Source organism: Metamycoplasma auris 15026 (assembly GCF_000367765.1).
GTDB classification, from domain to species: Bacteria; Bacillota_I; Bacilli_A; order Mycoplasmatales; family Metamycoplasmataceae; genus Metamycoplasma; species Metamycoplasma auris_A.
The window spans coordinates 1-115,343 of record NZ_AORI01000011.1; the positions used below are offsets into that span (position 1 = coordinate 1).

107 protein-coding genes, 9 tRNA genes, 1 other RNA gene and 1 pseudogene (1 of these 118 running past the window's edge) are annotated in these 115,343 nt (G+C 26.8%); 57 read left to right on the forward strand and 61 right to left on the reverse strand.

The window, feature by feature from the left end:
* Positions 1-220: 220 nt before the first annotated feature.
* The 9 genes from MAU_RS01835 to MAU_RS01880 all read right to left on the reverse strand — a co-directional run bounded on the left by MAU_RS01835 (position 221) and on the right by MAU_RS01880 (position 6,312).
* Positions 221-772, reverse strand: coding sequence for a variable surface lipoprotein (locus MAU_RS01835; protein WP_004424603.1), 552 nt, complete (start codon positions 770-772; stop codon positions 221-223).
* 377 nt (positions 773-1,149) lie between these two features.
* On the reverse strand, positions 1,150-1,416 hold the full coding sequence (gene rpsO / locus MAU_RS01845; protein ID WP_004424606.1) for a 30S ribosomal protein S15: 267 nt from the start codon (positions 1,414-1,416) through the stop codon (positions 1,150-1,152).
* Positions 1,417-1,578: 162 nt separating this feature from the next.
* Positions 1,579-1,655, reverse strand: a tRNA-Ile gene (locus tag MAU_RS01850).
* 48 nt (positions 1,656-1,703) lie between these two features.
* Positions 1,704-2,102 (reverse strand): 30S ribosomal protein S9, encoded by a 399-nt coding sequence (gene rpsI, locus MAU_RS01855; RefSeq protein WP_004424608.1) that lies wholly within the window; start codon positions 2,100-2,102, stop codon positions 1,704-1,706.
* A complete protein-coding gene (gene rplM, locus MAU_RS01860) occupies positions 2,102-2,536 on the reverse strand; it encodes a 50S ribosomal protein L13 (protein ID WP_004424612.1) in 435 nt (144 codons plus the stop codon). The genes rpsI and rplM overlap by 1 nt, the downstream gene beginning before the upstream one ends.
* A 90-nt stretch (positions 2,537-2,626) precedes the next feature.
* Positions 2,627-3,289 (reverse strand): 16S rRNA (uracil(1498)-N(3))-methyltransferase, encoded by a 663-nt coding sequence (locus tag MAU_RS01865; RefSeq protein WP_004424615.1) that lies wholly within the window; start codon positions 3,287-3,289, stop codon positions 2,627-2,629.
* A gap of 90 nt (positions 3,290-3,379) precedes the next feature.
* Entirely contained in the window at positions 3,380-4,501 is a 1,122-nt protein-coding gene (gene ftsZ / locus MAU_RS01870; RefSeq protein ID WP_004424618.1) for a cell division protein FtsZ, read from the reverse strand.
* Between the two features lie 462 nt (positions 4,502-4,963).
* On the reverse strand, positions 4,964-5,878 hold the full coding sequence (gene rsmH / locus MAU_RS01875; protein WP_052000278.1) for a 16S rRNA (cytosine(1402)-N(4))-methyltransferase RsmH: 915 nt from the start codon (positions 5,876-5,878) through the stop codon (positions 4,964-4,966).
* On the reverse strand, positions 5,872-6,312 hold the full coding sequence (locus tag MAU_RS01880; protein ID WP_004424623.1) for a division/cell wall cluster transcriptional repressor MraZ: 441 nt from the start codon (positions 6,310-6,312) through the stop codon (positions 5,872-5,874). Before MAU_RS01880 ends, rsmH begins: the two co-directional genes overlap by 7 nt.
* 97 nt (positions 6,313-6,409) lie before the next feature.
* On the opposite strand from MAU_RS01880, the gene MAU_RS01885 reads away from it, so the two are divergent.
* From MAU_RS01885 to MAU_RS01905, 5 genes are all read left to right on the forward strand, one after another.
* Positions 6,410-6,485, forward strand: a tRNA-Thr gene (locus MAU_RS01885).
* Positions 6,486-6,600: 115 nt separating this feature from the next.
* A tRNA-Asn gene (locus MAU_RS01890) sits at positions 6,601-6,675 on the forward strand.
* 4 nt (positions 6,676-6,679) lie between these two features.
* Positions 6,680-6,755, forward strand: a tRNA-Glu gene (locus tag MAU_RS01895).
* Between the two features lie 3 nt (positions 6,756-6,758).
* Positions 6,759-6,834, forward strand: a tRNA-Val gene (locus MAU_RS01900).
* A gap of 260 nt (positions 6,835-7,094) precedes the next feature.
* Entirely contained in the window at positions 7,095-8,180 is a 1,086-nt protein-coding gene (locus tag MAU_RS01905) for a M42 family metallopeptidase (protein WP_004424627.1), read from the forward strand.
* A gap of 84 nt (positions 8,181-8,264) precedes the next feature.
* Here MAU_RS01905 and MAU_RS01910 read toward each other — a convergent pair whose 3' ends face one another.
* A complete protein-coding gene (locus MAU_RS01910; protein ID WP_004424631.1) occupies positions 8,265-8,750 on the reverse strand; it encodes a dUTP diphosphatase in 486 nt (161 codons plus the stop codon).
* 279 nt (positions 8,751-9,029) lie between these two features.
* Between MAU_RS01910 and MAU_RS01915 the strand changes: the two genes are divergently transcribed.
* The 10 genes from MAU_RS01915 (at position 9,030) to secA (ending at position 21,252) form a co-directional block, all read left to right on the forward strand.
* A complete protein-coding gene (locus tag MAU_RS01915; protein WP_004424634.1) occupies positions 9,030-9,644 on the forward strand; it encodes a hypothetical protein in 615 nt (204 codons plus the stop codon).
* 64 nt (positions 9,645-9,708) lie between these two features.
* Positions 9,709-9,793: transfer RNA gene (locus MAU_RS01920), tRNA-Leu, on the forward strand.
* A 144-nt stretch (positions 9,794-9,937) separates the two neighbouring features.
* Complete coding sequence (locus tag MAU_RS01925; protein WP_004424637.1) at positions 9,938-10,798, forward strand: hypothetical protein; 861 nt, start codon at positions 9,938-9,940, stop codon at positions 10,796-10,798.
* A gap of 323 nt (positions 10,799-11,121) precedes the next feature.
* Complete coding sequence (locus tag MAU_RS01930; protein ID WP_004424639.1) at positions 11,122-13,194, forward strand: P68 family surface lipoprotein; 2,073 nt, start codon at positions 11,122-11,124, stop codon at positions 13,192-13,194.
* Between the two features lie 62 nt (positions 13,195-13,256).
* A complete protein-coding gene (locus MAU_RS01935; RefSeq protein ID WP_004424653.1) occupies positions 13,257-14,216 on the forward strand; it encodes a thermonuclease family protein in 960 nt (319 codons plus the stop codon).
* An 18-nt stretch (positions 14,217-14,234) separates the two neighbouring features.
* Entirely contained in the window at positions 14,235-16,391 is a 2,157-nt protein-coding gene (locus tag MAU_RS01940) for an ATP-binding cassette domain-containing protein (RefSeq protein ID WP_004424657.1), read from the forward strand.
* Entirely contained in the window at positions 16,391-17,413 is a 1,023-nt protein-coding gene (locus tag MAU_RS01945; RefSeq protein WP_004424661.1) for a carbohydrate ABC transporter permease, read from the forward strand. Before MAU_RS01940 ends, MAU_RS01945 begins: the two co-directional genes overlap by 1 nt.
* On the forward strand, positions 17,355-18,389 hold the full coding sequence (locus MAU_RS01950; protein WP_004424664.1) for a carbohydrate ABC transporter permease: 1,035 nt from the start codon (positions 17,355-17,357) through the stop codon (positions 18,387-18,389). Before MAU_RS01945 ends, MAU_RS01950 begins: the two co-directional genes overlap by 59 nt.
* Positions 18,390-18,393: 4 nt before the next feature.
* Positions 18,394-18,585 carry a hypothetical protein gene (locus MAU_RS01955; RefSeq protein WP_004424666.1) on the forward strand — a complete coding sequence of 64 codons (192 nt, stop codon included), beginning with the start codon at positions 18,394-18,396 and terminating at the stop codon, positions 18,583-18,585.
* A gap of 90 nt (positions 18,586-18,675) precedes the next feature.
* Positions 18,676-21,252 (forward strand): preprotein translocase subunit SecA, encoded by a 2,577-nt coding sequence (secA, locus tag MAU_RS01960; RefSeq protein WP_004424669.1) that lies wholly within the window; start codon positions 18,676-18,678, stop codon positions 21,250-21,252.
* Between the two features lie 29 nt (positions 21,253-21,281).
* Here secA and MAU_RS01965 read toward each other — a convergent pair whose 3' ends face one another.
* On the reverse strand, positions 21,282-21,713 hold the full coding sequence (locus MAU_RS01965) for a bis(5'-nucleosyl)-tetraphosphatase (protein WP_004424671.1): 432 nt from the start codon (positions 21,711-21,713) through the stop codon (positions 21,282-21,284).
* Positions 21,714-22,387: 674 nt separating this feature from the next.
* Here MAU_RS01965 and dnaX point away from each other — a divergent pair.
* The 6 genes from dnaX to rsmI are packed head-to-tail and all read left to right on the forward strand — an operon-like array spanning position 22,388 to position 27,580.
* On the forward strand, positions 22,388-24,403 hold the full coding sequence (dnaX, locus tag MAU_RS01975; RefSeq protein WP_004424675.1) for a DNA polymerase III subunit gamma/tau: 2,016 nt from the start codon (positions 22,388-22,390) through the stop codon (positions 24,401-24,403).
* Positions 24,404-24,437: 34 nt separating this feature from the next.
* Positions 24,438-24,731, forward strand: a complete 294-nt coding sequence (locus tag MAU_RS01980) for a YbaB/EbfC family nucleoid-associated protein (RefSeq protein WP_004424677.1) — start codon at positions 24,438-24,440, stop codon at positions 24,729-24,731.
* The gene (locus tag MAU_RS01985) at positions 24,731-25,321 is read left to right on the forward strand and encodes a toprim domain-containing protein (RefSeq protein WP_004424679.1); all 591 of its coding nucleotides are present in this window, start codon (positions 24,731-24,733) and stop codon (positions 25,319-25,321) included. The genes MAU_RS01980 and MAU_RS01985 overlap by 1 nt, the downstream gene beginning before the upstream one ends.
* A gap of 28 nt (positions 25,322-25,349) precedes the next feature.
* Positions 25,350-25,991: a dTMP kinase gene (gene tmk / locus MAU_RS01990; protein ID WP_004424681.1), complete on the forward strand. Its 642-nt coding sequence runs from the start codon at positions 25,350-25,352 to the stop codon at positions 25,989-25,991.
* A gap of 4 nt (positions 25,992-25,995) precedes the next feature.
* A complete protein-coding gene (locus tag MAU_RS01995) occupies positions 25,996-26,874 on the forward strand; it encodes a DNA polymerase III subunit (RefSeq protein ID WP_004424683.1) in 879 nt (292 codons plus the stop codon).
* Positions 26,864-27,580: a 16S rRNA (cytidine(1402)-2'-O)-methyltransferase gene (gene rsmI, locus MAU_RS02000; protein ID WP_004424686.1), complete on the forward strand. Its 717-nt coding sequence runs from the start codon at positions 26,864-26,866 to the stop codon at positions 27,578-27,580. The genes MAU_RS01995 and rsmI overlap by 11 nt, the downstream gene beginning before the upstream one ends.
* 51 nt (positions 27,581-27,631) lie before the next feature.
* Here the strand turns inward: rsmI and rpsT are convergent, their stop codons facing one another.
* On the reverse strand, positions 27,632-27,895 hold the full coding sequence (gene rpsT / locus MAU_RS02005) for a 30S ribosomal protein S20 (RefSeq protein WP_004424687.1): 264 nt from the start codon (positions 27,893-27,895) through the stop codon (positions 27,632-27,634).
* Between the two features lie 189 nt (positions 27,896-28,084).
* On the opposite strand from rpsT, the gene MAU_RS02010 reads away from it, so the two are divergent.
* The 4 genes from MAU_RS02010 (at position 28,085) to MAU_RS02025 (ending at position 32,099) form a co-directional block, all read left to right on the forward strand.
* Positions 28,085-28,798: a M48 family metallopeptidase gene (locus MAU_RS02010; RefSeq protein WP_004424691.1), complete on the forward strand. Its 714-nt coding sequence runs from the start codon at positions 28,085-28,087 to the stop codon at positions 28,796-28,798.
* Between the two features lie 28 nt (positions 28,799-28,826).
* Positions 28,827-29,471 carry a hypothetical protein gene (locus MAU_RS02015; RefSeq protein ID WP_004424694.1) on the forward strand — a complete coding sequence of 215 codons (645 nt, stop codon included), beginning with the start codon at positions 28,827-28,829 and terminating at the stop codon, positions 29,469-29,471.
* 155 nt (positions 29,472-29,626) lie between these two features.
* Positions 29,627-30,241 (forward strand): hypothetical protein, encoded by a 615-nt coding sequence (locus MAU_RS02020; RefSeq protein ID WP_040543942.1) that lies wholly within the window; start codon positions 29,627-29,629, stop codon positions 30,239-30,241.
* Between the two features lie 337 nt (positions 30,242-30,578).
* On the forward strand, positions 30,579-32,099 hold the full coding sequence (locus MAU_RS02025; protein WP_004424703.1) for a BspA family leucine-rich repeat surface protein: 1,521 nt from the start codon (positions 30,579-30,581) through the stop codon (positions 32,097-32,099).
* Positions 32,100-32,163: 64 nt separating this feature from the next.
* Here MAU_RS02025 and thrS read toward each other — a convergent pair whose 3' ends face one another.
* Positions 32,164-33,903: a threonine--tRNA ligase gene (gene thrS, locus MAU_RS02030; protein WP_004424706.1), complete on the reverse strand. Its 1,740-nt coding sequence runs from the start codon at positions 33,901-33,903 to the stop codon at positions 32,164-32,166.
* The gene (gene trpS, locus MAU_RS02035) at positions 33,890-34,894 is read right to left on the reverse strand and encodes a tryptophan--tRNA ligase (RefSeq protein ID WP_004424709.1); all 1,005 of its coding nucleotides are present in this window, start codon (positions 34,892-34,894) and stop codon (positions 33,890-33,892) included. Before trpS ends, thrS begins: the two co-directional genes overlap by 14 nt.
* 198 nt (positions 34,895-35,092) lie before the next feature.
* On the opposite strand from trpS, the gene MAU_RS02040 reads away from it, so the two are divergent.
* The 3 genes from MAU_RS02040 to MAU_RS02050 are packed head-to-tail and all read left to right on the forward strand — an operon-like array spanning position 35,093 to position 40,379.
* On the forward strand, positions 35,093-35,455 hold the full coding sequence (locus tag MAU_RS02040; protein WP_004424712.1) for a hypothetical protein: 363 nt from the start codon (positions 35,093-35,095) through the stop codon (positions 35,453-35,455).
* The gene (locus tag MAU_RS02045; RefSeq protein ID WP_004424715.1) at positions 35,455-39,204 is read left to right on the forward strand and encodes an AAA domain-containing protein; all 3,750 of its coding nucleotides are present in this window, start codon (positions 35,455-35,457) and stop codon (positions 39,202-39,204) included. The genes MAU_RS02040 and MAU_RS02045 overlap by 1 nt, the downstream gene beginning before the upstream one ends.
* Before the next feature lie 23 nt (positions 39,205-39,227).
* The gene (locus MAU_RS02050; protein ID WP_004424718.1) at positions 39,228-40,379 is read left to right on the forward strand and encodes a hypothetical protein; all 1,152 of its coding nucleotides are present in this window, start codon (positions 39,228-39,230) and stop codon (positions 40,377-40,379) included.
* A gap of 61 nt (positions 40,380-40,440) precedes the next feature.
* On the opposite strand, the gene def is transcribed toward MAU_RS02050, so the two are convergent.
* Positions 40,441-40,998 carry a peptide deformylase gene (def, locus tag MAU_RS02055; RefSeq protein ID WP_004424721.1) on the reverse strand — a complete coding sequence of 186 codons (558 nt, stop codon included), beginning with the start codon at positions 40,996-40,998 and terminating at the stop codon, positions 40,441-40,443.
* Between the two features lie 94 nt (positions 40,999-41,092).
* Here def and MAU_RS02060 point away from each other — a divergent pair, with 94 nt between their 5' ends.
* From MAU_RS02060 to MAU_RS02080, 5 genes are all read left to right on the forward strand, one after another.
* Entirely contained in the window at positions 41,093-42,349 is a 1,257-nt protein-coding gene (locus tag MAU_RS02060) for a hemolysin family protein (protein WP_004424724.1), read from the forward strand.
* 414 nt (positions 42,350-42,763) lie between these two features.
* Entirely contained in the window at positions 42,764-44,533 is a 1,770-nt protein-coding gene (locus MAU_RS02065; RefSeq protein ID WP_004424725.1) for a M28 family peptidase, read from the forward strand.
* A 180-nt stretch (positions 44,534-44,713) separates the two neighbouring features.
* A complete protein-coding gene (locus MAU_RS02070; RefSeq protein ID WP_004424727.1) occupies positions 44,714-46,105 on the forward strand; it encodes a DUF2130 domain-containing protein in 1,392 nt (463 codons plus the stop codon).
* Between the two features lie 150 nt (positions 46,106-46,255).
* Complete coding sequence (locus tag MAU_RS02075) at positions 46,256-47,281, forward strand: variable surface lipoprotein (protein WP_004424731.1); 1,026 nt, start codon at positions 46,256-46,258, stop codon at positions 47,279-47,281.
* Between the two features lie 247 nt (positions 47,282-47,528).
* Positions 47,529-48,218, forward strand: coding sequence for a hypothetical protein (locus MAU_RS02080; protein WP_004424734.1), 690 nt, complete (start codon positions 47,529-47,531; stop codon positions 48,216-48,218).
* Between the two features lie 105 nt (positions 48,219-48,323).
* Here MAU_RS02080 and MAU_RS02085 read toward each other — a convergent pair whose 3' ends face one another.
* The 7 genes from MAU_RS02085 to MAU_RS02115 all read right to left on the reverse strand — a co-directional run bounded on the left by MAU_RS02085 (position 48,324) and on the right by MAU_RS02115 (position 55,246).
* Positions 48,324-49,376 carry a zinc-dependent alcohol dehydrogenase family protein gene (locus MAU_RS02085; protein ID WP_238543391.1) on the reverse strand — a complete coding sequence of 351 codons (1,053 nt, stop codon included), beginning with the start codon at positions 49,374-49,376 and terminating at the stop codon, positions 48,324-48,326.
* A gap of 293 nt (positions 49,377-49,669) precedes the next feature.
* On the reverse strand, positions 49,670-50,434 hold the full coding sequence (locus tag MAU_RS02095; RefSeq protein WP_004424740.1) for an MAG0920 family protein: 765 nt from the start codon (positions 50,432-50,434) through the stop codon (positions 49,670-49,672).
* Positions 50,415-51,179, reverse strand: a complete 765-nt coding sequence (locus MAU_RS02100; protein ID WP_004424743.1) for a hypothetical protein — start codon at positions 51,177-51,179, stop codon at positions 50,415-50,417. Before MAU_RS02100 ends, MAU_RS02095 begins: the two co-directional genes overlap by 20 nt.
* A gap of 126 nt (positions 51,180-51,305) precedes the next feature.
* Positions 51,306-51,803: a hypothetical protein gene (locus tag MAU_RS03680; protein ID WP_238543392.1), complete on the reverse strand. Its 498-nt coding sequence runs from the start codon at positions 51,801-51,803 to the stop codon at positions 51,306-51,308.
* 280 nt (positions 51,804-52,083) lie between these two features.
* Positions 52,084-52,311, reverse strand: coding sequence for a DUF3892 domain-containing protein (locus MAU_RS03685; protein ID WP_052000279.1), 228 nt, complete (start codon positions 52,309-52,311; stop codon positions 52,084-52,086).
* 235 nt (positions 52,312-52,546) lie between these two features.
* Positions 52,547-53,395: a hypothetical protein gene (locus MAU_RS03690; protein WP_004424747.1), complete on the reverse strand. Its 849-nt coding sequence runs from the start codon at positions 53,393-53,395 to the stop codon at positions 52,547-52,549.
* 237 nt (positions 53,396-53,632) lie between these two features.
* A complete protein-coding gene (locus MAU_RS02115; RefSeq protein ID WP_004424750.1) occupies positions 53,633-55,246 on the reverse strand; it encodes an ABC-F family ATP-binding cassette domain-containing protein in 1,614 nt (537 codons plus the stop codon).
* Positions 55,247-55,448: 202 nt separating this feature from the next.
* Here MAU_RS02115 and MAU_RS02120 point away from each other — a divergent pair.
* A tRNA-Lys gene (locus MAU_RS02120) sits at positions 55,449-55,524 on the forward strand.
* Between the two features lie 59 nt (positions 55,525-55,583).
* Here MAU_RS02120 and MAU_RS02125 read toward each other — a convergent pair.
* Positions 55,584-57,740, reverse strand: a complete 2,157-nt coding sequence (locus MAU_RS02125) for an ATP-dependent Clp protease ATP-binding subunit (protein ID WP_004424754.1) — start codon at positions 57,738-57,740, stop codon at positions 55,584-55,586.
* A 201-nt stretch (positions 57,741-57,941) separates the two neighbouring features.
* Here MAU_RS02125 and MAU_RS02130 point away from each other — a divergent pair, with 201 nt between their 5' ends.
* Genes MAU_RS02130 through MAU_RS02170 form a run of 9 tightly spaced genes read left to right on the forward strand, consistent with a single transcriptional unit; the run spans position 57,942 to position 65,034 of the window.
* The gene (locus tag MAU_RS02130; RefSeq protein WP_004424758.1) at positions 57,942-58,418 is read left to right on the forward strand and encodes a hypothetical protein; all 477 of its coding nucleotides are present in this window, start codon (positions 57,942-57,944) and stop codon (positions 58,416-58,418) included.
* On the forward strand, positions 58,419-59,219 hold the full coding sequence (locus MAU_RS02135; RefSeq protein WP_004424761.1) for a F0F1 ATP synthase subunit A: 801 nt from the start codon (positions 58,419-58,421) through the stop codon (positions 59,217-59,219).
* 28 nt (positions 59,220-59,247) lie between these two features.
* The gene (gene atpE, locus MAU_RS02140; RefSeq protein ID WP_004424764.1) at positions 59,248-59,553 is read left to right on the forward strand and encodes an ATP synthase F0 subunit C; all 306 of its coding nucleotides are present in this window, start codon (positions 59,248-59,250) and stop codon (positions 59,551-59,553) included.
* Positions 59,554-59,607: 54 nt separating this feature from the next.
* Positions 59,608-60,168, forward strand: a complete 561-nt coding sequence (locus MAU_RS02145; protein ID WP_004424766.1) for an ATP synthase F0 subunit B — start codon at positions 59,608-59,610, stop codon at positions 60,166-60,168.
* A gap of 10 nt (positions 60,169-60,178) precedes the next feature.
* Entirely contained in the window at positions 60,179-60,712 is a 534-nt protein-coding gene (locus MAU_RS02150) for a F0F1 ATP synthase subunit delta (protein WP_004424769.1), read from the forward strand.
* A gap of 28 nt (positions 60,713-60,740) precedes the next feature.
* Entirely contained in the window at positions 60,741-62,324 is a 1,584-nt protein-coding gene (atpA, locus tag MAU_RS02155; RefSeq protein WP_004424771.1) for a F0F1 ATP synthase subunit alpha, read from the forward strand.
* Entirely contained in the window at positions 62,303-63,181 is an 879-nt protein-coding gene (gene atpG / locus MAU_RS02160) for an ATP synthase F1 subunit gamma (RefSeq protein ID WP_004424774.1), read from the forward strand. Before atpA ends, atpG begins: the two co-directional genes overlap by 22 nt.
* A gap of 13 nt (positions 63,182-63,194) precedes the next feature.
* Positions 63,195-64,658, forward strand: a complete 1,464-nt coding sequence (gene atpD, locus MAU_RS02165) for a F0F1 ATP synthase subunit beta (RefSeq protein ID WP_004424778.1) — start codon at positions 63,195-63,197, stop codon at positions 64,656-64,658.
* A 4-nt stretch (positions 64,659-64,662) separates the two neighbouring features.
* On the forward strand, positions 64,663-65,034 hold the full coding sequence (locus tag MAU_RS02170) for a F0F1 ATP synthase subunit epsilon (RefSeq protein ID WP_004424780.1): 372 nt from the start codon (positions 64,663-64,665) through the stop codon (positions 65,032-65,034).
* Between the two features lie 78 nt (positions 65,035-65,112).
* On the opposite strand, the gene MAU_RS02180 is transcribed toward MAU_RS02170, so the two are convergent.
* From MAU_RS02180 to MAU_RS03505, 7 genes are all read right to left on the reverse strand, one after another.
* Positions 65,113-68,250, reverse strand: a complete 3,138-nt coding sequence (locus tag MAU_RS02180; protein ID WP_004424782.1) for an ABC transporter permease subunit — start codon at positions 68,248-68,250, stop codon at positions 65,113-65,115.
* A gap of 12 nt (positions 68,251-68,262) precedes the next feature.
* Positions 68,263-69,138: a phosphonate ABC transporter ATP-binding protein gene (phnC, locus tag MAU_RS02185; RefSeq protein ID WP_004424783.1), complete on the reverse strand. Its 876-nt coding sequence runs from the start codon at positions 69,136-69,138 to the stop codon at positions 68,263-68,265.
* A 17-nt stretch (positions 69,139-69,155) separates the two neighbouring features.
* Positions 69,156-70,451 (reverse strand): PhnD/SsuA/transferrin family substrate-binding protein, encoded by a 1,296-nt coding sequence (locus tag MAU_RS02190; RefSeq protein ID WP_004424785.1) that lies wholly within the window; start codon positions 70,449-70,451, stop codon positions 69,156-69,158.
* Positions 70,452-70,824: 373 nt separating this feature from the next.
* Positions 70,825-71,394 carry a variable surface lipoprotein gene (locus MAU_RS02195; protein ID WP_004424787.1) on the reverse strand — a complete coding sequence of 190 codons (570 nt, stop codon included), beginning with the start codon at positions 71,392-71,394 and terminating at the stop codon, positions 70,825-70,827.
* Positions 71,395-71,598: 204 nt separating this feature from the next.
* Positions 71,599-71,988, reverse strand: a complete 390-nt coding sequence (locus MAU_RS02200; protein WP_004424789.1) for a variable surface lipoprotein — start codon at positions 71,986-71,988, stop codon at positions 71,599-71,601.
* 315 nt (positions 71,989-72,303) lie between these two features.
* On the reverse strand, positions 72,304-73,668 hold the full coding sequence (locus tag MAU_RS02205) for a hypothetical protein (protein ID WP_004424791.1): 1,365 nt from the start codon (positions 73,666-73,668) through the stop codon (positions 72,304-72,306).
* Between the two features lie 103 nt (positions 73,669-73,771).
* Positions 73,772-75,183, reverse strand: a protein-coding gene (locus tag MAU_RS03505) for an IS3 family transposase (RefSeq protein ID WP_425311411.1) whose coding sequence is annotated in 2 segments (ribosomal slippage) — positions 73,772-74,676 and positions 74,676-75,183 — 1,413 coding nt in all. Because the reading frame shifts where the segments join, the coding sequence is not laid out codon by codon here.
* Positions 75,184-75,505: 322 nt separating this feature from the next.
* Here MAU_RS03505 and msrA point away from each other — a divergent pair.
* From msrA to MAU_RS02225, 4 genes and pseudogenes are all read left to right on the forward strand, one after another.
* Positions 75,506-75,946: pseudogene (msrA, locus tag MAU_RS03730) on the forward strand (peptide-methionine (S)-S-oxide reductase MsrA); the annotation flags it as partial.
* Positions 75,947-76,003: 57 nt separating this feature from the next.
* Positions 76,004-76,435, forward strand: coding sequence for a peptide-methionine (R)-S-oxide reductase MsrB (msrB, locus tag MAU_RS03735; protein ID WP_274517391.1), 432 nt, complete (start codon positions 76,004-76,006; stop codon positions 76,433-76,435).
* Between the two features lie 37 nt (positions 76,436-76,472).
* Positions 76,473-76,634 carry a hypothetical protein gene (locus MAU_RS03620; protein ID WP_193741207.1) on the forward strand — a complete coding sequence of 54 codons (162 nt, stop codon included), beginning with the start codon at positions 76,473-76,475 and terminating at the stop codon, positions 76,632-76,634.
* Positions 76,635-76,893: 259 nt separating this feature from the next.
* Positions 76,894-76,969 (forward strand) — tRNA-His (locus MAU_RS02225).
* 95 nt (positions 76,970-77,064) lie between these two features.
* On the opposite strand, the gene MAU_RS02230 is transcribed toward MAU_RS02225, so the two are convergent.
* Positions 77,065-77,622 (reverse strand): thymidine kinase, encoded by a 558-nt coding sequence (locus MAU_RS02230; RefSeq protein ID WP_004424803.1) that lies wholly within the window; start codon positions 77,620-77,622, stop codon positions 77,065-77,067.
* A gap of 132 nt (positions 77,623-77,754) precedes the next feature.
* On the opposite strand from MAU_RS02230, the gene ychF reads away from it, so the two are divergent.
* Entirely contained in the window at positions 77,755-78,858 is a 1,104-nt protein-coding gene (ychF, locus tag MAU_RS02235) for a redox-regulated ATPase YchF (protein WP_004424806.1), read from the forward strand.
* A 22-nt stretch (positions 78,859-78,880) separates the two neighbouring features.
* Here the strand turns inward: ychF and MAU_RS02240 are convergent, their stop codons facing one another.
* The 6 genes from MAU_RS02240 to MAU_RS02265 form a co-directional block, all read right to left on the reverse strand.
* Entirely contained in the window at positions 78,881-80,122 is a 1,242-nt protein-coding gene (locus tag MAU_RS02240) for an MAG4270 family putative restriction endonuclease (protein ID WP_004424809.1), read from the reverse strand.
* The gene (dcm, locus tag MAU_RS03645) at positions 80,107-80,877 is read right to left on the reverse strand and encodes a DNA (cytosine-5-)-methyltransferase (protein WP_238543393.1); all 771 of its coding nucleotides are present in this window, start codon (positions 80,875-80,877) and stop codon (positions 80,107-80,109) included. Before dcm ends, MAU_RS02240 begins: the two co-directional genes overlap by 16 nt.
* A gap of 49 nt (positions 80,878-80,926) precedes the next feature.
* A complete protein-coding gene (gene dcm_N, locus MAU_RS03650) occupies positions 80,927-81,328 on the reverse strand; it encodes a DNA (cytosine-5-)-methyltransferase N-terminal subunit (RefSeq protein ID WP_052000280.1) in 402 nt (133 codons plus the stop codon).
* Between the two features lie 126 nt (positions 81,329-81,454).
* Positions 81,455-81,528 (reverse strand) — tRNA-Trp (locus tag MAU_RS02255).
* A gap of 34 nt (positions 81,529-81,562) precedes the next feature.
* The gene (metK, locus tag MAU_RS02260; protein WP_004424810.1) at positions 81,563-82,702 is read right to left on the reverse strand and encodes a methionine adenosyltransferase; all 1,140 of its coding nucleotides are present in this window, start codon (positions 82,700-82,702) and stop codon (positions 81,563-81,565) included.
* Positions 82,703-82,956: 254 nt separating this feature from the next.
* Positions 82,957-84,153 (reverse strand): phosphoglycerate kinase, encoded by a 1,197-nt coding sequence (locus MAU_RS02265; RefSeq protein ID WP_004424812.1) that lies wholly within the window; start codon positions 84,151-84,153, stop codon positions 82,957-82,959.
* A gap of 178 nt (positions 84,154-84,331) precedes the next feature.
* On the opposite strand from MAU_RS02265, the gene MAU_RS02270 reads away from it, so the two are divergent.
* Both MAU_RS02270 and MAU_RS02275 read left to right on the forward strand, forming a co-directional pair.
* Positions 84,332-84,742 (forward strand): hypothetical protein, encoded by a 411-nt coding sequence (locus MAU_RS02270; protein WP_004424814.1) that lies wholly within the window; start codon positions 84,332-84,334, stop codon positions 84,740-84,742.
* 24 nt (positions 84,743-84,766) lie between these two features.
* On the forward strand, positions 84,767-85,339 hold the full coding sequence (locus MAU_RS02275; protein WP_004424816.1) for a DNA integrity scanning protein DisA nucleotide-binding domain protein: 573 nt from the start codon (positions 84,767-84,769) through the stop codon (positions 85,337-85,339).
* 171 nt (positions 85,340-85,510) lie between these two features.
* Here the strand turns inward: MAU_RS02275 and MAU_RS02280 are convergent, their stop codons facing one another.
* The 6 genes from MAU_RS02280 to holA form a co-directional block, all read right to left on the reverse strand.
* A complete protein-coding gene (locus MAU_RS02280; RefSeq protein ID WP_004424819.1) occupies positions 85,511-86,554 on the reverse strand; it encodes an aminopeptidase P family protein in 1,044 nt (347 codons plus the stop codon).
* Positions 86,555-86,585: 31 nt separating this feature from the next.
* Complete coding sequence (gene rpmG, locus MAU_RS02285; protein ID WP_004424821.1) at positions 86,586-86,738, reverse strand: 50S ribosomal protein L33; 153 nt, start codon at positions 86,736-86,738, stop codon at positions 86,586-86,588.
* 237 nt (positions 86,739-86,975) lie between these two features.
* Complete coding sequence (pgsA, locus tag MAU_RS02290) at positions 86,976-87,863, reverse strand: CDP-diacylglycerol--glycerol-3-phosphate 3-phosphatidyltransferase (RefSeq protein ID WP_004424823.1); 888 nt, start codon at positions 87,861-87,863, stop codon at positions 86,976-86,978.
* Entirely contained in the window at positions 87,853-88,377 is a 525-nt protein-coding gene (locus MAU_RS02295; protein WP_004424826.1) for an MHJ_0274 family protein, read from the reverse strand. The genes pgsA and MAU_RS02295 overlap by 11 nt, the downstream gene beginning before the upstream one ends.
* Before the next feature lie 70 nt (positions 88,378-88,447).
* Positions 88,448-89,965, reverse strand: coding sequence for a glucan 1,6-alpha-glucosidase (locus MAU_RS02300; RefSeq protein WP_004424828.1), 1,518 nt, complete (start codon positions 89,963-89,965; stop codon positions 88,448-88,450).
* Between the two features lie 16 nt (positions 89,966-89,981).
* Positions 89,982-90,953, reverse strand: coding sequence for a DNA polymerase III subunit delta (gene holA, locus MAU_RS02305; RefSeq protein ID WP_004424831.1), 972 nt, complete (start codon positions 90,951-90,953; stop codon positions 89,982-89,984).
* Between the two features lie 98 nt (positions 90,954-91,051).
* Between holA and MAU_RS02310 the strand changes: the two genes are divergently transcribed.
* The 3 genes from MAU_RS02310 to MAU_RS02320 all read left to right on the forward strand — a co-directional run bounded on the left by MAU_RS02310 (position 91,052) and on the right by MAU_RS02320 (position 93,731).
* Entirely contained in the window at positions 91,052-91,786 is a 735-nt protein-coding gene (locus tag MAU_RS02310; protein ID WP_004424833.1) for a YebC/PmpR family DNA-binding transcriptional regulator, read from the forward strand.
* 125 nt (positions 91,787-91,911) lie between these two features.
* Positions 91,912-92,430 (forward strand): MAG0490 family ComEA-like DNA-binding protein, encoded by a 519-nt coding sequence (locus tag MAU_RS02315; RefSeq protein WP_004424836.1) that lies wholly within the window; start codon positions 91,912-91,914, stop codon positions 92,428-92,430.
* Complete coding sequence (locus tag MAU_RS02320; protein WP_004424839.1) at positions 92,355-93,731, forward strand: MAG0480 family ComEC-like protein; 1,377 nt, start codon at positions 92,355-92,357, stop codon at positions 93,729-93,731. The genes MAU_RS02315 and MAU_RS02320 overlap by 76 nt, the downstream gene beginning before the upstream one ends.
* On the opposite strand, the gene ligA is transcribed toward MAU_RS02320, so the two are convergent.
* The 17 genes from ligA to ruvA all read right to left on the reverse strand — a co-directional run bounded on the left by ligA (position 93,710) and on the right by ruvA (position 111,469).
* Complete coding sequence (gene ligA / locus MAU_RS02325) at positions 93,710-95,707, reverse strand: NAD-dependent DNA ligase LigA (protein ID WP_004424842.1); 1,998 nt, start codon at positions 95,705-95,707, stop codon at positions 93,710-93,712. The two genes, MAU_RS02320 and ligA, sit on opposite strands and share 22 nt — an antisense overlap.
* Positions 95,708-95,710: 3 nt before the next feature.
* The gene (locus MAU_RS02330; RefSeq protein WP_004424844.1) at positions 95,711-96,661 is read right to left on the reverse strand and encodes an energy-coupling factor transporter transmembrane component T family protein; all 951 of its coding nucleotides are present in this window, start codon (positions 96,659-96,661) and stop codon (positions 95,711-95,713) included.
* Between the two features lie 5 nt (positions 96,662-96,666).
* A complete protein-coding gene (locus tag MAU_RS02335) occupies positions 96,667-97,698 on the reverse strand; it encodes an ATP-binding cassette domain-containing protein (protein ID WP_040543981.1) in 1,032 nt (343 codons plus the stop codon).
* Positions 97,683-98,492, reverse strand: a complete 810-nt coding sequence (locus MAU_RS02340) for an energy-coupling factor transporter ATPase (protein ID WP_004424850.1) — start codon at positions 98,490-98,492, stop codon at positions 97,683-97,685. The genes MAU_RS02335 and MAU_RS02340 overlap by 16 nt, the downstream gene beginning before the upstream one ends.
* A gap of 189 nt (positions 98,493-98,681) precedes the next feature.
* On the reverse strand, positions 98,682-99,227 hold the full coding sequence (gene hpt, locus MAU_RS02345) for a hypoxanthine phosphoribosyltransferase (RefSeq protein ID WP_004424852.1): 546 nt from the start codon (positions 99,225-99,227) through the stop codon (positions 98,682-98,684).
* The gene (locus tag MAU_RS02350) at positions 99,197-99,868 is read right to left on the reverse strand and encodes a deoxynucleoside kinase (RefSeq protein WP_004424855.1); all 672 of its coding nucleotides are present in this window, start codon (positions 99,866-99,868) and stop codon (positions 99,197-99,199) included. The genes hpt and MAU_RS02350 overlap by 31 nt, the downstream gene beginning before the upstream one ends.
* Before the next feature lie 106 nt (positions 99,869-99,974).
* On the reverse strand, positions 99,975-100,847 hold the full coding sequence (locus MAU_RS02355) for a bifunctional 5,10-methylenetetrahydrofolate dehydrogenase/5,10-methenyltetrahydrofolate cyclohydrolase (protein WP_004424858.1): 873 nt from the start codon (positions 100,845-100,847) through the stop codon (positions 99,975-99,977).
* A gap of 2 nt (positions 100,848-100,849) precedes the next feature.
* Positions 100,850-101,026, reverse strand: coding sequence for a DUF2188 domain-containing protein (locus MAU_RS03560; RefSeq protein WP_004424861.1), 177 nt, complete (start codon positions 101,024-101,026; stop codon positions 100,850-100,852).
* A 154-nt stretch (positions 101,027-101,180) separates the two neighbouring features.
* Positions 101,181-101,568: a transfer-messenger RNA gene (gene ssrA / locus MAU_RS03510) on the reverse strand.
* Positions 101,569-101,576: 8 nt separating this feature from the next.
* The gene (smpB, locus tag MAU_RS02360) at positions 101,577-102,008 is read right to left on the reverse strand and encodes an SsrA-binding protein SmpB (RefSeq protein ID WP_004424863.1); all 432 of its coding nucleotides are present in this window, start codon (positions 102,006-102,008) and stop codon (positions 101,577-101,579) included.
* A gap of 35 nt (positions 102,009-102,043) precedes the next feature.
* On the reverse strand, positions 102,044-104,188 hold the full coding sequence (rnr, locus tag MAU_RS02365; protein ID WP_004424865.1) for a ribonuclease R: 2,145 nt from the start codon (positions 104,186-104,188) through the stop codon (positions 102,044-102,046).
* A gap of 6 nt (positions 104,189-104,194) precedes the next feature.
* A complete protein-coding gene (gene secG, locus MAU_RS02370) occupies positions 104,195-104,434 on the reverse strand; it encodes a preprotein translocase subunit SecG (protein WP_004424868.1) in 240 nt (79 codons plus the stop codon).
* A gap of 36 nt (positions 104,435-104,470) precedes the next feature.
* Entirely contained in the window at positions 104,471-106,144 is a 1,674-nt protein-coding gene (gene aspS / locus MAU_RS02375) for an aspartate--tRNA ligase (protein WP_004424870.1), read from the reverse strand.
* A complete protein-coding gene (hisS, locus tag MAU_RS02380) occupies positions 106,145-107,404 on the reverse strand; it encodes a histidine--tRNA ligase (protein ID WP_004424874.1) in 1,260 nt (419 codons plus the stop codon).
* A gap of 21 nt (positions 107,405-107,425) precedes the next feature.
* Positions 107,426-109,858, reverse strand: coding sequence for a protein translocase subunit SecDF (gene secDF, locus MAU_RS02385; RefSeq protein ID WP_004424877.1), 2,433 nt, complete (start codon positions 109,856-109,858; stop codon positions 107,426-107,428).
* Positions 109,859-109,926: 68 nt separating this feature from the next.
* On the reverse strand, positions 109,927-110,874 hold the full coding sequence (ruvB, locus tag MAU_RS02390) for a Holliday junction branch migration DNA helicase RuvB (RefSeq protein WP_004424881.1): 948 nt from the start codon (positions 110,872-110,874) through the stop codon (positions 109,927-109,929).
* A complete protein-coding gene (gene ruvA / locus MAU_RS02395) occupies positions 110,852-111,469 on the reverse strand; it encodes a Holliday junction branch migration protein RuvA (RefSeq protein ID WP_004424884.1) in 618 nt (205 codons plus the stop codon). The genes ruvB and ruvA overlap by 23 nt, the downstream gene beginning before the upstream one ends.
* Before the next feature lie 107 nt (positions 111,470-111,576).
* On the opposite strand from ruvA, the gene MAU_RS02400 reads away from it, so the two are divergent.
* From MAU_RS02400 to MAU_RS02410, 3 genes are all read left to right on the forward strand, one after another.
* Positions 111,577-112,125 (forward strand): inorganic diphosphatase, encoded by a 549-nt coding sequence (locus tag MAU_RS02400; protein WP_004424887.1) that lies wholly within the window; start codon positions 111,577-111,579, stop codon positions 112,123-112,125.
* A gap of 127 nt (positions 112,126-112,252) precedes the next feature.
* Positions 112,253-112,696 (forward strand): hypothetical protein, encoded by a 444-nt coding sequence (locus MAU_RS02405; RefSeq protein WP_004424890.1) that lies wholly within the window; start codon positions 112,253-112,255, stop codon positions 112,694-112,696.
* Between the two features lie 124 nt (positions 112,697-112,820).
* The gene (locus tag MAU_RS02410; protein ID WP_004424892.1) at positions 112,821-113,945 is read left to right on the forward strand and encodes an MHO_1580 family protein; all 1,125 of its coding nucleotides are present in this window, start codon (positions 112,821-112,823) and stop codon (positions 113,943-113,945) included.
* Between the two features lie 13 nt (positions 113,946-113,958).
* Here MAU_RS02410 and nadE read toward each other — a convergent pair whose 3' ends face one another.
* The gene (gene nadE, locus MAU_RS02415; RefSeq protein WP_004424895.1) at positions 113,959-114,720 is read right to left on the reverse strand and encodes an NAD(+) synthase; all 762 of its coding nucleotides are present in this window, start codon (positions 114,718-114,720) and stop codon (positions 113,959-113,961) included.
* Between the two features lie 183 nt (positions 114,721-114,903).
* On the opposite strand from nadE, the gene efp reads away from it, so the two are divergent.
* On the forward strand, positions 114,904-115,343 hold the 5' portion of the coding sequence (efp, locus tag MAU_RS02420; RefSeq protein WP_004424899.1) for an elongation factor P. It continues 118 nt past the right edge of the window; 440 of the gene's 558 nt are visible here — the first part of the coding sequence; its start codon is at positions 114,904-114,906; the stop codon falls past the right edge of the window.

The window sequence follows — 115,343 nt, forward strand, 5'->3', positions numbered from 1 at the left end:
GAATTATTTATTATTCGAATAATGCAATTAAAATAAATATTAGATTGGCCTTAGTTTGAATAAAACATCTAATATTTCCTTAGAAAATTAGTAAGAAAATAGCAGACAAATAAATAAGGGTCTGCTATTTTTATAAGTCATATATTAAAGGTTTTGTTTTAGTTTATTTATATATGACATTTATATTGAAAATATTTAATCTACGAATCTTTAATTATTGTTATGATCTAGTTGATGATACCGTTGCTGCTGGTTCTGTTGATGATGATGATGAACTTCGGTCTAAACCTTCTCAGATTTTTTCTCAATCTCCGGCTTTTCTTAGATCTTCTTCAGTAAGTTTTCCATAGTTATTTTTAACAGCTTCATCAACTGCTTCAGAATTCTTTGTAACTAAATTGGCTGTTTCTTCAAGTCTTTCTTCTTCTAGTTGGTTTTCCTCAGCTCCTAATCAACTAAAGTCTCCAAGACCTTGTCAAAATGCATATTCTTTATCAGCTCTTGTGTTTTTAGGTCTTGGAGCACTTCCTAAACTAGGAGCATCCCCTTGAGGTCTTTCTGCTGGTTGACCAGTTAATGTATTAGCAGCTGTTGAAGAATTACTTGAATCTGTTGTTGTCCCTTCTGATGTATTTGTTTTGGTAGTAGATTCAGCTTTCTTAGTTTTATCTTTAGAGTCTTTGTCTTTATCACATGATGCAGCAATTAAAGGTAAAGCTGCTAGTGAAGACACTGAACCTAAAGCTAATAGTAGTTTGTTAATCTTTTTCATATATGTTTTCCTAAATTTATTTTTTAAATATCAATTTTTTATATGTATTTTTAAATAGAGAGGGATAACAATTTAAAACTAAATATAAATTTTGTAAATTTAAAAATACCCCAGGATCCAAATAAAAGGAAGCAGGGCTTCAATTTACAAAAACTATTTTATCTTTTTTTTTTTTTTGGAATTTAGCCTTAATTCATTGACAAGAGATTGCATTTTCTAAGAAAAGATTGCGAAAAAGATTGATTTTCATGAAGGAAACTAAATTATTTGATTTCTTTAAAAAGACTAGAAAACAAAGAAAAAGCAGAGTAATTTTTGTAAATAAAAAATCCAAGCTATATTTCTAACTTGGATTTTTGTTACTATTTTTTTGCTTATTATTTTCTTATATTTAAAGCTTTAATAGTTGATTGATACAAAGTGTAATCTTCTTCTTTTAGGTGGTTTAATAGCGCTTTACGGTGATTAACTTTTGCCATAAAACCACGCATTGAGTGAAGATCTTTTTTATTAACTGCAAAGTGTTTTTTTAAAGATTCAATATCTTCAGTTAAAATAGCAATTTGAACTGGTAGGTATCCTGTATCCTTAGGATTTCTTCCAAATTCTTTTACTAACTCTGCTTTTCTTTGTTTTGAAACCATGAATTAACCTTTCATAACCTAGCAATAATCTTAATTATTACCAAGGAATAATTTTTAATCTTATATAGTATAACATTTTTATTTTTATAAGATGCATTTTCATAAACTTTAGATTTATAAAAAAACACGCGACTGCGTGTTTTAAAGGCCAAATTAATGAAATGGTGCGAACAAATGGACTTGAACCATCGACCTCACGATTATCAGTCGTGTGCTCTAACCAACTGAGCTATGCTCGCATTTATACAAATATGTGTAAAAACACATATAAGTATATCATAAAATTTTTAACGCTTTGAAAATTGTCTTGCTCTTCTTGCTTTTCTTAGACCAAATTTCTTACGTTCTTTAACACGGGCGTCTCTTGTTAAGAAACCAGCATCTTTTAGTTTGTTACGGAATTCGTTATTTGAAGCTTCTAATAAAGCTCTGGCAATTCCTAATCTAATTGCTCCTGCTTGTCCTGTTAAACCACCACCATTAACATTTACAAAGATATCAAATTGGTTAACTGTTTCAGTTACACTAAAAGGACTTTTTGCATCTTTTAATAGAATCGCAGAATTTAAATATTGAGCAGCTTCTTTGCCATTGATTACAAAGTTTCCTTTACCAGGAATTAAATAAACTCTAGCAACAGAAGTTTTACGACGACCTAAACCATAGTATCTAACTTTATCTGCCATTATTTAACCTCGATTGTAATTGGTTGTTGACTTACTTGCTTGTGGTCTGCGTTTGCATAAACATATAAGTTTTTAAATTGTTTACGACCTAATTTAGTGTGTGGTAACATTCCTCTAACTGCTTTTTCTACTAAAGCTTCTGGTTTTTTAGCTCTTAAATCAGCAGCGGTAATTTGTTTTAATCCACCAGGATATCCAGTGTGGTGGTAGTAAATTTTCTTTTCATCTTTTTTAGCTGTTAAAAGAACATCTTTTGCATTGATAACAACTACATTGTCGCCCATGTCAACATTTGGTGTAAATGTTGGCTTATTTTTTCCTCTTAGGATTGAAGCTACAAGAGTTGAAAGTCTACCTAAAGGTACGTTGGCTGCATCGATGATGTATCATTTTTTATCAACTATTTCTTTTCTAATAATTGTCGTTTGACGCATACTTTCTTCTTTCTTATATATGTTTTAATATATTAATTTAAATTGCAATTTAAATTTATGCTTACCTATTATAATATAAGTTTTTTATTTTTAGTTAATTTTTGACAACATATAAATAATTGCAGTTTCAGCTCGCAAAATTGTTTTTGTTAAAGAAACAATATTGACATTTTTTTGCTTAGCTAAACTTATTTCTAGCTCACTAAAGCCTCCTTCAGGACCAACTATTAAAAGTGTATCTTCAAGACTTTTTGCAATTGGATTTTCTTTTTTATTTTCATAGGCTAGAATTTTGTTTTTGATATCTAAATTTATAATTTGCTCAAAAGTATGAATTTCTTTTAAAATAGGAATTTTATTTCTAAAAGATTGTTGGCAAGCTTCAAGAATAATTTTCTGAAAACGCTCATATTTGTTTTTGAGATTTAAATTTGAACTGTCAGTAAATTTTGAAATATAAGGAATAATTTGCGTAGCTCCTAATTCAGTCGCTTTTTGTAGTGCTATTTCAAAATTATTTTGTTTAATTAGAGGTATAGCAACTATTATTTCATAATCTAACTCGTTATTAATATCAAGTTTTTTTTGAATTAAAGCCTTGTTGTTATCTACCAGATTGCAAAGATAAAATTCATTTTTATAATTAATTAAAAAGTCTGCGCTTTTAATTCGAATTACTTTGAGATGCTTTTTTGTTTCTTCATCAATTAAAAAATAGTTATCAATTTTTTTATTACTAAAAAATTTGTACATAATTAAAAATTATATAAAAAAAGGAGATTGCTCTCCTTTTTGATTTAATTGTTCTAAAAATTAGATTTATCTAAAATTTCTTACATCATCTTAGTTTCTGAAGTTTTTAAAAATTAAATCATTATCATCGACATTTGAATCGTCTAGATGAGATTGTTTTATTGCTGAAGATAAACTTGTAGGAATCAAATGTTCTCGCGTTGAATCTTCACCATTATAGTTTGTTTCTTCAAGGTCACTAAAATCATCTGTGTTATTTTCTTTTTTAAAGCCAGTTGCAATGACAGAAACATAAGTTTCATCAAGTTTTTCTTGGTTTTCATTAGTTTGCATACTAACACCAAACATGATATCAATTTCTTGCCCAGCAACATTTTTTAGTTCATTGATTGCATTTTCAAAGTCTTTGATTGTGTTTTTTGTTGATGATGAAAAATATACTATTGCTTTTGTTGCCCCATGTATACTGCTTTCTAAAATTGGACTATTAATTGCTTTTGTTATTGCTTTCTTGGCTGCATCATCACCACTAGCATTCCCAATGCCAACAATTGTTTCGCCAGCATCTTTAATCAATGTCTCAAGATCGGCCAAATCAAGATTGATTAAACCAGGAATTGCTATGATACTAATGACAGTGTGAATAAATTGTTTAACAATATTATTAGCAATGTTAAAAGCTTCACTAAAATTAATTTCGCCATATTCTTCACATAATTTATCATTGGAAATAATTATGTAAGAATCAACGTGTTTTTTTAGCTCTTCGATACCTTTTAGGGCTACTTGATTTCTTTTAGTTCCTTCAAATTTAAATGGAGTTGTGACAATTGCAATAACTAAAGCGCCCTGCTCTTTAGCAATCTTGGCAATGACTGGAGAAGCACCTGTGCCAGTGCCTCCTCCCATGCCAGCAGTTATGATTACTAAATTTGCATCCTTTAGTCTTTTTTTAATCTCTTCGGCTGAATGGTCGGCTGCTTTTTTTCCAACTTCTGGATTAGCACCTGCACCAATTCCGCGATGATCGCCAAGTTGAAGAGTAACATCTTTATTGAATTTATCTAGAATTTGCTTATCAGTATTGGCAACAATAAATTCTAAACCATCAATTTTTGTATTCAAAATCTCACGAATACTATTATTTCCACCACCACCGACTCCGATGACTTTAATTTTGGCAACAGAGTTAAATTCTTCAACTGTAGACATTTAATATCCTCCATTTTTTTGCTTATATTTTGCTAAAAAATAATGAACATTGTAAAAATTTATTTTTTTATAATGTTGATCGAAATAGTACTTATTAATGGTTTAAATAAATTATAAAATTGTTAGTTTTCAACTTAAATTGAGATATTTTTTAAAATAATTACACTAATTTAGATTCTGATTTAGAACTTTAAAATGCTTTTCTAAATAGTATATGCTTATTTTATTTAGTTAATAATATATAGCTAATATAGTATAATAATACTAACTTTGGTTATTAATTAATTACAACCCTTTATCAAATTACTCAATTACTTCAAAATATTAAGCAGATATTTTGAAGTTTTTTTAAGTCTTAATTAAAAGGAAAACATTATCTAAATTACAGCTACTTTTTTAATAATGTTAAATTATAAAAACTTAAATTTAAAAGATGCAATTAATTTTTTTTTAAAAAAAGCTTTAATCTAATTTTGTAATTACTCTTAGTTTTGCACTACGGGATCTTTTATTTAATTCCAATTCGTTTTGAGAAGGGAAAAATATTTTTTGTTTCCATTTTTTTTGGGTTTGAATTGGTAATTTATTTAGTTTGGGATCAATGTAGTTTAAATCTTGGAAGAATTTTTTTACTTTAAAATCTTCTTTACTATGAAATGTAATAATTGCTAAACTTCCATTTTTGTTTAGTAATGAAGGAATTTGCTTTAATAAATCATCTAAAGCATTTAATTCATCATTAACTGCAATTCTTATTGCTTGAAAAACTTGTTTTGATGGATTTTTTTGGCGGATATATCATGCAGGAAGACTTGTTTTAATAATTTCATTCAATTCAAAAGAAGAATTAATTGGACGATTTTTGATAACAGATTTCGCAATTTCTAAAGGAAATTTTACATCACCATAGTTAGAAAAAATTCATCTAAGTTGCTCTTCGTTTCAATGATTAATTATCTGTCAAGCATCTAAGGTTGCATCTTGATCCATTCGCATATCAAGTTTGCCATCTTTTGAATAAGAAAATCCTCTTTCTATTTCATCAAGTTGTGGACTTGATACACCTAAGTCAGCTAAAATGCCATCAACTTTTTTAATATTAAGTTCTTCTAGTTTTTCAGTTAGAAACCTAAAATCACTTTTTATTAAAACAAAAGAATTGCTAATTTCTTTTAATTTTGTTTCAGATTCAGTTATTGCTTGTTTGTCTTTATCAAAACAAATTAGCATACCTGAATTATTTTTTTGAATTTTTTTTAGTATTTCAAGGCTATGACCAGCTCTGCCGAGTGTTAAATCAACATAAATCCCATTTTCTTTGATATTAAGTGAAGAAATTACTTCATCTAATAAAACAGGAATATGCTTTTTTATAATTTAACTCCGACTTCAAATAGTTTTTGAGCTAGATCATTAATACTTGTTTCGTTTTCAAATTGACTTTCTTTTGCATCATAGATTTCTTTGGCAAAGACTTCACAAATATTTCCAGCACCTATGAAAACAACGTTTTTTTTGATAGCGGCTTTTTCAGCAAGATATTTTGGTATATTGATTCTGTTGGATTTATCTGGGTTTACTAATTCTGTATTAGCAAAGATGAAACGATTCAATTCCCTAAAATCCTTATTAAGAGAGTTATTCTCTTCAAGTTTAGTTCTTAACTTTTCAAATTCATTCTTATCTCTAAGAATTAATTGTTTGTCAAACCCGATTGTTACAAAGAATTCATTACCTAATTCAGATAAGATTTTTGAAGGTATGACAACTCTATATTTGTCGTCTAAATTTCGTTCATATTTACCAAACATCGACACTTTCTCCCACTATCACTCCTATTGTACCATTTTTAAAATATGAATGGTTAAAAATTTTTTTATAAAAAAAATAAGATAAAATAATAGTTATGCTGGTTTAGCTTAGTTGGTAGAGCAATTGATTCGTAATCAATGGGTCGTAGGTTCAAATCCTATAGCCAGCACCATAACGTCGATTTTTTTGGGTTAAGTTAGTTAAAAAAATAAATAAAAGAAAAATTTTTATTTTTTTTATCAAGTCTAAATTTTTTAGTTATAATAATTAAGCATTTGTTAATGAGTGCCGACTTAGCTCAGCGGTAGAGCAGCTGGCTGTTAACCAGTTGGTCGTTGGTTCAATCCCAATAGTCGGCGCCATTATGGCCCTATGGTGAAGTGGTTAACACATATGGTTTTCATCCATACATGCGTGGGTTCGAGTCCCGCTAGGGTCACCAAATGGAGAATTAGCTCAGTTGGGAGAGCATTGCCCTTACAAGGCAAGGGTCGTGGGTTCGAGCCCCTCATTCTCCACCATTTGTCAAATGACTCAAATTTAAAAAATGCCCCTCAAAAGGCATTTTTTATTTCATTTTTAAAATAAGGCAAAAAAGATTTTCTTTAAATAAGAAGTTAGTTAATTATTTATTCATTAAATACTTTTAAAAAAACTTAGTTTTTTATTGCAATTTTATTTAAGATAAGTTATTTTCTTTCTTATTTTATTTAGTTTTTTTGTTTTGTTAAAATTTATATTAATAGTTAGATTTCAATAAATTTAAATAAAGGAATAACTTATGGATAAAAAAGAATGATTTAAAAATCGGTTAATTAAATATATGGAAATAGAAGCGATGTCACGGTATGAAGAACCAGTGGCAAATGAGTTAAAAGAAGCATTTAAAGACTTAGGATTTGAAGTTTCTAGAGATAATTTAGGTTCAATTATTTTCCTAAAAAAATCAAGCAAAAAAAATGCGCCTAAGATTATGATTGCTGCACATATGGATGAAGTGGGATTCATGGTGCGAAATATAGATAAAAAAGGACAACTGCTTTTATCTCCAATTGGTGGTATTTGACCAACTACTGTTATTGGTACAAAAGCTAAGTTAGTAACTGATACAAATAAAACTTTCTTAGGTGTTTTTGGACATACAAGTATTCATATTATGCAAGAAGCTGAGTTAGCAAAAGCAATTACTAATAATGAATTATTTGCCGATTTTGGTTTTAAATCTGAGGAAGATGCACTATCCCAAGGAGTTGGTGTTGGGGATTTAGTTTATATGTCAGGAGAAACTATATTATTTAATGATCCTAATTTATTAGGTGGCAAGGCTATGGATAATAGAGCTGGTATTACAGTGCTAGAATATGTAGCAAAAGAAGTTGCAAATAAAAATTTAGATGTTGATTTATATTTAGTTGGTACAGTGCAAGAAGAAGTGGGAACTAGAGGAGCTAGAAGTAGTGTTTCTTTAGTAAAACCTAATATTGCAATTGCACTGGATACATGTGCTTCTCATGATACACCAAATACAATTGCAGGAAATACTTCTTTATATAAAGGAGCAGCGCTAAGAATTAAAGATAGAGGCACTATGATGGATCCTAAATTAGTTAAGGAATTTCAAAAAATCTCCAAAAAATATGACATTCCAGCATATAAATTTGTCGCTATGGGCGGTGGCACTGATGCACATGAGCTACAATTTGCCAAAGGTGGCGCTGCTACACTAACAATTTCTTTACCTCAAAGATATCTTCACAGTCCTATCGGCGTATGTGCTATTTCAGATTTAATGGCAGCTGGAGATTTATTAATTAATTTCCTACAAGATTTTAATGAAGATATTTGAAACGAAATTAGATATAAATAAGTAATTAAAAATGCAGATAAATAAAATTCTTTCTTTCTGCATTTTTTATTTTTAATTTTTTATCAAAATAAGAATTACTTTTTTTTAATAATTTTCTTGAATTCGTTTGTAATTCTTTTTATTTTTTGCCATATATGACTTAATTATTTCAATCTCACTTATATCAATAAGTTGTCCTAAACCTAAATATGCTTCATAGGCTTTGGTGACATTTTCTTTATTTTTTTGGTAAATGAGATTGGAAAAAAGCTTGTAAGTATAACTAAGTTGTAGCACAAAATTCTTATATTTAATTTTGGGAGTTAGTTTTGAAGGCACAGATAAAGGATATGCAATACTAGTTAAAAAATGAATGCCATCAGCATATTCTTCTAAAATTTTTTGTCTGTCAGTTTGCTTATTTTTTTTTCAATATTTAAATGATTGCACTTCGTTAGCAAATTCCCCTAATTCAACTAAAAGAGCAATAACAATTTTTTTATCAAAAAAAGACTTTTCTTTTTCTAATATTGCATCTGCAAAGACTTTATCTAAAATTTTTTGAGCTTCAAAAACTTCTTCTAAATTCATAATTTAATATTATATGCAATATAAGTTTTTTAATAAAACAATCTTTTTATTTTTTATTCTTAAAATAAAAGCTAAAAAACTAAAAAATAAATCTTAATGATTTTTGGTATTAATTACTTCAATAACATAGCAAATTAAATCAATAAAAAACCTTGATTAAGCAATAAAAATTTTTCTTATTAGACTTAATTTAAGATGTATTTTTTTAAAAAAAGTGTATTATTTTTAACATTAAGGCAAAAAATAATGCCTTTTTTATTTTATTAGGAGTTTTATAAGATGTTTATAAATAAAAAAAGCAAAGCTTTTATTTCTTTGGGAACAATTGTTTCTTTTGCTACTTTTCCTTTAATTTCTTCTTCATGTAAGAACAAAAAAAGCAATAAAAACATGAATGATTTATTGCAAGAAAAACCAAATACAAAAGCAAATAAGGATACTAATGAATCTTTAGAAAATAAAAAGAATAATCCAGGAAGTAATGATACTAATACTAATTCCAATTATATAAAAAATATAAATCCTACAAATCCACTTGACACTGAAATATTAAAGTTTTATAATGAAATTACAAACAAATTTAATGAATTAAAAAATGATTTTGATAATTTAAAAAATTTAAGCTTTGATGCTTCAAAATATAAAGATAATAAAGATAATCTTCCAGTTGCTGTCGAAATTAAAACGAATGAAGAATTCCAAAAAGTAATTTCCCAGTTTTTTTCATATTTCTTTGAAACTTCAAATAAATATAAAGAAAAACTAAAAGCTCTACTAAACAAAGAAATACAAGAAAAAGAAGAAGAATTTGACAAACTAAAATCAGAAATCAATGGTTTTATTAGGGAAACAAAAAGCACGCTTGAATTATTTAGGAAACTAACTAAAAATTAGATTTTTTATTTAATAAGGAATTTTTTAAATATAATTTTAGATTGATTTTGATTAAATAAACAAAGCTCCAGTGGCGGAATGGCAGACGCAGTTGACTCAAAATCAACCGGTTAAGAGCCGTGCTGGTTCAAGTCCAGTCTGGAGCACCATATAATCAAAATCAAAATGATTATCTAACCTTAAAATAAAAAACAATACTTATTTCAATCAAATTTGGAATAAGTATTTTTTGTTTATAATTATGTTATTATTATTAATCTTTAAATAAAAAGGAGGCATTAAAAAGTTTTTTTATGAATAATCGAAAAATGGAATTAAAGAAACTAAAGAAGCATGAATTATATGCAAATTGATATCCAATTTTAATTCTTACAGCCATTTTTGCAACTTGGCTATTAATAATTTATATGGTTGCAATTTTTAAAAATAAATATTTTGAAAATGGTATTCTAGGGCTAACTAATGACATTATAGCTAGTGTTATAACTGGACTTATTTCAGGAATTCTAACCATTTTGTTTGCTTTTATTTTTCTTGATTTAGTTAAAAGATCCTTTATTAAAGATTATTTTAGTTATTATTGCTATTTAAATTCATTACGCAATAAAACAAAATACACCTTTTTTAAGGATTCAAAAATCCCTAAAGACTTATATTTAAAAAATGCTGAACAAATGACTAAATCCACATTTGTTTCCATTGTTGCAAGTATTTTAAATTACTCAATAATGTCCCCTCATTATAAGAATTTAATAAATGAAATTGATAGTGACTTTGCACTACATGCATTTTTAACACCTAATTTTAATAAGCAAAGAAAAGTAGCAATTTCAAAAATCGTTATTTTTGATTTAGTAATTCCTTTTTTAATCATGTCCTTCTTGTTAGCTGTTATTATTTGAATTAACAAAGAACCAATAAGAGAAAATTTAGGAAGTTCCTTAGAAATGGAAGAAGATATTTCAATTTCTGCAGTTACAAGAATCTTAATTATTCTTCTAACAACTGTTTTTTCATTAATGCTTTCAATTTCAATTTATGAATTTTATATTCTAAATAAGATTAAAAACTACAATAGTTACAATGATTTTTATTTTTTATCATTTAACAACTATGACTACAAAAAATTAAATTCATCATTGATAAAAAGATAGTAAATAATAACTGATTTTTAAACCTAGTCATTTAAATTTTTTTAGGGCTTTTTTGTAGTACAATTTCTTATGTGAATTACACATTCAAAACTCGCAAATAAAATTACACACTTTCAATTAGATTTCTAATTGAAGTGTGTTTTTGTTTAACAGTTTCCTAGCAACTTCACATTTATACAAAAGATATAAATAGTTTAGAATTTAGTTGTAAAAAAGCTAAATTAAAATAAAAGAAAATAACAATAAAAAAAGACGTAAAAGCAAACCAAACAAAACTAAAAAAAAAAAAAAAAAAAAAAAATGAAAGGTTTTTAAAACAAGCAATGAAAAAGACAAATAAGGTTTTATTATCTTTAGCAAGTATATCGATTTTAGCCACTCCTTTACTTGCTGCTGCATGTAATAGAACTGGTCAGTTTGATCAAGCAGATGATGGAATCTTAAAGATAGCTACTGGTTTTTCTGAAAGTGGTGTTCAAGGAGAAGCTTTACAAGGCGTAGTAGCTTCTTACAACGAATGATTAAAGAAAAATCCTGATAAAAAAGCTGAAGGATATTTACCAGTTCAATACGAATTCTTGCCAAATGGGTATGATACTGGGACTCTAACAAACAAATTGGCAGCTAAAGAACATAAAACGTTCTGAAATATTTTACTAAATTATCCAACTTCTGCATCAATTCTTGCTCAAAATAATATGAACCTTGCTCTTAGCAATGAAGAATTTGAAGATTTAGACCTTGCAGATGCATTTAAAAACGGGAATAAAGGAATTGGTGGTAACACAAACAACGAAAAATGAACAGTTCCTTTTGGTGTTTCATCTGAAATGAATTCCATTAACAAGATTGTTGTTGGTAAATTAGTTAGTGAATTAAAAGAAAAGGGTGTAAAAATAGACGAAAACAAGTCAACTAAATTAAAATCATACATGGAATATTATAGTAGTAAATCCAATGGTAAAAAGGGATATGTGGATGAATTTTGGAAGTCTGCAAAAGCAAGTAATGAAGAAGATGTAAAAAAAGAAATCGCAAAAATGAATCTTGATTTATCAGATGAAATTTTTAACTCATACGAAAAATTAGTTAAATTTGCAATTGCTGCTAGAAAAATGTATCCAAACGATCTATCAAAACCTATTTTAGGAATTGATTCGTTACCTACTGCAATTAATGTTATGATAGCCGCTAGAACAAAAGGTGATTTATCAAAAGGATTTATTACACCTTCTGTTGAACATGCAGTTGATGGTGGATATGATTATGGGTCATTTCAAAAATCTGGTACTCCTCAAAATAAAATATTTAGAGAACTTCTTGAAATTATCTTTGAAGGTATTGAAACAGGGGCTGTTTGAGTTGGTGGTGGAGGAGCCTTTGGTTCTAACTTATTAACAAAGCACAATATGGCTTTAAATATAGGTTCAACTGCAGGATATTCACACACATACATAAAAGAAAATAAAATTACTATTAATTATGTGGAAGATGAAAAGAATTCAATTAATTCAGGAAACCTATTTGAACTTTTAAATGGCGATGGGAAATCATTGTTTCAATTTAAAATAAACAATCATACAAATAAAATTTATTCAAATGATTATAAAGATACTGTTGGAAAGCATGACAAAAAGTTTGTCTCTAAAGAAAAAGTTGATCAAGTATTGGCAAAAGTAAAAGATAATTATAGTAAATATAAATTAGTTCGTTTAGGATATGATAGTAAAAGCAAAAAATTAGGTTCCTATCAATTAAAAGGAGACTACGCTGATAAAATTATTAGTTTAGGTTCAATTTTTGATGGAGATAAAAACGAATATTCTTTAATAGATTCAAGTATTATAAAGACCAAAGAATTAGATACAAAAGCCTTGCTAAATAAAGATGATGCTGATTGAGTTTCGGCACCACTAAAAGGCAAAGTTGATGACAAGAATTCAATATTTGTTCAAGGGCCATCATTTGTTTTAATTCATGCAAATGAACGTGAAAATAAGGCTACCAAATTATTTATTAACTGGATGTTCAAACATAAACTTGATAAAATAGACTTTGGTACAAAGAAAAAGACTGAAAGTTTTACTAATGTATCTCCAATTGATGCATTTAATATATATTCAAGTTATATATCTCCAACAAAATCATATTTTAATAATAATGACACATCAAAATTAAAATTGAATGAAGCATCAAATAAGGCATTTGAAAACTTTAAAAAAGCTATAAATTCACCTAGCGATTATCAAACTGCTGATGATGTTGCTTCAGTAAGATCTGATAAATTAAGAGATGCAATTGGCAGTGCAGGAAGACAAATTGTCAATAAAGTCGCTTCGGGGAAAAAAGTTAAACTTGATGAATTTCTAGCACAAATTGAAAAATTATTTAAATAATTAATGTTTTCAAATTAAAAAACATACACATCTAATGTGTTGTTTTTAATGAAGGATAAACTATGAAGAAAATTTGATGAGTATTAAGTACTACTCCGATTATTGCATCACCTTTTGTTGTTATTTCATGTACAAAAATAAATGATAAATATTATGATAGTCTAAGGTTAAATGATACTTTTTTTGGCATTAATAATTTAGATGAAGTTGGAAAAATTTTTGATAAAAAATATAAGGAAACTGTTATAACAGATTTAGAAACAAGAAAAGAAGAAGTCAAAGAGAGAAGTTTTTGGGAAAAATTCTTTGCAATTGAAGGTGTAGTTGATAGCGTTGTTGATGGTGATACACTATATGTAAAAGTGACAAATGGAAAATTACATAATAAGCAGCATTTTAATAATGGTGAAATCATTAAAATAAGAATTCCAATGATTGACACATTGGAGGAATATGATAAAGCTAGTCCAAAAGAAAGAGCATTAGCATCAATTGATAGTGCATTTGCAAAAAAAATGGTACCAGTTGGCACAAAAGTAAGGGTTATTACGGAAAACTGAGCAAATAAATCACACGATCGCGTTATAGGTTATGTATTCTTTGGAAATAACTTTGAAAAAGAATGAGATATTGAAATGCTAAGAAATGGGCTCGCATTGCCTAGAGTCCAAGAAAGCGCTTTTAAAAACTTTTTATTTGATTACGATGACAAAATTAAATCATCCCCTGCTTCATATTTAATTCCATATGTTGCAAAAGCATTTAATGAAGGATGATTGCAAAAAAGAGGATTTTATAAAAAAGGGGGAAATGATATTAATCTAAATGGTAAAAAGAAAAGTATCAAATTTAAAAATCCTGAAGAATTTGCAACAGCATACGAAGCACATGGTAAAGCTTTAATTAATGATGCTTATAGATTCTTTTATCCAACAGTATTACCAAAAGGTGTACACTCTATATTTAAGAATGATAAAAACAACTTTTATGAATTTTTAATTAAACAAAAAGAAAATAAATAATTAAATAAAGGAAAAATAATGGAAAAATCGAATAGTGGATTAACACAGCAAGAGATTCATGGTTTTTCAAAAGAACGTTATCATGCAAAAAAATCAATCCCTGCGATTGAAGTTAAGGATTTAGTAATTGACTTTGGTGAATCTTTAGCTGTTGATAATGCTTCTTTCACCATTGAACGTGGTGAGTTAGTTACTTTACTTGGACCATCAGGTTCAGGGAAAACTACTACTTTGAATGCAATTTCTGGTCTATTGCGTCCAACTAGTGGAAAGATCTTTTTCTCTGGTGTTGATGTAACAAAATTCTCCCCTCAACAAAGAGAATTAGGTTTAGTTTTCCAAAACTATGCTTTATATCCACATATGACTGTGTATGATAACATTGCCTTTCCTTTAATGAATGATAAACACTGAAAAGAAGAAACTATTGAAAGATCAAAATTAGCTCAACAAGAAATATTTGAAATTATTTTCAAACATTTCAATGTTGATCCTTCTTTAGTTAAGGATTCAAGAACCAAGTTATATCATTCAATTGATAATCCAAAGGAAACAAGAAATTATTTAACAGAACTAAAAACAGAATTCAATAACATAATTGATAATGAAGTAAACGAATATAACTTTATTCATACTAAAAAAACTGCCCAATTATCTGCATTAACAAAAAAAGTGTTAATGGATATTAAAGAAACCAAAAAAGAAATTAAAAGAATTGCATTAGAAGATAAAAACACAAAAGCTCAAGCTAAAAATGAAATTTCTGAACAAGAAAATTCAATTGAGATTTTAGATGAATCTAAAGATACAAAAGAATTAAAGAAAATACAAAATGAGCAATACAATGAATTAAATGCTAAATATAATCAAAAAGTTATTGAAGCAAAAGAAGCTTTAGAAAATAAAATTGCTGAAACAAAAAAACAATTGGAACTAAAACTATCAGAAACTGATTCCAAAGACCAAATTAAGGCCTTAAAAGACGCATATTTTGCAGAATACAATAAAGCTAAAATTGCATTCAACTATGAAGTTGTAGAAGCAAAAAAACAATTGTATTTAAAACTAGCAGACATTAACTTAAATTACAAAGTTAATGGTCTAAAAGATGTATATGCTGCTGAATATAATGCAACTAAATTTGAATTTAATTACAAAATCAAAGAAGCAAAAAAAGCACTACAAAATAAAATTGCAGAACAAAAAAAATCTGACCTAAATGATAAAATCAAAAAAATTGAAAATCGAATCATTTCAGTAAAAAAAGAAACAGAATCTACCTATTCTCAAACAATTAAAGAATTATTACAACCAATTTTTGATAAGAATGAAATTAATTCAACTAATACTAAAAAAGCTTTAAATGAATTAATTTTAACCTTACCAGCTGAGTTGCAAACTCAAATTAATAATTTAGCTAAAGATGTATTAACTATTGAAGAAGCAATCGTAAGAGATGTTTTAGATGTTGCTCAAAGAGTTGAAATTACAAAGAATTTATCAAAACGTCCAACTCAACTATCTGGTGGGCAACAACAACGGGTAGCTATTGCTAGAGCAATCGTTAAAAAACCTAAAATTCTTCTATTAGATGAACCTCTTTCAAACTTGGATGCAAAACTTCGGATTTCAACAAGAAAATGAATACGTTCAATTCAACAAGAACTAGGAATTACAACTGTTTTTGTTACTCATGACCAAGAAGAAGCTATGTCAATTAGTGACAAAATCATTTGTATGTCAACAGCTAAGGTACAACAAATTGGTGCTCCAATGGACTTATACCTAAAACCAAAAAATGAATTTGTTGCCAAATTCTTAGGTATGCCAGAAATGACAGTTTTTGAAACTGATGTTAAGGGCGGCTATGTTTACTATAACAAAAAGAAATTAACAAAAGCACCAGCTGGATACAAGAAAAATAAAATTAGTCTTGGATTTAGAGGGGAATCATTGGTTGAAGATGAAAATGGAATTATTAGTGGGGACATTAAATTAGTTGAATATCTAGGAAAAGAAATTCAAGCACAAATCTTTATTAAAGAAATTAACCGTGTTGCTAATGTTTTCTTAGGCGCTAAAACTAAATATGAAATTGGCGAAAATGTTAAACTAAGCATTAAAAGAGAAGAGTTGTATCATCTATTCGATATTGATACAAAGGAAAGAATTTAATGAAAACATATTTTTGAAAAAAATATCGGATTAAAAAAACTGGCGAAGCTTTAAGTATTTTAAATGCCAAAACGCCATTTTGAAAACCATTTCTTTTAATGTTACCATCATTAATCGCTTTATTTTTCATGGTTGTTATTCCATTTATCTTTGTTATTATTGGTTCATTTAGATCAAGAGTAACATTTACTACATATGGCTGATCATTTGATCACTATTGACATGCAAGCAAGGGCGGAACAGTAGGTATTCTAAATGACCCAAAATTCCAAGTTGCATTAGTTAACTCATTAGTATACGCAGTAACAGCATTACCAATTGGTTTAATGATTTCTATTCTAATTAGTACTGCCATTACTATGGTTGTAAGAAAATATGCCCAAAACTTCTGACAAACAGTATTCTTTTTACCATATATGACTGGTGCTGTTGCTGTTTCATTAACATTTACAGCCATTTTTGGTAGAGCTAATGAAGGAGCTATTGTTCCACTTCTATATAACTCATCAAGTAGATGAAATCCATTTATTGTTATTCTAATTCGGGGAGTTTGAGGAGGACTAGCATTTCAAGTTTTAATTCTAACAACTGCAATGCTATCAGTAAACCCAGATTTATATAAATCATCAGCAATCGATGGCGCATCTACTTCAAAACAATTCTTTATGATTACTCTACCATCAATCCAAAGAACACTTTCATTTCTATTTACAATTGGAATCATCAACGGAATTAAAGTCTTTCCACTAGCACTATATAACAATAATGCTACTGATGCAATTGCTGAAAATGGAAGTTCGCTATTAATTTATATCTTCCAAGCAGTTAGATTCTCAAGTGGGGACTTTGGTAGAGCAATGGCATCATCAGTGTTTCTATTTGTATTAGGTGTTACTTTATCATTCTCATTAAGAAAGTTCGTTTCATTAATCTATAAAGCAAAAATCAAATTAGGAGAAAAAAATGTTGTTAACAAGCTTAAAGCTGAGATACAAAAGAGAAAAATCAGCTTTAAAATCTAAACAGGAGTTGATGAGTAAACCTTATTCAACAACAAATGTTTTAGGCAAACTTTTTGAATGAGCATTTAAAGTAACCATCCTAACGTTTTTTAGCTTCTTAGTAATTCTTCCATTTTATTTCATGATTGAACAAGCACTAGTAGACCCAAAATTCTATGAAAACCCTGGATTTAGTATTGCTTGATGACCATTTAGTTATGAAAAATATCTTGCAGCAAATAGGGAATTTAGTGGCAATTTAGGAACAAGTTTATTCTTTTCTAACTTTAAGGGTGCAATTGAGCAAGGATATTTACAATCACTTGTATTTACAGCCGGTTTTGCTGCGCTATCTGTCATTGTTAGATTATTCTTTGCAATAACACTAGGATATGCACTTGCAATGAAAAACTGAAAAGGAAAAAACGTATTTTTCAATATCCTTCTAGCATTAATTGTGATACCTGAAATTACACTTATTTCCTTACAATATACTCTAGTATCCAAAGCTGGATGACTTGGTACTAAAAATCCATTTATCATTGTTGCTATGATTGTGCCATTTGCAACTTCAATCTTCAATGCTTATATGTATAGAGATTCTTTTGATGCAATTCCTAACTCAGTAAAAGAATCTTCCATGCTAGATGGAGCAAATGGTTTTAAATACTTCTTTAATATTGCGCTTCCAATGGTAAAAGCAACAACTTGAACAGTTATTATTCTAACAGCAATTGCCTCATGAAACTCATATACATGACCTGCTTTGCTATGAGATTCAGCTCCTGGTGAAACAGCTGGATATTATGCACCAATTAACTTATGATTGTTTACAACTGGTAGACATGAAGTTGCTCCTGGACAAATTCAAATTGTTTTATCTGTAAGAATGGCAGCTACTTTATTAGCAGTTATTCCTATGATTATTGTTTACTTTATTCTAAGAAAAAGAATAATGGCAGCAATTTCAAGAAGAGGAAGCGGAGCAAAAGGATAAGATTATGGAATACAAAGATTATAGTTCTCTAGCAACAAAAAATAAAGGCAAAAGAGTTGCAAAAAAGACAATGCGGATCTTTTGAATACTATTTACAGTAATCATTGGATTAATCACTTTAGGCTTTATGCTTTATGGGTTAATTATTGGTGTATACCAAGTATTTAATCAAGATACATTAAGACTATTTACCTAAAAAAAACTAAAAAAACTAAAAAGCAAGCATTATATGATGTTTGCTTTTTATTTCTTATTAACTTCTAAATTTAATATAAAATATTAAATTATGAAATTTTTTAAATTCGAATCAACTGAAATGCGAATTGCTTGACACACTTTAAAAAAAATTAATGCCTTAGAACCTGAAATTTCTTTATTAAGTGACACTGAACTTAAAAATAAAACAATTGAATTTAAAGAAAGAATCAAATTAGGCGAAAGTCCTGAAGATATCCGCCACGAAGTTTTTGCAGTAGCCCGTGAAGCTACTAAAAGAATTTTAGGAAAAAGACCGTTTGATGTGCAAATGATTGGGGGGATTATTCTTGATTTAGGTTCTGTTGCTGAAATGAAAACAGGAGAAGGAAAAACAATAACCTCAATTGCTCCTGTTTATTTAAATTCCCTAAGTGGACAGAGTGTTATTGTTTCAACTGTTAATGAATATCTAGCCGAACGTGATGCCGAAGAAATGGGACTTGTTTTTAATTTTTTAGGTTTAAGTGTGGGAATTAACAAAGCACAAATGCCAGCACATTTAAAAAGAGAAGCCTATGCATGTGATGTTGTTTATTCAGTGCACTCCGAACTTGGCTTTGATTATTTACGTGACAATATGGCAATGACTAAAGAAGAAAAGGTCCAAAGAGGACTTGATTTCATTTTACTTGACGAGGTTGATTCAATTTTAATTGACGAAGCAAAAACACCTCTTATTATTTCAGGTGGCGACCAAGAAGAAAGTGCAATGTATAACATAGCTGATTTGTTTGTTAGAACTTTGAATCATGATGATTATTTTATTGATGAAGAAACAAAATCAGTATATTTAACTGATGCTGGAATTGAAAAGGCAAATAAGTATTTCAATTTTAATAATCTTTATGATCTTGAAAATTCTGAATTAGTACACCGGATTCAAAATTCTCTAAGAGCACATAAAGTTATGAAATTAGATGTCGAATACATTGTGCGAAATGACAAAATTGAACTTGTTGATTCTTTTACAGGTCGGATTATGGAAGGAAGAGCTTATTCAGAAGGTCTGCAACAAGCAATTCAAGCTAAAGAACGAGTTGAAATTGAATCAGAAACTAAAACATTAGCAACAATTACTTACCAAAATTTCTTTAGATTATTTAAAAAAATCAGTGGAATGACAGGAACGGCCAAAACTGAAGAAAAAGAATTTATTGATATTTATAATATGCGAGTTAATGTAGTGCCAACTAATAAACCAGTTGTGCGTGTTGATGACCAAGATGAAATATATGTCGATATGCATTCGAAATGAAAAGCTGTAACAAAAGAAGTTAAAAAAGCATATCAACGTAGACAACCAATTTTAATTGGAACAGCGCAAGTTGAAGATTCAGAAATCTTGCATGAATATCTCTTAGATGAAGGCATTCCACATACAGTTTTAAATGCCAAACAAGATGCCTCCGAAGCTGATATTATTTCCAAAGCAGGTGAAGCTGGAGCTGTTACAATTGCTACAAATATGGCAGGACGGGGAACTGATATTAAACCATCAAAAGAAGCAATTAAAAATGGTGGTCTGTATGTGCTTGGAACTGAAAAAGCTGAGTCACGTCGGATTGATAACCAACTAAAAGGTAGATCAGGACGTCAAGGAGATATTGGCTATACTAAATTCTTTTTATCTTTAGATGACCAACTAATCTTAAGATTTTCAGTGCAAGACCAATGAAAACAAATTTTTAAAGAATATGGATCAAATCCAATTCCAGGTAAAGCTATTCGTAGTGCTTTTTTAAGAGCACAAAAGAAAATTGAAGGCTTTAATTATGATAGTAGAAAAAGTGTTTTAAACTTTGATGACGTTATCAGACAACAACGTGATTTGATTTATGAACAACGTGATTTGATTTTAAATCGTGATGATTTAGGTTCAATTATTCATAAAATGTTTGAAGTAGCAGTTTTCCAAATTGTTAATAATCCATATTTTGTTAAAAAGAATGACACCATTGATTTTGAAGGATTTGTTGAATATCTAAATAGTAATTTTATGTTGCTAACAAAACATAAATTCAATGTAGATGAAATTAAAAAGATGGATAAGGATGATTTAATTGCATACATTATTGACATCTGAAAAAAAGAATATGATATTTTAAGACAAAATATTATAGATAAATATGGTATTTCTTCTTTAGTAAAAAATGAGCGAAATATCATTCTTAATGTTTTTGATAGTGGTTGACAAGATCATATTAATGTTATGGATAAATTGCGTCGTAGCACTCACTTAGTGCAATATGCCCAAAAAAATCCATACCAAGTTTATACAAAACTAGGTTCCAAAAAATTTAAAGACCTTACAAATCGCATTGCTATGGAATGTGCTGCTAATTTACTTAATAACTATGAAGCTCTTCCTGCAAATAACTCTGATTTTGATTTTCCTTTTGTTACTAATCAAAATGAAACAAATAACAAACAAAGCATGCAAAATCTACAAGAATTTATTGGTTTTCTATTAGAATCTGAAAAAGCGCATTTAGAAAAAAAGAATTTAGATGAAAAACAAATATTGCAAATTCTTGCTGAAAAGAAGGCTGAAATCCTTAAAGAATTTAAGTATAGCTTCGAATCTTTAGCTAAAAAAGAAGAATAAAAAAATAAGGCTAGATAGAAATTCTAGGCTTATTTTTTTTCATATTCCCAAAAATTATTGATATAGAAATTAATTGCTTTTTCTAACACTTCTTTATTTTGGTCATGGGTGATGCGATTTTTTAAAGCTTCGTCTACTTTTACTCATTCAACAATTTCAATTTCGCCAACTTGCTTTTTTAACTTAAAGTTTTTTGGCTTGCCTAAGAAATAAATAACATCTTTTGTCACATTAAAAAATGGTGAATAATTAATTTTTTCTTTAAAGTTAGGAAGAAGTTCAATGTCGACGTTAGTTTCTTCCTTCACTTCTCTAATTGCTGTTTGCTCTTCTGATTCATTGCCTTCTACTCTTCCCTTAGGAAAAATTCAGTGCCCTGCAATTTGTTGTACAAGTAAAACATATAACTTTGATTCAATGTTATGCAATACCACTGCCCCACATGATTTTACATACCTCATATTTTTTAAATTTTGCCCCTAATTTTGATAAAAGTATTTATTGATACTATTGTAATTATATTTAAAATAAGGACTGAATTTATAATAAGGCTAAATATTTTTAGTTTATAAAAAGTCCTTGTGTTCATAAGAAAAACTGGATCATCTTTTAAGTGAATAATTTTAATTATTTTTTGATAAGTAGAATTGAATAGAAAAGTTCAAATAATTAAAACTGCGCCTAAAATAATTAAAATAATAACTAAATAAAAAAGTGTTTTTAATAACTTCAAATGATCTAGTGAATATCTTTCTTTATATAAAGGAAAAAAACTCACAAATACTAAAAGAATAATAATTAAACTTAAGATACTTAAACTAATAATTCCAATAAAACTACCTTTAGAAATAAAACTATTATTCTTATTAAAAAACAAAAGGCTACTTGCAATAAAAAAGGAAACAACAACAAATAAGGAAATAATTGCTAGTAAAAAAAATGTAAAGAAATTTCTTTTATTTATTTCATCAATAACCTTATTAACTTTATTCATAATATATTATTATAAAGAATAAAATTTGTATTTTAGCTATTGCTTAAATTAAGTCAAATAAGAAAGAAAAATTAAAATTTTTTTAGGCTTTTTTTGCCATGCTAATTTGGTAAAATATATGTATATTTTAAGGGAGCTGCAATGTCATTTGAAAAAAAATATTTAGCACTATATCGTCAATATCGTCCAAAAATTTTTGATGAAGTATATGGCCAAAAAAGCATTATTGAATCACTAAAAAACATCATCAAAGAAAATAAATTAACGCATGCTTATTTATTTTGTGGACCACATGGCAATGGAAAAACCTCAACTGCCAAAATTTTTGCTAATGCAATTAACTGTAGCCATAGAATTGATGAAAATCCATGTGAGCAATGTATCAATGATTTAAATCAAAATATTGATATTATTGAAATTGATGCAGCTTCCAATACTGGGATTGATGATATAAGAGAATTAAGAGAAAAAATTAAGCATCTACCAGCAAAATCAAAATATAAAATCTATATTATTGATGAAGTTCATATGCTATCTAAGGCTGCCTTTAATGCACTTCTTAAAACAATTGAGGAGCCTCCGAAACATGTTATTTTTATTCTAGCAACAACTGATCCTCAAAAAATTCCGCTAACTATTCTAAGTCGTGTACAAAGATTTAATTTTAAAAAGATTGATAAAGAAACACTTTTTTTTCAATTAAGCAATATTTTTAAAAAAGAAAATATTAATGCTAATGAAGATGCTATTAAATTAATTATTGATTTAGGTAATGGCAGCTTTCGGGATACTTTAAGCATAGCTGATCAGGTGTCTATTTATTGTGCAAACCAATTAATTACAAAAGAAGCAATTGAAGAGCTATATGGTATTGTTGATATAAATAACATTTTGTATCTTTTAAATGCAATTAAAAACCATAACCACCAAGATTTAATTAAAAAATATAATTATTTAATTGAAAATGGTGCAAGTATTGAAAAACTGTTGATGCAAATTTTTAAATTACTAAAAGACTATTATGTTTGAAAAAAAACAAATGATTTAAGTTTATTAGAATTTAATCAAAAAAGCAATTTAAGTACTCTTGCATTTGACGATGATAGTTTGTCTTTTTATTTAGAATTAATTCAAAAAGCAATGATTGAAATTAAAAATTCAGATATTCCTAAACAAATTTTTGAATTATATCTATTAAAAATGGCATCTTATAATGATTTTTATACCAATCAAGTAGTTCAAGAAGAAAAATTCAAAGACCTTGCATACGAGGAAGTTTATTCAGATAATAAAACTATCGAAACGCCAAATAATTCTTGAGATAAAGAAATTGTTACTGAAAAAAAAGATATAAATGCAAATGAACTAAGAAACAAAAGTCCTATTGAACAATTTAATGATGTTTTTAATTTGGCAAATATATCAAATTCATACGATAAACAACCGCAGCCTAAAATCATTGAGAAATCTAATGATTTATTAGAAAATAATAATAAAAATAATTCAATCACTCAAGAAAATAAAAACAAAAAACAAACTACAAATATAAGTGATTTATCTAAAATAAATAGGCATGAGAATTTCTTGGATAACATTATTAATCCAGAGTATACAAGCTTTAATGAAGAAAAAAATATTGATATTTTAAAACCCGAAATTAACCAAGAAGATATTAATAAGTTAGCCTTTATTTATCAATATATCAAATTAGGTTTATATAATTGAGAACAAAGTAAAAGCCAAATTAATTTAGATGCAACATACTTTAATATGATAAAAACGAAATTGCAAGAAAAATATCCGCATCTAATTGAACTACTAGCAGCATTCAAAATTCTTTTTAGTACCCAAGATTTTATTGTTTTAAAATCTGATGATCTAAGCAAAGTTCATCAACTTAATTTAAGAGCCAATACTGAAGATTTAATTGAAGCGACAAATTTAATTTTTAATCGATATTTAAATGTAATTGCAATAAGTCAAAAACAATTTGATATTGCAAAAGATTATTGCTTAAAAAATTGAAAAGATTTAAAAGAAAAAGAAATCAAAATGTTTGAACTACCTAGTTTGGATAAATATAAAAATAAAGAATCTGAAACTTATGAGTATGCAAAAAAACTTTTTGGCGATATTGTTAAAAAACCTCAAAGTTAAAAAAATAAATTATTAGAATATGGAGCCTATTAAAATGAATATAAATGAAATGTTAAAGAATGCCAAAAGAATCCAAAATGAAATGGAAAAAGAAGAGCAAATTATTGCAAAGAAAGAATTTGTCATTGAAAAACAAGGAATTAAAGTCACAATGCTAGGTACTAGAAAAATAAAAAGCGTTGAAATTAATCCAGCTTTAATAGATCCAGAAGATCCTGAATTAATTCAAGACTTAGTGATGCTAGCTGTCAATGAAGCAATCGATACAATTGATGCAGCTTACGAAGAAATTAGTGCTAAATATACAAATAGTGGAATGCCATTTTAATGAATAAAGAACTGACTAATAAAATCATTGAATCGCTAAAAAAAATTCCTGGAATTTCTAACAAACAAGCAAATAGAATTCTTAATTTTTTCTTAGAAAGTAATGTTAATTTCACTAATGATTTATTTGAAAATTTGCTTAAAATTCAATCACAAACAAAAAAATGCAAACAATGCTTAGCTTATTCAAATAACGAAATTTGTGATATTTGCTTAGATAAAAAAAGAGCAAGTAAACTATTTGTTGTCTTTGAAAATCAAGATATAGAAAAGATTGAAGCATTGGATATTGAAAAAGGCAAATATTTTATTTTCAATGAAAATATCAATCTAAAAAAAATTTCGCAAGAAACTTCAACTAAGCTTGATTTACTACTTGATATCATTAAAAAATTTGATGAAGTTATTCTTTGCTTAAATACAGATTTAAATGGGCAAATTACAATGCAATATCTAAAAAAAGCTATTACTGATTTGTATCCAAATAAACAAGTCTACCAACCTTCTATAGGAATTCCTTTTGGAATGACAATTGAAGCAATTGACCCAATTTCTTTAAGACAATCAATTCTTAACAAAAAAAGAATCTAAAAAAAGGCAAAAAAAGGATAAAAGAATTATGAAAAAAAATGGAAAATTTATTGCCATCGAAGGGATGGATGGCTCAGGGAAAACAACAATTATTCAAATGTTAAAAAATGAATTAATAAGAAGAAATATCATTGATAATTTTGTTTTTACAAGAGAACCTGGATCAGCTTTTTCAAAAGAAGCTGAAAAAATTAGACAGCTTATTTTAGATAATGAAAATTCTTTTTCCCAAATGGTAGATGCCCTTCTTTTTGCAACTTCAAGAAGACTTAATCTTGAAAAAGGTATTTGACCAGCACTTGAAGCTGGTAAAAATGTTATTACAGATAGATATACCACTTCTTCCTATGTATATCAAGGAATTTTAGGCAATGTTGGACTTGAAAATGTTTTAAAAATCAACCAAATTGCAACAAACTACACTGAACCAGATTTGATTATCTTTTTTGATTTAGAACCTTCTATATCCATTGAAAGAATTACAAAGATGCGTGATAATATGGATCGCCTTGAAAGCTCTGATGTATCCTACTATACAAAGCTAAGAGATGCATATAAACAAATTATAAAAAAGAATAAGGATAAATACAAAGTCATTGATGCCAGCTGCTCAATCATTGAATTATTTAATAAAGTACTAAATATTCTAGAAGAAGAAAAAATTCTTTAAAAAAATGCATTTTATTTTTCAAAAAATTATTAATAATTCAATTAAGGCTAATAAATTAGGGCAATTCTATTTACTTTCATCAAAAGAAGAAAAAAATTTTGATGAGTATTTTTTATATTTTATTAACCAAGTTAATAATGAAAACTTTAAGCAAATAAGTGAGATTAATTTTGGCGAACTTTATTTTTTTATTGATGGAAAAAACCAAACAATTTTGAAACAAGAAGTTCTTGAAGCTATGAAAAATACGACTGAAACTTCGATTTTTGTGCCCAACAAAAAAAAGATTTTAATTATTAATAACATTGAAAATGGCACACAGCAATCTTTAAATAGCCTTCTTAAATTTCTTGAAAATCCCCCTCATAATACTATTATTCTTTCAAGTTGTAATTTCATATCCCAAGTTATTAATACAATTAAATCAAGAGCTTTGATCATTGAAATTCCAAACCAAAAAGAAACTTTGCTTTTAGAAACAAATAATAACTTCTATGAGACTTTTTTTAGTTTCATCAACCAAGATTACGATGAAGAATTAATAGTGCTTCTAGAAAAGCTAAAAAAAGCCATATTTGAATCCCATCTTAAACCTTATAATCTTCTAAGATTGATTATTAGTGATTTTTTATCTGAAAATAAAGAAGTATTTCTTAATTTTTCTATCTTTTGTTTTAGTTTAATTTATAAATTAAAAAAAGATATTAATGATTCTTTGTGATTAAAAGAATTTAATTTAAAAAAAGAAATGTTTGATTATATTCCAATTTATAAAATCATTAATCTTTTTAAAGAAATAAAAAACGCTTTAGAAAATGCAGCGAATTTCAATCTCCAAAAAGCAAAATTATTACTTAAATTAGAGGATTTTTATGGAATATAAATTATATGTAGTTGGCACTCCAATTGGTAATTTGGAAGATATAAGTTTAAGAGCGCTACGTATTCTTAATGAATCAGATATTATTCTTTGTGAAGATATTAAAGTAAGCAAAAAACTTCTAAATCATTTTAATATTACAAATAAGCATTTAATTTCATATCATAAATTTAATGAAAAAAATTTGGCAAAAAAAATGATTTCTTATATTCTTGAAGGAAAAAAAGTCAGTTTAATTTCTGATGCTGGAATGCCTTGCATCTCTGATCCTGGTTTTAATTTAGTAGAAGAAGCTAAGAAGAATGGAATTTTTATTGATGTAATTGGAGGAGTTAGTGCTTTTGTTAGTGCTTTTATTAAATCTAATTTAGGTTCAACTTTTAGTTTCTTAGGTTTTTTAAAAGATAAAAGCGGTGAAAGAATTAACCAACTTAAAAAACTAAATGAAGGTGTTTATGTCGCTTATGTTTCACCACATAAACTACTAGCTACAATTGATGATTTCGAAGTAGTTTTTTCTCAGCAAGTCTTTATTTATTTATGCAAGGAATTAACTAAAATTCATGAAAAAGATTGAAGTGGCAGCCCAAATGAAATAAAAAGCTTGCTGCAAAATGAAGTTATTAAGGGTGAATTTGTTATTTGCTTTTTGATTAAAAAAGAAAAAAGAATTAAGGTTAATAAATATGAAAATAAAAAATATGCCTAAACTAAATGAGTGGCATATTTTATTTTTTATTAAGTGTTTGAATATTTTAGATTAATTATTTGTTTTAGCAATAAATGCATCTAAACGGCTAGCTTTTCTGGCACCATTGTTTTGGTGTAAAACACCTTTTGAAACAGCTTTATCAATTTCGTGGTGTGCTTTTGCTACTAATTGTGCAGTTTTATCACTTTTAGATTCAGCTGCTAATTTAGCTTTCTTGATTGCTGTTTTAACGGTTGATTTAATTGCAGAATTACGAGCGTTTGCTTTTTGATTAGATAATATTGCTTTTTGTTTTGATTTAATATTTGCCATTTTTTTGCCTCTTCTTGCTAAAAAATTAATTAGCATCCATAATTTTACATAAAAAAAATATTTTTTTTATATTTAGTTTCATTTTTAGTTTTGCAAGACTAAAAACATACTTTTTAATGATAATTAAAATCTAAAAAATAGTCTCAATTTATATGTTTAATAAACCTAATTTTAATAAAATATTCTTATATGAAAAAACCAGATTGAATAATGCAAAAACAAATAAAAAATACTATGTATGAAATTAAATTTTTTTATACAAATGCCAAACATGTTTATTTAACTTATGAAGATGGTTTTTTTGTCGTACGCGGAAATATTGTAAATTTAAGCAAACCAAAATTTGAAACTTTTTTAGATGAAGCTATCTTTAAGATTTTAGAAAAGCTAAAATCAACGAAGAAAAATGTTCTTGATATTGATGCAACTACTCAACAATTTTATTATTTTGGGAAACTATGCAAATATGAAGTTGCAAATAACTTAATTGTTATTAAAGATTTGAATAACAAAATAATTAAAGAAATTAAATTTAAAAACAAAAATAAAAATCTAGATGCAAAAGAAATAATAAAAAAGGAATTAAAAAAAGAGCTATTAATTAAATTTGATTTCTTAGCACAAGAAGCATCCAAAGCAATTTTTAAGAAAAAAATTGACTTTGAATATGCTATATACCAAAAAAAGACATCTTGAGCTTCCATTGTAATTCAAAAAAACAAAATTAACTTAAGCGCAGATTTAATTTATTTTGATATGGAAATTATTAGATATGTTGCATATCATGAAATAAGCCACATAGTTCACCAAAATCATTCAGCAAAATTTTGAGCCTTGGTAGCTAAATTTATTCCAAATTATAAGATTTTAAAAAATAAATTAAAAAACCATATTTTTAACTAAAATTTTTTAAAAAGGAATGAGTTTTTTTATGGATAAGCAACTAATTGCCATTTTAGTAATCGTATATACTTTTCTTTTTATAATGCTTGTAATTGATGCAATTTTTATTGTTTTATTTTTCAAAAGAAAAAGAAACAAAAAAAATGAATCTGCATCTGAAGTTAAAGATGAAAAAACTAAATTTGAAGAAGAGCTGCAAATTATAAAAAGAATGATTCCTGAAAATCAAGTAATTAATGATGCTATTTTTAAAAAAGATAGCAATCTGACTTTTAGTTCTGGGAAAATCTTAATCAATAGTTATGGCTTATTTGTTCTAAAAGAAATCAATGATGAAGGTGATAAAATAGAAGGTAATTTTAACCAACGTCAATGAATTTTGCATAAAGAAAATGTTGATTATTACACCAATAATTTGTTTTGAGACTTAAGAACTAATATAAAGGAGTTAATTCCTTTTTTACCTAACAATCTTCCTGTTATTGGAATCTTAGTTTTTCATTCAATTCCTGAGGTTCAATTAACTGAATTTCCTGAATATTTATTGCATACAAATATCAATGATTTATCGAGTTTAATGTATGAAATAAAATCAAAATTACAATCAATAGTAACTGCTGATAATATCAATAAAATTATTGAATTATTGAACAATAAACGAGTAAAAAAGTAAAGAAATTAAGATATTTTCAATAATTGATGACAATTTGTTGTCATTAATTTTTTTTATTGATTTTTTGTTTTAAAATATAAGTGTATAGTTTAAATAAATCTTGGAATATATCTTTCAATAATATATTTTAAAAAGATAAAAAAGTGGGAGAAAAGATGGCAAAAAGTACATTAGAAAGATACTATATCTCAGAAACAGTTCCTGACGAAAATGGTAAAGTATCTTTTAATTTTAAAAAAGCAAACGAAAAAATATCTGGTACATTTAGTGATTTTAATGAAGCATTATTAGAATACATTCGTATAGGGGAAGCTTCAGAAAATCCTACACGTGTTTGATTCCATCAAGACGGAGCATACCGGGGAAGCGTTAACGTTGAAAAAGCTTATGTTATCGTAGATCGAATTAAAGTTCAAAGCGTAAAAAACGAAGAAGCAATCAAATACATTGAAAAAGAAAATCTAGTTGACAAGCCAGCTCCAAAAGCATCTAAGAAAGCTGCTATGGAAGAAGTAAAAATGGAAGAAACTTGTTCAATGGAAGAATGCAATGAAGAATGCAAGATGGAATGCGAAGACAAATGCAGCTGCTGCAAAAATTGTAAATGTTGCAACGGAGAAGAAAAGAAAGAAGTTGAAGTGGTTATGACTCCAACAAACACACCAACTAAAAGAGAAAATCGTGTATTCTGAGTATTCTTTACATTGTTATTACTATTAACAATTACAAACATCGTTTTAATTGTGCTACGTATTACTAACAAAATCTAATTTAACATAAGAAAAAGAAATGTTGTATTCAAAAATACGACATTTTTTTATTAGTCTTAAGCAATAAAAAAAGCAATTGGGATTTTATTTTTTAATTCTTAGGGTAATGCTTTTATTTGCAATTTTAAATAACTAAAAAATAACTAAAATTATCAATTAGATTACTAAAAAATTTAAGTTGGTTTTTCAAAAAATCTCTTAAATTAAGAAGAAAAATAATAAATCATAAAAATTAAAGTCCATTAAGATTGAAACTTATTGAAACTTCTAAACATTTAATTAAATCTTTTTAATAAAAATGTGAAATTTCTTAAAAATTGTTGTAAAAAATAAGTATATGACAAAAAAGAAGACTAATACTAAAATTACAAATAATAAGCAAAAAGAAGAAAAAAAACAAAACAAAAAAAGAAGATACCTAATGGGTATTGCGGGCTTATTGTATGGAGGAACTTTAATTGCAGCCGCAGCCGTTGGTTTTGCTAAAAACAAAAAAAGAATTGTAAGAAAAATTGACAAAAATAAAAAAACTCTAATCAATCTTGAAGAAGCAATCAACAAAAATTCAAGAATACTTCCTTTTTTATATACGGAAGACAAAAATAATATTATTAAACAAATTAATAACAAAATTAACAAACAAAATTTCTATAAGAAATTAATTAATTTAACACTTAATGATATTGACATTGAGTTTCATAAAAAAACTAATAGTTTAATAGTTAGTGCAAAAGAAAATCAAGATAAATACAAAGGAAAAGTTGAGCTAAAATTTAAAAAAATTAATAGCGACCAAATTTTTAATTCCAAAAATAAAAACTTAGGTTTACTTGATGAATTAGATGAAAAAGAAATCATTGCAAGAATTATTCAACTAAACAAAGAAAGTTTAAAAGATATTGAATTTAATGAGCATTTTGATATTGTTATTTCAAATAACACTGTCACAATTAAAGCTAAGGAAGATTCTAACTTTTATAATGGTCAAATTACTGGCTATAAATTCAAACTAAGAAAGAAACTAAGTGATTTAATTAACACTAAAGAAATTAATAATTATGAATTTGATTTAAAACCAGACAAACAAAAAATCATTGAACTAATTAAGCAAAAAAATCCAGAGCTTAATAATTTAGATTTTGAAAATGATTTTATGGTTGAAATTACTGATAATAAAATTATTATTCTTCCAGTTTCTAATGATTATAAAGATAAACTTGAACTAGATTACAAAATTAAACCTGAACCAAAAAATGATCAAGATGAAATCTATGATAAAAATGATAAAACTGAACTAAAAGAAATTGGTTTCTTTAAAAATAAGTATGGTCAATGACAAATCAAACCAATTCCTGCAACTGTTAAAAAAGTTCCAACCAAACTTCCTGGTTTTATTACTAATCTAAAAGGTGCATTCAAAGGCAATATCAATACACATATTGAAGGTCTAGACCAATGAGATACAAGTAATGTTACAAATATGATTGATATGTTTAAAGATGCAGCTAATTTTAATCAATCACTAGCTAACTTTGATACTTCAAGAGTAGTGGATATGGGAAGAATGTTTTCAGGGGCTTCTTCATTCAATCAAGATATCTCGCACTTTAAAACAGCAAGAGTGCAAAATATGGGTGAATTATTCAAAGATGCATCTTCCTTTAACCAAAATATTTCCAACTGGGATGTATCAAGAGTAACAGATATGAATCGGATGTTTAATAATGCCAAAGAATTCAACCAAGATTTATCTTTATGAGATGTTAAACGTGTGAGTTATGCAAAAGATTTCAACACTAATGCGCATCCATCATTTACTACTAAAAAAATTCCAAGCAAACTAATTAGTTTTCTATAGAAATTCGATTAATAAAAATAAGACAGCTTCCTTTTTTTTAAGAAAAATAAGAGGCTGTCTTATTTTATTTAAGTTCTTTTTTAAGTTGGAATAATTTATTTATAAATTCTTCTTTGCTATATTCTAGTGTTTCAGCTGAATTGTATGCTCTTATTGCTAATTTATTGTTTTCAATTTCATTTTTACCAATAATTACAATAAATTTAGTTTTTGCTATTTGCGCATCTCTTATTTTTTTATTAATTCTTTCGTTGCGCAAATCGATTTCAACATTGATATCTAAATCAAGAAATTCTTCATATAATTCTTGGCAATATTGATTATACTCAACATTTATTGGCATAATCATCACTTGTTTTGGGCTTAATCAATAAGGAAGAATTCCTTTTGTTTGTTCTAGAAGAGTGGCAATGAAACGCTCATATGTACCAATAAGTCCTCTATGAATTAAAATAGGACGTTCAAATTCTTCTTTGTCATTAACAAATTTCATATCAAATCTTTGTGGAAGTAAGAAATCAAGTTGTAGTGTTGACATTGTAATAATCCGATTTAAAGCAGTTTTTACTTGAAAATCCACTTTTGGCCCATAGAAGGCAGCTTCACCAATAAATTCCTTGTATTCAATATTTAGCTCATCTAGCACATGTCTTAAATCATTTTCTGCTTTATTTCACATTTTATCATCATCAAAGAATTTTTCTTTGTCATTGATATCTCTTAGGGATAGTGAAATATGATCAATTTCAATTTTAAAATCACTTAGTGCTTTTAAAATCATTTTGTATAGATGTTTAAATTCATCCTTAATTTGGTCTGATCTAACAAAAACATGTCCTTCAGTTAAATCCATTGCCCTTACTCTTTCAAGACCTGAAAGCGCGCCGGATTTTTCATAACGATAAAGTCTTGACTGTTCAGAGTAACGGATTGGTAAGTCACGATATGAACGTCTTGTAGAATTAAATAGAATAATATGGTGAGGACAAGTCATTGGACGGGCAATTAACATTTCATTATCCATCTTAATAGGATTAAACATTGTGTCATGGTAATGAGCTCAGTGTCCACTTATTTCATAAAGTTTTTTTTCGCCAAAATGAGGAGTTAAAACTTCTTTGAATCCGAATTTTTTATCTAATTTTAAAATATAGTCTCTAATTGCATTATGAATTTTCATCCCATCTTCAAGTCATGCAGGAAAACCTTGACCTGAAAGTTGGTTAAACATAAATAAATTTAAATCTTTGCCAATTTTTCGATGGTCTCTTTCTTTTCTTTCTTTCAGAATGTTTAGATACTCTTCTAATTCTTCTTTGGTTTCTCAAGAAGTACCATATATTCTAGTTAGCATCTTATTGCTAGAATTACCTCTTCAATAAGCGCCTGCTGTTGAAAGAAGTTTAAAATGTTTAATTTCTTTTGTATTTTCAATATGTCCACCAGCACATAGATCAGTAAAAAGAATTTCATTTGTTTTTGGATGAATAAATTGAAAGAAAGTAATTTCTTTATTTTGCGATGCAAATTCATCATACAATTCTTTTTTATAAGGTTGGTTGCTAAAATCAAAAAATTCTTTGCCGACTTTTTTCGTTTCAAAACCTTGTTCTGCAAGTTTTTTCATTAATTTTTCAATTTTTGGTAAATCTGATTCTAAAATTGGATTTTCAAATTCAAAGTCATAATAAAAGCCTTCTTCAATAGCAGGCCCAATTGCTAACTTGGTATTTGGATATAATTTTAAAATTGCAGCTGCCAAAAGATGCGAAGTTGAATGATTTAAATTATTATTTGTTTTCATTTTTTAAACCCAATGCTTTCATTAATTTCATTAAATTTTTATTTGCTAGTATTTGTGCTTTTTTTGCGCCATTTTTTGCATATTCATCAACCTTATTAATTACTTCATTATATTTCTTTTGAATTTGTGTTAATAAGTCTTTGATGGATATTCCTACTTCAGTTTTTAATTCACCATAGTTTTTGTCTTTGAAATATTTTTCTGCTTGCAATAGCGAAATATTTTTTAAGGCTGAATAAATACTTAAAAGATTTTTAATTCCAGGTTTTGTATCAGATAAATAAATGTTACCTTCTGAATCGGTTACTGCTTTTAAGATTTTTTTGTAAGCAATTTCAGGATCATCAAGTAAATAGATTGCACTTTTTTCATTAGAATCAGATTTTGACATTTTTTTAGTTGGATCACTTAAGGACATAATTCTTGCGCCAACTTCAGGAATATATGGTTGTGGAATTTTAAAGTCTGTTTTAAATTTGTTATTTAGTCTTTGAGCGATATTTCTTGTCAGTTCAACATGCTGTTTTTGGTCTGCTCCAACAGGAATTAGATCTGCATCATATAAAAGAATGTCACCAGCCATTAAAGTAGGATACATAAGCAGCCCTGTTGGTATTGTTTCCATGCCATTTGATGTTCTTATTTTTTGGGACTTATCTTTAAATTGTGTCATTCTTGAAAGCTCACCAATTGTTGTATTTGTAGCAATCAATCAATTCATCATCCCATGTTCCATCACGTCTGATTGGAAAAATAATGTTGTTTTATTTATATCAATCCCACAAGCTATAAAAAGGGCATAAATATTTTTTTTATTTTCATTTAATTGTTTGGGGTCAATTGGCAGTGTTAGTGCATGCAAATCAGCAATAAAAACATAGCTTTCGTATTCATCTTGAAAATTAACGATGTTTTTAATGGCACCAATATAGTTAGCAAGCGTTAATTTTCCAGTTGCAGTAATTCCACTTAAGATTCTTTTTTTATCCATGAAGTAATCCTTTAAATTGCTCTTAGCAATATAGTTAAATTCTTTATAAATTTTATTATATTTTTATAAATAATAAAAATGATATTAAAGAATATTTCTAGTATCTTAATTTAGGTATTTAATTTGTATATTTAGGCATTAAAACAAATATAATTTAAAAGTAAAATAGACGAGATTTAGCCATTGGAGTTTGATTTTATGAATAGCAAAAATAAATTCTTATATGTTTTATTAATCATTGTTACTTTTGGTTTTATTTTAATTTATTGAAAGAAAAAATATAGACAAACAAAAACAAAAGACTATCTATCAAAAGATACAAAAATTGCTTTTGATACCAATCATTTAATTGCTTATTTAGGAGGAATGGAAAATATAAAAAGCACCTCTGCAACACAAAAAGTAATTAAGATTGATTTTTATGATAGAAATAAGATAGATATAAAAAAACTAAAAGAATTAGACGGAATAAGTGGGCTAGCAATTCAAAGTAAAAGTATTTCTCTAGTAGTTGGTAATATTGCTAAATTTCTTGAAGAAAAAATTAATGGAGTTAAATAATGAATCAATCCAGTAATAAGTATCAAACTCTGATGGCAAACTTATTGAATATTGATACATTTGATTCATCTTTATTTAGTCTAATTGACAATGAAAAATACTTTGATGTTTTAAAAAGTTTTGGTGAAGATGTCTTTGATCAAATCTATAAAAATTTTAATATTGATTGTGTTTTAACTGAAATTTCTAGTCTTGATGTTGCAAAAAAAGTGGCTGAAGCAAAAAACAAAACCGAAGTCATTTCGATTTTTAAATACTATAACAAATATATTGATGAACAAAATCTTAAGCTTTTAGGTTCGAATTTTGAAAAAGCAAAAAATGCAATTATTGCCAAGCAAGAAACTGAATTTCAAAAATCAATTGTTAAATGAAAAAAAATTTTAAATAAAGCACAAAATATGAATATTGAAACCAATATCTGACCTTTGCATATTGGATTTTTATATATTTCAATTAAGACTGAAAATAAAACAATTTATGCACCACTTTTTTTTAAAGAAGTAGTTATTGAAGTACACAATTCCATGATTCATTTACAATCAAATGCTGATGTAAGATTAAACAGTAAATTAGCAACTTATTTAAGCCAAGAAGGTTTTTCTTTAAATATTGATTCTCTTGATTTAAATAATTTATCAATAGAAGAAATCTATGAAAAGCTAAAAGATTTCTGAGCGCCTATGTACAAAATGCCTGACACTCTAAAAAAAGGTATTAAAAATCTGCAAGCTGAAAACATTAATAACACAGCAATTCAACTGCATCCTGGCATTGTTATTGGTTTTTATAATGTTTCATCAGGATATCTTTGAAATCAAATGAAAAAAATCATTGATAACAATGAATTTGATGAAATTTTAAATCCTAATTTCAATAAAAATATTTATAGAGAAAAAATAAGAAGAGTTATTTTTGATAACAAATTCAAACTTTTTAAGATTCAAGAAACAAACTTCTCTCAAGACGTTGCTACTGTCTCATCATTATATCAAGATACAATTATTTGAGGTCCTCCTGGAACTGGAAAATCACAAACAATAACAAACTTAATTACAAATATCATTGCACGTGGTTTTAGTGCTTTAGTTGTTAGTCAAAAAAAGGCTGCTCTTGATGTTTTAAGAAACCGTTTAAAGAAATTATCAATCTTTTGTTTATTTGCTCTTAATGATAAAAACTTAAGACAAGAAACTTTCTATGAACCCTTAAGAGAATTCATTAATATTCTTGAAAACTATGAAAATTCCGATCATGAAAATCCAATTGAAATTTTTAGTGAAGAAGATGAAGAATATCTAAAAAATATTAATTCAATTAAGCAAACTAAGAATTTAGATAACATCATTAATTTTTATTCAGCTATTATGAATGGAAATTTTAACTTGCAAGTCTATGAAGATCTAAAACTTCTGGATTCTGCAGTGGATTATGATATTGATGCCGATTTTTCTGACTTAAAATCAATTACACATGCTTTGTATGAAAAAAATTTCAATAAAAAATGAAATATTTTTTCAATTATTCCAAGAAATATTAAAGAGGTTGCAAGTATTTTATTAGGAAATGAAAATTTACTAACTATTAATATAAATGAAGCTCTTAAATTTATTAATTATGTTACTTATGATGAAATTATTAAATTTAGCCAAGAGTATAAAAAAATTCTTATTAACAAAACACTATTTTTAAATGATGATAAAAAACTTGTAAAAATGTTACTTGAAAAAACATTTGAAAAAATGTCAAATTTTGATAATCTTCAAAAAGCTCAATACACCTCTTTTGCTATGGCAATTAGAACTGGGCATCTTAAACCATACAAATTTTTCCATAAACACAAAGAAATGATTAAATTACTCTTCCCAGTAATAATAACTACTCCGGAACTTGATTTATCAATGTGAAATAAACAAGAATTTGATTATGTTGTAATGGATGAATCATCTCAGATGTATATTGAAAAAGGGATCCCTATTCTTTATTTAGGTAAAAGAAAAGTTTTAGCTGGCGATAGCCAACAAATGCAACCTACTAGATGATTTTCAGCTACTTATAATTTTGATGAAGAAGATGATTTTGGAAGTATTGAATCTCTTCTTGATTATGCATTAGCTAGAGGAGTTTATTCAATTTTGTTAGATAAAAACTACCGTTCGAAAAAAGCAACGCTAATGACTTTTTCTTCCAAGCATTTTTATCAATCAAAATTAGATGTTATTGATGATTATGAACTTTCATTATCAAAAACCAAAGCAATTGAAGTTTTCAATGTTGATGGACAATGGGATAATAGTCTAAATGCTGCTGAAGGTAATAAAGTTATTGAGTTAGCCAAAGCTAATTTAGATAAATATGAAAAAATTATTATTCTAGTATTCAACATCAAACAACAAGAATATTTAGTTAATTCAATTTTTGGCTCTGAACCGCTACTTGAAAAAGCTTTAATGTCTGAAAAAATTGTTTTAAAAAATATTGAAAATATCCAAGGTGATGAAGCTGACTTAGTAATTATGTCAGTTGTCTATGACAAAAACACTGCTCTTTATAATACATATGTAGCAAGAAAGGGCGGTAAAAATGCCTTAAACGTAGCTATTTCAAGAGCTAAAGAAAAAATCTTTGTAGTTAAATCAATTTATTCATATGATATTGAAATTTCTGAAAAATCAACTATTGATATGATTAAGTTTAAAGAATGGCTGGAATTTCTTGATTTACCTTTAGTTAAACAAAAAAATTATCTTGATGAAGTTAGCGATTTTTTAGCTACTAAAATTCATAGTATTCCAGTTGATTTAAAATTCAAAATCGATGTGCTAAGTGAGCTTAAAGAATTGCTTAATACAAATGATTTAGAATTTCAATCAAATTATTCAATAGGAACAAAAACTATTGATATTGTTTTAATCAATAAAATTAGTAATAAGTTAGTACAAGGCTTTATTCTTGATAATTTTGCTTACGGAAATAATTACAGAGATTATTTAATTTTTAAAGATAGCATTAATTTTTTAGAAGCAAAAAAATATCCAATTATTACTATCCAAGAAATTAAATGACCAATAATTAAAAGCAAAATCTTTAACTATGTAAGAAACTTAATTAAAGAAGAAATTGAATTAAATAAGGTTCTAAAAATAAATGATCTTGCTAAGGAAAATGAAATTCCTACACTTAATGAAAATCAAGAAACTACAAACGAAGAATTCCAAGAAGAAATTAATGATTCTAATAATGAAGAAAATGAAATCAATGAACAAGAAATCACATTAAACTTTGTCTTAAATAAGGATAATCCAATGCTAGAAGAAAAAAACAAAGATAAAAAAGACTTAAGTCTAAACAAAGACATTCTTGAAAATGAAATTGATGATTTCTATATGGAAGAAACAATTGATTTACACCAACATGCTAAAGAAATCAATGAACATGAAAAACAAATTGACCAACTTCAGCTAAATAAGCATCAATTAGATGAAATTGATTCAACTAATGATGAATTTAAAAAAGATGAAATTGCTTTTGAAGCTCAAGAGGATTTCATGGAAGTTGATATTGATGAAAATACAATTGATAAAAACAAATTTGAAGAACCAGAAGATTTAGATGATAATACTTCTAGTAAACAATTTGCAAATAAAAATCAATTAAACGACACAATTGAAATTGATTTTGCAGATGTCATTGACGATTTTGAAGATGATAAAACCAATACATTTAAAATATCAAATTTAAGAAAATAAGTTTGAATTAGAAAGATAAGTTAATGAAAAAAAGAAATAAACAAGAAATTGATTGAATTGATTCAATTGATAATGATATTAGCATTGAAGACCAATTAAAACACAAAGAATTTGCCAAACAAAGTGTTAAAGATAAAAAAATTAGAAAAATTCTTTTTTGAACTTTTACTTCAGCTGCTTTAACTACAATAATAGGAGCAACTATTGGCATTCAATTAAGTAAACCTAAAAATGCTTTAATTTATTGATATGACAAGATTGAAAAATACGCATTTTCTTCAGTATCAAATAATAATAAAGAATATCCGATTTCAATTACACTTAATCCAAATCAAGTAATTAAAGGCAAAACTCCAGAAAGTCTTCTTGAAATTCTTGTAAGTAACAAAAATGCTAGCAATATAGATCTTATTTTTGGAGACAAAAATAATGATAGTTATGCAGCTTTAAGCCAAAAAGATCCAAATAAGCAATGAAACGTTGAATTTGAGAATTTCATTATTGACACAGTCTCAAAAAATATTTTGTATGTTGATTTAGTCTTTAAAGAAAAAGGCAGCAATGAAATTTCTTTTGTTATTCGAAATTTTCCGATAAAAACTGAATTAAATACAGAACAATATAATTTAGAAAAACTTGATGACACAAAAAAAGCAAATACAAAAAAGAATGAAAATAATATCATCAATGAAATAAAAAAGAAAATGGCATACAGTTTTTATACTCCAATTGATCTCAAAGGAAATTATCCAAAAGAAAAAGTTGCAGTTTATAAAAATGCATTAGAAAAATATATAACCAATTTCAATACTAATCTTAAGCAAAAAGAGTTTTATCAAAAACTAGATCTTTCATGATTTTTTAGTGAACCATTTAGTAAAAGCAGTGACGAGCTTGGATTAATGCGTCTTTATTCCAATGCATCAATTGAAACTTCGAATTTCTTTTCTCCTTTAGTTTTTTCTAGTATTGAGCTAAAAAATTTCAATAACCAAAATTGAAAAGAAGAAACACGTCTAAAAATCAAAGCAAAAGTAATTACACTAGCAACTGAAACTAAAAAAATAAACAAAAAAAAGATTCAATATGGCCTTTATATTGAAGCAAAAGAAAACAATGAAAACAAAGAAATTGAATTTGATATTCCACTTAGTTTTCTAAAAAACCCTAAATAAAAAATCAAGGAAAAAAACTAATTCCTTGATTTTTATTTTTGTAATTTAAAAAAAGAAATTATTATAGAAGATTTAAATCATCATCTTTTTTTCAAGGATCTTTTTTATTAATTCTATCAATAAATAATTTCCCTTGCAAATGGTCATATTCATGTTGAAAAACAATTGCTGGATAACCACTTACTTCGTAACGTTTATATTTTTTTTCAAAATATGAATATGCTTCCATTATTACACGAGAATACCTTGGCACATATCCTTCTTGGTGTTGTCAGTTTTCATTAACACTTAAACAACCTTCTCCTTCAGATAAAGCAAGTTTGTAGTTAGAATGTCCAATTAATTTTGGATTAATTAAAGCATCATTGAATATAACATTATTTTTTTCATCAGTAATAAGGATATAAAAAATATTTTTAGGAATTCCATATTGAATGGCAGCAACTCCAACAGCTGGACGAAATTTTGTGTCTTTTTTTTGACTATCGCTGACATGAAAAATCATTTTTTCAATCAATTGAATATTTTCATCACTTAAAGGGATTTCAATATCTTTTGATTTTTCTCTTAAAATTTTTTCTGGTAATTCAACTAGTTTCACATCTTCGAATTTAAACATAATATACATTATAAAGAAGTTATTTAATTAAACATGAATTTTTTTTGCTAATATTTATATATCAAAATTTTAATTTTTTTATGGAGATAATTTAATGAGCGACCTCGCCTGGTGGCAGTACACACTTTTAAGTATTTTAATGCTTCTTTTACTTGTTTGTTCGGCTATTTTTTCAGCCTGTGAAACAGCATACACTTCCCTTTCTAAAGCTAAAATTGAAACAATGCTTGAAAAGAAAGTCAAATGTGCAAAAATCATTGAAAAACAACACCGTTTTTTCAATCGAACTGTTGGCACAATTCTAATTGCTAATAACTTAGTTAACATAGCTTCTTCAGCGCTGCTTGTTTATATCCTAACCCAAGCTTTTGGCGCTAGTAAAGCAGGTCTTGCCTCAATTATTTCAACAGTGGTAATGACGCCAATCATTGTTTTATTTGCTGAGATTGTTCCGAAATTGATAGCTAAATCAAAACCTGAACAAACAGTCAAATCATTTTATTGATTTATTGAGATGCTTTATTGAGTTTTTATTCCTTTTACTTATCCAATTTCAAAAATTGGCAAAAAAATCTATATCACTAATACAGAAGAAGAAGTAAAAAATCTTTTGAATATAGCCCAAGACGAAGGTGTGCTTGAAATTAATGAATCAGCAATGGCACAAAATGTTTTAAACCTTGATTCCATTAAGGTAGCCCAACATTATATTAAACTAAAAAATGTTGATTATATTAACTACAAATCCTCAATGCAAGAAGCTCTTAAGATGTTTAAAGAAACAAATTATTCAAGAATTCCTGTCGAAAAAGATGGCGAATTAATTGGGATTTTGCTTTTAAAAGATATTTTTTCTTTAACAAGAGGAAATATTATGAACTACATTAAAACAGTTCCCAAAATTTCAACTAACTCCATTCTTTCAGTTGCATTAGAAAAAATGCGGAAATCAAGAGCTCAAATGGCCTTTGTTACAGAAAGTAATAACAGTGATAAACCAATCGGCATAATTACAATTGAAGATATTCTTGAAGAAGTTGTCGGGGAAATTTATGATGAGTATGACACTGATGAATTAATTTATGAAATTAGTTTAGAAAGTTGTGAAGCTAAAGGGATTGTGCGCATGAAAAACCTTTGAAAACAACTTGATTTAGATGACTATTTAGAATATGAATTAAGTGAAAAAGAAAAAAATCAAACACTTTCGGCTTGACTTGAAGAAAAAATTGGGCATACTCTAAGAAATAATTCCAAATATGTTTTAGATGATAAAGTTTACTTTCGAGTTTTAGAAAGAAAATCAAAAGAAAAAAAATATGATTATATTGAAATAGATTGAAGCAATTAAAATCTAATCTAATAAGTCTTATATTTGATTAAATTACATTAAAAATAGCATAAGCAACTAAAGAAGGGCGCTTATGCTATTTTTCTAACTTTTTTATTTTAAAAAAGCTTAAGAAAAAGTCTTTAATTAAAGAATCAATAAATTAGTCTTTTTTATGACAAATTCCTATCTTTCTATCCAATTCATTGGATAATAGTGTCCAATAGTTCCAATAATGCTAAAAAAGCAATAAAAGAGAGTATTATGGTAAATGTAACGATACTAAATATTGTAATTAAATTTGAAATTATCAATTTAATTGATTTATCTAAGAAATTGTTACGAGTTTGGAATAAAAAATAAAAAACATTAAAGAAATAATGCAACATTTTGAAACTAAACCAAATTTATAAACTAAGGAAAATAAAAAAACGTATGAAAAAGGCAAATAAGATTCTTTTAAGCATAACATCATTAGCTTCTATAAGTATAATGCCACTAATTGCAGCAAAATGTGATAATAGCAACAAGGATTCAAATAATAATAGCTCAAATAAAGATAAAAACGACTTCAAAGTAGAAAAAATTGATGAAAAAATAAAAAATATGGAAGCATATAAAATATTTCAAGACTTTATATACTCCACAAGAGGTCGGATTGCAGGTAATGTTTTTAACTTTGATAAAAGTATTTTAGATATAAGTGACTCAGGAATTAAAAAAGGCTTTAAATTAAATAGCACCCAAAAGCTAACAAGCAAACTTTTTGAAAATAAGATATTACACCCATATGATGAAAAAAATCCAATAATTGATCTAGCAAAAGATAGCAGTTTCAACTTCGGAAATTACAGAGCATACCAGCTTTTAATTAGCAAAATTAAACAAATGGGATATAAAAATAATAATCCAAATGAAATTGAATATCCAACACAAAATGAAGTAAAAGAAGTTGAAAAAGAAGTAGATGGTAAAAAAATCAAAATGGGAGAAGCTACTGCTAAAAATGGTACTGAGTTTGTAACAGATAGCAGTGATACAAAAAAACACATTCCTGTAACAGTATTTAAAAACGAAAATAAAGTTGTAAAAGATATTGAAGCTAAACTAAAAGAAGATGGATTTGTTACTCATGGTTTTTTATTTACAAGAACACCATGAGATAATAGAGTTGCGCCTGAATTTAACAACGTAGGAAACAATGTTATTGTAACAATTAATCCTACTGGGCAAAATAAAGAAAATATAAAAGACTTTTTCATTGTTTCGCATTATGATTCTATGAATAATGTTGGACCAAAAGCAGTTTCATGAGGAGCATCTGATAATGCTACTTCAGTCTCAGTTAACTTAAGAATTCTAAAACATTTTTCCGATCCAAAAAATCGAGAAAAATTAGGTGTGAGATTGCACATTGTCTTTGCTGACGCTGAAGAACTTGGTTTCTTTGGTTCTGAAGCATTTGTACACCAATTTTTATCTGAAAGAGATGGTAAGAAAACTGAGCTACAAAAAAATGCTTTAGGAATGATTAACATGGACACAGTAGCTGGAGGGGATGTTTTACATGTACACAGCCCTGATTCAAGAGCTACACAAAAAGTTAAAGATGCAAATGTTTCACAACATTTACGTGACCAAATTCATACAATTTCAAGACAAAGAAGTTTAAAACTAAATGATATAACTCAAGAGTTAAATATTCATCCAATGTATGAAGCAGGTGGCTTTAAACCTGGAGAAACTGGTGATTTTTCAGACCATGCTCCTTATTATTTAAAAGCTAAAATGCCAATTGCTAACATTGAAGCAACCAATTATTCAATTTATGCACCAAGTACTGGTGAATATGATGGATATTCAATGACAACTAATCCAAATGCTTGACTAAGAAAAACAGGCAAAAAAGATAAAGATGGCAATGAAATGTATGAACCAACTCCATTAGTTGAAACAATCATTGGCGATGGAACACTAAAAACTTACAAATTTGATGAAAGCAAATATAAAAAAGCTGATTTTGCAGTTACTGGAAATATTTGACACAGTGACTTAGATACACCTCAATGATTTGATGAATATTTCGGAGCTAAGTTCTATCATCAACTAGATACAACATATGAAACAGTTATTTCATATTTAGCATCTAATTGACAATTTAAAAAAGAAGAAAATGGCAAACAAACACTTGTATATTTTGAATAGTTAATTAAACTTTTTAAAAACTCTAAGATAAAGGAATCTTGGAGTTTTTGTTATTTATTTTTAGCCTTATTTAAAAGCTGTTACATTCTAAAATCTGTATTAAAATTAGTAATAAATAAAAGATATTAGAAGCATTGATTTTTGAATATTTATATTTAGGTTAGGATAAAAAAAGATTATATGGAAAAAATAAAATTCATTATTTTAAATCATCACACAATTGAATTAGCTGAAGATGCAAAGAAAGGTGACATCATTGATTTATCAAATGCACAATCAGTTGATTTAACAATTATATTAGATCAAATAAATAAAACTAAAGATGAAGTTTATGCTAAAAAAATTAAGGAAAACAATCAAATATTAGAAGCGAAGTTCAACTCAGATCTTGAATCTAAATTAAAGGATCAGTCCTTGAAATTCGAACAAGAAAAAAAAGAAAAAGACATTGAAATTGAAAACTTAAAAGTCCAAATTAATGAAATTAATAAGACAATTGAAGAAAAACTTAAAGCAAAAGAAATTGAAATTAATCTAAAAAATGAAAATTATATAAAGAATTTAAAAGACCAAATTCTAAGTTTTAATGAAGAACTAAAAAAACAAGAAGATGATCTACAGCAAAAACATGAAACTGAAATTGCCAAATTAACCTTATCTTTTAGTGAAGAAAAAACTGATTTAAAAGACCAATTGAAAGATGCAATTAATAAGCTTGAAACAATAAACCTTAAACATAAAAATGAATTAATAACTAATAGTCAAGAAAAAGATTCCCAAATTAAATCCTTAACCCATGAAAATGAACAACTAAAAAGAGAAAAACTATCAAAGAATATAAAAATCATTGGTGAAGAGTTAGAAAATTATTGTTTAAATGAATTTAATAATGTTTCAACTTATGCTTTTAAAACTTCAACATTTGAAAAAGATAACATTGCAATTAGAAATGATAATGACCTAAAAGCAACAAAAGGGGACTTTATTTTTAAAGTCTATGCTGAAGAAGAAAAAGAAAATTTGCTTCTAAGTGCTATGTGTGAAATGAAAAGTGAACTTCTAAATTCAGAAAACAAAAAGAAAAACAACGATCATTATAAAAAACTAAATGATGATAGAGAAAAAAAGAATTTAGATTATGCGCTATTAGTAAGTGAATTGGAATATCAAAATACAGATTGGTTAATTTATAGAGTTCAAGAATATAAGAATATGTTTGTAATTAGACCTCCATACTTTACAATAATGCTTGGTGTTTTAGAAACTATTGCCCTAAAATATAAAGATCTAAAATTAAATAAAATAAATCAAGAACTAAGTCTAAAAGAAAAAACTCAAATTTTAAATGAGTTTGAAGAATTTAAAAATAATTTGCTAAACAATGCCCTAAAAAATATTGACAATCATGTTAAAAACATAAGAAATTCAGCTGAAAAAATCCAAACTGAAGCTTCTAAAATTCTAGAAAGTACAAGAGTAATTGTTGAAAGTCACCTAAAAACAGTTGAAAACAAAATTAATGATTTTAAAATTGAATCACTAGCTAAAAAAGTTGAAAAAATTAAGGAATAATTACTAATTTTTAGCTGTAAATGGCCACTTTTTGGCAATTTTTTGATTTATTTTGCGCAATTTCTTGGGATTTGCAAAAAAAAAGTGTATTATATTTCCATCTCCGTTTTCAAAGCAAAATCAAATTATTATTAAGGAATATAAACACTTATGAAAAAGCTAAATAAAATTCTTATTTCTTTAGGTTCAATTGTCTCAATATCAGCCCTTCCTTTAGTTGCAGCTTCATGTAAAAAAACAAAAAAACAAGAAGATACAAATAACAGCTCTTCTAATTCTTCTTCAAATACTGAAAATTCAAATGAAACTATGAATAATGGTGATTCAGGTTCTCATAATATTCAAGGTGATGATTCAAATGCTACTACACCAAATGGTGGTACATACAAAGTTGAAGTTGATAGCGCAGAAGAAAAAAGAAAACTTGAAGAAGAAAAAGCTAGAGATTTAAAAGATATTGAAGTAGTTAAAGGAATAATTGAGGAGCATAAGGATGCTTTTGGTTCATTCCATAACCAAAGTGAATTTTTAGACCAAATAAACCTATATGCCAATGAAAAGGGTATTAAAGACCTGAAACTTGAAGATGATATGGATAAAACAAAAAATCTTGAAGTTGACACTGAGGGTGGAAAAAATAATAAGATAAAACTACAATTAAGATCTAAAAAATTTGATGTTACTCTGGGGAAGGTATTAAAAGATAGAGTTATTACAAAATATTACATTTTTGGAAATGATAAAAATATCTTAACTAATGATGGTAATACTTGAAGTGCACAAAACAAAAAAAGTAATGAAAAAATTGTTATAACTCAATTAGGATATTTTTATAATGAACAACAAGGCAATAATAAATATATAACTCTTACACCGCTTCCTAACTACACAATAAAAGTTCCAACTTATCTACCAAGCAAAATAAAATCATTCTATTTATCATTTTATAATTTAAAATCAAGCAGTATCGAAAACCTAGACCAATGAATTACTAAAAATATAGTAATGGGTGAACAAGCTTTTCTTAATGCTGTTAACTTTGACCAAGACTTAAGCAAGTGAGATATGTCAAATCTTAAAAATTCAAAACAATTTTTTAAAGATGCTAAAAAATTAACTTATTTGGAAAAAATTGCAGAAGCTTGAAAAATATCTAAAGATAAACTTACTAAATAGGTTTAAATAACATAAAAAGTCCAAGCACAAAAGAAGCTTGAACTTTTTTTATATGAGTTAATGCTTCAAATACTTCTCAGTTAAAAAATAGTTTTTTTATATTAAACAACAAGACTTCAGGATACTTTAAAAAAGTTATAAAATTTAGGTAAATAAAGGCAATTTTCATTGATTTGAATTTAAAATACAGCTTTGCTAATTTAATCTAATTTATACATGAAAACAATGACTGAAGGGAACTTAAATTATGGAAAAATATTTTGAAAACGTAAAAGATTGATTTTATTTAATAAACACTTATTCATCTAATAATATAGATGAAAAGGAGATACAAAAAACTTTTGAATCTAACACAAAAAGTTTTGAAAAATTTGAAGATAAGAATCTTTACTATAGCCTTATATCAGGAATTGTTTTTATGATTCATGAAATTGAATTTAACTTGGATGGAGCATGTAATTCAAAAATATGCGATAAGATTCTATCAACAACAAATTTAGATGAGTTGACAAAAGTTTTTGGCTTTGCAAGCAATTTACGAAGAATTAGTCATTTTGATTTTGATTATTTATCAATAAAAGACACTGTTGTAGCAGAGTATGCTAAACATAATGTCTTATATACTTATGGAGAACCTAATATTGAAATAAACACAAGCTACAAATGAACACCAAATGAAAAGAATATCACTTATTTATATTCATCCAATGAACTAAAGGAAATTAAGAAAACAATAGACCAAAAAGAAATAGAAAAATTCAGAAAGATTGATAAGAATACTGAATTACAATTTATTAATATTGATGGTGAACAATTAATAAATTGACTAGAAAAAATTTCAATCAATGAAATAATGAATTGGTATCAAAACTATTCAATTAATGACTTTTTAGAAGAATGAGGACTTGAAGATATAAAAGAAATAGAAAACTTCTAGTAGTCAAAAAAATTAGCCACAGTATAATACTGTGGTTTTATTATTTTAGACATGCTTTCTTAGAATTTTAATCTTATTAATCTAACTCAAAATTTTTAAAATTGCTTATTTAGTTGCATCAATGAAGATTTTCATTGCTTTGTTGTCAGCTGCATTGATGAATGTTTCATAAGCTTTCATCATATCTGATAGATTGAATTTATGAGTAATCAATTGGGATACTGGCAATTTACCTGTAGATACTGCATTAATTAGCATTGGAAGTGTATTTGTATTTACTAATCCAGTTGTAATTGTGATATTTTTAATTCAAAGATTTTGTACATTGAAATCAACTGGTTTACCGTGTACTCCAACAATTGAAACATGGCCACCAGGTTTCACAATTTTTTGGCATATATCCCAAGTTTGTGGAATTCCTACTGCTTCAATTGCTACATCAACACCGTCGCTGCCAACAATTTCTTTTAGATTATCAAATAATTTTTCATCTGGAGTTAATGTATGTGTTGCGCCTAGTTTCTTAGCCATTTCCAAACGGTTTTTATCTAAGTCAATAACAATTAGTTGCGCAGGAGAATATAATTGTGCTGTTAATAAAGCTCCCATACCAACAGGGCCAGCGCCAATGATAGCCACACTTTTTCCAGGCCCTACATTGCCATATTGCACACCAATTTCATGTCCAGTAGGCAATGCATCTGATAACATAACTGCTACTTCATCATTTATTGATTGAGGATATTTGTATAAACTATTATCTGCAAATGGAACTCTTACATATTCAGCTTGTGTTCCATTAATCATATATCCAAGTTTTCATCCACCTTCTTGTTCACGACAATGTGAGTATAACTGTCTTCTGCAATTATCACATTTGCCACAAGGAGTAATGCAGCCAATTAAGACTTTATCGCCAACTTTGACATTGGATACACTACTTCCTACTTCTTCAAGAATCCCAATGCCTTCATGACCTAAAATTCTACCGCTTGCTACTTCTGGATTTTTTCCTTTATAAATACCTAAATCAGTTCCACATATTGTTGTTCTTGTAACTTTGATGATTGCATCTGTAGGTTTTAAAATAACGGGTTTATCAACCATTTCAAGAGAAATATTATGTTCTCCGTGATAAACTAAAGCTTTCATTTTCATAATTTATAAATCTCTTTTGCTCTTTTTTACTTACATAAGAAATTATAAAGGATTACAAGCCTTATAGATATATAAGTATTGATTGATTATTTTAAGTTTGATTATTATCGTTAATGGATTAATATATGTATTTTTCTTAGTGATTTAATTCCTAAAAAGTTTTAAAAGCATTGTATTGCTTTTTAGCAGTAGTTATTCCTAGATTAAAGAAAGAATAAAAAAAACAAGAAAACTCATAGTTTCTTGTTAAATAGTTTGAAGAAGTTTTGTTTGTATTATTTATATAAAAAGAGTTATCTATCAAATATATAGTTGCGATTTTGGTAAACATATGAGCATTCTTCAAGTGTATATGATTCCATATCAATAGCAACATCATCATAATTAAAGATTAAAAAATAATAAAATTCTTCACTTAATTTCTTATCATCGTATTTATAAAAGCGTTCTTTTCAATTATCATTTTTAATCTTATATTTTTGAGTTAAATAATAATCTCTTTTTCTTACAATTATATATAAATCTAAGTTGTCTGAAAATTTAAACTTATTTAGTAGGTCAATGTTTTCTTTTGCTTGAATATTTTCAAACAAAAGACCATCTAATTTACTATTATTGATTTTTCATTGATTAAATTCTTTTTTTACTTTATTCATCTTTTTTATAAAAAATAAACTAATAGAGAATACTGCAATTGAAAAACCTAAAGCAGCTCATCATAGATAAATAAAATAGGTAACCTTAGCTTTTAAAATATCAATATGAAATCTTGTTACAAATGAAAGTGATATGAAAAATAAAGGTATTGAAATCACTATAAAAACAATAAAAAGGGGGATTAATTTTTTAAATTTATTATTAAATGTATCAAAGAATGTGTCGTCTATTTTAATATTTTTAGATAAAAAGAAATTTGAAGATTTTTCTTTTATTCATATTCTTTTTATTTGATAATGATACATAAGAAGAAAAATATAAAAAGCAATTAATAAAAAGAGATTTAAAAAAGAAAATGTCGTTGCCAGTGGGTTAAAAAGTTTATTGTATGCTGAAATCATTGTCCAAAAACTCTCCTATAAAATATAAAAAATATTCTTTTGAGTAAGTAACATTATTGATTTGTATTCCTGAATCATAATCAAATAACAAGAAATACAGTAATTTTGGAATATCTATTTTGTTATCTTTTATAAAATATTTATTTGTACTTTTAATCTTTTTTGTATAAAAATGTTTCATTGATTTCTTAAAGATTGGAATTTTTAGTTCGAAGTCTTCATACAATATTATGTTTTGAAATTGCTCATAATTTAAGGGTTTTTCTATTTGCTTATTTCATTGAGGAAGTTTGTCATTTTGTATTATTCAATCATCAATTATTTTTTTAGTTTTATTTATATTAAGAAGATCAAATGTAGTTTCTATTATTGCTATAATTGCAAGAATTGGAAAACCAATTAATGCAAATAAGACAAGGTAATCAGTAATACTACTCGTTTTTAAATCTATAAAAAAATAAGATATTCCTAGACCTAAATCTACTAGTAAGATAAATATAATATAAGTAATTAAAAATGCACAATAGTTTCTTTCTCTCCTTAAAAAAATAGAAAAATTGTTAAAAATATCTTTTGGTAATTTTATTGAATTTGATAGTATTGACTCTTTAGATCTGATCTTAATATTAATATATTCTCAATCATCTTTTTTAAGTCATAAATTAGCACAAGAAAATAAAATAAGAAGAAATCCAAAATTAGGAAGGACGATACTTGCAAATAAAACTGATAATATATTTAACATTTCGAAATAAGATCCTAGTCTTTTATTTGTTTATTTTATTACTTAATTTTGTTTTTGAGCAGATTTATTAAATTTAGAAAACTTAGTATGCAAAAAAAAGTTTATTTTTTAAGTTCAAATAAAAATCTAATTGTTAATTGAATTATTATTTAAACATTCATCTATAAAGAATAAGAAGTATTCTTTTGAATAAGTAGCATTATTGATTTGTATTCCTGAATCATAATCGAATAACAAGAAATATAGTAATTTTGGAATATCTATTTTGTTATCTTTTATAAAATGTTTTCTTGAATTTAAAATCTTATTTGTATAAAAATGTGCTTTAGAATCCTTAAAAACAGGAATTTTAATGACGAAATCTTCATACAATATTATGTTTTTAAACTTATCATAATCTAAGGGCTTTTCTATTTGTTTATTTCATTGAGGAAGTTTCTCATTTTGTATTACTCATTCATCAATTATTTTTTTAGTTTTATTTATCTTAACAAGTTCTCTTATAGACCAAAATAGTGGATAAGCAATTCCAAAAATAAATATAGGTATTGAAATTCAATAAAAACTTCATTTTATTGCTTTCTTATCATTTTTTCAAAAGATAAAATAAGGCTCTAAAATCATAATTATATTCAATAGGAATAGAAATAAAATAAGAGCAATTAGAAGACTAAGGTAAATTTTTTCTTTTCTAAAAAATATATAAAAATTATTAAATGTCTCTTTTGGTAATCTTATTGATTGTGATAACATTGTTTTCTTAGATTTAATTTTAAGGTTATAGATATTACTTGTTTTCTTAGTATGAATGTAAGTAATAAAATGAATCAAAATAATACCAACTATAAGTATGGGTAAAAACACACTTAAAACTATAATAAAAGATGTATCTGACATATACTAATTATCCTAAGTTATCCCATTTTATTTTGTTAGGAAATGTTCTAAGATATTCACCTTTCTTTGAATCTCTAACTCTTACAAGTCCATTTGCACTTAATTCAAAGTCACTTAACTTCAATAATTCTTCTAATGTTTTTATTTCACCTGTTTCTTGATTTTTGAAATGTGTATTAACTCCACCTACACCTCCTTCATCATAAGGTTTATCAAGAATAGTTTCATTTACCACAACTCATTTTACGTTTTTAAGATGTGATATTATGTCAGCAATTCAATAGCTTTATTTTGAATTTCAATATTTCTTTCTCGAAATTTATTTAATTCCTTTATGTCTTTTATAACTTCAAAAGTTGAGATTATAGGTTGAATATAACTAGAAATTTTAGATATAATTCTAGGATTTAAAGCGCGGTTAAAATCAACAATATCATATTTTAATTTCGTAATTGAAAAGCATAAAGAAATTAATTTTTAGCCATTTTGCCCACTGTCGTTGATTTATATTCTGATAAAATATTATTAATTTCCTCAAATGACTGAATTGAATTAACTACATGATAATGTGCCACTTTTAATGTAGAAGCAACTAAACCTAAGGTGGTGGTTGCAATACTTAATAAACTTGCAGGAACAGCTGTTGCTCCAAAAGTTACCGCAGCTGTTGCATATAAAGCTGCTGCAGTAGCACCAGTAACAATTGATATACTTGTAATCTTTATCGAAGCAGTAAGTAATCTATCTGCTAATTTCATCTTATCTAGTACAGAACTTTTTATTTTGTCTAATAAATTTTTAAAATCTAAAATTTTATTTTCCACATTCTTTGATGATTCAACGCCATCATCATTTACTGCAAATTTATTTTTAATATCAGTTACTATTCTCTTATAATAACTTTTTGCTTCCTTATTAGCATTAGTTTTTAGTGTTTTTATTTCCTTTAATGATTTAACTAATAGTGAATGTAATTCTTTATTAAATTTTGTTTGTGCTTCATTGCTATTATATAAATTTTTATGTTGGTCTTGACTTATCATTCCTTTCTTTTGCATACTATCAACAAATTTTTTAAAAATTTCTTTATCCTTATTCCCAATTAAATTTTGAATATTCTTTTTTGCTGAAAGTTTTTCATCAAATTTGTCACCGATATTTTTAACTAAATCTTTTTCTTCAGATATAAAATCCTTAACTAAATCTAAAACCTTTGCCTCTTCATCAGATAAATTTTCTACCTTTTCAACAGCTACACTATTTGCACTAAGTGGCAAAAATGATGCTGATAATGAATTAATTAATCTTAATAATTGCATAATCTAGCCTTCTTTTTTTATCTTATTTCATTATTTTTTAATCAAATAAGATTAAATAGTTTAACCCTTAAATTAATCTAAATAACTAATTTTAATGACTATAATTCCTTCTTTTCATTTTTATTTTATTACTTTATAAAAACTTGTTTTTAAGATATTAAAAAATAAAAAAATAGACACAAAAAAACATAATTTTGGTCTATTTTTGCTGAATAAAACTTAATTATTTTTTAGTAATTAATATCCCATTGCTTCTTCATATTCTTCGAGGCTACCATAGAATAAAAAGCTTTCTTTTTCTTTGATTTCAAGAATTACGTTTGCACATTCTTTAATCATCGCGCGGTTATAAGTTGTAAAGATACAGCTTCCCTTATATGATTTTAGTGCATCAATTAAACTATCAATGGATTCAGAATCTAGATGGTCAAGAGGTTGGTCAAAAATTAAAAAGTTACTTTCTTCTAACATCAATTTTGACATCATTAATCTAACTTTTTCGCCCCCACTTGTTACTTGGACATTTTTAAATACGCTATCATTTGAAAATAACATTCGCCCTAAAAAAGCTCGCATTCTTGCATCACTATTATCTTTAGTTTCTTGAGTGCTATTATTTAGAGGTCATTTACTAATTCAATCAATGATTGATTGAGACTCATTGAAATATTCTTGATTATTGGATGGAAAATAATTTGGAGTAATTGTAATACCTCATTCAACACTTCCTGAAGTTGGCTTTCTTTTTCCGATTAGAATTTCAAGGAATCTAGTTTTAGCAATGTCATCATTACCAATGATGACCATCTTATCGCCAGGTTTCAAACTAAAGGAAACATTTTCAAATAAAGTATCATTATTTTCATTAACGTAAGTTAGGTCTCTTACATTTAGAATTTGTTTTCCAGGAATACGATTTAAATCAAATTTGATATAAGGGTACTTTCTTGATGAAGGCTTAATTTCATCAATAACAATCTTTTCAAGAAGTTTTTTACGACTTGTTGCTTGTTTGGATTTTGAAGCATTTGCTGAAAATCGTGCAATAAATTCTTTTAGTTTTTGGGCTTGTTCTTCTTTTCTTAAATTCGTTTTTTGTTGCATTTCAATTAGAAGTTGACTTGATTGTTTTCAAAATGAATAATTTCCAATAAATAATTTTGCTTCTGAATAATCGATATCAATAATATGAGTACAAATTGCATCCAAAAAATCACTATCGTGACTAACTACAATAACAATATTTGGATAGTCCATTAAGAAATTTTCAAGTCATTTGATTGTTTTTAAATCAAGTCTGTTAGTAGGTTCATCCATAATTAAAATATCAGGATTACCAAATAGCGCTTTTGCTAGTAGAACTTTAACTTTTTCAGCAGCTTTTAATTCTGACATTTGCATATACCATTTACTTGGTTCAATGCCTAGATTTGAAAGCAGCGTTTGAGCATCATTTTCAGCATTTCAGCCGCCCATTTCACCAAATTTTTCTTCAAGATGACTAGCTTTTTCATAATCTTCCATTGTAGCGTTTGGATCTTCATAAATCTTATTTTTTTCGATATTGATATCATATAATTCCTTGTTTCCCATGATAACAACATCAGTAACACTATAAGCATTAAATTCATCTTGGTTTTGGGATAGAACACTCATTCTTGCATTCTTACTTTTGATAATTTGTCCTTCAGAAGCTTCAACTTCACCACTTAAAATCTTTAAAAAAGTTGATTTTCCAACACCATTAGCCCCAATAATACCATAAACATTGCCTGGTAAAAATTTAATATTTATATTTGAAAAAAGCTTTTTATCTGGAAAAATCTTACTAATTCCGCACACATCTAACATCTAAAAACCTCCCATATATGTAAGCTATTTATTTAATAAATTAAAGAAAAATTTATTGGTATTTTTATGCTTAATTTGTATAGATAAAAATTAATATAAAAATAGCCTAAATAAATTTATTTAAATGTTAACATATAAATAATTTTTTTTAGTCTTTAATGTCTAAAAATGCTTTATAATTATTTTGTCAAATTTCTTTCATGCATCCTTAGCTCAGCCGGTAGAGCAAGGGACTCTTAATCCCTGGGTCGTGGGTTCGATCCCCACAGGATGTACCAAATAAAAAAGACAAGGCTAAAACTTGTCTTTTTTTGTTGCATTTTTTAGTTAAAATCTCTTAGTTTTCTTGTTGTAATTCCACACTTAAATCATTATTTTCCAAGGAAACTATAATTGAGCTATCATCTTTTACTTTATTGCTTAATATTAAATCAGCAATCTTATTTTCAATGTTATTTTGAATATATCTTTTTATATTTCTAGCTCCAAAAGCAGGATTGTATGCTTTTGTTGCTATGAAATATGCTACATTATCATCAAAAACTAAATTAATCTTGGTATTGTCTTTAATTCTTTTATTTAATTTATCAAGTTCAAGGGTTACTATTTCTTTTATGTTATTTAAGCCTAAATAATCAAAAGGAATAATTTCATCAATCCGATTGATAAATTCAGGTTTGAATTTTTTTAGAAGAATTGCATTAATTTCTTCCTTGGTTGGCATTCTATTGATAATTTCTTCGGATGCAACATTAGAAGTCATAATGATAATTGTATTTTTAAAATTAATTTTTCTTCCCTTATTGTCCGATAGCATTCCATCATCAAGAATTTGTAGCAATATATTTAAAACATCAATGTGTGCTTTTTCAATTTCATCAAATAAAATAATTGAATAAGGATTTTGTCTTACTTTTTCACTTAGCTGTCCGCCATTATCATCATAGCCAATATATCCTGGAGGCGAACCTATTAATTTTGAAACGGAGTGTTTTTCCATATACTCAGACATATCCAATCTAATAATATGGCTTTCATCATCAAATAAATTGGCAGCTAAAGCTTTAGCTAATTCAGTTTTTCCTACTCCTGTTGGCCCTAAGAATAAAAAGCTGCCAATTGGACGGTTTGGGTCATTGATATTTACTTTGTTTCTTTTAATTGCTTCCGAAACTAATTTGATAGCTTCAGGTTGTCCTTTTATTCGTTTTGCTAAATTGGAAGCTAAATTTAGAAGTTTTGTTTTTTGGCTTTCAAGTAATTTTGTTATTGGAATTTTGGTTCATTTGCTTACAATATTTGCCACTTCTTCTTCATCAATTGTTTCTTTGATTAAACGATTTTCTAAACTACTTAATTTATTTTCAATTTCTTTTTTTGCTTCTTGGAGTTGGGGAATTAAAACATACATAATTTTAGATGCTTCTAAATATTTACCTTCTGATTGCAAAATTGGTAGTTGTCTTCTTAAATCATCAATATTATCTTTATAGCTTGATAATTTTGCTATCAACTCTTTTTCATGATTTCATTGATTTATTAATTTGGAATGCTCTTCTTTTAGATGATTTAAATTCTCTTTGATACTTATAATGCGGTCTTTGTTATTAGATAAATTCTTGTCAACTGAATTTTCAATTGCAGCTTTTTCAATTTCAAGCTTAGCAATTTCATAATTAAGCTTTTCAATTGGTTCAGGTATATATTTCATTTCTGTTTTAATATTAGAAGCAGCTTCATCAATCAAATCAATAGCCTTATCTGGCAAGAAACGATCCGAAATATATCTTGCAGATAAATTTGCAGCAGCAACTAAGGCTTCATCTTTAATTTTTACTTCATGAAATGTTTCATAGCGTTCTTTTATTCCTCTTAGAATAGTAATAGTGTCTTGCACTGAAGGTTCAGCTATATAAATTTTTTGCATTCTTCTTTCTAAGGCAGAATCTTTTTCAATATGTTTCCGATATTCATCTAAAGTAGTTGCACCAATTAAATGTAGCTGTCCTCTTGCCATCATGGGTTTTAGCATGTTAGCTATATCCAAACTACTTTCGCCACTTTGTCCAGCTCCTACAATCATATGAATTTCATCAATAAACAAAATAATATCGTCATTTGCTTCTTCAATTTTTTTAAGAATACTTTGCATTCGCTCTTCAAATTGTCCCCGATAGGAAGTGCCAGCAATAATTGAAGAAATATTAAGTTCGTAAACTTTTTTATTTTTAAGATTTTCAGGAACTTGGTTTTCAATAATTTTTTGGGCTAAACCTTCAACAATCGCAGTTTTCCCAACTCCTGGCTCTCCTACTAAAACTGGATTATTTTTCGTTTTCCGCGACAAAATTCTTACTAGAGATCTTATTTCTTCGTCACGATTAATGACTAATTCTAATTTTCTTTCTAAGGCAAGTTGCGTTAAATTTCTTCCAAATTGGTTCAAAGGATCTTTAATTTCTTTATCTTCTGCTGGTGTTCATGATGCATGCATAATTTAGTCTCCTTCCATAAATAAAACTAATTAATCTAAAAAAGATTATAACACAATTTTAGCACTCTAATTAATTAAGTGCTAAATTATTTCTTTTTTATTTTTCTTAAATGTTTAAATATTTAGTTTTAAGAAAATTTAAGTATTAAAATATTTACAGGTTATCTTAATTAAGAATTTAATTAATATAACCACTTGAGCATGATTACATTAGATGGAAAAAGATTTTGAATAACCTATATAGCACTAAATATCAGTCTATTATTGGTATTTGGCGCAGTGGCATTTAGTAATTATTCAATGCTAACTGGCTATATTATAGGAAATATAAGCTTTCTATTTTTTTTATTAAGCCTTAAATTAGTTATGAAATTACTAAGTAATGTTGCAAATAATAAAAAAAATAAAACAAAAAAAGAAAAAAAAGATTCACATATTTATTTTTTTACTGCGTTTCTTATTTTTCTTTTAGGTTTGCTTTTAAATATTGGTTTATTTGTTTTATTTATTTGAATAAATTATTTTTATCATACTAAATTTGATAACAGTTCAAATATTGCTTTTTTTCCATTTAATACAATAGCAATGACAGCTCCTCATTTGCTTTTATCGGTACATGTAATAATTTGGGGCTTTCTTGCTTTAATCAAAAATAAAAAGAAAAAGAAAGGAGAATAGATGGATAAGCTAATAAATCTTCATTGATTTGGTGCAAATGAATTGAATGCCAACCAAATTTTTTCTTTAATTGTTTTAATGTTTTTGGTTTTGGTTTTATCAATTCTAATCTTCATTGCAATTAAAAGGCAAAAAATCAATCAAGCACCAAGCGCCACAGTTATATTAGTTGAAAGCATTGTCATTGGCGGAGATAATTTCTTTAGTGATACACATGAATCTAAATTTGATAAAGCAAATCCATATTTAATATCCTTATTTGCATTTATTTTTTTTGGAAATTTACTTTCTGTTGTTGGACTTGCTCCCATTGGAAGTAGTTTGTCTGCTGTGCTAGCAGCAACAATTGTAACTTGGCTAGGAACAGCTGGGATTGGCATTGCATATAATAAGTTTAAATACATAATTAAACTTCTCAATCCCCTTGAATTTGCATCCAACTACTCGCCAATTATTTCTTTAACATTCCGTTTATATGGAAATATTATTGGGGGAGTGGTGCTTGCTTCTTTAACTACTATGTTTCTAAATAACATATGAGCAAAAATTATTGGAGTACCTGTAACTTCAGATGCAACAACATTTAATCCCTTTGGCATTTTAGTTATTCCTGCATTTAATTTGTATTTTGATATTTTTGCAGGAATGATTCAAGCATTTGTTTTTGTTGTGTTAACAATGTCATACTGAAGCCAAGCAGCAGAAGTTGATGTGAAAGAGAAACATAAGAAAAAAATTAGAGACTGAAAGAAAAAAATTATTGCTAATAAGCAAGAAAAAAATACTATGGCAGTAGTATAAAATTAAAAATAAGATAGGAGAAAATATCATGATTGATAAATTAGATAAACTTTCTGAAACAGTATTAAGTTTTAGTAATACTGGTGCAGGTTTCAAAGATGGAAATTATCCTTTTGCATACGGGTTAACTATGTTAGGAGCAGGAGTTGCAATTTGTGGTTCTGGTGTTGTTTCTTTAGGACAAGGGATTGCTGTTGCTAAAGCCTGTGAAGCAGTTGGAAGAAATCCAGAAGCCCTTTCAAAAGTTCGTACCTTATTAATTCTTGGGCTAGCTATTGTTGAAACAGCTTCAATTTATTGTTTAGTTATTGCTTTATTATTAATTTTTGTTTAGTTATAAAAAATACTTAAAAATAAAGATTAGTTAAAACTAGTAAAGAAGCTAATTATGAATGCAAATTTGAATTTAATTGCAAAAATGAATACACATAGAGCAGCTAGTATAAGTGAAGAGTTAGAAAAAACATTTAAAGGACTATCATTCAACTGAACTTTGTTTGTTTTTTCACTTATTGTTTTAATGGTGGTCACTGCAATTATTACTTTTTTAGTTTATAAACCATTAAAAAAGATGGTAAAAGAACGCCAAAAATTTATTCAAGAAAATATTGATGCTTCCATTAAAGCAAAAGATGAAGCTCTAAAAATTCAAGAAGAGCGTGACTTAAAAATCATCGAAGCAACTAATCAAGCAAAAACAATTATTGAAAATGCCAGAGCTGAAAGTGAAAGAATTGTCAACACTGGTGCTGAAGCAGCTAAGAAAAAAGTTGAAATGATGCTTGAACAAGCTGAAGTTTTAATATCAAAAAGAAGAGACCAATTTAATAAAGAGCAAAAAAGAATTGTTATGGAAAATGCAGTGGAAATTGCAAAAAAAATTATTGGACGTGAAATTAAAGATAACGACAATATTAAACTAATTAATGAAGTATTAGATAAAAGTTAAACCTTAAATCATGACTGAATTAAATGAAACGATTAACAATTGAACATTTGCGCTCTTTGATTTGGCAAGAGAATCAGATGCTTTATTAGCCCAATTAAGCAATGATTGTGCTGAGATTTTAAAAATTATTAAACAAAATAAAGAATATTTAAAAATCTTGAATTCTTTTGATTTGCCAAATGAAAAAAAATATCAAATGATTGATGAAGCTTTTATTTCTTACCATCCATACATCGTTAATATCATTAAATTAGCAACCAAAAAACATATGGTTAAGTATCTTGATATCATTCTTCATCATTTCATTGAATTATCAAACGATAAATTAAATATTAAATATGGATATGTTTATTCAACAAAAAAACTAACTGAAAAAGAAATTACAAAACTCCAAACCAAGTTATCAAACAAATTCAGTGCAAAAATAATCCTCACAAATATCATCGATCCAAATTTAATTGGTGGAATAAAAATCAAAGTTGATGAATTTCTTATTGATAACTCAATATTAGGTAAGTTAAACAAAATTAAAGCATTAGCATAAAAAAAATATAAATAAGAAAGGAATAATCATGGCAATAAAACCAAGTGATTTATCTGCAATTATTAAAGATCAAATTAAGAATTTTAATGAAACATTTACCTATGATGAAGTAGGCCGTGTTATTACTGTTGGGGATGGTATTGCTTTAGTAAGCGGACTTAATAATATTGAATATGGTGAGTTAGTAATTTTTGAATGTGGCATTGTTGGAATGGCACTAAATTTAGAAGAAGAATTAGTTGGTATTGTTGTCATGGGTGATGATAGAAATATCGTTGAAAATTCATCCGTAAAAAGAACACATGAAGTTATTTCAGTAAAAGTTGGTGACGCATTATTAGGAAGAGTTATTAACGGACTTGCAAAACCTATTGATGGCAAAGGAAAAATTGATGCTGAAATTAGCCGGCCAATTTTTAAAATTGCCCCAGGTGTTATGACTAGAAAAGAAGTTTCGGAACCTCTTCACACAGGCATTTTAGCAATTGATGCCTTAATTCCAATTGGTAAAGGTCAACGTGAACTAATTATAGGTGATCGGCAAACTGGAAAAACAGCCATTGCAATTGATACTATTTTGAACCAAAAAAATAAGGATGTATATTGTATTTATGTTGCCATTGGCCAAAAGAATTCAACAATAACTCAAATAGTGGATCAACTAGCAAAGAATGATGCTCTAAAATATACAGTAATAGTTGCCACTTCTGCATCAGATAGTGCACCATTGCAATATATAGCTCCATATACAGGAGTGACAATCGCTGAAGAATGAATGTCAAAAGGTAAAAATGTTTTGATTGTTTATGATGATTTATCAAAACATGCTGTTGCTTATCGGACACTTTCTTTATTACTAAGAAGACCACCTGGTCGTGAAGCATATCCTGGCGATGTTTTCTATTTACACTCCCAACTTCTTGAAAGATCAGCAAGATTAGATGTTGATTATGGAGGTGGTTCAGTTACAGCTCTTCCTATCATTGAAACACAAGCAGAAGATATTTCAGCTTATATTCCAACAAATGTAATATCTATTACTGATGGCCAAATTTTTACAAAAGAATCCTTATTTAACTCAGGGCAAAGACCTGCTATTGATGTTGGCTATTCAGTGAGTCGGGTAGGTTCAGCTGCACAAACGAAAATGACTAAAAAAATTGTTTCAAGTTTAAAACTTGAATTAGCACAATATAATGAAATGCAAGCATTCTCACAATTTGGATCTGATCTTGACCAAAATACAAGAACAATTCTTGACCATGGTTCAAAAGTCTACGAGCTTCTAAAACAACCGCAATTTTCTCCATATTCTTCTGTCGAACAAATTATTTTATTATTCGCAGCAAAATACCGTTTGATTAATGTCATTCCTAAAAATCTAATAACTAAATATGCAACTAATTTGCTAACACATTTCTCAACAAACCCAGAAGCAACAAAAATCATGCGTAAGATCTTTGAATCTACTGATTGAAGTAATGAATTAATTGAGCAAATATATGACCAAATAATTCTATTCAATAGTGCATTTATTAAGACTATTCCTATGTATGTAGCTGAAAATTACAGTTTAGTTCCAGAATTACCATGAAAAGCCTCCAAAAAATAAAACAACGAATTAATTCAATTAATTCAACTAAAAAAATAACAAAGGCAATGGAACTTGTTGCTGCTGCCAAATTTGCTAAAAATAAAAATAAAATCAAAAACATTGAAGCTTATTTTCAAAATGTAGAAAGAATCTTTTTTGATTTAATCAAAAATACAAATCAAGATATTGATAGCCTGCTTAATGCACATGCATGAAACTTTAAAGTTAAAAGAAACTTATTTATTATTTTTGGAAGTGATTTGGGACTTTGTGGCTCTTTTAATTCCGAAATTTATAAAAAAGTTATTGAAACAGTGCAGGGGGATGATATTTTAATTGTTATCGGTAGTAAACTGCTTAGTTTAATTGAAAAAAATAAAAAGTATCATATTATTCAAACACTAATCCAAATTGGAGATAATCCAAACTACAATATCGCTCAAGTGGTTTCTAATAAAATATATGATGCTCTAGAAATTTCTTTGATTAATTCAGTTAAACTAATTTATACAAAATATGATAATCCTCTAAAATCAGACCCGATTGTCCAAGAGATATTCCCCATTTCTAAAGAAAAAATTCTTGAATATGAAAATAAAGAAAATCAAGCAGATGATATTCAGAAAGAAATTATTTTTGAACCTAATCCCGAAACTATTCTAATTAATTCATTTAAGATCTTTTTTGAAGCATCAATTTACAATGCATTAATTAATTCCAAATTATCAGAAACAAGTCAAAGAAGAACAGCAATGGAGCAAGCATCAGACAATGCAGAAGATTTAATTGATGAATTGAAAAATCAATACAACAGTTCACGTCAATCTAAAATAACACAAGAATTAACTGAAATTGTTAATGGCTCAAACGCCTAAAGGAGATAAAAAAATGGCAAAAAAAAGTGATGAAATAAAAGAAAAAGATAAAAAAGAAAAAACTGAATTAAATTATGGTGTTATCACTCAAATTATGGGTGCTGTTATTGATGTGCGCTTTAAAGAAGGTAAATCTCCTAAGATGCTAAATGCCTTGCAAATTATTGATGAAAAAAATCCAGATAATAATCAAATTCTAGAAGTGGCTCAACATATTGGAAATGATACAGTTAGAACAATTGCAATGAGTTTAACAATTGGACTAAGACGTGGTTTAAAAGTTTTAGATTTAGGAAGACCAATTTCTGCGCCTGTTGGTGAAGAAATTCTTTCAAGAATGTTTAATGTCCTAGGTGAACCTATTGATTTAAAAGCAGGTGAATTTAAAAATAGAATGCCAATTCACCGCGCTGCTCCTGGTTTTGAAGATCAAAAATCAACTCTTGAAATTTTTGAAACAGGAATAAAAGTTATTGATCTTTTAATTCCTTATATCAAGGGCGGAAAAATTGGTTTATTTGGCGGAGCTGGAGTTGGAAAAACTGTTTTAATTCAAGAATTAATTAATAATATAGCTAAACAACATGGGGGACTTTCTGTTTTTGCTGGTGTTGGGGAAAGAACAAGAGAAGGAAATGATTTATACCATGAAATGAAAGCCAGTGGTGTTCTTAATAAAACAGCCCTAGTCTTTGGACAAATGAACGAACCTCCAGGAGCTAGAATGCGTGCGCCATTTACAGCGCTAACCATGGCTGAATATTTTAGAGACCAAATGGGACAAGATGTTTTATTATTTATTGATAATATCTTTAGATTTACCCAAGCTGGTTCCGAAGTCTCAGCGCTTTTAGGAAGAATGCCTTCAGCAGTTGGTTACCAACCTACATTAGCTGTTGAAATGGGACAGTTACAAGAAAGAATTACTTCGACAAATAAAGGCTCGATTACTTCTGTACAAGCCGTTTATGTGCCTGCTGATGACTTAACTGACCCAGCACCAGCAACGACATTTACACACCTTGATGCAAAAACTGTTTTAGATCGTGATATTGCAGCTCTTGGTATTTATCCAGCAATTGATCCTTTAGGCTCCAATTCAAGAGTGATGGATCCAAATATCATTGGTCTAGAACATTATAATGTAGCAAGAGAAGTGCAAAATATCTTACAACGTTTCAAAGAATTGCAAGATATTATTGCTATTCTTGGAATGCATGAGCTATCAGAAGAAGATAAAAAAATTGTTGCAAGAGCCCGTAGAATTCGTAGCTTCTTATCACAACCATTTTTTGTGGCTGAAAAATTTAGTGGAATTAAAGGTAAATTTATCAAACTTTCTGACACAATTCGCTCCTTTAAAGAAATTCTTAGTGGTAAATATGACAATTTACCTGAAGAAGCCTTTTTATATGTTGGCACCATTGAAGATGTAATTGAAAAAGCTAAAAACATTGGCTATAAATTTGAAGAATAACTATATGGCAAATAAAAATATAAACTTAGTTATCAGTACTCCTAATGGTGTTTATTATCAAACAAAAACTCCAATCGTAACTTTTAGTACAACCGAAGGACAAATTGGACTAATGAAAGATGCTCTTCCTTTCATAGCCGCTTTAGTGCCCTCACAAATTATTATTAAAGAAGAAAATAACACAAATAAAATCTTTTATATTGATAAAGGCATTGTAGAATTTAAAAATAACATACTTTCTTTAATTGTCAATGATATTGATAGCAAACCAATTGATTTAGAAAAGAAATTCGAACAAGCAAAGCAAACCAAATACGCAATTATTGAAGAGCTATATATCAAAAAGAAATTGGCTGAAAAAAATAATAAAAACTAACAAAAAAACAAGCAACATCTCTTATTTGAAATAACGTTGCTTGTTTTTTTATTTGCCTTATTTTTAAGGTTTTTAAAATTAGTTTTTAGTTTTTTGTTTATTAATATAACTTATTACTTTGTTTAGTGACATAAGGTCTTTTTGAATAAAGCCAGCGGAATTAAAATGTCCACCACCTAAGAAATGACTTGCAACTTTTGAAACATCATAATTGCTTTTTGATCTTATTTCACAACGAAATTCGTCGTTTGCTGTTTTTAGAAGCACTAATGAAACTTCAGTATTTGATAATTCGACAAATTTAGCAACTAAAGGTCTTGCTATATCATTCGAAACAACATCATGCACTATTAAATATGAAACAATTCCATTCACTTGTTTATGATTTATTGATTTAAAGATGAAATTTAATTCCTCATTATTTAGTTGCATCTTTTTTAAAAGACCTGCATAATTTAGATTGTTATCTAAAAGATATTGCATGCACATAAAAGTTTCAAAATTAACATTTCTTTCTTTAAAAAACTCAGTATCAGTAATAATAGCTACGCCTAAAGCTTCTAGTATTTCTTCATTAACTTTTAAATTTAGTTCTTTTGCTAATCTTGTAATAAGTTGTCCTGTAGCAGGTCAATAATCGCCACCAATTTCAAATAGCCATTCATGCTCTTGGGGATGATGGTCGATTTTTAGAGCTTCTTTAGTATTAACTCTTTGGTCATAGATTCTTTTTTTAGTTGATGTATCAACAACGATTTTTAGAGATTCGCTAAAGAATTGCTCATCAACAAGACTTCCTTGTTTATCATCAATTAAAAATAATAAGTTACGCGGATAATCAGCGCCTGAAATTCTTACTTCTTTGTTTTTTGTATTTAGTAGAATGAGTTTCTTTAGTGCTACTGCAGAGCCAAGTGTATCACCATCAGGTTCAATATGCGTACATAAAGTTATTTTTTTAGCATCTTCAATGTATCTTCAGAATTTTGCAAACTTATTTACTAGATTCATACTATTGATTTTTGCAATAGTATTATTTTCAAAATACTTATCAATTGCAATATTGGCTGATTTTCTTGCTACTTTATTCTTTTTAAATCAGTTTTTTGTGTCTTTTTGATTTAGCATTGTTTGTTTATAAACTGAGTTATATAAAAGCTTAATTTCTTTATTAATCCGCTTAATTTCTTTTGCATATGCTTCTAGATAGTTTTTGTAGTCAAGTTTTAATTGTTGTAATGTCTTGTTATTTGGCAAGATTTTATTTTTAATTTGGTATTTGAATACAAATAACTTATCATATTGCAATTTAGCAATCATATAGTTAGCAAAACGGATATCACTACGAAATTCTTCTTTGTTAACAATAGAAAGAGCTAAACTTCTTGTTAATTTATTCTTATTAATTAATTTTTTAAACCAAATATCTTGATTAAAGAAATATCCTGTCATTAATTTCGAACGTAATAGATCAGAAATTTGTTCTAGGATTAAAAGAACGATGATTGTAAAAATTAAATAGGAAGCTAATTTATCCCAATTATCAGTTTGTGTTGAATAAGTGCTAATTTGGAATCCAAAATCACTAGCTCCCACAGCCCCAATAACAACAGTACTTTTGAAGTTAATTTCAATACGGTATAAAAAGTTAGATAGCGCTTGTGGCATGATTGATTTAAAGACAACAAATTTGATTTTTTGGAATCAATTTGCCCCTGCTGCATCTAGTGCTTCAAAAGTTTTCTTTGGAATTTTTTCAACTGATTCCATAACTAATTTACCAAGCATCCCAATTGAATGAATTCCTAAAGAAAGTACTCCGACAAAAAGTTTTGAATCTTTTGAAAGAATTAAGAATAGCGCTGCAAAAGTAAATGCTGGAATTGCCCGAATAACAATAATTATTAACTTAAATGGATATGAAAATCATTTAGTGATGTTTTTAGCTGCTAAAATTCCTAGAATTAAAGCAAAGAATAGCCCAATAATTGACGAAGCAATAGCAACTAAGAAAGCTTCCACACCTAAAGGAATTACACTAGTTTTTGTACCAGATCAATCAGTAATTTGGAATAGTGATCAATCAGGATTAAATAATTTTTTTATTCCTACTTTAAATTGATCTATTTTTATTTGATTGCCTATTGCTCATTCAATTTGTGTTAATGAACCAAGAAGTAAACCAATAATTAAAATGGTTATAAAAATCTTAAAAATATATATTTTAGATTTTTGTTTTTTTAGTTGTTCTAGTTGTTTTTCATATGGTAAACTATCATTAATTTTTGGATGTTTTTGGGTATAATCCAAAATATATTTCTTAATTAGGAAATTAAGCGATTCAATGATAATCATGGCAACTATTAAAGTTCATAGCACAATTGACATATGTGAGTAGTTATCTGGCAATGCATATTGGTCAGATAAAAGTTGTCCGATTGTAGGAATTCCAACAATTGAAAGAATAGCTGCAAATCTAATAACCATTTCAAATGAATAAAATCCATAAGAAACAATTCTTTTCATTAAATATGGCAATACTGAGCTTTTAAATGCTAGGGCTTTTGTATTTCCAATGGCAATTGTTCCTTGATATGAATTCATATCATAGGTATCTAAGTCTTCATATAACCATTTAGTCATCAATGATGATACGAATACCATAATTGAAAACATGGCTGCTAATGATGGTGAAAGTAAAAAGAAGAAAGCAAAAGCAAACACAACTGGTGGAATTGCTCTTACTACTGACATTAAGATTCTAAAAGGGATGTATATAAACTTATTTTTAATAAAGTTTTTAGAACTTAATAAAGCAAGCGGAACAGCAATTAGAATTCCAAAAATCGTTCCAAGAATTGAATAGGATATTGTAGTTCACAGGAATTCTAAACCACGAATAAATGTTTCAAGCGGTGTAAAAAAGGCACTTCCTATTTCTGCTTTTTTATTAATTTTGAAAAAGAATCCAATTTGTTCTCAAAATTTATTTCAATTTTGAAAGTCAGGTTTGATTGTTGTTATCATCAAAATAACAACAATAACAAAACTAAGTCATCCAAAAATTTTTAGTCAAGGAAATTTCTTTGTAACTTTTTGATTATTAATATCAATAAATTGCGGATTAAAGTAGTTTGCAATTTTTTGAATAATAAATTCTTTTTTTGATTCGAAGTTAGATTCTTTTTTTAGTTTTTTAATTTTTTTTGAATTCATAATTCTAACTTCTTATTTCTTTGTTATTGCTTGTTGGATTAATTCTCTTTTTCTTCGATTTTCGTTGAATTGTTCTTCATCAAATTGTTCAAGTTTTTCACCATAGATTTCTTTTAATTTGGCTAAATCTACTTTATCTCAGGAATCATCAAAAACAATTTTTCCCTTTCTTACGCCAATAATTCTATCGGCATATTGCAACGCTAAATCTACGTGGTGTAAGTTAGCTAATATGGTGATTTTTTCAGTTTTATTAGCTACTAAAAAGCCATCCATAACACTTTTAGCCATAATTGGATCAAGGGCACCTACTGGTTCGTCAGCTAAAATAATTTTTGGCTTTTGAGCTAAAGTTCTAGCTAATGCCACACGTTGCATTTGCCCACCACTTAAATCTCTAGCTAAGTCATATGCATTTTCTAAAATATTAACTTTTGCTAAACTTTCATAAGCTAAATTAACATCCTTTTTGCTATATAGTCCAAAAAATGCCCGGAACTTGTTCATTTGTGGAAGTCTTGCAGAAAGGACATTTTGTAAAACATTAATGTTTTCAATAAGGTTGTAGTTTTGGAAGATAATTCCAATTTTAGTTCGAAATTCACGTAATTTTTTTGCCTTCAGGGAATTAACTTCATAAGGACCAACTTTTAATTTTCCGGATGTTATATTATTAATTTTGTTAACAGTTTTAATTAAAGTTGTCTTCCCTGCTCCTGAAAGGCCAATGATTGCAACAAATTCACCTTGTTTGATTGTAAGATTGATATCACTTAAACCTTTTGTTCCATTAGGATAAACTTTTGAAACATTTTCTCAAGTGATATCTCAATCTTTTTCAAGCATTTTTGGTTTATTTGTATCAATTATTTTTTTATTTTTTTTCATAGAAATTTTCCAAAATGTTATTTGGCAAATGATTCAAAACCTTCAAAGTGTTTTTTAAATCATTGTTCTGGATATATGTATGATGCAGCAGAAGTTACTGAAGTATATCCATATTTAACATGCTTTTTAACATCATCTCATTTTAATTTTCAATTTGAACCTTGTTCTTCTAGTGCTTTGCTAATTAGTTTGTAAATTTCAGTATCTTTATTTACATAAATATAAGCACGATAGTATCCAACTTTTGGTAATTCAGAAGAAGATTTTAAAGTTTCAATGTGGTTCTTTAATTCATCAGGATAACCAGTTGTAGTTGCAGCTGGAGTTTTGCTTTTATCAATGTATAAACTTCCGATTGTGCTATCTTTGTTGAAGGTTTTGTAGTTGTTGTGTGCTTCAACTAATAGTTTTTCATCGGTAAATTTAGGTTTTGATGGGTTCGAAATACTTTCATAAGGGTCAATAATTTGTACATTTCTACCAGCTTGTAAAATAAAACTTGAATCACCAGATATTTTTGCTCATGTATCAATTGGCAAGAAAGCAATATCTACTGAACCTGCTTTTAGTGCTGTAGCTGCAGAGTTATAATCACTTGAAACTGAGATTTTAACTTTTGTTGCACCTTTTTTACTAATGTATGCTTGTAGTTTTTCGGTTGCTTTTTGTACTAATGATGCATCAGAGGATGGAATAAATTGAATTTTTAGTTCTTTATCGCCAACAGTTGTAAATTTTTTATTTGATGATTCATATTTTAGATATTCATTACCATCTTGTGGTGTAGCTTTATAAGCTTTCTTTTTGTCGCCTTTAATGTTGTAAGGAATATCTGCTTCATACCCTACTTTTGTATAACCATCGTGGTTATAAATTTGGAAGATTGATTTAATTTTTTTATCTTTTTGGTCGTAGTAAGTTAAAGCACCTTCGTCAGTTTGTTTTGCATCTGTCTTAGTTTTTACTTCTTTATATGACTCAGTGACTGCATCAATTAATAATTCTTGAATTGCTTCAATGTCACCTTTTTTAAGGTCAGGTCTTGCTTGCACACCATCATTTGAAATAGGATCAGTAACACCAACTGCTACTAAATTATCTTGGTAGTCACCAGCATAGAATCTAGCATCAGCTCATGCTCCACCAATAGTAATAGATTTACTTGCTAATTTTTGCATTTGGTCAGCATAACCAGTTGTTCCAATGGCAATAGTTTCTTTTTGGCATTTAGCAGAAATTGCACCAAAAGCTAGTGGTGTAATACTTGCTGCTACTAACGAAAACAACACTTTGTGTTTCTTTGTAATTTGCATATATTTATCCTTTTGTAATAGTCCAGATTATAAATTAAGTTATATTGTATAACTCAATTTAATTTTAGCAAAAACTACCTATATGAATTACTAAAATTTGCATAAAAAAAACGTTTTTTTCTTCTTAAAATTAGGCAAAATTCTACTTTAAAAAATGGGCAAAAAATTATACTAAAATAGCAAATTAAATAAAATAAATGAGACTTTTTTTAGCATTAAATTTCTTTAAAAAATAGCTTTTTATTATTTATGTTAATTTACTTAATTAAATCTAAAATTGATTGTAGATTTAAATAAAAAAAATACCCTAATATCTAAAAGTTAATAGTTTAGATTTGGGATATTTTTTATAATGAATATTGGTTTTCTAAAACTATTTAAGAGCTTCCAAAACTGGTGCAAAGATTTTGTCAACTTCTTCTAGTTGTTTTTTTAGATCAGCTTCGAATTTTTTGGTTAATTCCTCAACTTGTTTATGTTCTGGTTCTTTGTAATCTTTTATCTTCTTCTTTTCTTCATCATTTGGCACATTCAAGACATAATTGCCATCTTTCTCTTTTGATAAATGGTAAACTGCGCTTAAGGCTTCTTCTGTTTCTTCAATGATGCCTTTTTTATATTCTTCAAAGTCACCTTTTGTTTTTAGCTCTTCAATTCCTTTATCAAAGTCTTCTTTGAATGCTTTTCAATTTGGATCTTGTTTTTTATCATCTAAAGTAACTTTATTGTTTTCTTTATATGTTAGCTTAAATACAAAAGTAGTTAAGGCATCTTTGAATTTGTCTTTAGTTTCTTTGTCTAGTTGTTTTTCAGAAGTAGTATTTGATTCGCTTGGATTTTTATTTTCATTCTTAGTTCCACCACAATTTGCTGCAATTAGTGGCATAGAAGCTAAAGAAGATATACTTCCTAAAGCTAATAGAAATTTGTTTATTTTTTTCATAAGCTTAATTTCCTAATTTATTTAAATATTTAAATATCTTTCTAATGTAACAAGTAGCAATTTATAATTGCTACAAAATTCATTTTACTTTTTTTTTTTTTTGCCAAAATAGTAAAAAATCACTGAATTTTTGACTTAAATTCAGTGATTAAGAGGGCTTTATTAAGAACCAAAGTAATATTTTATTATCAAAGAAATTATTAACTAAATTTTAATTGAAGGTGAAATAGTTCAATCTTCATATCTTTCTTCTCTATCAGCTTCTGTTCTTAGTCCAGGAGTTTCTAATAACTCAACTGGGCTACCAAATATAAAAAAGCTATTGTGAATTGAATTAAAAGGTTTGCCAAATGCAAAAGAACTATTATGAATTAATTCACTAGGTTTGTATTTTACCTTTGCTTTATTTGCTTGACTACTTATATTACTATTGTTGTTTGTAATGTTATTATTAATATTAGAATTGTTTTTCTCTTCTTTGATATTTTGTTTAGTATTTTCTTTAGTTCCACCACATTTTGCTGCAATTAATGGTAATGATGCTAATGAAGTTATACTTCCAAAAGCTAATAGGAATTTATTTAGTTTTTTCATTTTTTCAATCTTTCTTTTTTTGATTATTTAGGTATTAGATATTTTTTAGCATATACATTTTTGAAAAGATTGCAAGTTAGAAATGTATTGATAAAATTATTGATTTTATTGATTAAAAAAGCTTTTTAAATCTTGAATATTATTTTACTTTGTTTTGCTATAAACCAATAAAAATCGATCATTTTTTTCAATTTTATAATATATAAATACTTAATAAAGAAGTAATAAAAAAGCCTATAAGTATATAGACTTTTTGTTTATAAAATTATTAGGATTTTCTCTTTAAGGATAAGAATAAAAGAAACTTGTTTTGGATTAAATTTCTTTATCTCTTTTTTTCATTTTATATTCTCATTTAAGATTAGGATTGTATATAGTTTCTATTATTTCTTCAGATCTTAAATACTTATTGAATAGTGCATCCACTTCATAATATTCAGAAAGTTGATAATCTAAAGATATAAAGAAACCCCGAAAATGATAAAATCGTTCAAGGTGTTCATTTTCACTATTTCTTGATGCTTTCTTTATTGCTTCATCTATTCTTTCTTTTGTAGTATAAATAATATAATCGTATCTATATTTTTTAGGTTTAATACCCCTTTCATCGTCTTCTCATAATTTTCTATAATCTGTTATTTTTTCAACGTCAAGAATATTGTGCTCACCATATTTTCAGTCTGAAATAACTTCACCTGTTGGTCTATAGTAATCTTTTATAAAATATCTAATTTCTTCTCTTATATTAAATAGATCATGAATTGTTTGTATATTATCAAAATCTAAAGAATCAATAATCGGTATAACATCAATTCCTTTTTTAAAATAAGGATCTAATTTGTGGCCTAAGAAAGTAATTAACTCATTTTTTAATTTAGGAATTTCTTCTTTTTCAATTCTTGGTGAATATTCAAATTGTCCTTTAACTAAAGATGAATCATTATTTGCTTTGATTATTAGTTTGTATTCACTAATGATAACTTCTTCAAAATCTCCTAATCTAAGATTTTCCATTCCTTTAATTGCTTTTAAAATATCTAAAACATCTTCAGGTTCTAAGTGATCATATTTCTTTTGGTTTATATATTTGTCAGCCAATCTTTTAATTTTATTCGCAGCTTTTTTATTGATTTCTTCTAGCTTTTCTAGTTGAAGTTCTTTTATTGGTTTTTCTTCATCAATTAGATCTCTTGCTGTTTCTTCATTTAATTTTTTAACTTCATCTAAATAAGCGGCAACTATTTTGTCTTTTTCTTTTAAATCAGCTCTTTCAGCTTTTTCAATACTTTTTTTATCAATATTTTTAGTTAATATATCAAATAATTCGCCGGTGATTCTTGCTGAATCATTCTTATGTTTTTCTGCTTTTTTAGTTTTATCAGACTTATCTTTTCTTTCTAAAGCTTCTTTAGTTAAATCTGTATAAGTATCATCAAATAACTTACCTGTAATTTCAGCAGATGTCTTTTCAAGTTTTTTAATATGCTTATTATTAACAGGTTGATTTGGAGTTGGATTTTTATTTATATCTATATCTTCTTTTATTTTTCTGTTAATGCCATTATTAGCATTTGGATTTGTTGAATTATTATTCTTTTTTGTACTAATAAAAATAACTGGTGTTGTTGAAAGCGCAACAACAAATCCAAAGCCTAAAAGTAGCTTATGAATTTTTTTCATATAAAAAATTTCCTTATTATTTAAACATTTGCAAATTAAGTTTTTGTCCACTCTTTAAGGGACGCTATGCATTTTCTGCAGAGTCCCCCAAATACCGGAATATTTAACCAATGTGGTTGTCCCTGAATTCAACAGGGGACACCCCATTGGTTTTATAACTTATCCGTTCCGTGTTATATCACGGAATTCATTCCTCTATTTTAGCAACAAGTTCTTCTATATTCTTAAATTTTCGGTTATAAAACATCTCTTTTTTCATTATCCCAATGAGATTTTCCATCGAGGCATTGTCCAAACAATTTCCTTTTCTAGACATACTTTGAGTAACTCCGTTGGCCTCTAAAATCTCTGAAAAAGAGTGATGCTGATAATGTAATCCTTGATCGGTATGAATAATAGTTTCCCCAGGAATTACTTTATCAATAAATTGTAATAAAGCCTTATTGGTCATTTCAACAGTAGGTCTTAATCCATAATTAAAGCCTACAATTTCACCATTAAATGCATCCTTATATAGTTGAAGATATAACTTATTGTCGTTAACTTTAAACTCTGTAAGATCACCAAAAATCTTCTTATATGGTTCATTGGAAACAAAATTTCTTTTAATATGATTTTCAGAAATTTTTGAAATTGTGCCTGCGTAAGAACTATATTTAGATCTTCTTTTTCTGTTATAAACACTAACTAATTCATGCTTCTTCATAAGCTCAAGGGTTTTCTTTTTACTTATCTTATAGCCCATTTGTTTTAGTTTCATATGGACACGTTTGTGTCCATATATTTCTTTACTTTCATTGAATATTTCAATGATTTTACTGGTTATTTCGGCATAACGGTCTTTTGCATAGCCCTTAAGGGCTATACTTTTTTTAAATTCATAAAAGGCAGATTTCTTGATATTTAGCACCTGTAATCAAAATTTCTTTTTAATTGCCGGAAATTCTTGCTCTAATTCAATCACTATCTTAACTTTTTCTTTGGTGCTGATTGAATCAGAGCCTTCAATTTTTTTAGGTATAGACCTTGGACTGCTAGTAATTTAATTTCATCATTTATTGCTTTGTTTTTGAAAAATTCATTAGCTTCTTCTTGAGTAATATTTGCTTCCGCTTCTCAGTTTATGTTTTCGATTTGTTGATAATCTTTCATATTGTCCCCAACTTTTATTTGATTATTACAATCATAAGTAGAAGTTAACTTTAGATTTTTATACTTACTTTCCCAAACATATATTGTTGATGCTGATTTGATTCCAAAATGTTTCGCAGTTTCTCAATAAGTACGTTCTTTATTTCTTCTATATTCGATAACCTTAAGTTTAAAATCTAAATTATAAGAAAAATTCTCTTTTCCTACTTTAAGGCCTTCTAAACCAAATCTTTGGTATTGGATTATTCAACCATTTACAGTACTAATATTAATTTCATATTTTTTAGAAACGTTCGTTAAATTTTCACCTAAAAGAAAGTCATAAATCACTTTCTTCTTTAGATTATAAGCATATTTTGACATATAAAAAATCCCCCTCTTTTCTTTTACCGGTTTTGTCCGGTATTTGGGGGACTGTGCATTCATTTTACTTTTTTTTTTTTTTTTGTGCAAAATAGTAAAAATTCCCTTAATTTAAGAAGAAAAAATAACAAAAATGCAATTTTTGCTACTACTTTTATTTGTTTTTTAGATTATTATTTGCTTTTGTTTTAAGAGAAAAAAGCATTTCAATTTTAGATGCTATATCTAAAAAAATAAATGCCATTTGTTAACTAAACAATGTAAAATATTTTTAGTTTATATTAATCTATACATTAAGAATAAATTAAGGAAGGAATCATTTATGAAAAAAATTATTTATGTTGCAGGTGGCTGCTTTTGGGGCATTGAAGCTTTCTTTTCTAAAATAAAAGGAATAATTAGTACAGAAGTAGGTTATGCAAATGGTATTTCTGAACACACTACTTATTATTCTCTAAAAGAAACTAAGCATGCTGAAACTCTAAAAATTACTTATGATTCAGAAATTATTTCTCTAGAAGAAATTGTTTTATATTTATTTAAAGTAATTGATCCTACTTCATTAAATAAACAAGGAAATGATGTTGGACTTCAATATCGTACTGGGGTATATTATGAAGATGAAAACGATGCATCTTTACTTGATTCTTTATTTGAATATCTAAAAGAACAATATAAAGAATTTTATGTGGAATTAAAACCACTTGATAATTTCATCAAAGCAGAAGAATACCACCAAAAATATCTAGAAAAAAATCCAGATGGTTATTGCCATATTAATCTAGGCAAAACATATTCTTTAGATGAAAAAGATTTTCTAATTATTAAGCAACTTCGTAATGAGCTAAACTTAGATAAACTAAGTTATGCAGTTTTAAAACACTCAGCTACTGAAACTCCACATACTTCCAAATTAAACAAAGAATACCGTAAGGGAATCTATGTTGAAAAAATCACAGGTGAACCTTTATTTTCATCAGCAACAAAATTTGATGCAGGCTGCGGTTGACCTAGTTTTTCAAAACCAATTTTAAAGGAAAGCATTTTATATTTAGAAGACACTTCCTATAATCGTATTCGCACCGAAGTACGTTCAGGCCAAGGAAATAACCACTTAGGACATGTATTTAATGATGGACCTAAAGAAATGGGTGGTTTAAGATATTGTATTAATGGGGCAGCTCTTGATTTTATTCCATACGAAGAAATGGATGAAAAAGGTTATTCTGAATATAAAAAATATGTTGATTAATTAAAGGGAATCTAACAACTAAAAAATTCTATTAATTATGAAAAAAGCAATAAAATTCTCATTAGTTTTCTTAACTCTTGTAGCTTCAGTTGCAGCAATAAGCGCTACTGCTATTGTGCTTAAGAAAAATAGCAAAAAAAATAATAAAAACAGCACTGAAGATAAAAACAAAGAAAAAAGTAAACCAACTAATCAATAAAAAGATTGCAATTTGATTGATTTTGATTGAATATTGGATTGATAAGCAATTTCTTTTAAATCAATCACTAATTGGTATCAATACTAAAAAAGTTCAATACCTAACACAAGTATTGAGCTTTTTTAGTTATCTTTTTTTAAATCCTTCTTTAAAAAAACAAAAATAGAAAAAGATAAGTTGATTTATCATTTGTTATTTATCAATAAAAAAGTTTAAACATTTATATTTTTTTATGTTATTATTATTTACGCATCATTTGGCGTTCGTGGCGAAGTGGTTAACGCTCCGGGTTGTGGCTCCGGCATACGAGGGTTCGATCCCCTTCGAACGCCCCATTTTTTTATTTTTTTGTAAAAAATAAGATTATTTAAACTAATGCAAGATAAACCCCCAGGCTTTCTACTGGGGGCTTATTTTTTAATTATTTATTTTATCCCTTAAGATGACATTTTCGACAACGAGCTTCATATTCATCTGTATCCCCTAAAAAATGTAAATCGTTGTTTTTTATTTTTTTAAAGGAAGTAGTTGCAATATTTTGACACTGCACACAAATGGCATATAATTTTGTAACTTTTTCAGCAATTGCCATTAATTGAGCCATATGATTAAATGGTCTTCTTAAATAATCTAAATCAAGACCAGCGATAATCACTAAATACCCAGAATTAGCCAAGTCATCACAAACTTCAATAATTTCATCACCAAAAAAATGTGCTTCATCAATAAGAATTGCTTGGTATTTTTCTTGTTTTAAAAGGTTATGAATGTCTTTTATATTTTTTAGTGAGTGTGTTGGTGTTCTTAACCCATTGCGACTAACAATTTGATCTGTGGCAAATCTTGTGTCAAAACTTGGTTTAATTACTAATGTATTAAACTTTGCATATGAAAGAATTCTTAATTTCTTTAGAAGTTCTTCAGTCTTACCACTAAACATTGGCCCAACAATTACTTCAATCATACCATCTGAATATTTTGGATACATATAAACTCCTATATTTTAAAATCTAAATAAATATAACCATTTTACTTTTATTTCTTCTTATTAAATTAAAATTATTAAATAATTAATTTAATTACTTTTTTTTATTTATTTTATTGATTGAAAGAGGCATTTATGTCATTGAAAGCTGGTATTGTTGGATTGCCAAATGTAGGCAAAAGTACACTTTTTTCAGCCTTAACCCTTAATGAGGCTGAAAGCGCAAATTATGCATTTACTACAATTGAACCAAATATTGCAATTGTTAATTTGGAAGATAAACGTCTTTATCAATTAGCAAACATAGTTAAAGCTAAAAAAATAACACCAGCAACGTTTCAATTCGTTGATATTGCTGGTCTTGTGGCTGGTGCCTCAAAGGGAGAAGGATTAGGAAATCAATTTCTTGCAAACATCCGAGAGGTAGATGCAATCGTTCATGTAATTCGTTGTTTTGAAAATGAAGACATTGTGCATGTAAATAACAAAATCAATCCTATTAATGATCTAAAAATAATTAATCTTGAATTAATTTTAGCTGATCTACAATCACTTGATAATATCCTTAATCGTATCGGAAAAAGAGCACAGAACTCAAATAATCCTGAATTAAAAGAAGAATACAAAGTTCTTCTTAAGGCAAAAAACGTTTTGCTTGAAGAAAAAATGTTAAAAAATGCATCATTTGATGATGATGAAATAAAAATCCTTAAAACCTATCAATTTCTAACCATTAAACCAACAATTTATGTAGCAAACTTAGATGAAAATTCATATAAAAATTTAAATAATGCTAATCATTATGTCAATCTCAAAAATGAATTAGATAGAGCAAATGAAATTCTTATTCCAATATGCATTAAACTAGAATATGAAGTTTCCCAATTTTCACCTGAAGATAAATTAATGTTTCTAAATGAATATGATATTGAACAATCAGGTCTTGATGAAATAATATCTAAAAGTTTTTATCTTTTAGATCAATCTGTATATTTTACGGCTGGAGAAGTTGAAACAAGAGCTTGAGTTTTTAAAAACGGAATGAATGCAGCCCAATGTGCTGGAATTATCCATAGTGACTTTGAGAAGAAGTTTGTTAAGGCTGAAATTATAAAATATGAAGACTATATTTTTTACCAAGGAGAAAAGCAAGCTAAAGAAGCCGGCCAAATGTCTTTAGAGGGGAAAAATTACTTAATGCAAGATGGAGATGTTTGCTATTTCAAAATTGCAAAATAGTAATAAAATCACTTATTTACGATTAAACATCATTATTTCTCTTTAAATTTCTTTGTAGTATGTAATAAATTCTTCTAGGGGATAGCTTAGATTTTTGAATTAAACTACACTTTAATTCTTCTATATCTAAATCAATATCTATCTCTGATTCTAGTTTTACATATTGACCCTTTTTATTATATGTAAAATAATTTTTATCAAATCAGTCATGAATTTGGGTTGGTAAATTCAATATATTTTCAACATCTGAAATTGAATTCAATATTTCTTTATATTTATAATTTTCTTGAATTTCTTCATTTGTAATTGATGATAATTTATTTCTCAATGATAGTGCAATTTCTTGCAATTTTGATCTTATAAATTTAACATCAAGTATATGAGCTTTTTCATATGAATATTTGTTAATTTCTTCAAATACAATTATGCTTTTGTTTGCTAGTTTAGCTCTCTCTTTAGATATTGCTTTATCAATAGTTTTAATATCAAATTTATTACTTTTTATTTTTTCAAGAATAAAGGAACTTTGACTTTCAAAATTTATTTTTCTATTCTTATATTGAACAATATTTTCCTTTTTATTATAAGTTGTTAATTTAGTAAAATCTAATAGTAATTTGTAACTTTTTAGAATTGTATTATTGTCTAGAAATTCAATAAACTGATCCATATCGTTATATGTATTATTATGATTTAAGTTAAATATTGAATAGTTATTCAAATTTATATTATTTGTCTTATATGTTATTTCATCCAAAAACATTATTAGATTATTTTTGTAAACATTGTTTATTTCATTTAAATTAGTTATATAAATTTCAGCTGAATTTGGATTTTTAAATGAACCACCTGCATTATTACCTTTTAGAATTGAAATAATATTTTTGAGTGTAGATGTATATCTAGTATTGAATCAATAGTTTAATTTTGAAAGTTCGATCATGTTTAATCTATATAATTCATTATCATTTAAGCATTTTCTTGGTTTTTGTAATAGATTTAGATTATCAAATAATGATTTACGAGCCATAAAATTAGTTTTATACCTACCATTTTTGACCTCAAATCATGATTTAGTAGTAAGTAAATCTAACTCAACATAGTCAAAATTTATATACCAATATTCGACAAAAGGAAATTTTAAAGTCTTGTCAATAAAGAAATCTATTCATCCCGAGGCTTTAGCGCTATTTGATTTTGCATTGTCTAATGATTTGGTTTTAAAGAAAGCTCTATATTTTATATAGTTTAGATAATTTGGCATTCTATAATCTGTTTAAACAATGCTTCTAATACTTCAATAGATATTGAATTGCCACAAAGGTAAATTAACTTTGATTCTGAAATAATATTATCTTTATTAGCAATTAAATAGTCTTTTTTATCAAACCCCATATATAAAAATGCTTGACTCGGAGATATAAACTTGATTTCCTCGATATCTTTAAAATAGAACTTTAATCTAGAGTTAGCTCCTGATGCTGTTAGGGTAGGTCCATAACCTTTTGGTAAATAGACATAAGCCTCTGAATTAAAATTTGTATATTCAATAAGTTTTGTTTTTCAAATATTATTATTTGTACATGAGAAAGCACCATTTAAATATTTTAGTAAATGATTAGCACTTTTCATCTCATTTCTACTAGTAAATATTTTTGATAATGATTTCTTTTTGTCTATTGCTTTTGGTCAAGTAAATACGTGTTTATCATTTAAATAAGAAACACAAAATACCCTCTCTCGATTTTGTAATGATCCAAATTCTATAGAATTTATAATTTTTCATTCAGATTTGTATCCAAGTGTATTTAAGATATTTATTCATTCATTAAATTGTTTAATAAATTTTTTACTTGTCAATGCCTTAACATTTTCCAACAATAAAACTTTAGGTAGTCTATCTTTGTTATTTGTTAGTATTCTTTCAATTTCATATAACAAACCTGATCTAGTATTTTTATTCAATCCCCTTTGGTTACCTTGCTGAGAAATATCTTGGCATGGAAAAGAATAAGTCAAAATGTCTATACCTTTTGGTATTATTTTTATTTCTTTTATATTGGTATAGTTATTTCAATCTCTCTCTCTCTCTCTCTCTCTCTCTCTCTATTACAGTAATTTTTCATTTTCTTTCAAAATAATCTTTATCTAAAAATCCATATAAATATGGAAATATTTTTGATAATTTTTCTTTATTCATTGAATAAAAATATTTTTTACTCACTAATGTCTTTGAATCAGCAGAAAATGAAAATTTAGATAATATATTTGCCATTTCCTCTCTTTTAAATTCAGATTCCCTTTCTACATTTCCGTAATGTATCTTCATATAGACAATTATTGCATCAATATATCATTCACACACTCCAACCGATTTAAAAATACAGTCTATTTGATTAGATATATTATTGCATGCCTTTAGTTGGGAACCAATTCCTGCAAACATTTCATATATTGTTACTTTTTTCATACAAATTATTTTAGCGCATATTTATTGATGTAATTTTTTAATTATTTTAGTAACAAATAAATTAAAAATACTCAGTCATTCTAAGTCTGAGTATTTTTAATTTATTGATAAATAATTTTTTTTATATGGCAGGGGATGCAGGAATTGAACCCGCACAAATGGGTTTGGAGTCCATTGTTCTACCTTTAAACTAATCCCCTAAATCCATATAAATTATATTAAACTTTCATTTAATTAAGAAATTTTAAAGAATTCCTTAATTGCTTCGATTTTGTTGAGTTTTTCTCAACTTAAATCCAAATCATTTCTACCAAAATGTCCAAAAGTAGCTGTTTGCAAATAAATTGGTCTTAATAAATCAAGACTATTAATGATACCTTCAACACTTAAATCAAAAAGACTATATATAGCTTCAATAATTTGATTTTCATTATATTTAGATGTGCCAAATGTTTCAACATAGATTGATTGTGGACGTGGAAGGCCGATGGCATAAGATAGCTGAATTTCAATCTTGTTAGCTATGCCAGCAGCAACAAGATTTTTTGCAATATATCTAGCCATATATGCAGCAGATCGGTCAATTTTTGTTGCATCTTTGCCAGAAAAAGCACCACCGCCGTGTCTTGCAAAGCCTCCGTATGTATCAACTATAATTTTTCTACCTGTAAGTCCTGTATCTCCTTTAGGACCTCCAATTACAAATCTTCCAGTTGGATTAATTAGTAATTCATAATCAAGATTGAAATGATGTTTTTCTAGAACATAATCAACAATATTTTTTTTAATAAATTCAACAAATTTTTCATAATTAAATTTCTCTTCATGTTGGATTGACATTAAGACTTTTTTAATGCTAAATTTGTTTGTTTCTGTGTCATGTTCAATGGTAACTTGACTTTTCATATCAGATTTCGCATAAGGAAAATTGTGTTTTAATCTTAGCTCTTCTGCTCTTTTAACTAATTCATGAGCTAAAACTAAACTTCATGGCATATAGTATTCATTTTCATCTGTTGCATAACCAAATAAAATCCCTTGGTCACCAGCACCCAGTTCTTTTTTATTGGTTTTATTTACACCTAAAGCAATATCAGGACTTTGTTCTGTAATGGCATTAATGATTTTAAAATCATTTTCATTGTATCCTAAATTTTTAAGAATTTTTCATGCTTCTTTAATTGTATCAATATAACCTTTTGTTGTAATTTGGCCACCTATATAAATAATGTCATCATTAGCAATAACATCACATGCTACTCTTGAGTATTTATCTTTTTTTATTAATGCATCAACAATAGCATCAGAAATTTGGTCACAAATTTTATCAGGATGCCCTGGTGCTACTGATTCACTTGTTAATAATCTTTTCATTTATTTAAATCCTTTTTTTTCTTAAAAATTAATTAAAAAACAACTCTTTTTAAGAAGTTGTTTTTTATAAATTAAATGATTGCATTGAGAAATTAATTATGTACATGTTGGATTTTTTAATCCCTGACTATCCACCTTATTTTTTAAAAACAGGTTGGCATGTTTCAATGCTGTCAAGCTAAACAACTCTATATGTATTTTTAACTTATGTATAATTCTATCATTTATCAGTAAATTAATTTCAGCTTTGTTTTTTATTCTTTATCTTGGATCGCTTCAAAGCCTGGCATGCTATTTCCTTGAATAAATTCAATCGAAGCTCCGCCACCAGTAGAAATAAAGCTGAATTTTGATTGATATCCTAATTTATTAATTGCAGTAACAGAATCGCCGCCACCTACAACTGAGTATGCATCCTTATTATTTGCAATTGCAATTGCAATTCCTTTTGTTCCTGCTTCAAAGTTCTTAAATTCTGAAACTCCGGCTGGTCCATTTCAAAAAATAGTTTTTGCAGATGCAATAATATCATTGAATAATTCAATTGATTGCGGACCTATGTCAAGACCCATATATCCTTCAGGAATATCAATATTATTTTTATTTGTAAATAAAGGAGTTTTATCTGCAAATTCATCAGTATATGCATTATCAATTGGCAATACAATTTTGTCTTTAAATTCTTCCAAATATTGTTTTGCCATAGGAATGCGGTCTTCTTCATAAATGGAAGTACCAATTTGATGTCCTAATGCTTTTTGGAATGTATAAGCCATTCCTCCTACAACTAAAACTTTGTCTGCAACATGGAATAGTTTTTCTAAAACTTTGATTTTATCACTTACTTTTGCCCCACCAATAATGGCTACAAATGGACGTTTAAATCCATCTAAGATTTTTTCTAAATGCTCAACTTCATTATTCATAAGAAATCCTAAAGCCGATTCAGCTGTATACTTAGGAATTCCTGCGACTGAAGCATGCGCTCTGTGGGATGCTCCGAAAGCATCATTAACAAAAACATCACCTAAACTAGCTCAATATTTAGCTAATTCATCATCATTTCCAGACTCAGCTTTGTTATTTAAATCTTCAAAACGAGTGTTTTCTAATAAAATAATTTCACCAGGTTTTAAATTTGCTGCTGCTTGTTCAACAGCTTCACCTCTTGTAAAAGGAATGAACTTAACTTCTTTATTTAGAATTTCAGATAATTTTTTTGCAACAATTGCTAAGGATTTGGTTTTTTTATCTTCTTCAGTTTTAATTCTTCCTAAGTGAGATAGGATAATTAATGATGCATTTTTTTCTAAAATGTATTTAATAGTTGGAATAGCTGCATCAATTCTTTTTGTATCCATAATCATATCATTAGCAATTGGAACATTAAAATCAACTCTTAGGATAACTTTTTTATTGCATAGCTTAATATCCATTAATGTTTTTTTCATACTTAAAACTCCTTTTTTATCTTAATTTATAATTCTAAAAGTATAAAAATCCTTTAATCTTTTAGTAATTAGAAATATTATAAAAGATATTATATTAAAATTAATCTAATTAAAATAACTATATATAATTAAATTATTAAAATTTAATTAATTAACTTAAAGAAGGGAAGTTTCTTTTATGCCTAAAGTTTTAAATGCGCAAAAACAAAAAGATACAAGAACCTTAAAATATGACCCAGAAGGCGATAGTTTAACAAGAACAATCGAACAATTTCAAAAGTATCGTAAAAATGCCAAGTTTTATAAAGAATATTCTGAAATGGAAATCTTTTCTTTTTTCAATGCTATAAATTTTATGAAAATTGTTGATGAAAAAAACAAAGAAGAAGTGCAAGAAACTACTAAAAGACAAAATAAAATTAAGCTAAAATACAATAAATTTATTGAGTATGACAAGTGATCTGATTCGCCTTTAGCAGATAAAACCAAACCTCTTTCATTAACAAAAAGAATCATCATCATTTCAGCTTTTGTTTTAATCATAATTGTAATGTTATTAATAATAATTGGCCTAAATAAATGATGATAAGGATATATAATAAATTAAAAACAAATGGAAACTGCAGTATATATTATTTTAACTTTAGTAATTCTTATATCAATTGCAATTATTACTAATTATGCAATTATTTTGATAAAAAACATTATTAAAAAACGTTCAAACAAAATTAGTTTAGGTAGTTCAACAAAAGTTCGCATTTTTTATCAACTAAAAGAAGCTCTTGAAATTCTTGCAAAAACAAAAACTGGTGCCATTATAACAATTGAAAATAATGACAATTTAGATTCATTACGTACTGATGGGATAGTGCTAGATGCAAATATATCTTCATCCATTCTTATTTCAATCTTTAATAAATACAGCCCCTTACATGATGGGGCAGTCATCATTAGAAATAATAAGATTTATTATGTAGGAACTTTTTATAAGATAACAAAAAAATCCATTGATAATAAATATGGTGCAAGACATAGAGCTGCCTTAGGGATATCTGAAATGTGTGATGCATCAACTTTAGTTGTCAGTGAAGAAAATGGTGGTGTTTCATTAGCTGAAAATGGTTCTTTAACTTCTATTCCCCTTGAAAATTTACAAGAAACATTGACCAAAATTTTTAAGGATTAATTGAGCTAGAAATTCAATCCTTTTTCTTTTATTAAAAGCAAAATTAAAAATAAAAATCCATGATGTTATTTTTCAAAATAAAACATTATGGATTTTTTGTTTAGCTTTTTTAAAATAAAAAACCAAGTGCAAAAAAGTCTTAACTTGGTTTTAATTTTTAGATTTTTAATTTTAGTAATCTTCAGGGCGACTTAATACTTTTGATGAGTCTGCTGTAACTAAAATTGTATCTTCAATTCTAGCGCCACCTAGACCTTCGATATAAATACCAGGTTCTACAGTAATAATCATGCCTTCTTCAAGAATAACATCAGAGTTTTTATTTACTCTTGGAAGTTCATGCACATCAATTCCTACTCCGTGACCAGTTGAGTGAGTAAAGAATTTACCATAACCTTTTGATTCAATGTAATCACGGCAAATTTTATCAATTTCAGAAGCTTTAATTCCTGGTTTAACTGCTTCTCTTCCTAGTTTTTGTGCTTCAGATACAATGTTTAAAACACTAATTAATTCTTCTGATGATGGTTTTGGTTTACCAAAGAAAAATGTTCTTGTAATATCACTAGCAAAACCTTCAAATTGCGCACCAAAATCAATCTTGACAATATCCCCGTCAACAAGTTTACGGTTTGTTGGATGATGATGTGGTTCAGCGGCATTTGATCCAAAAGCAACAATGGATTCAAAAGATTCTTTTTCAGCACCAAATAAACGCATTAAGTAACCTAATTTATTTGATGCTTCAAGTTCACTCATACCTTCTTCTAAAAGCTTTTTAAGTTCTTCAAAAGCTTGTAGTGATATTAAACATGCTTCTTGAATTTTTTCAATTTCTTCAGCATCTTTTTTAATTCTAAATTGGTGTGCTAAGATATTTTTAAATGTTGCTTTTGGTAACATTTTTTTAAATTGTTCAAATGTTTTAACTGTTAGATAGTCTTCTTCAATACCAATAGTTTTGTAGCTTTTCTTTTTTAAAAATGCACTTAAAGTATTAGCTTCTAATAGAATAACTTCGACATTTTTAGCATTCTTTGTTGCATACTCAATGTAACGGTTATCCACTAATAAAAATGCTTTTTCTTTTTCAATAACAATATAGCCATCAGAAGTTTGAATTCCATTATATCATAATCTTGTTTGAGGTGCTTCTGAAATGATTGCATCTAATTGTAATTCATCAAATATTTTGATTAACTCTTCTTTTAGCATATTAATCCCCCTTTAATATTATTTTAAAATCTTACTTCTTTTCTTTGTGATTTGTATGTGCGTTGCATTTTGGACAATATTTGGTTACTTCCATTTTGTCAGGGTGTAATTTTTTATTTTTCTTTGTAATGTAATTTTCCATTTTGCAAGCTTCACATCTTAAAGTTAAACCTTCTCTTGGCATTATTTCCTCCAAATTTATTTAAATTCAATATTAAAAAAATACATTCACATTTCGTTAAGTTAAAATAATAAAATAATTATAGTATAAAAACATTTTTATTATTTTTTTATTTAGGAACTTAATTAATAAATTAATTAAGAATATAACTGCTTATCTTTATTTTTTGATTAAAAAAACAAATATGATTATTTTTGCAAGTTTAATCATATTTGTTTATAAATGATTTATTTGTGTTGATTATTCAGAGGCTTTTTTAGCATCTGTTTCTTTATTTTCTTCTTCTTCTTCTTCTTCTTCTTGCTGTTTTTTATTATTGTCTTCATCTTTCAAAGAAGAAGTATCATTATTTTTATCTGCAGTATTTTTTTCTTTGTTATCTTTGTTTTGTGTGTCTGAAGATTCTTTAGTTTCTTTATTTAAGTGACTTTCGTTTCTTATTCCTTTTAGATATTTAGATAAATAAATGATGCCACTAATTCAGCTTAATAATAAACCTAATAGTAGAGGAATATTAATAAAGAATAATTTTAAATAATCAGTGGTAGGCTTACCATTAACTTTTTGGATCATTCAAGGAGCTGCAAAGGCTACTACTAATAGTGCTAATGAAACAATAATAGTTTTAATTTTACCTCATCAGTTAGCTGCTACTTTAATATCTTTTTTTACTGCATAAACTCTTGCACCATCAACTAAAATATCACGCACAATAAATAAAACAACAATTGGTAAAAATGAGTAATTCATTAAAACTAAAAACAGTAACATTAAAGTTGTTGTTATCTTATCAGCAATTGGATCAAAGATTTTGCCGAATTGTGAAATTGTTTTTGTTTTTCTAGCAATGTGTCCATCAGCAAAATCTGTAATCATAGCAAAGATAAAAATAATGACATTAATTCAATAAATAATTGATAGAAGAATTGGATATTTTTGGTCGCCAACTAATTTAATTCCATCATATCAAAAAGTGCCGCTGTGTTTGGAAATAAAATAAAAAGCAATTGTCATAAGAATAATAAAAGGAATCATTAAAACCATTCTTATGATTGTAAGTCAATTAGCAATCCCTATTTTTTTTATTTCAGTTTTCATTTCTTTTGTTTTTGCTTGATTAGTTTCCATAGAATTGATTATTTATTGAAATATTTGTAAGTTCAATAAATTTCTCCTTGTTTTCTTTGTTTTCAATTGCACTAAATTCATCTTTAAAAAAAGCGATTACATTAGGAATTTTTTTAGGTCATAAATTAGCTTGAATAGTTGTTATTAATTCTGCATTTTTAACAAAATCTTCATATTTTTTATTTTCATGAAAATAGAAAGCAAAATCATCTCTTGAAATTAATTTTAGAAGCAATTTTTTGGCACCTTTAAGAATTTGTCCCATTTTTTTATCTGTGTTATTGTTATAAAATTTATCTAATTCATTGTTTGTAAAATCAATAATTTGGTTGTAAGTTAAAATAAATTCGTAGTATAACTCAAGTGTTTCTGCTGCTTTTTTTTGTTCAAGTTTTTCCATTTTTTTCTTTGTTCTTTTTGTCTTTGTTGCTTTTCAGACAATATAAAAAACAATGAATACTAAAATTAAAGAAAATAATGTATAAACAATGATTTTTCCTGTGTCATTTCCCATAATTTTTTTGCTCCTAATATTTATTTTAAAAATTATATCTTACTTAGTTATATAAACTAAGTTAATTAATTTAATTTTTAGATTTCAATAAAATTAAACTTTCAAATGGACTTAATTGGTTTGGTAGTTCAGAATAAAATTTGTTAATATATGAGCTACTTAAAATTAAACAATCATTGGGACTAATAATTTTTTTATGTCTTGGACTTAAATTAATTAAGAAAATTAATTGTTCATTTTTTAAGCTTTTTTTAAACATAAAAAAGCCTCTTTTATGTTTAATTGAAAACTTATTTGTCATAAAAAATTCTTCATATTTGGTATCAAAAATTAATTTATTTAAAAAATAAATAAATAAAAGTCCACTATCTTTATTTTCTAAATTACTTTGTATGTTGTTTTCTTTATGATTAATGGCATAAAAGATATTTTCATTATTTTTATAATTTAAGCTTAATTTAGAATCTCAGGGCATTTGTGTATAAGAACTTAGTTTATTAAAATAGGAATGGTATAAAAAAAAGCTTTCAAGTTTAATATTTTTTGATTGATAAAATCTTTTTTCTTCGTTGAAATTTTCATCATTAAAAGAAAAATCATCTTTAAAATTGGCTCTTAAAAGACCAATTTCATCACCATAATAAAGTCCAATTGAATTATTGCCGGCATATAAAAATAAAAGAATGCTTTTTAGTGATTCAGAAAAATACGATTTTTCACTTCCCCATTTTGATATAAAACGTCCGGATTTATTGGAATCAAGGGCAATAATTACATTAGAATATCTTGAAAAAGTTTTAATGAATTTAAAAACATAATTGTAGTTTAGTTTTCTTTTGAAGTTTAGTTTCAATTTATTTTTATTTTGGGTAACTGAAAGATAGGTTAAATATAAATAATCAAAGCTTTTGTTTTTGGAAGAAATAAGTTTTTTATATAAAAAACTATTATTATTAGAACTCTTAAATATCACTGTAATATTAGGATTTTTTCGCTTAATAATTTTGTATAAATCATTAATAAAGCCAGTCTTTTTTTCATCCTTTAATTCAGCTGAAGCAAGAAATTCAAAATTATCTAGAATAATCGCATTAACATTAAGCTTCAAATAGAAATTCAAAATAGTCTCAAAATATTTAATAAATTCAAAAATATCATATAAAGAAATTTGATTGAATGGTTTATTAAGCAAATATGTATCTAATTTTGTTAGATATAAATTTTTTTCTTCAGCATTAATTTCGTTATTAAGTTTATAAAGGTTCATCATATTATTTCAGTTAATAAAAGATTGTTTAATGTTGCTTAAATCTAAAATTGGTGCTAGTTCAATATGATTTTTTTGGAACAAAGAAACCACATCAACGAAGTCTTTAATTGATCCATATTTATTTTTTATTTCTTCAAGATTGAAATTATTTTGGTATTGATTTAGAATATCATCAATTGCTACAATATCAACATTTAAATCTTTAAAGTATTGTAATTTAGCTTGCATACCTTTAAAATTACCAAATCCGCTACGATCTGCATCATAGAAGTTTTCTAGTTTTAATTCATATAAAATTATTCTTTTATTGGCAAACATGTTGATTTTTCCTTTTTTATTTAATTAATGCAATTGTGATTAAATCAATTACACTTTTTTCATCTAAATCATTTTGTTTAAAATTAAAATCAATTGTTTCTAAATCATTTATAAGTTGGTTAAGTTTTTTATTTCCTATTTTGTTTAAAAACAAATAATGTAATTTAATACGATATGGATGGATGTTTAGAGCTTTTGCTATATCTTCATTATTAAGGTTCATTCTAGTTAGAATTTCAATACTTTTTGTATGCATTAAAATATTTGCAATTTGTCCAATAATTTGGTTTGGTTGTATACCATATTGCAATTGCTCATTGATTTTTTTTATGATTACTTTATTATCTTCTCATTTTAAAATTGCTTCAGATAAAGCAAAATCAATGTTGTTTGACATTGCAAAAATATTTTCTTCAATCATTTTTTCTGTGATATTTTTATCAATCAATAAAAGTTTTTTTATTTCTTGTTCAATAAGATTTAAATTGTTAGGAACTGAAGCTAAAAATAACATCAAAGCTGCATCTGTAATATTGCCATTTAGTTTCAAAACCATCTTATAAACATAAGAAAACAAATTTTTTTCTTCAATTTTTTTAACATCAAACACTTCAGCATTTTTTTCAATAAACAAAAATGCTTTTGAAGCTAAAAAATCTTTATCATACTTAATAATTTCTTGACTAAAAATAAGAGTTATATTAGAAAAATCAATTGCTTTTTTTATTAAATCAATAAATTGCGAAATACTATTTTCATTTGTATATTTATTTTTAGAATTAAAAATAAAAGGGTTTCTTATTACAACAAGCTTTTTAGTACTAAATAAACTATCATTACTAATAGCATCAGATAATTCTTCAAAACTAAAAAAATCATAGAACTTTATTAGATCTATTTCTTGAGAAATGCCATTTGATTCCTTTGTAATTATTTCATTAATTTTTTGTTCAATGAAATATTCTTCGTTGCCTTTTATTAAATACATGTATGCTATTTATTATATTATACATATCAATATTTTGATATAATAATCATCATCTATATAATATCGATTAATTCAATATAAACTGGAGTTTATTTCACATGTCAGGACATTCAAAATGAGCAACTACGAAGCATCATAAAGCAGCAATGGACTCCAAAAGAGCCAAGATGTTTCAAAAGTTTTCCAAGGAGATTATTGTTGCTGCAACAATTGGTGGACCAGATCCCGATTCTAATCCTGCACTTAAATTAGCAATCACTAAAGCTAAAGCCAAATCTATGCCAAAAGCTAACATTGAAAAAGCAATTTTAAAAGTTAAAGGTGGCTCTAGAGAAGGAAGTGATTTCCAAGCTTATATTTATTCTGGTTCCGCATTTGGTGGTGTAAATTTTGTTGTTAGTTGTCTAACTGATAATTTTAATCGTCTATCATCTAATATCAAACACTACTTTAATAAAGCTAATGGACAACTGGGAAAACAAGGGACTGCTTCTTATGTTTTTGACCAAAAGGGGCTTATTGAATTTGAAGCTGGATCTTTAAGTGAAGATGAAGTTATGTTAGTTTCTTTAGAAGCAGGCGCAGAAGATTTCAAATCTGAAGATGGCTTATTTATTATTACAACTAAACCATCTGATTTTCAAAAAGTTAAACAAGCAATTGATGAAAGTTTTAATATCGAAAATTACTCAACTGCTGAAGTTACATATATTGCTAATTCAGAAGTAGAAGTTGACGAAGAAAGAGCTGAAAAAATCAATAAATTTGTTGATCTACTAGAAGATGATGAAGACGTTCAAGAAGTTTGACATAATGCTATTCTTCCTGAATAAATATCTTAATAAATGCATTAATTAAATAATCTAGTTGCATGAACCGCAACTAGATTTTCTTTATTTTTTCCTTAATTTTTCCTTATTTCAAAACAATCTAAAACTTCGTATACCAAAATAAGAGTATGAAAATTAAATTCAATAAAAAGAAACTTTTTTTGGCTACTGGTATCTTTTTAGTTTCTTCTTTTATTTTAATTTCAGCAATCTTCATAAAAAAAGAAGTTATTAAGAAGGAAGGGAAAAAAGAAGGAAAAATAAATAAGGACGAATATGTTACAGTCAATATTGAAGGAGCGATTGAATATCCGGGCTCTTATGATGTAAAAAAAGGTAGCACTTATTTAGATTTAATAAGAAATGCAACACTAAAAAGTAATGCAGATTTAGGAAATATAGATAAGAATAAAAAAATTGAAAAAGATGAAAAAATCTTCATTCCTTTTTTAAAAAATAGAAAAGTGAAGTTAAAAGATATTAAAGATTACCAAACTTTAGTTAATTTAGGCATTAAGGCACATATAGCAAAAAAAGTTTATTCATATATCAAACAAAAGGAAATCAAAGATTGAAAAGAGCTATTAGAAATATCAGGAATTGGGGAAAAAACTTATTCAATTCTAGTATCAAATATCGTTATATAGATTTAATTTTTCCAGCTATTTTAGCTGCATTATTTATCTTTGTTTTATTGATTAAAAAAAATAGCATTATTTGTATTATTTGTTTATTAATTATTTTTCTTTTTAATCTTACTAGATTGAAATTTTGAATACTTTTATTGTTATTTTTTGCAATTATTTTCTTAAGCTATGCAGTATATCAGGCAATCTTTAACCAATATAATAATCTTGGAATTGAAGGAATTTTTAGTCTTAAAGCAAATTACAAAAACTCTTTTATCTTTAAAAAAGATAATATTAATTTTCAAATCAATAAAGATATATTAAAAGAAAAATTCCTATTTTTAGATAATCAAATTAACCAAATTCATAACTTTTATATTAAAGGTAAATTAGTAAAATTAAATAATCTTTCGGATTTTAATTTTAGTAACCAAATTTTCTTCTATTCAAATATTACTAATATCAAATATGTTGATTCATATCCAACATTTTCAATATCAAATTCAAAAAATCCAGTAGTAAATGAATACTTGAATTTAATTATTCTTAATAAATTCAATAGAAATTCTTTAGTCTATCAGAAATTAAGTAATCTAAATATTCTTCATTTATTTACAATTAGTGGGTTTCATTTTAATTTAATTTATTTATTTGTTAATTCACTTTTAAAAAATAAGAAAAGACTATCTTTATTAGCTGATTTTATTGGAATTAGTTTATTAATAATTTATCTAGTAATTTTAGATTTTAAAATTAGTGCAACTAGGTCAATTTTGTTTATTTTACTTATATTTATAAACAAAAACATTTTTAATTCAAAATTAGAGAATACAACATTACTTGCAATATGTGCTTTTATAATTGCAGCTATAAATCCTTATCTGATATTTTCTTATTCGTATATCTTATCTTTTTCTATTACATTAGTAATTCTTATTTCAGTTTTGCTTTTTCGAAACTACAATTTCTATTGAAAAACAATTTTTTTGTTAGTTTTAGCACATATTTATGCAACACTGATAACGCATACATTTAATGAAAATTACAATGTTTTTTCTTTCTTTATTCAACTTTTATTAATTCCAATAATTTCATTTAATTATATATTTAGCCTTTTATTTTTTAAGCTGACATTTTTAGTAGAAAGGACAATTATTATATTGGATACTTTTTTAGATTTATTACAAGATTCCAGTGTCTTTATTAAGTTTAGTATTTCAACTGAACTATGTATTTTATTTTTTATACCGCTTTTTATTCTAAGAAAAATGGAAATTGAAAATTTGTATAAAAAATTCTATGAATTTAGAAGTTCATAGAATTCTTTTTCACTAATAACTTGAACATTTAGTTTTTTAGCTTTGACTAGTTTGGATCCTGCTTTTTCACCGGCTAATAAATATTTAATATTAGATGAAACTGCAGAAAAAACTTGCCCACCATTTTCAATAATAAGCTTTTCAAAAAAACTTCTTGGCTTTGAAAGAGTTCCTGTGATAACAAATGCTAAATTATTTAAAATATCTGTTTTTTGTTCGTTTATATAAATTGGATTTACATTTAAACTAATTAATTCTTTAATTAATTTGATATTTTTTTCATTGCTAAATCATTCAATTAAATTGGCTGTTATTTTATTGCCGAAATCATGGTACTCTTCAAAAACACTAAAATCAAAATCTAAAACGTTTTCAAATTTTAAAACTTTTGAGGCAATGAATTTTGCTGATTTAATGCCAACTAATGGAATAGATAATCCAAAAATTAATTTTTCTAATGATTTATTTTTTGCTTCTTCGATGCTAGAAATAATTTTTTTAACTGAAATTTCCCCAAAACCACTTAGATTAATAAGTTCTTCTTGATAATTTTTTAATTTAAAAATATCTGTAATTTCATTAATGTAGTTTAGTTTATGAAATAAGATAATGTTTTTTTCACCTAATGAATTAATATCAAGTGCTTCTTTGGAAGTAAAATGAATTAATTTTCTTATTTTTATTTCTGGACAATTTTCATTTAAGCAAAATTGTTCTAAGCCAGTATCATTAAAATATATTTGATTGTTGCAATAAGGACATTTTTCAATAGGTTTAAATACTTCAGTGTTATTTTTATTAGCAAGACCAATAACACATGGAATTATTTCTCCAGATTTTTTAATGTATACTGCATCGCCAATGTTGATGTTGAGATTATTTATAAATTCATAGTTATTTAGTGTAGCAAAACTAACTTTTGTACCTGAAAGTTCCACTTCATCTAATTTTGCATTATAAGTAACAACACCAGTTCGTCCGATTGTAATAAAAATATCTCTTAAAATAGTTGAAGTAATATCAGGCTCATACTTAAAGGCAACTGCTCAATGTGGAAATTTCGAAGTTTGACCTAGTTTTTCATAATATTCAATTTCATTTAACTTGATAACAATCCCATCAGTTTCATAATCAAGTGTCTTTTTTAATTCTTTGAAATTTGTTATATATGCTTCAATTTCTTCAATTGAATTTAGTTTTTTTGATTCTTTTGTAACTAAAAAACCTAAGTTTTTTAAGAATTTAAAAGAATCTTCCATACTAAAAATATTATGTTTTTTTGGATTAATAATATAGTATAGAAATGCTGATAAATTTCTTTGTTTAACAATTTCGGGATTGAGTTGTCTAAGAGTGCCAGCTGCTGCATTTCTTGGATTAGCCATTAAAGGTTTGTTTTCAGAAGCTAAAGTTTTGTTCAATTCTTCAAATTGATTGATTGGTAAAAAAACTTCGCCTCTTACTTCTAAATTTTTTTGGTAAGCAATTTTTTTTGGTATATCTTTTATTTGCAGAATATTACTTGTTACATCTTCACCAATTTGACCATTTCCTCTTGTTACTGCTTTAAAAAGTTTGCCATTTTTATATTTAATAGAAATAGAAAGACCATCAATTTTAGGCTCTACAAAAAAACTAAATTTCTCTGTTATTTTTTTTATATTATCAACGAATTTCTTAATTTCTTCAATTGTATATGTTTTATTTAAAGAAAGCATTGGATAATCATGCTCTACTTTGCTAAAAATTCTTGAAAGATGGGCATTAATCTTATTGGTGGGTGATTTTTTTAGTTCTAAATCACTAAATAAGTATGAATATTGCTCTTCATACTTTTTTAGTTTGTTATATTCAATATCATAAATTTCATCACTTACAATTGGATTGTCCAGATCATAATAATGCTTATCTCATTCATTAATTTTATTTTGCAGTGCAATGATTTCATTTTTTATTTTAATTTCGTTTTCATTCATAATCTATACTTTTTGGAATGTAGCAATTCATCAATTTGGAAGTTGTACTTTGTTAATAAGAGACACAGCAATTAAAGTTGTAAAACCAATGATAATAAAAGTTGCTAAAATATCTCTTCAATTTGGCACTAATTTCCGATATGTTGTTCTTTTAGAATATGGTTCATAGCCTCTAGAAGTCATTGCATCAGCTAAATCATTTGCTTTGTTAAAAGATGAAACAAATAAAGGAATTAAAAGCACAATAAAAGCTTTAATTTTATCTTTAAAATTACCATGTTTAAAATCAACTCCTCTACTTGATTGTGCTTTCATGATTCTTCCTGATTCTTCTAGTAAAGTAGGAATAAATCTTAGAGCAATTGAAATAATCATAGTAATAATTTCAATTGGAATTTTAATTAATTTAAGAGGATATAAAAGGTCATTTATTGCACGTGTTAAGAGAATTGGTTTGGTTGAAACAGTTAAAACTGTTGTAATTAAAATAACACCATAGATTCTTAAAAAGATAGAAAATGTCCGATGTAATGAAAATAAATTAAGTTGGAAGGTTGAATTAATATCATTATTTGGTGCAAAATAAACGACATTGATAAATAACCTTCCCCGATTAATAACATAAGCATCAGGTCGTGTATCTGATGGAAGAGGAATATAGTTGTCTACATCATAATACATAATTGCACCTTTAACTGTAAACATATTGATGAGCAATAAAAAGATAGCAATATACAATGGTAGCTTTAATTTTTTAAAGATTGATTTAACTGATTTGACTGTGATGCCATAAATAATCATGCTAAAAATAATAAGAATGCTTAATGTTATATAATGAGCTGAAATAAAAAACAAAACAATAAACAATATGTTAGCAAGAAACTTTAATCTTGGATCTAGCTTATGCAGTGGTGTATCTATATTTATATATCTACCGACAATTGTTTTTCCCATTTTGTTTAAGTTATCCTTTTTTTGTTTGGTTTTTTGATTTGCTTGTTTATTTCGTTTGCAAGTTGCTCAATATCTGTAACACGGCTTATATTAAATCCACATTCTCTTAATTTTTCAGTATATGAAAGTAATTTTGTTGGAATTAAATCATTATCTTTTAGCAGTTTATTATCACTTAAAATTTCATAAGTATTGCCATCTTTAATAATTTTTCCATCCTTGACAAATAGTGTACGATTAGTTCAACGCAAAGCATTATCTAAATCATGAGTGACAATAATAATTGTTGTGCCATTTTTATAAAGATTATAAAAAATTTGTAGCATTTCATCAACGCCTTGGGGATCTAGTCCGGCAGTAGGTTCATCTAAAACTAAAAATTTAGGTTCCATTGCTAGAATTCCAGCCAAAGCAACTCTTCTTTTTTGTCCTCCTGAAAGATTAAAAGGACTGCGCTCTAAATAATCTTTTGGTAGACCTACAATTTCAATATATTTGGCTGCTAATTCTTTAGCTTTTTCTTTTTTAGTACCCATGGAAATGGCGCCAAAAATAATATCTTTTTCAATTGTTGATTCAAATAATTGGTATTCAGCAAATTGAAAAACAACGCCAACTTGTTTTCTTAGTGCCTTAATGTTTTTGATTTTTTTCTTTGTTTTAGAAATATCAATATCAGTATAAACTACTTCAATTCGATCTTTTTTATTTTGGCTTTTATACTTTTGAAGATCATCTTTATACTTACTATATTGTCTATTATATTCTTCTTCGTCATTGATTTTTTTTCTATTAGGCTTCTTTGGCTTACTTAATTTTTTTTCAATTGGAATATTTGAAAATTTTAGTGATCCACTTTCAGGACTTAATAGAGCATTAAAATGTTCAATGAGAGTTGTTTTTCCAGAACCTGTAGGACCAATAATTGAGATTGCTTCACCTTCCGTAATGGAAACAGAAACATTATCTAAAACTTTTATGTATGTAGGAAGGCCTTTATTATATTCTTTTGTAATATTATTTACTTCAATTTTAATTGACATAAAGTCTCCAAAAGTTTGTTTCCATCATAAGTTGGCTCAATTCCTTCAATCATTTCACTAAGTTTATAGATAAATGGTGAATCAATTTTTGCAATCTCAATTATTTCTTTATTATTTAAAATTTCAATTGGTTTTCCTTGCGCAATAACATTCCCTTTTGAAAAAACAATTAGCTTATCAGCTAACAATGCTTCATCCATATCATGAGTGATTGAAATTATTGTTTTGTTTGTGTTTCTGTGCAATTCATGAATAATTTTATAAATATCACTACGTCCTCTTGGGTCTAACATTGATGTTATTTCATCAAGAATAATAATATTGGGATTTAAGGCTAGAATTGAAGCAATGGCAACTCTTTGTTTTTGGCCACCAGATAGATTTTGAGGTTCATGTTCTAAAAAATTAAGCATGCCAACTTGGGATGCATATTTTTCAATGATTTCTTTCATTTCTTCTCTTGGAACTCTTTTATTTTCAAGTCCAAATGCAATATCATCCTCGACTGTAGAACCAATGAATTGGTTGTCAGGATTTTGGTAAACGATCCCAATTCTTTTTCTTATTTCAATCAAATTTTCTGAATTAATTTCTAGTCCATCAATCAAAATTTTTCCCGAAGTTGCCTTGTTAATTGCTGCAATTAGTTTAGAAAATGTACTTTTTCCTGAACCATTGTGCCCTAAAATTGCAATATATTGACCATCTTCAATGGTCAAATTTATATTTTCTAAGGCAAATTTTTTACTTCCTGGATACTTATAATTTAGATTCTTAATTTCAATCATAAAAATAATTATATATTTTTAGCCTTATATTTTTTAAAAAGAAATACCAATTTAAAATTGAAAAAAATAAGACTTTTCTAAGTTAAAAACTATTGTTTTTTTGAAGGAAAATCAAGGATTTTTTAAAACTAATAAAAATAAAAAATTCCCTTTTATTTGGTCTTTAAAAAAGGAAATTTTTGTTTCATCTTATGATTTAATGATACCAATGTAAGGAAGTTGACGGAGTTTTTCTTCGTCATCAAAACCAAAACCAACTACAAAATCATCCTTGCCAACTAGAAAACCAAAATTATCTGGCTCAAATTCAACTACACGGTTTGATGGTTTATTTAATAATGTAAGAACTTTTAATGATTTAGGATTTCTTGATTTTAAAATAGATACTGTTTTAGATATAGTTCTTCCTGTATCAACAATGTCTTCAACAATTAAGACATCCTTATTTTCTATATTGGTAACTAAATCTAAAATGATTTTAACGTTTCCTGATGATTTATTTTTACCATCATATGAGCTAGCAATCATAAAATCAGTAATTAAGTCAACATTTACATTTTTAATCAATTGTGCATAGAAAGGAAGGCAGCCTTTTAATAGGCCTACAACAATTAAATCTTTTGAATTTTTATATGTTTCATTTACCCAAGAACTTAATTCTTTGATTCGTTTTTCAAGTTGCTCTTGACTAAAAAGAATTCTTTCTATCCTTGGATCAGTTGTCGTTTTTGACATATAGTTTCCTCTTCATCAATAATCTTAATTGCTTCTTTAAAAACTTCTTCCTTGCTTAGTTTATTTGTATCTATAACCCTAAAATTAAGTTGAAATCTCTCAGCAAGTTTTTTAAAAATTTTATAATAATTTGCATGCAATTTTTGGAAATACTCGAAATTTAAATCCCAATTATCAATCTCTTCTTTTCTACCTCTTTCAAAAATTCTTCTTTTAAAAGTTTCGAAATCAATATCAAGAAAAATAACTAAATCAGGAAGTTCTTCTTTGGTAATTAATTTTTCAAATAAAGCATCATAAGCTTCTAAATATTTGGGATTTTTTTCTTCAAGAATTAATTTGGCAAAAATGTAATGCTCCACTGAAAAACGATCCAAAAATAAATGACGGTTCTTTTTTGGTTTAGATTGTAAATCTAAAAAAATTCTTGAAAACTTATCTGTGTGGTTTTCAATGATATATGTTTGAAATGCAATTGTTAGATTTTCTTTTTTTTCATATAGTCATTTTAAAAAAGTATTGAATACTTCATCATTGTCATCAAACTCATGTAATATCAAAGAATTTGTGTAATGTTCATTCAATTTGTTAGCTAAAACACTTTTACCTGCTGATATCATTCCGCTTATTCCAATAATCATAAAAAAAAACCTATCCTTCTTATTAATTTGTTTAATATCCTAAATTTTTGTATTAAAAATTCTCACATTTACATTTATTATAAAGTGAGAATTTAATTATATATGATTAGGGCTGAAATATTTTTTTATATATATCTGTTTTCTTTTGAATACCATAAGACTTTAAAAGATTTAAAATAAGTCCAATAATAGTCATCGGCCCCACTCCGCCTGGAACAGGCGTTAGATAAGAGATATTTTGTTTAATATCCTCAAGAATAACATCACCAGCTATTTTCTTATCATCTAAACGATGAATTCCGACATCAATTATTATGACATCTTCTTTTAGTGGAATATTGCTAATGCAGCCGCGGCTTCCAGTTGCCACTATAAGAATATCATTAAGATGCATATCATCTTTTGGAGTATTAATATCATAACGTCTTACTTTAATGCCAAGTTGTTCAAAGTAATTAGCTATCGGTTTGCCAATGATTTTACTTTGCCCAACAACTCCGATGCTTTTTTTTGTGTAATCAATATTATATTCATCAAATAAGCAAATAATACCTGTGGCAGTTGCAGGTAAAAATGAATCACTCTCTAAAACATAATTGGCATTTTGGTTGTAATGATTTAGGCCATCAATGTCTTTAATTTTTTCAATTTGATTTAAAAGATAATCAACACTTGAAACATTTTTAGTTTGGATAGGAAGTTGCATAATAAAACCAGTAGTTTGTGCATTTAAAGTTTTAATTGCTTCCAAAATTTCTTTTTCGTCTGCATCTTCTTTTAATTTAAGATATTGCGTTTTTATACCTAATTTAGTTGCGACACTTAATTTATGACGAATATAAATATTTGATTCTTCAAGATTACCAACTTGAAGAATCCCTAAGATTGGAAGATTGTTTTGAGGAATTTCTTTTAATAAGATTTCAATTTTAGACTGAATTTTTTCTTTAAGCTTCCTACCATCTAATAATACTGTCATTATTACACTTTTCTAAATGTTCCAACTTTACTTTGGACATTAATTGATGTTGTATCTTTTAAAGATTTTGCATACTGCATTGCTTCTTTTTGGGTTTTAAAAGTACGAATTGCTTTTTTTCCTTTTGGGTTTTTTACAGCTCAACCATCAGGGTGGTTTACTACTAGTCTAACTGCCATAAAATTCGTTTTTTTCTCCTTATAGTTTTTAAATTAATACAGATAAAATTACTACTAATATACATTATAATAACATATCTTATATTTTCCTAATAATAAAACAAAAGATAACTTAAAAAATATTTTTTTTAATTATTTTGGCGTTTTTAACATATGGTGGAGATGCGGGGATTCGAACCCCGGTCCAGCTATTTTTATATTTTTGAATCTACAGTTTATTTAGTTTTTTTAAAAAACTCAATTAATTTAAAACTAACAAAAATCTTAATGAGTTTCAGTTTTAAAATGTCACTTAGTTAACAACTGCACTTCGCTAAGTCAAAGCCCTAGTTGCAAATTTTCTATAATGGGCCACTATAGAAATTCGACCAGTTTTTAATTAAGCAAAAGCTGGGTTTAATTGATTCATCATAACATTTGTCATGAAGAATTCTTTTTCTTTTTTTTCTAAGTTTGCATTTAAAAGCCTAGAAAGTATTTATGGTTTACAAGACCACTGCATCAAAAATATGCCAATAACTGTCGATACCAATTACATCCCCATTTTTTATTAGTATAGATTTTTTAAATTTCTTTTTAGTTCTTCTTGTTTTATTTTTTCACGTTTGTCATACTTTCTTAATCTTTTAGCAAGAGCAATTTCTAGTTTAATGTAATTATTACTTCAATAAATTGAAAGTGGAATAATAATTAAAGAGAAACGATCGCAAATATTTTTTATTCTTAAAATTTCTTTGCTATGCATAAGAAGTTTTCTTGATCTATCTAAATCGCCTTTTACTAACATATATTGAGAAATATGCATATTGTTTAGCCAAAGTTCATTTTTATTGCTAATGGAGCAAAATGCATTATTAATTTTTACATTCTGTGCTCGTAAGCTTTTAACTTCCCAACCCAATAGTGAAATACCAGCTTCATATGTGCTATGAATCTCATAATCTGACTTGGCAAATTTATTTTTAGCAATTATTTTTGGCATAAGTTAAATTATAAAGCAATTAAATAAAAAAAGCATTAACACAATTTAGCATTAATATTGCCTTTATTGCGGTCAATGCTTTTAATCTGAATGTTTTGTTTCATTCCAACCTTGAAGTAATAATTTTTACCTTTTGCTTCAAAATTAGAAATTTTTATTACATTATCGTTTAACTCATCAAAATGAATTAAGACACTAGTTTGGTAATCTTCAATATTTAAAAATATACCGAATTTTTCAATAGAAACAACTGTTGCATCAAAAACTTTATCAACTAAAGGCTCAAAAAATTCGGCTTTTCTAATATCTACTATATCACGTTCAACTGTCATTGCAATTCTTTCGCTTTCGCAGTTTTGGATTGCAATATCTTCAATTTTTGCTTCTTCTTTTTTATATTCATCTTCGCTTAATTTCTTTTTTTCAATTAAGTATTTTTTAATTAAACGGTGTAATAATAAATCGGGGTATCTTCTTATTGGAGAAGTAAAGTGTGAATAGTATTCTGAAGCAAGTCCAAAGTGTCCGATATTTTTGGAAGAATAAATTGCTTTTTGCATTGTACGAAGCAAAGCGTTTTTAATAAAATCATCAAAGTTTTGACTTTTAATTTTTTCAACCATTTTAGCAAAACTTAGAGGTTCACCATCAAATGGTACATTGATGTTTTTAAGACCTGAAAAATTAATTAGTTCTTGCAATTCAAAAAGTTTCTCATCTGAAGGTTTATCATGAATTCGATAAATTGATGGGAAATTATTGAATGACATTAGATGAGCAATTGTTTCATTTGCTCTTACCATAAAGTCTTCAATCATGTTTTCACTTCTACCTTCTTTTTTAATTTTGATATCAACAACCTTATTATCTTGCATGATAATTTTTGGTTCTTTAATTTCAAAATTAACATATCCTTCAGCATTTTTTTTGCTCCGAATTAAATCGGAAATATAAGCTGAATCAATAAGGGTTTTTTTAATTTCATTTGGGAGATCGATTTTGTTATCAAAAAAATCATTTACTTCATTATAAGTCAGTCTATAATCCGAATTAATTATGCTTTCATAGATTTTTTGGTCCACATTATTTCCTTGATTATCAATTTCTAATTCCAATGTTAGTGTACAACGGTTAACTTTGGGATTTAATGAACAAATGCCATTTGATAATTCAAAAGGAAGCATTGGAATTACTTTATCTGGCAAATAAATTGAAGTTCCTCTTCTTAAGGCTTCATTATCAATTGCATCATTTTCTTGCACATAGTGTGAAACATCAGCTATATGAATAAATAATTTTGTGTTGGAATTTGGTAGGCGATAACATGAAATTGCATCATCAAAATCTTTTGTATCTAGTCCATCAATTGTAACTGTAATTAAATTTCTTAAATCAATCCGATTTTTTAGTTCATTTTCAGTGACTTCTTTAGGTAAACCTTTTGCCTTTTTAATTGTTTCTTCTGGAAAATTTAAAACTATTTCATTTTCTGAAAAGATTTTTTTAAATGGAAAATCAAAACTATTAACTTTATCAATAATTTTGCTAAATAATATTGCGACATTTTTTTCATTAGGTTCTAAGACTTTTGCTTCTATTACATCTTTATCAGTGATATTTTTAGGAATAGAAGAATAATTAATGATTTCAAAATTTGCTTTATTTTTTTCATTAATTGCTTCAAAAATATATCTTCCAAAATTATTTTTACTAACAAGTCCAATGATATTTTTTTGTTTGTGACAAATAACTTTGGTTATTTTTGCTTTATATAAAAGTTCTTTGTTAGATGAATAATATGAAAATATTTTAGCTCTTACTAAATCACCAACAAGTAGATTTTTTATTTGATGCGGAAATAAAATTGCTGATTTATTTTGCTTTAGAGTATCATTTTCTTCTTCAAAATCAATAAAACCCAATCTTTTGGTTGAAATTGAAATTTCTTTTTCTACTTCTTTTAAATAAAATAAAGGCGTGTATTTCTGATCACGACTGATTTCAATTTTATCTTCAAGAATAAATTGCTTTAATAGGAATGAAAGTTTGTGATTATTTTCTGGATTTATTTTTAATTTCTTTACAATTTCTAAAAAACTTAGACCCATTGGATTATTTTGAATTAGTTTCAAAATTTCTTCTGAGTCTAAATTTTTAATGTATTTATGTTCAAATTTCATTATTTTTTATTTTAAAACTACCCGTAGAACAATGGCTAAAATAAATATTAGAACACCTAAAGAAATCATTGATCACTTAAGAACTTTTTTAATTCCCCGTTCTTTGGATACTTTAAATAAATCTAAGTCACTGCTTCCAACTAATGCACCACTAAAACTATTTGAATCAGGAGCCATCATAAATGAAATACCAATTATTCCTAGTGACATTATGAATAAAATAATCACTAAAAATCAAATTACCATATTTAATCTCCTTTCTTCTTTTTAAATTTTAATCTTTTATTTTTTTATTTCTAAATTATATTCTAGTAGTTGTTCAGTCGTTACTTCTGATGGAGCTAAAGTTAATAAGTCACTACCTTTAGCATTTTTTGGAAAAGCAATTACATCTCTAATTGAAGCTGAATTTGTTAAGATCATTAAAACTCTTTCAAGTCCAAATGCAATTCCACAATGTGGTGGTAATCCATAAGAGAAGGCTTTTAAGAAAAAGCCAAATCTTTCTTGTTGCTCTTTTTTAGAGATTTTTAGAATATCAAACATTAATTCTTGGGTTTTTAAATCATGTATTCTTATGGAACCAGAACCAAGTTCAAATCCATTTAAAACTAAATCATAGGATTTTGCTTTTATTTTTTCATATTCATTTGTTTCTAAATACTTAAGTGTATCTTCTTCAAATTGTGTAAATGGATGATGAGCAGACACATATTTATTTTCATCCTTATCAAACTCAAACATAGGTCAATTAATGATTCATAAGAAATTTAATTTTTTAGGATCTGCTAATTGATATATCTCATTTAGAAGAGTTCGGATAGCACCTAGTGCTTTTAGTGTTACTTGTTCATCATTACCAGCACCAATTAATGCATATAGTTTCTTTTGTGGCCCTGCTTCAAATTCATTAGCCAATGCTGTTCCAACATGGCAAGTTGCACAGCTTAAATCTAAAACTTCAAAGAATTCACCGCTATTTTTATAAAAAATCTCTTCAATTTTTTTAAGATGTAAAGTGACATCCTGGTCAAAAATAATTGCCTTAACAAATTCCATTCCAAATTTATCTTTGAATTGAGCTGAATAGTCATTGATTAAAAATTCAAATCTTGTATCAGGTTTATCTGTACCATAATATTTCATTGCATAACCAAAATCCATTCTTGGAAATTTGCTTTCAATTTGATAACCAAGTTTTCCAAGTACTTCAGTTCACATATTTTCGCAAATTGAAAATATTTCTTCCTGGTTACTAAAAGATAATTCAATATCAAGCTGTGTAAATTCGGGTTGACGGTCTTTTCTTAGATCTTCGTCACGGAATACTCTTGCAATTTGGAAGTATTTTTCAACTCCTCCAGCCATTAAAAGTTGTTTAAATAGTTGTGGAGATTGTGGTAGGGCAAAAAATTTGCCTTTTTTTCTTGTTGGAACTAAATAATCTCTTGCTCCTTCGGGGGTTGATTTTGCTAAAATTGGGGTTTCAAATTCAATAAAATTATTTTTATCAAAGAAATTTCTTATATATAAAGATAATTTGTGTCTTAATTTTAGATTTTGAAGAATTCTTTCATTTCTAATGTCTAAAAATCGGTATTCTAATCTTAAATCTTCATTTGCAGAGTTTTCTTTATTATCATTAATATCAAATGGGATTTGTTTTGAGCTATTTAAAATCTTATAGGAATCCACTAATACTTCAATTTCACCTGATGGAAGTTCAGCATTAGCTTCAAGTCTTTTTACTACTTTACCTTTTATTTGTAAACAGCTTTCTTTAGTTAAAAGCGGGTCTGAAATACTATTAAAAACTAATTGAACAATTCCACTTGAATCACGTAAATCAACAAAAGTTTGGTTTTTAAATTTTCTTTTGTTTGCAATTCAGCCAAATAATTCCACTTCAGATTCCAAATCATTAATGTTTAGCTTCCCACAATAATTTGTTTTCATTTAAAAAAACTCCTTTATTCTTTTTCTAAAGTCATCAATATTTTTATATTCAAAAGTAATTTCTTTATTTTGTGTCTTTATTTTGATTTCATTTTCTTTTGAATTTAATTCTTTAAAAATTAGCATTTTAGGTTTTAATTGATAGTTTTTCTTAAACAATTGTTTAATGTTAATTTGATTATTAATTAATTCAACATTAAACTCTTTTCTTAAATCATATGCAATTTTTAAAATTGAAGCAATTTCATTTTCATTCAGATAGCCAATTAAAATGTCTAAGGGCTGTTCCAACTCTTTATATTTGTCAAAATTAAAATCAATAATTTCAGCAATTCTATCTACACCAAAAGCAAATCCAATCGACCCAATTTTTGGTCCACCAAATTGTTCAATCATACCATCATATCTGCCACCAGCTAAAATAGTTGATTTGGAACCTAGAGCCTGTGAGGTTGAAACAAATTCAAAAACTACATCATTATAATAATCAAGTCCTCTAACTAAATATGGATTAACTACATATTTGATTCCAAAGTTATTTAATAAATCAAGTAATGCTTCAAAATCATCTTTTTCTTTTTTAGTTAAGAAATCAATTAATTTTGGTGCATTTTTTACAAAGTCCTTATTACTTTCTTCTTTGTCATCAAGAATTCTTAAAACATTTTTTTCTAATCTTAATTTTGAAATTTCATTCAATTGGTCTTTGTATTGAGAAAAGTATTCTTTTAAATAATTGATATAATTGTTTCGACTTTCATATGAACCTAAGTTATTGATTTCTAAAACAAAATCATCAATGTGTAGGTCTTTAAGAAAATTATTTGCTAATTTAATAATTTCAAAGTTTGAAAAAACTGATTTATTTTCAATTAGTTCTATGCCACCTTGAATAAATTGTCTATATCTTCCTTTTTGAGGTCTTTCATAACGAAACATCGGTCCAAAATAAAATAATTTCGAAGATTCTAAATTATTAATTTTGTTTTCAACATATGCTCGAATTGCCGATGCTGTACCTTCAGGTCTTAGACAAATAAGTCGGTTACCATTATCCTTAAAAACATACATTTCTTTTGTAACAATATCACTAGTTTCACCCACAGATCTTATAAAAAGATTGTAATCTTCAATAATTGGAGTTTCAATAAATTTAAAATTGTATCTTTTAGCAACGTTTTCAAAAGTGCTACGAATAAAATTCAAGATTATAGCCTCGCGGTTATATATATCTTTAGTTCCCTTTAGTCTACTGAACATAAAACTCCTTTTTTAAAATTGTTACATTGAAAAATCATTAATTCCAATAAATGTTTGTTCTTCAATTTTTTGTGTTTTTCAAAAATCATTATGAATTCTAATTTGTTTATTATGGTATTTTTTATTTAAAAGACTTTCTCATATTTTTGGAATAATAAACAAGTTTAAATATCACATTAAAACAAATGAGATACCTAAGCCAAAAATAACACTAAATGCTATGTTTACTAATAAAAATGGTGCTGATATTAAGATTGTAATTCCAATTAATAAATTGATATTTTGAACTAAGAAAATATCAATTATTCAACCACTAAAAATATCTTGTATTTGTTCTTTTGTATATATGTAGTTTTTAGTATTGATATCCTTTTTAATTTCTGAGTTAATTCTTGCAGAATTTATAACACTATCGCAGATATTAATAAAAGTAATTAAGATGATTCCATCATAAACAAAGTTATCAATTTTAGCTCTTATTATTATCAATAAAGCAACAAATGTTAAACACGAAACAAGATTCTTAATTAAATAGATTACACCAGCTTGAAGTGAGTATCTAAAACTAATATATAGCATAGCAGCTGCATTTATAAGAACAATTAAAAGTGTAGTTCAACCAATCATATAGCCTATATTAGTTTCAGAAAATACAAATTTTATATTTTGCCCAAAGAAATTTTTTGTATTAAATCCTGCAAAAATTGATTGATCTTTAATTGCAAATGCAATAAACATAACAATTGCAGCAAAGAATATTAATGCAAATGGAATCCCAAAAAACTTGGCTTTGAAAAATATATTAATTTTACTTTTTATATCAAGCTTATTTTTTGAGTGAGTTAGTAATAGATTCTTTTTGTTTTCAAAGAAATCATTTTGGATTAATGAACGAATAACTAGCGTATATAATCCCACAATGATGCCTAATGCTAATAGCGCAGTTATGCCAATTATTGCTCCAATTGTTGCTGAGTGATTAATGTTTAAATAGAATGCAATAATTGAACTTATTCCTAAAACTGCAAGTAAATCAAGTCCTGATAAAATTGATTTTTTATTTGCTTTGGACATTGATTTAGCTGTACCAAAACCATCCAATATTTCTTTTTCAAAAATTTGTAATTTCTTAGTTACTAAAACAAATACAACAAATAGCATTGAAATTATTGTGATTGCAATTAATGAATTTATAATTACACCAAATGCAACTATTATTGAAAGCAAGACAAATAATAGAAATGCCATTGCAACAATTGAAATTACACCTAATAAACGATATTTAATTCCTAAGAATAATGCCATCAAGGCAAAAACAATAACAATTGCTAAAATATAAGAATCATATTGAAACTTAGGTTTTGTAACAAATTTATTTTCTTTATTTTCAGCTACTAACCCATTAGCATCTTTAGTTTCTAATTTTTCTAAAATAAATGGTGTATATGAAAAATTAATTAATGATGCTAATTGTTTATTTGAATAACCATTTGCACTGTTATTTATTAAATAGAAAACTGAATCTCTTTTATTTGATGAAATTAAAGAAATTGGTGAAACTGCTGATATTAAATATTTTTGCGCATTAATAGAATTTTTTAAAAAAGGAATTCCTCTTTTAATTACTCTTCCATTCTTATCTTTTTCTTCATCACCTTTAGGATCATTACCTACATAAGCATAGTTAACTGGATTATTTTTAGCTTCTTCCCATCCTTTTTTATCATTCTTGATGGAATTATGAATAAACTCATCTAAATTTAATCAAAAGTAAACTTTGTTTTCAGGCGCTTCAAAATCATGATTTTGTGTTTGGCTTGAACGAATATAATAGAAAAAGGCAAGTTGTGTGAACTGGGTTCAAGCATAGTCATTTAACTTAATTTGAATACGATCAGAATAACCTTCGGGAATTTTATCACTTGCTGGATTAGCATCCAAATCCATATTAAAGTCTCTGGAACCTTCTTTAATTAATTCATCTAATCCATGCGAACCATCAAAATCACTTTGGAATCTTCCTTTATAAAAAAGTGGTCTTCCTGTGTGATCGGTAATTGTTAAATATGGTTTGTTAATTAATGAACTAATTAACTCATTTTTTTTGTTTTTATTTGTTGCAAGTAAACTTTTAACTTGTATTTTATCTTTTGAAAGTAAGTTAACATCAAAATTTGAAGTTAATTGATCATCCTTAACTTGTAAATAATTTTTAATAATTTGGGCAATTTTATTTGGTGCAAGATCTCTTTTTGAACTAGTTTGAAAATTATCTTTTTTAATTCTTAGTTCAATATTGGAATGAATGTTATTATTTGAAACTGGATTATTTGCTTTTAATTTTGGTCCTAAAAAAAAGATAGAACCAAAAATAATAGATAAAATCATTCCCAATAAAACAAAAATTCCAAATAACCATTTAACAACGGGACTTAACTTACTTTTCTTATTCATGGATACAATTATATAATAATTGTTATTTTTTATAGCATATTAAAAACTTTATTTCGATAAAATTTGCATTATTTCTTTATTTGTTCAATATATTCAATTCCTTCTTTGGTTATTCTTCTTCCCCTTACTGTTTTTTCAATAAATTTCTTTAGTAAAAGTAGCGGTTCTAAATCATTAATGATTGTGATTTTATCATCTTTAAGAATTGAACTAAGTGTATCCAAAGATGCACTTTTATTTTTAAAAACATTTCTTAAAACCATAAGATATTCAATATGAAAAACACTCAATCCTCCTGGATAGATATCTAAATAGTTAAAAGCTTCTTTGACAATATTCCGATCAATTGTTTTTTGATTGCTATAGATTGCAAAATCATTGACTCTTTTTAAGAAATTATTAGCAATTCTTGGTGTTGATCTGGAATTAAGAGCAATCTCATCAATAGCATCTTCGGCAATTTCAATGCCATTTCTTTGTGCTGAATTTTTTATGATTGTTTTAATTTCTTTGATTGAATAAGGTAATAATTTGCCAATGTAGCCAAAACGATCTTTTAGAGGATTTGAAATAAGGTTAAATCTGGTAGTAGCTCCAATCAAAGAAAATTTCTTTAAATTAAGTCGCATGATTTTCATATCACCCTCAACACCAATTGGCAGATCAATTACATAATCTTCAATTGCTGAATAAAGTAATTCTTCAACATTCTTATTAATTCCATGAATTTCATCAATAAAAATAATGTCATTCTCATTGAGTGATGAAAATAAAGTCAAAATATCACTCTTTTTTTGAATCAGTGGTCCTTGAATATAAACAATGTTTGCATTGATTTCGTTGGCAATGATCTGCGCCAATGTAGTTTTACCTAACCCTGGTGGACCATAGAATAATAAGTGATCAATTGGTCTTTGTTGTTTGATTGCAGCATTGATCATTACTTTAAGCGTTGAAATAATTTTGTGTTGCCCAACAAAATCATCAAAATTATTAACTCTGAATTCTTGTTTCATTTTGTTTCTTGCTTATTATTTGAATTGCATTTTCAACAGATTCTTCAATGTTGTTTGTAATTTCCATATTATCTAGAGCTAATTTAATTTGTGACGGTTTAAATCCTAACATTCGCATTGTATCTTCGAATTCTTTTAAACTTTGATTTGTTTTTATTGTTTTATTGAATCTTTCCAAGTCTTCATTATTGATTTTTGATAGAAACTTTGCATATTTATCTTTAAAAGAAAAGAGAATTGCATTAGCAATCTTGGAAGATACATAAGGTATCTTTGTTAATTCTTCTTTATTTGAAGAAGCTATATAAGAAATAATGTTTTCTCAGCCAGCATTAAGGATTGAAATTGCAGTCTTTGGACCAATACCTTGCAATGTAATTAAATCTTCAAAAACAACCATTTCTTTGAAATTATCAAAGCCGTATGTAACTTTGTTATACTCATTAATAATTTGGGAGATAAATATTTTTCTTACATCTCCGATTTTGAATCTTTCAATCTGGGCAACATAAATAAGTTGTCCTTCGCCATTGTGATCTAAAATTATATAATTTGTACTCAAATGGACGATTTTTCCATATAAATAAATTGTCATTTTTCCTCCACAACTCAAACTATAGACCATTGAATAAAAAGATTGATGTTTAAAAGAAAAAATAGGGAAAAAAGTAAGAAAATCTAAAACTTGGTAAAATGTTTATTATGAAAAACATTAGCGTTAACATTGAAATCCCAAAGAATTCAAACATTAAATATGAATACGATAGAAAGACAGGAAAAATAAAAATAGATCGTATATTAAGAGAAGGTTTTAAATATCCAGCTAACTATGGATATATTTCAGAAGCACTAGATTGAGATGGCGACGAATTAGACGTCTTAGTTTATTCGCCTGAAGAATTTATGCCTGGAAGTGTTGTTGAAGTTAGAATCATTGGAGCAATGAAAATGATTGATTCAGGTGAAACTGATACAAAATTGATTGGTGTTCATGCTGATGACTACCGTTTAGATCATATTAAATCATTGGAAGATATTGATAAAATGTGACTTCATTCAGTCAAGATTTTTTTCCAAAACTATAAATACTTTAAAGGTCCAAATGTTACTGAGGTAACTGGTTTTGAAGGTATTGAATGAGCACAAAAAGAATACAATGAATGTGTTCAACTAATGAATCAATATGGATCCCTAGATAAAGATGAATTCATTGCTAAAATGAAGGATTTGCATCCTAAAAAATACATGTAATTTGAAAATGTAACTCGCAAAAGTTGCATTTTTTTAATACTTAAAATGTTTTTTTATATTTTATATAAAAGGGATTTTGATAGTCTCAGTATTCTTTAAGTTTTTTAAAAAAGAAATTAAAATAAAAATGGAGGGAAATAAATTGTCCAAAGAACGATTTAAAAATTTGTTACTTCTGAAACCACTCATTAAGAGATTGATTAAAGAAGAAATTAAGGAATTGAAACTTGAAAAAAATAAGAATAATGATACATTTTACTGTATCAATCTACTGAATGAAAAGTATAAAGAAATTAAAATGAATGAAGAGCTTGAAAAAGAATTCGAAAGAAAATTAACCAACTTTGCAAAAATTAAAGAAAACAAAATGAATTCAGCATCAAGCTTTAAAAAGTTTATTGTTTCAACTATAAATAATTTATCAGATTTAGACCGTTCAATATTTTTAACAATATTATTCCGTAAAAATCTAAATACTGTAACATGAAAAACATTCAATATTTCGAAATCAACATTTTATCGAAGATTAAATTTTATTGAAAAAATTATTAATTGATGTCTCTTTGAATAAAAACTTAAAACTCAAGCAAAACTCTTTATATATAAAAGAAAAATTACAGTTCCAAAAAATTGTATTTGATAATAATATTTGATGTACTTTTAGTGCCATACATTGGCAATGAAGAGGTAGATTTATGTTATTAAATGCAAACGAAATTGTACATACACAAAAAGATATTTACGAATATAAAGAAAAAATTAATGCAAAAATCCAGAAATACGCCACTTATGATACATGAGGAAAAAAGAAAGAATGAGAACTTGGATTAGAAAACGATCAAAAAGCTGAGGTTAGCTTTATTCGAGATTTAAAAAATAATGCTTGAACCATTGAAATGAAAATGCCAAGAGCTGCATATGATACCCCACTTCCACCTGGAAGAACAGTTAAATTAAACGATAGAATTTTAAAAGTTGATGAAGCAGAACAAATTGAACCAGAAGTTAAAAAACTTAAAATAAGCAGATACAATGATGATAATAGTTTAATTAAATTTGATGATTTGAAAAAATTTGAAGTCCATTTTCGTTCAATTTGATCTAGAGCAACAATTAACAAACTAGCATTTCAGATAAATTTTGAATTAGAAAAGAACCTATTAGATTTAAAGGAATTAAATGTAAGAAAAAAGAATCTAAAACTAGATTTTATTGAGTCCATTAATTTTGTTATTACAAAAGATACCAGCACCGAGTATGATCCATTTGAAAATAATTCTGCTTTTACAAGCAATCTAGTTTATGATCTAAATTTCTTTAATCTTAAACAAAATGACTTTTTTTATAAAGTAATGGAACAAAAAGTCGAATTAAAAAGTCAAAACAAGTATTTTTTACCTAAAAGAGAATTCACATATGATTTTTTTAACAAAATTCATATAGGTGAAGAAGAGAATAGTCCACTTGAACTTAATTTAAAAAGAGCAATTACTAATGTAGATCAATTTAGATATAAAATTGACTACTATATTGATAGAAAAAATCAATGAAATAAAGAAGAAAAAAAGTTCATTGAATCTGAAGAAGGGCAATTACAAGGATACCATTTGCCAGTCAAATTCAATGGAGATATAAAAATAAAATACCAATCTAGCTATAACATCATTGATTCATCTCAAACTATTAATTATAGGGATACTTTTGCAAATAAAATCTTTGATTCAAAAGAAGGTTTAATTAAACTAAATACTGAAGTTATAAAAGTAAATGAAAAAACCTTAACAAAAGACTTTGAAAATTGGAAAACAATTATTTTGTAAATAAGAATTGTTTTTAATAATTTTTAGGTCCTTTAGGAATTAGTTTTCTTTTATGCTCAGTTTTAATATGAAATTCTTTAATTTTGTTCAATATTTCTTTATTGACAGCTGAGTTTCCTTTGATAAATTCTTCAAAAGAAGCATAATTGAATCCTAATTCATCTTCATCATATTGATTATCAAGTAAATTTGCACTTGGCTTCTTATTTAATATAGATTCAGGAACACTTAAAATTTTTGCCATCTTATAAATATCACTTTTTAACAAATTTGCAAATGGTAGTAAGTCAACACCGCCATCCCCCCATTTTGTAAAATACCCTAAGTAATATTCATTAAAATTATCAGTTCCTAAAACTAAAGAATTTGTTTGCTGTGCTTTTGTATAAAGTGCAGTCATAAAAAATCTTGATTTTGCGTTTGCTTTTACTCAATCATTTTTTAAAGTAAATTTCTTTGAAAATGAATCAAATTCCTTTCCAAGATCAATCTTTTCAATTGAATAATTTAGAAGTTTATTCAATTGTTTTATATCTTTTTCATTTTCATTATCTACTTTAGTTTTTAGATAATAAAAATGTGCATTTTCTTTAAGTAAGTCATAGCAAATAGCTGCTAGTGTTGCGCTGTCTATCCCTCCAGATATCCCAAGTGTGATGCCAGTTGCATTTGCTTTTTTAATGTTTTTTAAAATTCAATTTTGAATACGCTTAATAAGTCTTTTATATTTTTTTATTTCTTGAATTTCCATATTTAAATTAGGTCATTTTGCCATAATAAATAATTTTATTATTAATCATATTTAAAAGAAACTTTTTATTGTTTTTAAATAATTAATTACTTTATAATTCTTTATATTAATGAAATACAATCAATATATCACAGATTTATAATTGATTAATTTATCTAATAACTATTAATTAAATTCAATATAGTTTTATAGCAAGGAGAAATGCCTATGATTAATGTTAATGACTTAAAACCAGGAGTTACTTTTAAATTAGACAATGATATTTTCGTTGTTTTAGAAGCTCAACACTCAAAACAAGGAAGAGGACAAGCAAACGTAAAAGTTAAGGCTAAGGATCTACGTTCTGGCTCAACAACAATTAAATCCTTTACTGGTGGTGAAAAAGTTGAAAGAGCAATGATTGACAAAGTTTCAATGGACTACTTATACAATGCTGGAGATAGCATTGTTTTAATGGATCAAGAAACATTTGAACAAATTGAAATCCCTGTTGAAGAAGTTAAATGAGAATTAAACTTTTTAAAAGAAGGTTTAAGAGTTATCGTTAGAAAATATGAGTCAGAAGTTTTAGATATCGAACTTCCTGCCAATGTTGAATTAGAAGTAACCGAAGCTCCAGAAGCAGTTAAAGGTAATACTGCCCAGGC